Origin of the sequence: Gracilimonas sp. BCB1 (assembly GCF_040117685.2) — a bacterium.
Taxonomy (GTDB): domain Bacteria; phylum Bacteroidota; class Rhodothermia; order Balneolales; family Balneolaceae; genus Gracilimonas.
On record NZ_JBEDYP020000008.1, the window covers coordinates 57,672 to 173,014 of the forward strand.

Below are 115,343 nucleotides of genomic sequence, written 5' to 3' on the forward strand. Positions count from 1 at the left end.
TGAAAGAAGCTTTTGAAACCTACGACCGGGTTTTTATCGATATGCCTATTGGGCTTGAAGATGAGGAATATACCCGGGAAGCGGATGCTTTGCTTCGCAAAAAACTGGGCGGCGAATATGCATCCAGTGTGTTCAGTCCTCCCATACGTCCGGCATTGACCGCTCCATCATATGTAGAAGCCAATATGATCAGCCATGAGTACACCGAGAAAAAACTGACGCTGCAATCGTGGAACATTACCCCAAAAATACAGATGGTGGATGAGTTGCTTCGGGCCGACAAAGAATTGATCGATACAGTGTTGGAAGCACATCCGGAGCTGCTGTTTCAGAAATTGAATGGCGGCATGATTTATCAGAAGAAAAACCTGAAGAAGGGGATTAAGCACCGCCTGAAACTAATCGAAGATCGCGAGCCTATTGCCGAGGATTTTTTCCGGGATATCAAGGAAGATTTCCGGCGTAATGAAGTGGAAGAAGATGACATTGTTGATGCCATGGTGCTGGCGTATTGCGCCAAAATTTCGGAAGAAGAAGGCATTAAAACGTTACCGGCAGAATTCGAATATGATTCCGAAGGGATGCGCAAAGCCATTCACTATGTGTAGAACATCCAACAAGGAACATCGAACTTTGAAATTTTTAGTTCAGCATTCATTACCGGATGTTACTTGCCCGGTGTTATAGAACATTCTGCTTTTTTTGCTCCTACGCAGAGGGTCAGAGCAAGGAGAAGGCTATACACTTCGTTTAAACTTCGAACATCGAGCAAGGAACCTTGAACTAAATTCCGTTCAATGTTCGTCATTCATTCGAAGTTCCTTGTTCGGAGTTCTTACTCTTTGCTTTTGAGGATTTTCTTGTACTTCACACCGGCTTTGTACACTCTGTTGATGCCGTTGAAGGCTGCAATGCGGTAGGCTTCGCTGTAGGTCGGATAGTTTAAAACGTGGTTTATAAAGTATCGGATATCGCCCCCTAAAGACATGACGGCCTGCCCGAGGTGAATCAGGTCGCTGGCGCGTTCGCCCAGAATGTGAATACCGACCAGTTTTAAGGTTTCAGTTTCAAAAACCAGTTTTAACAATCCATCCTGCTGGTTGCTGATATCTCCCTGGGTGATATTTTTGTAGTAGGCTCTTCCAACGGTTACATCCAGTCCATCGGCTTTTGCTTCTTTTTCGGTGAGACCGATACTGGAAATCTCCGGAATGGAATAGATAGCTCGAGGAATCTCCGGGGGACGTCCAGCGCTTCGATGCCGAACATTCTGCAAGAGGAAATCCGGCCTTCTGAAAAAGCAGAAGAAGCCATAGCCGGAAAACCTTTCACATCGCCGCTGGCATAAATATTAGAGATATTGGTTTGATGGTCATCATTTGTTTTGATGTATCCTTTATCATCGAGTTCAACCCCAACTTCCTGGAGTCCGAGGTTTTCGGTATTGGGGACTTTACCACCAAGATAAAGCACGTGCTCGGTTTCGATTACACGGTCTCGATTTCCTTCATTATCATTTCGGAGATTATATTTAACCTCTGTGGTGTTTCGGAGGGTATTGGGCTTAATTTCGATATTCTCAGCATTCGAAAAGACTTCAATTTTCTGCTTTTCTAAAATTTGCTGGAGCTGTTCGGAAATCTCATTATCTAAAAAAGGGAGGAAGTTTTCCTTTTCATTTAAAATCGAAACCCGGCTTCCCAGGTTAGAGAATGTAGTTGCATATTCGAGCATTCTAACTCCGTCTCCCACCACAACCAGGCGACGCGGAATATGAGATAAGGTAAGAATGGAGGTATAGTCAAATACCTTATCGTGATCCAGCTCAAAACCTGTTGGTTTTACAGGTTTACTCCCGGTGGCAACTAAAATATAGTCACCTGAATAAGTTTTTTTGGACCCGTCCGAGGCTTCGACTTCAACCTCGTGTTCAGTTTTAAGTTTACCGTGTCCCCGAACGGTATCAATTTCATTCTTCTCAAAATCGGTTTTCACCTTCGTATTCTTGCTTTCCAGAATCTGGTTTTTGTACATCAGCAGGTCAGCCATATGGTGATGCTGATAGGCTTTTTCTTTGGCCAGGTCTTTGAACTGATTTTGAAAGCGCTGAATGATACGCGCTGTTTCGCGAAGGGCTTTGCTGGGAATGGTGCCGGAATTAATCCAGGTTCCACCAAAAGAATCTTCGTTGGCTTCAATTACCAACACTTTTTTGTCAAACTTAGAGCTCTGCATAGCGCAGGATAAACCGGCGGGTCCGCTACCAATAACAATGACATCGTAATCGTACTTCATAAATAAACTGAGTGAGTGTGTGAGCACCAAAGATACTTCAATTTTAAGAGGATTTCAGAGCTACATTTACTCATAGTGTTAACATATCTAAAAGATAGATTGTTTAGATGGAGGCAGGAACGAATTTTAGCGGGGTATTGCTTATGTTTGGGAACGATAAATTAAAGGCGCACAACTTGTAAGCGTCCATTAAATCAGAATTTAATTTGGAGGTAAAAATGGCTTATTCTCTACCCGATCTCCCATACGATTACGATGCACTTGAACCACATTTTGATGCACGTACCATGGAGATCCATCACACCAAACATCACCAGGGTTATACTAATAAAGTAAATGCTGCCCTTGAAGGTCACGACTTTGCGGATCTTGATATCGAAGAAGTATTGCGCAGAATTGATGAAGTTCCAGCCGATAAGAAACAGGCTGTAATCAATAACGGTGGCGGATATGCTAACCACAAACTGTTCTGGACTATTCTATCCCCAAACGGTGGCGGAGAACCAGAAGGTGATTTAGCTGATGCTATCAATAATACTTATGGCAGCCTGGATAAGTTTAAAGAAGAGTTTTCAAATGCAGCCGGCTCTCGTTTCGGATCCGGATGGGCATGGTTGTCAGTTGATGGCAGCGGAGACCTTCAGGTACATTCCACTCCAAACCAGGACAGCCCGTTAATGAAAGGATTTACACCAATTCTTGGACTTGATGTTTGGGAGCACGCATATTATTTGAATTATCAGAACCGACGTCCTGATTACATTTCCGCTTTCTGGAATGTGATTAACTGGGATCAGGTTGCTGAAAACTATAAAGCCGCTAAGTAAGTACGGCAATTGACTATTGACGAATGACGGTGGACGATAAATGTTCACCGTCATTTCTATTTCAGATAGCTGCCGTTGATGTGATTCATCAGCATTTGCGATAGACTGTGTTGCAAAATTGATATAGAGAGTTTGTATATTTGATTGAATTAAAAATGAAAGAGGTAATGTTATGCAATTTGGATTTGGCGTAGGACCTGATACTTCCTGGATGCGAGAAGAACTCACCCAATTTGGGGTAGAGGAATTAAAGACAACTGAAGATGTTGATCGTGCTATGAACGAATATAAAGGCACGATGCTGTTAGCTATCAATTCTGTTTGTGGATGCGCGGCTGGTAATGCCCGTCCCGGATTGGGTATTGCTCTGGAGCAATCGGAAGAAAAACCGGACCACATGGTAACTGTTTTTGCCGGTCAGGATAAAGAAGCCACGGCTCATGCCCGTGATTATTTTTCTGAATACCCGCCGTCTTCTCCGGCGTTTGCCTACTTCGTGGATGGAGAAATCAAAGCTATGATTCCCCGTCACCGAATTGAAGGCCGTACCAAAGATGAAGTAGCGGCTGACCTGAAAATGGTTTTTGAAGCTTTTTCCAAAGAAAACAGAGAAAAAGCGGAGAAAGAGTAACCATACTTTTTCACGTATTAAGTTTTTAAAAGCCGGCTCAAAAAGCCGGCTTTTTTTATGAATTAAATATCAGGGTTAAAAATTTTAGGAGGTAAAAAATATAAAAACAATAGTTTATCCAGGCAGTAGTCTTTTTGGGAAGTATATAGTACATTTTGGAAACAAATGTAACGGCTATGAAAGGCGATATTTCCAAGAAAGCTATTATCGTAGAAGATAATCTCATTCTTTCGCTTCTGTATGAGAATTATCTCAAGGAAATGGTTTTTAAAACCGTTGGCGAGATTACCAGCGGTGAGAAAGCCGTTGAATTGGTTAAAAAATATACACCCGATGTAGTCATTATGGATATTATGCTGAATGGAAGCATAGACGGTATCCAGGCTGCACAGGAGATACGGAAGTTTTCACAGGCTCCCATCGTTTTTATTACCGGCAATTCCGATACCGCTCACGTTGACCGTGCAAAGCTGGTTTCAAATTCAAAATTCCTGAAGAAACCGATTTCCGAAGATAAGCTCAAAAAAGCAGTGAACTATCTCTTGTCGGATAAACCTAAGGTTTAGGCTTTATTTACCAGCTCCAAAATCGATTTCCTTCCCATCTTTAAAAATCCGTGTACCTTCGGCGCTTTTCTTATCTCCTTCCGGGCCGAAACTGTAAACGGCTGATGCCAGCTCATCTCCAGATCTATCTTCCCCTGCTTTTCTGGGCTCGTCTTTATAGAAGCTGTCCATGTGCAGTGTTTGTGTCGGAAAGGCGAATTGCACACCTACTTCTTTAGCGAGCTTCAGAACTTCGAGGAAGAAATTATGACGCTGCTGCAGTTCGGTACTCCAGTCGGGGACATCAAAAAATACATATACCAACACGTCCAGTGAATGCGCCCCGAAGGAGTTGAAATGAACTTCGTAGACATCCTGCCGGAAATGCTTATTGGCTTTTACAATGGCTTTGATGCCTTCCACAAAAGCCTCCATTTGCTCGGGAGTAGTGGAATAAGTCAGGTTCAGGACGGTTTTTAGCCGGCGGTATTTTCGCAGGCCAAGATTGTCAATGTCGGTATTGGCAAGATTTGAGTTCGGTACGCTAACCAGCGAGTTGTAAAAGGTGCGTACGCGGGTTGAACGAAAGCCGACTTCCTCAACGGTGCCTTCCACATCTCCAACCTTAATCCAGTCGCCCATTTTAAAGGGTCGGTCGAGCAGAATGGTAACGGATCCAAAGAAATTGGCCAGTGTTTCCCGGGCGGCTAATGCTACGGCCAAACCACCGATTCCCAGGCCGGCTATAAGAGAGGCTACGTTATATCCATTGTTTTGAAGGATGGCGATGACGCCCATCACTACCACAAAAAAGCGCAGGGTTTTACGGATGAGCGGAACCAGCTGATCATCGAGCTGGGTTTCGGTTTTTGAGGTGAGTACGCTCAGGTATTGCGAAAATACATCGGCCAGGTTATAAAGCAGCCAAACCACACCGACAGAAACCACGATTTCGAGGATGGCGGAAAGATAATAACTGATGTTCACCGAAAACTGTAGATTGGAATAGGTGAGCAGGAAAAAGATCATCAAAAAGATAAAAGCAGCAGGTTTTTCCACGCTGTCGATCAGGTCATCATCCCAGGTAAATTTCGTTTTCCGGGCCAGTCGTTTTACGTAATTGTCGAGGACGAAGCCGAAGACTTTCATCAGAATAAGACCGGTAAGCAGCCAGATAAACACCGCGATATACTGCCAGATTTCGATGCCCAGCCACTCGTTGTGTGCCCAGTTGGGAAGGTTATCGGTAATCAGAGTTACGTATCCCGAAAAAGTATCATCATATAATTCCGGTATGCGATTGATGGTAGCTTCTGAAAACACCCACTGGTTCTGATCCGATTTTATCAGGTACACTTCGGGCAAGGATGGGAATAAAATATATTGCTGCAGGCCGGAAAGGCTGTCGGTGTAATTGGGGTTGGATGGAATTTTGTCGTAGTCGATGAGGAGGCCGCGGGCATCCAGCACTTTTAACAGTTCGTTTGCCAGTTCCAGCTTTTTTGGTTCTCCTGCATCGGCAAGCTTCATGGTTTTTATCACAAATTCCGGATTTTTATGTCCACTTTGTTGCCAGTGCAGGAAGGTGTGAACGGCTCGTCTTGGGTTAGCCAGCAGGTCTTCGTCCCTGGGCTGTGGCTGGTTTTGAAATGCAGAAAGATCTGGAATTATAAACAATAGAGCTGCAAGCAGTAAAAAGCCGGATTTCATTCGGGCGGACATAACTCAAATTTTTTGATTAGGAATAAGGCTTCAAATCTAAGAAATGTGGAGCTCGTTGTGAAAGGAGATAGGCAGAAATAAAAAGGCTCCGACGCGGAGCGTCAGAGCCAGTAAATAAGGATTCAATTAGTCCTTATGAATCATCATCAGTTTTTCCGGTATTTATGGGAGGTTTACCCCGATCGGCCATGGACTTAAAGGCTTCGAGGAAATCCATTGGCAGCGGGAGGAAAGCAAAGGTGGCGTTTTCCTCACTGATTTCATTCATGGTTTGAAGGAAACGGAGCTGCAGGGCTGCGGGTGCTGTCTCGATCATCTTAGCGGCATCCACCAGTCGCTCGGCAGCCTGGAACTCACCTTCGGCATTAATGACTTTCGCTCGTCGGTCACGCTCGGTTTCAGCCTGTCGTGCCATGGCCCGCTTCATGTTTTCAGGTAGCACCACATCGCGAACCTCAACGGAAACTACCTTTATTCCCCAGGGATCGGTTTGGGTATCGATATTCTGCTGAATTTGTTTATTAATCTTTTCCCGATTGGCGAGCAGTTCATCCAGTTCAACCTGTCCGATAATACTTCGCAGGGTGGTTTGAGCCAGCATGGATGTCGCGTGGATGTACCGTTCAACCTGAATAACAGCGGCTTCGGCATCAACAACACGGAAAAAGGTGATAGCATCCACATTGACGGTCACGTTGTCTTTGGTGATTACTTCTTGCCGGTCCACGTTAATGGTTAAAACTCGCAGGTCAACCCGTTCTACTTTATCGATGAAAGGGATGAGAACAATCAGTCCCGGCCCTTTTACGCTTTGAAATTTACCAAGCCGGAAAACGACGGCTCGTTCATATTCGCGTAAGATTTTGAAAATTTGTGGAGCTAATAGCACCAAAAAAACTACGATGGTTATTAGCCAGGTGATATAACCTGAAAAGATCTCAGTTGACTCCATGGTCAAACTCCTTATTTGGGGTGTATGGTTTTACGGTAACGGTGAGTCCTTCAAACCGGACAATCTCGCACCATTGGTTAGATTCAATTTCTTCTCCCTCGGTTACAGCATTCCAGTATTCACCGGAAATCAATACCCGGCCGCCCTCTTCATTAACATCATCAACCACTTTTGCTTTTTTACCGATGAGGGACTCCAGCCCGGTTCGGTTTCCGGTAAACTGTGCTTTAATTCCTGACGTAGCAATCCAGCCAAAAAAGATAGCAGTCATAATGGTTGCAGGTACCAGCCAGTACCAGTCGAGCTGCATGTTTTTGGGAAATTCCTGGAAAAGCATCAGGGCGCCGAGGAAAAAAGATACCGCTCCACCCGTTATCAATATTCCAAAAGTGGGGGTGAAAGCTTCAATCAAAAATAAAACGATAGCGAGTCCGATTAACACAAAACCGGCCACATTAATGGGCATGGTTGCTGATCCATAAAGCAGTAATATAAGAGCAATAACTCCGGCAACACCCGGTACTATAGCTCCCGGATTAGTTACCTCGCCTACAATTCCATAAATGGCCACCATCGTCAATATTAACATGATTTCGGGACGCATTATAAAACTGAAGAACTTCTCAGCAAAGGATTCATCTTCACGGGTTATAGTTGCTTGGGCGGTTTGCAGGGTATCGCCTTCAAAAACGAGTCCATCCATCTGAACCAGCAACTCATCAACATCCTGAGATATAAAATCTATTACGTTCAATTCAAGCGCTTCAGCTTCGGTGATAGCCGCACCATCTCTCACGGCCGATTTTGCCCATTCGGCGTTCCGGTCACGTTCTTTGGCAATGTTTTCGATAAAACTTTCGGAGTAGTTGAAAATCTTTTTCTGCATTACCGTGTCTTGCTGTTGCCCGCCCATGGAGACAGGAGATGCCGCCCCGATGGTGGTTGTAGGAGCCATTGCAGCCACGTGAGCTGCCAGCGTGATGAAAGTTCCTGCACTGCCGGCATTCCCCCCGGATGGCGTTACATATACTGCAATGGGCATGTCGGAGGCCAGCATATCCTGTACAATATCCTGGGTGGAATTGAGTAGGCCGCCGGGAGTATCGAGCTCAATAATGAGTATTTCATCGTCTCGTTCGCGGGCTATTTCCAGCCCCCTTCGGATGTAATTGGTGGTGGTTGGCCCGATGGCACCTTTAATTGTGATGACGGTAACGGATGTTTGTGCTGTGGAATCGGCTTGGGCTAAAACAGACGGAGCATGTGCAGAGGATAGAATAAGCCCAAGAAGAAAAATTGATATTTTTTTGATTATGCCCATGTAAACCTAATGCTTACCGCTTTCTTAAGGTTCCATTTATTGTAAGCATTCAACAGAAATAAACAAAGCCTATTCGCTGCGAATAGCGTTTACCGGATTAATGAGGGCGGCTTTTACCGAATGATACCCGACTGTGGCTAAGGCGATAATCACAATGAGCAGACCGGACCCTAAAAACAGCAGGGGCAGGGAACCGATGAAGTCGAACCGGTAGGTGAAGTTCTCTAACCATTTTGAGCCCAAGTAATAACTGAGAGGCCAGGCTATGATGTTTGCGATGCCTACCAGAATGAGGAAGTCTTTGGATAGCAAGCCGATGATATTGGCAACCGAAGCTCCCAGACTTTTACGGATGCCGATTTCCTGCTTCCGAAGCTGGGCAGAATAGGACGCAAGCCCCAACAAGCCCAGACAGGCAATCAAAATACAGAGTATAGAGAATGAAGTGGAAAGGGAGCTCATGGTTGCTTCGGTTTCATAGATTTCGGCCAACCGTTCATCAAGAAAGCGATACTCAAACGGATCGATGGGGTTTACTTCTTTCCAGGTTTTTTCGAGATGCTCGAGAGCCCCGGTTACGTCTCCGGGAGCAATTTCGACAGCGGTGTGTTCAATGTATCCAAGGATGGGACGTGTGCCCTCTACCAGCCGAATGACAAGGGGCTCGATTTCTTTCTTTAAGGAAGAATAATTGAAGTCTTCCAACACACCGATCACGGTAAAAGACTGCCGTTCCCCATCGGGAGTATAATGGTAGATGGTTTCGCCCAAAGCTTCTTCAGGTGAGTTTACATCAAACTGCGTAAGCATTTTTCGATTGATCAGGACAGCTTTTTCAGCATCCGTGGAGAACTCCCGGGAGAAGGTCCGGCCGGCAATCACCTCCAGGTCAAATGTTTCGGTTACATCGTGGGTAACATGAAGCGCAAGGTTCAGCCCATCCTGATTGGTTCCATTGGCTGCAGGTACATATCGGTAATACTCGGTATGTTCAGATCCCGGAATTTTGCCAAGACCGGTAATTGTTTCGATTTGCGCATGTGTCAGGCTCTGCTCTTTAAAGTTTTCAAATTCCCAGGCGATCAGGTTTTGCTTGGTTGGCAGCATAACCACAAAGTTCTTATCAAAGCCAAGGTCTTTATCCTGAATGAAATCGAGCTGCAGGTAAACGATAGAGGTTCCGATGATCAGGATTACCGATAAGGTAAATTGGAAAGTGACCAGCACCTTACGAAATATAGTAGTCCTCTTTCCACGGGTTGAACTTCCCTTAAGCACATCAGCCGGTTCAAAAGAGGAGAGATACAAAGCGGGATAAAGTCCTGCAATCAACCCAACAAAAGCCGTTAACAGTATCAGGCCGGGAATGGTATAAATATTATCAAAAGGGTTGAAGGTAAGTGATTTGGAGGTCAGTTCATTGAAGAAGGGAAGGGCTAAAATTAATATAATAATGCCATGAATAATGGCAATGAAAGTAACCAGGAACGACTCGCCGATGAACTGATAGAAAAGCTGCTTCTGGTGCCCGCCCAAAACTTTTCTCATACCCACTTCACGGCTGCGCTCCATCGATCGGGCAGTAGATAAATTCATGAAGTTTATACAGGCAAAAATCAGGATAAAACCGGCTACCAAAAGCAGAATATAGATATAGGTGATTGAGCCGTTCACTTCCATTTCCTGATCTCTGTTGGAGGTAAGGTGAATATCGGTGACGGGTTGAAGCTCAATGTCAACGGATTCATCCTGCGGCCACCCGGAGTAAGCACGGTAGTATTTTTCTTCCAGCGTGGCTAATTGGGTATTCAAAGAGCCGGTGTTTGCTCCATCTTTCAATAATATATATGTCCAAATGGGATTCCAAAGCCAGCTTTGGTCGTAGCCCGGACTACTGGCATAGATTTCGTTTAAGCTGGTGAATGATGCCACCAGGTCGATCTTCATATGTGATTGTTCCGGCCAGGATTTCATGATACCGGTGACTGTCATTTCCCGGATTCCTTTGTAACTCAGGGATTGACCGATGGGGTTTTCATCTCCAAAATATTTTGAAGCAAGGTCTTCACTTATAACAAGGGAAAGAGGGTTTTTAAGTGCTTCGGAAGGATTTCCCTGAATTAGTTCAGCTGAGAAAACATCGAAAAAGGTAGAGTCTACAAAATAAAAATTACTTTCACGGAAAGAGACCTGGTCTTCCCGGTTCAGGAAGGTGTGATTTTCTTCCTGCATATCAAAAAAGCGGACGGTTTTCTCAATTTGGTCAGGAAATTCAGCATCCAAAACAGGACCTAACAGGAAAGGGGTGGTTGCTTGCTCTTCAACCCGTTCTTCGGAAGTCATGGTTTGTACCACCCGATAAATCCGGTCTGAGTTCGAATGAAATTTATCATAGCTCCATTCATTCAATACATAAAGTACAATTAATAAACTGGTGGCTAAGCCGATAGCCAACCCCAAAATATTAATGAGAGAGTAACCCTTCTTTTTTAAAAGATTTCGTACCGAGATCTTCAGATAATTCTTAAACATCAGCGATTCCTTTCACTTTGCCAACAGACTAAAACATCCAACTATTGTACCGTAATTATTAACGAGCCGGAAATGGAGTGAGCTTAATCCGGCTCAACGTATCATAGTATTAGAGTGCCAAACCATTGCATTGTTACAAAAAAAGAAGAGATAAATTAACACTAACTTCAAATGAAATTAACAATCAAGGAAAGGGAAGGAATGCCGGGGTCAATAAAATAAGGGGTTTACTGTGCAGTAATTTCCAGGTAGGGGATAATACTGTTCTCCAAGAAATTGAAAATCGGCTCTTTGTAGGTTCTGCGCTGGGTAGCTCCATCCAGGGAGTTTGTGATAACTACTACGCTGCTCAGCTCAGGGATCATAAAAATGTACTGGCCGCCATATCCCCATGCAAAAAATACTTTATAACCACCCACAGGTCTGTTCCACCACATATACCCATAATCGTACGGGTTGTAATTACTCCGGGTATATGTTTTAAAAGAATCGCGCACCCAACTTCCGGAAACGATTCGCTGCCCGTTATAGGTACCTCCATTTAGCATAAGCTGGCCGATTTTGAGTAAATCATTTGGGGTCATCGCCAGATTGTTACCGCCCATATAATAGCCTTGAGGATCACGGTCCCATCCTCCTACATTAACATTCAGAGGAGTGAACAGGTATTCTTCCGCAAATGCTTTGGTACTCATTCCGGAAGCCTTTGTGAGTATGACCGACAGCAAGTGGGAAGTTCCTGTGCTGTAAACCATTTGTCCGCCGGGCTCTTCTGCAAAATCCTGATTAAGCTGAAATTCCACCCAATCATTGCTTACTACCCATGCCCCATAATTATAAAAACTGGTAGTTTCCAACCCGGATTGCATGGAAAGCAGGTTACGGATGGTGATATGCTCTTTCTTCTGGTTTGGGTTTTCTGCGAAATATTCGGGGAAGTAATCTCCTAAAGTTTCATTTAGAGAGATGGAACCATTATCAACGGCAATTCCGATTAAAAGCGAAATAATGCTTTTGGAAGCCGATTTGATATTATAGGGGTAATCGGCACTGGCTTTTCGGAAATACTCGGCACCTAATAGTTCACCCTCTTGCTGAATGAGGACACTTCTTAGGGAAGTGATGGATTCGGCTTCCTCAAAAACAGCATCAATTGAGGTTGGAGCTGAAGACTGAGCATGCAGCTCTTGAAACCCTGTGATAAAAAAGAGCACCGAGCAGAAGAAAAAACGTACAGAGAATAAACTCATTCGGTACTTTTGAATTTAAAGGTAACGGGAATTTTATCATCAAACGGGGAGCCGATGTGATAGAGTTCCCATTCGGCATCGTAATTCATAATGCGATCCCTCAGAATGGTAATCAAATCCTCGGAGCTGCCATTTTCAGAATGCCAGTCAAAGGTCTCGACACGGAATTTGAGATTTCGTTTTTCCCCGTTCACATGTACATCGAGGTTTACGACCTTTTCGACATTGGGAACGGTAAATTGTACGCGTACATTGTGCATGGCTTCTCCGGTTATAGTGAATAATAGAAACTGATACTGTATCAGGTACAAAAAAGATGCCATTTCATGAAAATCGGGATTTTATTTAATCAGAGAGGTATTTGGGATCGAAAATCGTTCGAAAACAAACAGCAGATGTTCATTTTTGAACAAAAACCCAATATATCCGTGAATTAATCCCGGGCTTTGTTGTACATCTTTTCGATATACGGGATTCCGTTCACCATCCAGTCTGCGGCCGGAACTTCTTTCACGTAATGATCAAACCATTGCTTCATCCTGATCTGGAAATCGATTTGATTGGCTTCTCTCCCCAGGTGATGTCCTTCTCCCGGATATGAAAGCAGCACCACTTCTTTCCCCATTCTCCGTGCTGCGTTATAGAATTCAAGCCCCTGCATCCAGTCAACAGCGCCATCATCCGTTCCATGTAAAATCATAAACGGTGTTTCAATTTCAGGGACGTAGAACATGGGGTTTTCACGCTGGTAGATATCCCGGTGAGTCCATGGAGTAACTCCGCGTCCCATTCGAACTTGTCCGATTTCCATAATTCCGTGGTGATTGGTTCCGGTTCTGCCATATATGTTGTTATAAAATCCGGTCAGGTTTGTAGGAGGGGCTCCCGTCACTACCGTTGCAAACATGTCGGTTTGAGTTAGAATAAAAGAGGATTGATATCCGCCCCAGCTGTGTCCCTGTAAACCTATTTTTTCGGGGTCAGCATATCCAAGGTCAATAACTTTTTGAGTGGCTGAAGTGATACAGTCGAGCGAGCTGGTTCCGGGCTTGCCGAACTCGAATACATTGTCGGGCATGAGAACAAGGTACCCGTTGCTTGCGTAGGTTGACATATGCGGACGGTCGTCATACACCGGCATGGAGTACTGGTGGTGCCGGTCCGACATTTTCTCATAAAAATAAACGATCATCGGGTACTTTTTGCCGGGCTCATAGTTCGCCGGCAGGGTCAGCGTGCCCTGAAGTTCGACGCCCCTGCTGTTTTCATACTCAACCAGCACTCGTTCTCCCCAGGCATATTCAGCCTGTTGAGGATTGGCGTCCGTAATTCTGGTGAAGTTTTTGAACGAAGTGTTGGTATGATAGTAATCAGGGAAATTCACGAAGGTTTCACGGGTGAGGATAACACGGTCGGTGTCACGGGCTTTTTCAACTTCATCAAAACTTACGTCTTCAAAAACAAGCGGTGTCGGTTTCCGGCCAATTCTCACCTGATAAAACCCATCTTTTTTCGTCCACTCCCCAAAAGCTGAAAGCAAGAGGTTTTTGGAAGTATCGATGTATTCCTGTTCTTCATCCAGGTTTTCGTACCTGAAGATAATTTTCTCCTGCTCCCCAAGTCCTTGTGTGATATTTGTGGCTTTTGAGCCATTCAGGGCGAGCATCCAGAGGTCGTACTTATGATTTACGATTACATTTTTGCCGTCTTTAGTCCACCCGGCTATTCCGTACGTCGGGCTTTCGTGCGGGTAGGGATGGTCAACATTGTTGAAATGAACAGGTGCGGCATCCGAGACATTGATATTTTTGTTCTGTTGCACATCATACACGAACAGGGCGGTATCCTGGTCAGCCAGTTTCTGATACAGGAAGTAACGCCCATCCGGTGAGTATCCCATCGTTCGTTTTATTTCTCCCGCAAATTGAGTTCGTTCTCCGTTTTGAAGGTTCACCCGGTATAAACCGGCGGGAGAAACACCCCAGTTCAGGTCGCTGGTGTAAGGCTTTTCATCTCTTCCAATCATAAAGCGATTGTGATCCGAGAATTCAAGTTCTTCCATGTCTTCATCGGTCAACCGGGTAAACGAATTGTTGGTTGGGTTAAATGAAGCCACAAAAGTGAACCGGCGATCCTGGCCAGCTTGCTGTTCCTGAACGGTTTGAATGCGATCGTCTTTCCAGTGGAACACATCAACGTTGGCAACGGTATCTTTGTCCATCTTAAGTTTGGGCTCCTGTTCATCAAGTCCGAAAAATATCAGCCCCCCGTTTTCGCTCCACGACAGGCTCCGGTTATCGCTGATTACCATTTCTTCCGGAAAGTTCTGCGCCGAGTTAGGGTCGAGGGTGGCTTTACTGATGTTCCTGTTCAGGTTCCGGAAAACCAGCAGTTTATTTTCGTTGTGAATTAAGGTGTCCACCGATTGCCCTTTAAGAACGGCCAGACTGTTTCCTTTTGAACTCCAGTCTTTTCGGGGTGCATCAGCATCATCCCAGCCAAGCCCTGAATATGAAGTCGTATCAGAATCTAAAGTGATAAGTGTACCCGACGATAAATTATGAAGATACACTCCGTTTCCGGTTTGATCGCTCGCATCTACCAGGTAAGCAAGCATGCTGCTCTTTTTGTTAAAAGCGAATTCCGATACATTCCCAATGTTATGAACCTGGTTGGTTTCCAGGTTTCTGAGAATTAAATCACTGCCTTTATGTTTGCTCTTGTCTGATTCCGGCTTCTCCCGAAGAACTGCCCAAAACTTACCATCTTCGGAGAAAGCTATATCACCGGAGCGTTCTATGGTATATTTTTCCCCGGAACTGAGATTAAGTAATTCTGCCTTCTCAAAGATTTGGTCACCTTTCTGCTGAATTTTCTTCCGGTTTTCCTCGTCAACGGTGATGGTATAAGCTACCCAGCTATTTTTATTGGAGAAAACAGCGCCTTCTCCGAGGGGGATTGTATATTGGGTATCGTTAACCAGCGATACTACGTGCAAGGTATCGTCACCGCCGTTTGGGCGAAGTCCGTAGGCCATCCAGTTTCCGTTATTTGATAGTTCCACACCCACTATGTGCGACCAGCGGTTGTAGTCATCAATATTGAGTATTTTATCCTGAGCGGGTAACTGACTGCTTAATAAGAGCATTACTGTAAGCAGCAGAAGAGAGAGAGGTGATCTTTTCATTTTGAGAAGCGAATTAGATGAGTGTTTTCATGAGTGCATGTAACTGTAATTGCAGCTGATAGTCAACACTCGGCTTGTTAAAACTTGTCAGCGAAGGTTTTATCTCAATGTCCGAAATAAAATCCTTTAAGCAAGTCGGAATCGGGCAGGGTAGCAATTTTTTGTTCACCTTTCAGGAAATCAATAATATGAGGATACGCGTTCCGAAGCTTTTCAAGCTCTCCCTTTTTTGCAAAAACGGTAAAACTATAGATTCGATCATTTCCTTTAAAAATGGTGACCCGGTATTGATTGGTAATGTCCCTGTCCAGCCTTAGTTCAAACAGGTCGTAATCGAAAGCGTAAATTTTTCTTCCGGGCTGAATGTCCTGACTTTCTTCTGCCTTCTTAATTTTGTTGATGATCTCCGCATAGTTGGGTTCAGGAACTGGGATGTCTGGTTCTTTCTTTTGCTGAAACAGGTTTTTCAGGAAATTTCGCATTGAATGAAGTCGGTTGTGATGTGTTATAAACTTAAGTTAAACAGAAATAAAAGGGAGTACAGTTTATGAGTTTTTTAGCTTTTGATGAATTGAAGAAGAAGGTGGCTAACCTGATTCATGAAGATACGCAGCGCCACGGTCATCACCTGGACCTGACGGTGGCTGAAGTTCACAGAATAAACGGTGCCGGTTCGCTGGATTTCGGAGGCAGTGAGTTTAAGCCCGCCACTACAGAAAAGCTGAATACTGAGAAACAAAAAACAGACGATGAGTATGGATGGTGGAAATTACAACAGGGCCCGTATAAGATCATTTTTAATGAGAGCGTGGATTTAGAGGACGGATCCGCCGCATTGATATCTGCTCACCCTCATGTCCGGAAAGCCGGATTGATTTCCAATGCCTATGTGCTGTCTGATGATAGTTCTACAGAGCTTTCCCTGAACGTCACGGTTTCAGAAGCCGGCTGTAATATCAAAGAAAACGCCCGGATTGCAGAGTTAAGAATTATCAGCGACTAATTTTCTGCAGGCTGATTATAGGGGTCTTCTTTTACCAGGGCGCCGTCTTTCAGGTTGATGATCCGGTTGCCGTAAGCGGCCATTTTCTCGGAGTGGGTAACCTGTATAATAGTCACGCCTTCATCGTTCAGCTTTTTGAACATATCCATAATTTGCTCACTTTGTTCGGAATGAAGATTCCCGGTGGGCTCATCGGCCAAAAGCAGGTTTGGGCTTCCTATAATGGCGCGGGCAACTCCAACCACCTGCTGCTGTCCGCCCGAAAGCTGTGGCGGGAATAAATTTTTCTTCGCTACAATATTAAAGCGATCCAGTATATCAGCAACCATGGCTTTGCGCTGCTTGCTTTTCACTTTACGGTACAGCAAAGGCATTTCGATGTTTTCGTAAACGGTAAGCTCATCAATCAGGTGATAGGCCTGGAATACAAAACCGATATGGGATTTGTGGTATTCCGATTTTTTCTTCTCGCTGAGGTTGTGAACCGGTTCCCCCAGGAACGAATATTCGCCTTCTGAAGCATCATCCAAAAACCCAAGAATATTCAGCAGGGTAGATTTTCCGGCGCCGCTCGGCCCCATGATGGTAACAAATTCCCCTTCCTCAATATCGAGGTTAATCCCCTTCAGGATGAAAGTCCGCTGGAACCGTTTGTCGATGTATTTGTCTATGTTTCTTAGTTGGATCATGTTTTTTGTATTAAGCTATCAGCCGTCAGCGATCAGCTTTCAGTTTTATGGGTACCGTAAAACTGAAAGCTAAAGTCTGTAAGCTGACAGCTATTATTATTCACTTCTTAAACTTTCTACGGGTGGTGTTACTGAGGCTTTGATGGATTGCCAGCTCACCGTTAGCAGAGCAATTGCCAAAGCAGACATTCCGGCTATTATGAAAATCCTTGGACCAATTTGGATGCGATAGGCAAAGTCTGCCAGCCATTGATTCATGACATACCATGCAATAGGGATCGCCACAACAAGTGAAAGAGCCACCATTTTCAGAACTTCCATATTCAGCATTACAATAATTTGGCTTACATCGGCTCCCATCACTTTGCGAATACCGATTTCTTTAGTTCTTTGCCGGGTAGAATAGGCGGTAAGTCCAAATAATCCAAGACAGGCTATAAACAGCGCAAGCAAGGTAAGCCCGCCAAACACTTGTCCCAATTTTTGTTCCGCTCCGTACTGGCTATCCAAATCGTCGCTGAGGAAATAGTACCAGAAATGACTTCCCGGAGTAACGCTGTTCCACGTCTCCCTGATCTGGGAGAGTGTTCGCTCAGAACTGCCGGCACTCATTTTAATTACAGACATGTTTATGTCGTCACTAACATGTATGACAAGCGGTTCAACAGGGTTGTGAAGAGAAGCATAATTAAAGTCGTTGACCACTCCGATAACTTCTCCCTGTTTGGCAACTTCAAAGGAAGAACCATCTTCACTGAAATCATACCAGGATAATTCTTTTCCAACAGGGTTTTTCCAGCCAAAATAATTTACTGCAGCCTGGTTGATTACAAAAGCCCTGGAAGCATCAGTTGAAATGTCTTCATCAAAACTACGCCCCGTCACCATTTCCATTCCAAGGGTTTCCAGAAGGCCGGGGTTGACCTGAAGAGTACGCATGGTAGGCAGTGAATCGGGAGCCATTTCAGCCGTTTGGACAGGATAAAGAGGCAGACGCTGCCCGGGTACGTTATATGCTGCTGAAACCTGTTCTATTTCGGGCATCTTTTCCAGTTCTGCTTTCATAGCTTGATAATTTTCGGCGCCGGTGATGATGATCTTTTCATCGCTGAAGCCCAGGTCTTTATCTTGCATGAAATTGATCTGTGAATAAACGGTTAAAGCGGCCACAATCAAAAAGATGGAAATTACGAATTGAAAGACAACCAATCCTTTGCGAAGGGTTCCGCCTGATGAAGAAGATCTGGTGGTGTTCTTTAATACGCTAACGGGTTTAAAATTTGAAAGGAAAAATGCAGGATAACTGCCGGATAAGGTTCCAACTAACAGAGCTAGCGCTACAAAACCTGTAACAGCAATCCAGCTCTGCTGGTAAGGCATGGACAGTGGGTTTCCTGTAAAATTGCTGAAAAATGGCAGGCTGATTTCAACCAGAATTAAAGCCAGCGACAAGCCCATTAAACTTAGCATAATCGCTTCTCCTAAAAACTGGCCAATCAGCTGACTGCGCTGTGCCCCCAATGTTTTTCGCATACCTACTTCTTTCTTCCGCATGGTTGAATAGGCGGTAGATAAATTCATAAAGTTGATGCAGGCAACTATTAAAACAACGATTGCTATAGTTGCCAATATGAGCACATAGTTGAAATTTCCGGTAGCTGCGATGTCTTTTTCAGCTGATTCAAAATAGATGTCGTTCAGGGGCTGAAGTACAGGAGACGGGAAGTTTTCTTCGGTGTATTTGTTGAATGTAGAGGCTATTGCCGTTTCAACCTGAGAAGGTGATACATTTTCCGGAAGTAAGATGTAGGTATAGAACCCCGCCCAGTTCCAGTTCTCCATCATATTGCCCATATATGTTTCCAGTAGTTCGATTGGAACTAAAAACTCATAGCGGTGATGTGAATTTAAGGGGACGTCTTTAAACACACCGGTTACTTCCAGGTCACGTCCCCACATAGTCAGGGTTTTTCCCATGGGATTCCCGGCACCAAAATATTTCTGTGCCATAGATTCACTAATTACCATACGATTAGGAGAAGAAAGGGCAGTTTCCTTATTCCCGAGAATCAGCGGGTGAGTAAATACATTGAAGATATCAGGATCCGTAAAGGTGATATTTCTTTCCGCAAATTGTTTGTCTTCATAGGTGATATCTGAAGGGGATTTGATTGGCCAGAATCGCACAACATTCCGGGCAATTTCGGGGTAGTCATTATTGAGGGCAGGGGCCAAAGTAGGTGGCGTTGCTGCAACATCTCCATTCAATACACGGTAAATTCGTTCTGAATCAGCGTGGTAATCGTCATAGCTGAGCTCATAGTTTACCCACAGGCCAATGATGATACAGGCTGCAAGCCCTACTCCCAAACCAATGGTATTAATGAAGGTATAGGATTTATTTTTCGCCAAGTGACGAAATGCAATCTTGATGTAATTTCTAATCATAATATTTTATTGAGCAATCAGCTGTCAGCGATCAGCTTTCAGTTTTATGGGTATCGTAAAACTGAAAGCTGAAGTCTTTAAGCTGACAGCCATTATCATTCACTTCTTAAACTTTCGGTTGGGTTAATTAAGGTTGCTTTAACGGATTGATAACTCACCGTAAACCACGCAACGGTAAGGGTAAGCAACCCGGCTAACAGGAAAATGCCAAATCCTAACTCAATGCGATAGGCAAAATCTTGTAACCAGGTGCTCATGGCATACCAGGCAATCGGGGTTGCAATCACAAAGGCAATGGCTACCAATTTGGTAAATTCCTTGTTCACTAAAAAAACGATATTACCGGAAGAGGCTCCTAACACTTTTCGTACTCCAATCTCTTTTGTCCTGCGGATGACCATCAGCGAAGCAAGCCCGAACAGGCCAAGGCAGGCAATGATAATAGCCAGTACCGACCCTGTGGTTACGATCCGGCTGAGCCGGTGTTCTTCCCGGTACTGATTATCCAGTGATTGATCGACAAAGGTATAATCAAAAGGAACGCCCGGTGCCACTTGTGCCCAAACTTCTCTGATCTGACTCACCGTTTGAGATAAATTCCCTGTTGATAAGTTGAAAGAGTACCGAGGGTCAAAGGAGTTTGAAATACCGAGGTCGGAAATCCCGCTAAACAGAATATCAGCATTCATAACTAAAGCAAGCGGTTCTACCGGAGTATGCAACGACTCATAATGGAAATTTTCCACAACGCCGATCACCTCATGCTGATCGAAGTCGGGTCCCGGCAGGCGTTGGCCGATGGGATTTTCCCAGCCGAAATATTCAACAAGGGCTTCATTCACCATCATAGCCTGGCGTGCATCAGAGGGATTTTCATCAGAGAAATCTCGTCCTTCCGTTACTTTGATTCCGAGCGTTGAGATGAAGTCGGCATCCACAAAATTACCGTGAAAGTTTTTGGGTTGATCCTGATTATCTCTGAATCCCATCTGAAACCAGCCTCCGGTTTGTACAGGAGTAAAGGAAGAAGTTGTTATTGAAGTGATTTCAGAAGAAGCTTTCAATTCATTTATAAGTATTTGTTTCCTCCGGAAGCTTTGCTCAAATATATCAGCTGGAGAGCTTTGAGGGGTATTGCTGATACCGGATTCAAGCACCAAAACCTGGTCTTTCTGATATCCGAGATTTTTATTTTGAACATAATTCAGCTGCTGTTGGATAGTGATGGTTCCTATAATCAAAGCTATGGAAAGTGAGAACTGAAAGACGACCATCACTTTTTGGAAGCCCCCCTTTTCAGCAGACAGATTTAAACGACCTTTCAGGACTTCTATCGGGCGAAACCCGGAGAGTACAAGAGCGGGATAAATACCGGCCACCAGGCTCACAGCTAAAGCGGTAAGCAATAATACCCCCAGTGTTACGACTCCATAAGAGATGGAGAGCTCTGTTGCGGAAAGGTCATTGAAAAAGGGGAGGAGAAGCTCCGCAAAGGTAATGCCGATCAAGAAGGCAATAAGTGTCATCATCAAAGCTTCACCCCAAAACTGATACATCAGATGCTGGCGGATGGCCCCTATGGTTTTTCGAATACCTACCTCTTTAGCTCTTGAAGTAGATTTGCTGATTGAAAGGGTCATGAAATTCACGCAGGCAATCATCAGGATTAAAAAGGCGATGGCTGCAAGTATGTAAGAATAGACCGGATCGCTGACGCTGGCTTGTGCAGAAGGAAATTCGGTGTTGAGGTGAATATCGGGCAAAGGCTGGAGGCCTACTTTATAATCCTGATTTGTGAAGAAGTCCTCTCCAAACACACCCTTCATCATAGAATCAAACTTCTCATTAAGGTCGGCTGCGTTTGCTCCTTCCTGCAGCGTCAGGTAGGTGCTTCCAAAAATATTAAACCAGCTGTTTCGCCCGCGTTCGCTAATTAAAGTTTCCAGGTTTTGATCGGGCATCAGTATCCGGTAATCCAGGCTGGAATTGGACGGGGGATTTTCAATCACACCTGTTACGGTAAAATCTTTGTAGTCATCGGTCAGCCGGATAGACAATGTTTTCTGCAGTGGATCTTCATTTCCAAAAAAGCGATTCGCTGTTGCCTCGGAAATCACAATAGAGGATGGATTGATGAATAAATTCTGAGGGTCACCCTTCAGGATCCCGAAGTCAAAAATTTGGAAGAAATCCTTATTCACCACCAGGATGTTATCATCGAAGGGAGCCTGTGCATCGGGTGCTTTTATTAGGTTACTGAAGCTGAACATATAGGTCAGGTGTTCAACTTCCGGGATGTTGTCCTTCAGTGTAGGGCCTAAAATTACCGGAGTGGCCGTATTAAGGATTTCCCGGCCTTCAGGGGTGGTTTCATTAACCCAGGCACGGTACGTTCGATCGGCTTTGGAATGAAATTCATCATAGCTCCACTCATTCTGAACATACAAGGCGATAAGTATGCAGCAGGCAACACCCACAGCCAGCCCAAATATGTTTATAGATGAGTACACCTTATTCTTAAACAAGTTCCGAAACGCGATTTTAAAGTAGTTTTTCAGCATAATTTTAAGCTTTCAGCAATCAGCTAACAGCTCTCAGCCGCCTGACCTGACGGCTGAGAGCTGAAAAGTCTGACAGCTATTATTATTCATTTCTTAAACTGTTAACGGGATTCGTTAAAGCTGCTTTTACTGATTGCCAGCTTACGGTGACTAATGCAACTAACAAAGCCAGACTTCCTGCGAGTAGGAAAACCCCGATTTCTAGTTCGGTCTGGTACGCAAATTTTTCCAGCCAACGGTGAATAGCAAGCCAGGCTAGAGGTGTGGCTGCCACGATGGAAATTAGAATCAGTTTTACAAAATCCCGGGACAGTAATAACACAATTTCCTTAATACTGGCTCCCAGTACCTTTCTAATGCCAATTTCTTTACGGCGCTGGATGGCAATGATGCCGGCCAGTCCAAACAATCCTAAACAGGCTACAAAAATGGCAAAGAAGGAGCTGTAACTAACGATAGTAGCCCAGCGTTGTTCCACCCGGTAGAGGTTATGCATGTCCTCATCTAAAAAGCTGTACGAAAAAGGAACTTCACTGGTAATGGAAGCCCATGTTTCCCGGAGTTTAGCAACCGATTCACTCATTTTTTCCGGTGAGACACGAACAAAGATATTCAGAATCGGATCTTGCGGATTCATATACATGATAGCAGGTTGAACAGTGTGTTCCAGTGATTGGTAATTGAAGTCTTTGACTACGCCTATAATTACAGGGTTCGTCATCCAGCCCCAGTCGATGGGGAAAGTTTGTCCAATAGCGGATAAATCAAGGCCGTGTTGTTTAAGAAAAGTCTCATTTACAATAATGCTTTGGGTTGAATCAGAAGCAAGGTTGGGATCGAAATTACGTCCTGCAGCCAAATCCATTTTAAGTGTTTGGATGTAATTTGGTTCAACCCTGAAAACAGCAGATTCTTTTATTTCTCCTTCATACCTGTATCCTCTGCGCCATAATCCTGTAGCAAAAGAAACATTTGCACCGGTAATCTCTATAATATCTGTCTCCCCGGAGAGGGCATCACGATAGAGGTTCAGAGTGCGGTCTCCATCCAGTCCATTGGTAGGAATAATCACAACCTGCTCACCTGAGAAACCAAGGTTTTTATTCTGAATAAAATTCAGCTGTTTCGACATCACTAATGTAACTGCAATCAGGAAAATCGAGATGGCAAACTGGGTTATTATAAGCGACTTGGAAAAATTGTTTGAACCGCCAAACGTCAGCTTTTCTTTTATAGACTCAATAGGCCTGAATCCGGATAAATAAAGTGCGGGGTAACTTCCTGCAATCAGACCGGTAAATAAGAACACCCCCAAAAGCACGAGGAGCATCCGGCTGTTTTCAAACAATTGTGATAAAGAAAGGCTTTTTCCGGAGAACTCGTTGAAGACAGGTATCAGGAATTCAGCGAAAAGTATTCCTGCAACCAAAGCTAAAAATGTTACGGTAAGAGCTTCAGCCCAGAATTGTGTCATCAACTGATTCCTGAAAGCTCCCATGACCTTTCTGAGTCCTACTTCTTTGGCTCTTTTTGCCGAACGCCCAATGGATAAAATCATAAAATTAAAGCAGGCGATAAGAAGCACAGCCAGTGCAATTCCACCCAGTATGTAAGAGTAAACAGGAGAGCTCGGTTCGGAAAAAGCACCGGGAATTTCAGTATTTAAGTGAATATCGTAAAGGGGTTGGAGTTTGTACAAAATGGGAGGACCCTCAAAAGAATAGCGTCCTTCTTCGCGCATCTGGTTGAACATGCTACCCATATGTGTCATCATGAAATCCGGCATTTGCTGATGCAGTGTTTCATGATGGGCTCCTTCCTGCAGCTTCAGGTAGGTAATATTTCGGGTTGAATTCCAGCTATCGGCCACGCTCGAGTAGTTTTCAAACCTGTTCAGCACATCCTGTATGGGCAACAGAACACTAAACCTGATCGTGGAATTTGCCGGTATGTTTTCAGCGACTCCGGTAATGGTGAAATCAGAAAACTCTCCGTTTAAACGGATGGTGAGTGTCTCGCCAATAGGATTTACATCCCCAAAGTATTTGTTAGCGATCTCATCAGTTATAACCACCGAGCCGGGTGTTGCCAGTGCTAAAGAGGAATTACCATATTTTAGCGGAAAGGTAAAAATATCAAATACCTCCGGGTCAGTAAAAACAAAACCATCTTGCCCAAACAAGGAGCCACCGGATCTGATTACATTGGTGCCAAAAGGAATAAAGCGAACACTTTCTTCTACCTGAGGGAAGTCATCTTCCATTGCCTGAGCAGTGGGCATCGGCATATAGACGTCAGGGTTATAAGCAGATCCTTCTATCAAAGGCTGACGATACAGACGATAAATATCTTCCCCGTTTTTATGAAACCGGTCGTATGTCATTTCATCCTGAATGAACAGAATAACCAACACTGAAAAAGTAATACCGAGCGACAATCCCACAATATTAATAAGGGAATAGAGCTTATTCTTAAACAAGTTCCGAAATGCGATTTTGAAGTAGTTTTTTAGCATAATTTTAAGCTTTCAGCAATCAGCTAACAGCTCTCAGCCGCCTGACCTGACGGCTGAGAGCTGAAGTCTGACAGCTATTATTTATTCATTCCTCAAACTGTTAATGGGATTCGTTAAAGCTGCTTTTACTGATTGCCAGCTTACGGTTGCGATAGCAATACCGAGTGTGATTAATCCCGAAATCAGGAAAACAGAAATTCCCAAGTCAATTCGGTAAGTAAACTGTTGAAGCCACTGCTGCATTACCAGATATGCAATGGGTGCCGAGATGATAAAGCTGATGATAATCAGGGCCATATATTCTTTTGAAATCAGGCGAAGGACGGATACGATATCGGCTCCCAGTACTTTTCGGATACCGATTTCTTTGGCGCGTTTCTCAGCACTGAATGCCGAAAGGCCAAACAAACCCAGGCACGCTATCAGGATGGCGAGTACAGAGAAGGTGCTCATCAGGTTTTGTATTCTGCTCTCAGCGCGATACATGCGATCGAACTGCTGATCCAGGAACGCATAATTAAAAGGTTGTTCAGGGGCTTGTGCGGTCCACTCTGCTTCCAGAACGGCAAGTACTTCACTGACATCAACATCAGCAAAACGAAAGGCTATATTGCCCGACGAGCGCTGATTAAATAACCCCAGGGGAGATACATTTTCCCGCAGAGATTCGTAATTGAAATCCTTTACTACACCCACAATTTTAAAGGTTCTGGTTCTTGATTGGTCAATAGATCCATCCTCATGGTTCATGGCATAGGTGGAAATACTCTTGCCCACCGGATCTTCCAGCCCTAATCGCTGCACTGCTGTTTCATTGAGAATTACGGCTTGTCCATCCATTGATCGGTCTTCTGAAAAATTTCTTCCCTCAATTATTTCCATCTCAAGAGTGGGTACGTAGTGTTCGTCCACTTCCCAGGTTTGCAGGCTTACGGTATTATTCTGTGTGGGTGATGCACCTTCCGGCCAGTAGGCCAGGTCATTCAGAGAGTAGCCATCGACAGGGAAAAAACTGGAGATGGTAGCGGATTTGATAAATGAGCTTTTAAGCACTTCATCTTTGTAAGAATCAACGCCGTTGCTGCTGCCAATGGCATAGGCATCCTCCACAATAACCACCTGATCTTTTTCAAAACCAATGTTTTTATTCTGAATGAACCGGAGCTGGTTGTTTATGACAAGAAGCCCGGCAATAATTACGATGGAAATGGAAAATTGAAAAACAACCAAACCCTTCCTGAACAGGCCGTGCCCTTTTCGTTCCAGGTGGGTGCCTTTAAGTACTTTTACGGGTTGAAATGACGACAGCAATGCAGCAGGATAAGCCCCGGCAAGCAAGCCGGTGATGATAACGATACCCAGCATTCCCAGGCTTAAAGGGAGGTTAGTGAAATATTGTGAACTTATGGTCCTTCCGGCTATATCGCTGAAATAAGGCAGGGTAAGTTCAACGAATAAAAGGGCAACAATTAAACCGAGAAAACTGAGCAGAAGAGACTCCATTAAAAACTGCCGGGCAAGGGTTGATCGGTCTGAGCCAAGACTTTTTCGAACGCCTACTTCTTTGGCACGTTTTGCTGATCGGGCGGTGGAAAGGTTCATGAAGTTAATGCAGGCAAGCAACAGGATAAAAACGGCTAATCCGGAAAAAATATAGACATACGTAATGCTTCCGTTTGCCTTAAATTCTCCGGTGAGGCTGGAATGAAGGTGGATGTCTTCCAGGGGCTGTAATCTGTAATCGGCACGGTTTCCGGCTTCTTCAAATTCCTTCATCGTAATACCCATAAACTGAAGCAGTTGAGGCTCTATGTATGTTTTCTTGATATACTCGAAGTTCTCTTCAAACGCTTTAGGATCAGTATTCTCGCGAAGCAGCAGGTAGGTTCTGAAGTTATTGCTCAGCCATACGTTATTATTGGCCTCATCGATGGTTGCCATCGAAATCAAAAAGTTGAAGTGAAAATGAGAGGTGTTGGGCATGGTTTCATACACACCGGTTATTTCCATATCAAAATCATCCTGTATGGTAATGGTCTCACCCACTACATCGGCACGACCAAAATACTTCCGGGCCATTTCTTCACTGATGGCAACCGTTTGTGGTTGTGTTAAAGCGCAATCCGGTTCACCGTATAAAAAAGGGATGGTAAATACATCAAAAACGGAAGAGTCGGCAAACACAAAGCCATGTTCCCGATAATTTTTTCCTTCTTTTTTGATTAAATAAGAACCCCGGGGTCTGAGTCGGGTCATCGCTTCCACTTCCGGATATAATTCCTTTAATGTAGGTCCCATAGGCGCAGAAGTAGAGGCGAGTTCAATAAAGTTGCCGCCGAAGTCGATATGAGAGGTAACCCGGTAAGTTCGGTCTGAGTCTGAATGGTGCTTATCATACGATAGCTCATGCGATACATACAGCAAGATCACAATACAGGTTGCCAGTCCGACAGCCAACCCCAGAATATTGATTGAGGAATAGACTTTGTTCTTAAACAAATTCCGAAATGCGATTTTGAAGTAGTTTCCAAGCATGATGTTTTGTTTTGAGCGTTCAGCCGTCAGCGATCAGCTTTCAGTTTTTTTCGACCTCGTAAAACTGAAAGCTGAAGTCTGATAGCTGTCAGCTATTTTCATTCACTTCTTAAACTTTTTACAGGATTCTTTAGAGCCGCCTTAATAGATTGTACACCAATAGTAAACCACGAGACGATCAACACTGCTATTCCACAAAGAATAAATATTGAGGGTGAAACGGGAGTCTGGTCGGTAAAATTGGTAAGCCAGCGGTTCATAAAAATATAAACCGGAGGCAGCGCAAGTACTTGAGCGATGATAATTAAAAGGGTGAAATCTTTTCCAAGAAGCATCACAATGTCACTTACTCTTGCTCCCAGCACTTTCCGTATGCCAATTTCCTTTACCCTTTGCTGGATGCTGTAGGAAGCTAAACCCAATAATCCGAGGCAGGCAATCAGAATGGCAATAAAAGCAAAGGTTTTGAATATGCCACTGAGTTTCTCTTCTGAGCGGTACATGCTGTCAAAAGTGGCATCAAGGAAAAAGTATTCAAAAGGTCTGTCAGGATTAAATAGATTCCACTCCTCTTCAATACTTGCTGTAATATCCATGACATTATCAGAGGCCAGTTTCACAGAAAGATAATCATGATAAAAAGTCTGCTTAAATACGTGGATAACCACTGGATCTATACTGTTGTGAAGAGAGTTGTACTGAAAGTCTTCCACAACGCCGATTACTTTCCCCGTCTTTTGCACCAAACTGGTCACATAAAAGCTGAGGGTTAATTCTTTATCCAGAGGGTCAGCAGTCCAGCCAAGCCTTTTCGCAGCTGTTTCATTTATGATGAAGGCCTGATCTTCGTCTGTAGAGAAATCTTTGGAAAAATTGCGGCCGTGGATCAGGTTTAAGCCAAGCGTTTGCACATAATCGTGATCTACAGTAAGAGTTTGCATCACTGTTGAGTCGGCAGGATTATCTCCGGGGGTTACCATAAAACCATGGATGCCTGACTTTATACCGGGCAAACCGGATGCAGCCGAAGCAGACTGAACTCCCGGAATTCGTTCAATTTCTCCCTTCAAGGTAGATACATTAAACTGATTGGCCGTTTCACGGATGGGCATAATCAAGACCTGCTCTTTTTCGAATCCCAGCTTTTTATTTTGGATGTAGTCAAGTTGTTGGGTGATGATGACAGTAGCAAAAATCAGTGCCGTTGAGATACAAAACTGAAACGCCACCAGCCCTTTTCGGAAAGAGGTGATAGAAGACTTCTCTGCTATGCGTTCTCCTTTTAGCGTTTGTATGGGCTTGAATGAGGACAGGTAAAATGCGGGATAACTTCCGGCCAGAACACCAATCCCAATTACCACACCGGATATGGCCAGGATAATTTCGCGGGAACCCAGGTATGAAAGAGAAAGCTGATAGCCGGTTAAATCATTGAAGAAAGGGAATATTGCTTCAACGAAAATCAGAGCAAGGCCAAAACCGAGGAAGGTCATGATAATGGCTTCACCTAAAAACTGTCCAATAAGTTGCCCGCGCTGAGCTCCCATAGTTTTTCGCATTCCTACTTCCATGCCTCTTTTTGCAGAGCGTGCAGTAGCAAGGTTCATAAAGTTTATACAAGCTATAATCAGGATGAACACGCCGACTCCGATAAATATGTAGATATACGTAATATCGAAATTGGCAGACAATTCATTTTGCAGGTTTGAATACAAGTGAATTTCAGAGATAGGCTGTAACCCAAAGCTGGCAGATTCGGCATAATCATCGCCATAATATTTTTCCTCAAAAGCCGGGAACTGCGACACCAAAACGGGTACAGCTTCAGGGTTGCTAAGCTGAACGTAGGTGTACATCGGAGGGTGGTACTTAGAGCTGTATTCCCAAGGGCGGAGGTGTTTCAGGCTTTCATAAGAAATGAGATAATCATATTGGATATGAGAATTGCTGGGTGGGTTTTCCGTGACTCCGGTAATTTCAAAATCGAAAGTATTTCTTGAGTCTTTGAGCCTGAGAGACTGTCCTACCGGATTCGTATCACCGAAGAATTTAGCAGCACTACTTTCAGTAATCACCATGGCCAGGGGCTGGTCAAGAGCGGTTGCCGGGTTTCCTTTCACAAAGTTGAACGAGAACATTTCAAAGAAAGTAGAATCGGCAAAAACGATACCATCTTCCTGATAGCTGGTATTGCCGGGTCCTGTAATTAGTCCGGAACTTGGGTATATATGGGTGATTTTATCAATAGAGGGAAATTCATTTCCCAAAACATGAGCAATGGCCGGATAAGTAGTCGCGTAGGTATCAGTAGAACCATCAGCCTGTACACTTTCCGTTACCCGATAAAGCTTATCATAGTTTGTATGAAATTTATCATAAGAAAGCTCATGCATCACATATACGGCAATCAACAGTACACAAGCCAGCCCAACCGCCAATCCAAGAATGTTTACGACCGAATAAAGTCTGTCTTTAAACAGGTTCCTCAGCGCAATTTTAAAGTAGTTTTTTAGCATGATGTTTTATTTTGAGCGTTCAGCCGTCAGCTATTCTCATTCACTTCTTAAACTTTTTACAGGGTTGGCCACCGAAGCTTTTACAGACTGGGAGCTAACAGTCAGTAAACTGATAATAAAGACCCCCAGTCCGGCAAAAACGAAAATTCCTATTCCAAGATCAGTGCGATAAGCAAAGTTCTCAAGCCAGTTGTTTACTAAAATCCAGCTGACGGGAATTGCCATCAAAAAGGCGATAACCACCAGCTTCATAAAGTCGGTAGTTAAGAGCACAAGAATTTGGGGGGTGGTGGCTCCCAGTGTTTTTCGGATTCCGATTTCCTTTATTCGCCGTTGAGTACTGAACAAAGCCAGGCCAAAGAGGCCAAGGCAAGCGATAAAGATGGTCACTCCACCTCCGATGGCAAATAGCCTCCCTGCACGCACATCCGTCAGATACATTTGTTCAATCTGTTGTTCCAGAAAGTGGTATTCCATTGCTGATGCAGGGTCAAACTGGCCGTGAATCTCTTTTAGCCCTTGTAAAGTTGTTGGTACATCCACATTGGCAGCCAGTTTTACAGAAAAGTAATCGATTGATCGAACCGGATTGGCCCAGTATCCAATTAATAACGGTGCTACTTGTTGATGGAGTGATTGGTAATTAAAGTCTTTAACCACACCTACTACCCGTACAGGTTCGCTAACACCAGATAGCCGTAAGGTTTTACCCAGGGGGGCATCCAAATTCAGAGCAGTGACAGCGGTTTCGTTAAGCAAAACAGTGAGGGAATCGGTTAACTTATTGCCGGTGAAGTTTCTGCCGGAACTCAAATCGATGTTGTAGAGCTGCAACATATCCTCATCGAAACTCATGAAGAATGTCTGAACAGAATCTGCCATGCCGGCTTCTCCGGACCGGGCAAAGGTTTGTGTGATATTCTTCCATTCACCCGGTACCCGGGAGGAAACCGCGACATCTTGCACGCCGGGAAGCTTTGCCATCTCCTGCTTTATGGCATCAAAACGAGCTCGGGTATTTCCACTGTTGATATCAACAACGAGCATCCGATCTTCCTCAAAGCCAATGTCAGCCGTCCGGATGTAGTCAATTTGTTGGTAGGCAGCCAGTGTTCCTATTATCAAAATGATCGACAAGCTGAACTGTGTAATGACCAGCGCTTTACGGAGTGTCAGGCTTGTCCCTTTTATATCGGAATTGGATTTTAACACCCGGATGGGTTTGATTAATGCCAGGTAGAACGCCGGGTAGCTGCCGGAGGAGATTCCAAGAAGCAAGCCTATGCCAAGCAATACCATTGCAATATATCCGAACGAATCAGTGTTAATGTTAAAGCTTTTTCCTGTAAGCTGATTGAAGTAGGGAAGCAACAGTTCAATTAAAAAGTAAGACCCTAAACAAGCCAGCAGGGCAATAACAATTGATTCTGACAAGAACTGACCGATAAGCTGTCTCTTTTCCGCTCCCGCAGCCTTCCTTATACCGATTTCTTTGCCACGCTGCACAGATAGTGCGGTTGCAAGGTTCATATAATTAATGCCTGCGATGAGCAATAAGAAAACGCCAATTGCTGAGAACACATAGATATAGAAAATGTTACCGTGAGCTTGCTCGATACCGAACTCAATATTCTGAGAGTTGAAATAAATGTCGGTAATAGGCTGCAGGTAGAAATTACGGGCATTCTCGTTGGTGGCCTGCTGGTTTTGAATAAAATTATCCAGCTTTGTTTCTAAGGTCTCCAAATTCACGGACTCTTCCAGCAACAGGTAGGTGTAGGCACCATAATTGTTCCAATTTGTGAGATATTCCTCCATGTCGGTATTCGAATTTCTTCTCGAGAAAAGTAAATCAAACTGAAGGTGAGAGTTATCCGGAACATTCTTTATCACGGCGGTTATAGTATTATCACCCAAATTACTGAAGGTCAGTACTTCACCAACAGGGTTTTGACTTCCGAAAAGCTGCTGTGCTTTTTTCTCTGAAATCACGACTGTGTTAGGCTCAGACAAGGGGTTGCTTTTGTCTCCTTTCACTATTTCAAAATCAAATACCTCAATAAAATCAGGATCGGTCATCAGCCAATTACGCTCAGAGATGGCCTCTCCTTTCCACTCCATATCTACATGCCCCACAGGCTGATATACTCTAACCATCTTTTCAATTTCAGGGAAGCTTTCTTTCAATGTTGAGCCAAGTACCGGGGCGGTCTGTCCATAGTACCGGGTTCTCTGATCCTGACTATCATCGATTTCGACAATGCGATAGATCCGCTCCGATTGTTCATGAAGAGAGTCGTAACCAAGCTCACTATCAACATATAAATACAGCAGTGTAGCTCCGGTAATACCTACGGTAAGTCCCAGAATGCTGATGATTCCAAAAACTTTGTTTCGGTGTAGGTTTCGAATGGCAATTTTGAAATAGTTTTTTAGCATGATGTTTTATTTTGAGCGTTCAGCTGACAGCAATTTTCATTCACTTCTTAAACTTTTTACAGGGTTCGCGAGTGCTGCTTTTATTGTTTGATATGAAATAGTGCTTATAGCGATTACAAGAGAAACGAAACCGGCCAGCAGGAACACCCACCACGGGATAGGGACGCGGTAGGCAAATTCCTGCAGCCAGTTTTGAATTGCGAAATAACAGATGGGGATGCTGATCAGGAAAGCAATTCCAACCATCAGCGAAAATTCCGAAGAAAGCAACCAGGTAATTTGTGAGGCTTTCGCTCCTAATATTTTTCTAACTCCAATTTCCTTGCTGCGACGCTGGATCATGTACGTGATCAGTCCATATAAACCCATACATGCCACTAAAATGGTCAAAATGGTGAATACGGTTAGAAGTCTTAAAAAGCGCTGGTCAGTCTGATACAACTGATTAAGGTGCTCATCCAGGAAGATGAAGCTAAAGGGAAAGTCAGGGACTACGCTTTTCCAGCTTTCCTGTAATGAGGCAACGGACTGAGACAGGTTTCCGGGTTGTAATCGGACGAATACCTTTTCCATATTGGTGGGCGGAATGTACATGACCAACGGCTGAATTTGCCGGTGTAAGGAAGCAAAGTGGAAATCCTCGGCAACACCAATAACATATCCGTCCATAATATCACTTACTCTCAACTCTTTGCCAATCGGATTATCCCAACCCAACGCCCTGGCTGCTGATTGGTTGATTACAATTCCATCGGCAGAATCGGTGGCAAAAGAAGGGGCGAAGGAACGCCCTTCATCCATACGGATACCCATGGTTTCGAAATAATCGAAATGCACTCCATAGATATTCATCGGATACCCTTCCGGGTCGTCTCCGGCCGGGTAAACGGGAACCGTTCCGTTTCTTCCATCCAGTAAACCACCTCCCAAACTGGCGTTTACTACATGCCGGTTTTGCAGCAATTCATTTTTGATGGTTGGGAACCGGCGGGTCAGTTCTTCTCCATTCATATGCAACACAATCACCTGCTCTTCATTAAAGCCCAGATCTTTTGATTGAATAAATTGAATTTGGTTTCGGATGATTAAACTTCCCGCAATAAGTACAATGGCAATTATAAACTGCCCGACCACTAATACCTTACGGACGGAAAAAACAGAACTACCCGATTCTGCCGACCCTTTCAGAGCTTTGGAAGGCCGGAAGTTTGAAAGCATGAAGGAGGGGTAAAATCCCGCAAGTACACCAACAACTACTGAAAGCAATAGAAATACCGGAACCAGGTACAGATAGCCAGAGGCTTCCAGCTTCAGTTCCATACCTAATAGGGAAGAGGCAGTTTGAACTACGGGCTCGAGAAATAACAAGGCTATACAAATGCTTAACAGGGTCAGAAGTATCGACTCAAATATAAATTGTCCCATCAGCGAGCTTCGTTTTGCCCCCAGGGTTTTACGTACGCCTACTTCTTTACTTCTTCGCATAGCCTGAGCGGTGGAGAGGTTCATATAATTAAAGCAGGCAATTACCAGTAAAAAGAGGGCGATGGCTGACAGGCCGAATATATAGCCCCGGTTGCCTACCCGCATGACTTCTGAAGCATTTCTTAGGTCTGAAGCAAGGTAGATCTCATCGAGAGGTTGCAGGTGTAAGATCCGGTTTGCTCCCACATCTTCCCCCATGTGGGTAATAAGGAAATCGTTGAAATGAGCAGCTACTTGATCAGGGTCGGCTTGTTCAGATAATTTCACATAGGTATAGAAGGAAACCCACCCCCAGCTTTCGAGGGTGACGGGGTAACCACGTGGAACTTCGAAAGTGTCGAACGAGATGATAAAGTCAAAATTCAGGTGGGTATTTGACGGGATCTCCTCAAACACGCCGGTGACCGTCAACGGAATTTGGTTATCCAGATATAATGATTTACCCAGAGGATTTTCATCCCCAAAATACTTTTGAGCCATCGGTGCGGTAATAACCACAGAATTGATTTCTTTAAGGGCTGTAGCCGGATTTCCTTTGGCCAGCGGAAATTCGAAGATGCTGAACAGGGAAGAGTCGGCATAGGCTACATTGTATTCGTAAAACTGACGGTTTTTATAACTGAGAATGTTGGAGTCAGGGAATCGAAACCGCACCGCTTGTTCTATCTCCGGAAAACTCTCGACCAGAGCAGGACCCATGGGAGGCGAAGTAGTGGCAAAGTGCCGGGCACCGGGTCGGTTTATTTCCTGGAAGGTAAGCCGATAAATTTGGTCCGCATTGGTATGGAAATTATCTACACTCAGCTCAGCCCGGACAAACAAAAAAATTACTATGCAGCAAAGCAGAGCTACGCTCAACCCGAATATGTTGATGATCGAGTTTTCTTTATTTCGATAGAAATTTCGGAAAGCTATTTTAAAATAATTCTTCAACATGGTGTAAAGTGTTAATGTGGGAACGTATTTATGTGTTTGTACACGTTCACACGCAAACACTTAAACAAGTTCACAACTCATTATACACTTGATATTCAACTATCGTACCAAACTTTGAAAAGCACTCTAAAATAGCGTTAAAGGCTTTTTGCTGGTTAATACCTGTTCACTTCCCAACACCGGGTGTACGGTTATGGACAGTAGGGTGACCCGACAGCTATCAGACTTCAGCGTTCAGTTTAAACCTATCGGGAATAACCTGAACGCTGATAGCTGTCGGCTGATAACTTATTCACTTTTCAGACTCTGAACCGGATTCACCAGTGCTGCTTTAATAGATTGCCAGCTTACCGTGAGCCAGGCAATTAGGACCGCCAGGAAGCCGGATGCAGCAAATATCCACCAATTCAGGCCGGGGTTATAGGCAAAATCGGAAAGCCATTGGTCCATCATCCACCATGAAATGGGTAAGGCAATTACAATGGCAATCAGTACGAGTTTGGTGAAGTCTTTGGTAAGATGAAGGACAAGGTTTTGAACCGAAGCACCCAGAACTTTTCGTACACCGATTTCTTTAGCGCGCTGCTCAGCGGTGAATGCTGAAAGGCCAAATAATCCCAGGCAGGAGATGATAATGGCAAAAATGGAAAAGTATTTAGCAAGGTCGCCAATTCGCTGTTCTCCCCGGTATAAGGCCGCATATTGCTCGTCCATGAATTCATAAGCAAATGGATAAGTAGGATTGAATTCTTTGTATTTGGTTTCGATTTGTGCCAGCGTTTCCCGGATATTATCTGACTCAACCCGTACATAGGCCGCCCAGCCAAAGTCGGTAAGCCGGAAGAAAAGCGGCTCCACTTCATACCGCAGATTCTGGAAATGGAAGTCTCTAACAAGACCGATGATCTCGGTGTCTTCTTCCCATAATTGAATAACCTGCCCAACAGGATTCTCAAGACCCATAACATTGGCCGCTGTTTCATTAATCACAATGCGGGCCGTGTCTGCGCCAAATTCTTCTGAATGAGAGCGGCCTGCGATTAGCTCAAAACCCATAGTTTCGATGAGTCCGAAATCTGCACTTACATTTTCGAATAAAATATGGGTGTCGGGTAGTTTGCCGGGCCACTCCAAACCGGAGGTGTTTGAATTTCTTCCCATAAACGACGAACTGGAACGCGAAGCGTTAACAACTCCGGGTATATCTTTAACCTGAGCTTTAAACGTATCCCACTTATCGTAGATATCACCTTCAACAGGAAAGGTGATAAGGTTTTCCTTTTTGTAGCCGAGGTTTTTGGTTTGGGTAAACTGAATTTGCTGGTACACCACAATGGTAGAAATAATCAGGATAACGGATAAAGAAAACTGAAATACTACCAATCCTTTTCGGGCAAAGGCTTCGCTGCCTGAAATTTTCAGATTGCCTTTTAAAGTTTTGACAGCTTCAAAAGAAGAGAGATAAAAAGCCGGATAGCTCCCGGCGATAAAACCGGTTACAAGGGCAGTTCCAAGAAATATCAGAAGCAGGGTTGGGTCGGAGTAGGTAATGTCGATGGCTTTATCAGTAAGGTCATTGAATATGGGTAGGCTCAATTCAACCAAAAAGACTGAAACCAACAGCGAGAAAAACGTGATGATCATAGATTCCCCGATAAACTGCCCGATCAATGAGCCCTGACTTGCACCAATGGATTTTCTGATACCTACTTCTTTGGCCCTTTTAGTGGCTTTAGCAGTACTCAGGTTCATAAAATTGATACAGGCAATCAACAGGATAAAAATGGCAACGATGGTAAATAATCTTACATAATCGATTCTCCCTCCCGTTTGTGCGCCGTCCTCAAATTGTCCGTACAGGTACAGATCAGCAAAGGGAAAAACGAAGAGATCCACATTCGAGTCGTCTTCATCTTTTTGTTTTATGAAGTCTTTTATCTTCGAATTTAAAGCGGCGACATCCACACCCGGATATAGCTTAGCAATAGTTCTGGGTCCGTTATTACCCCATCGGGTAGCCCATTCATTATTTTGGAGCCAGTCTTCGAAAGGAAGCACATAGCTGAACTGGAATGATGAATTTTCCGGGAGTTTCTCGAATACACCTGTTATGGTGTGGACTTCCGTACCATTGATGGTTATGGATTCACCGACCGGGTTTTCTGTATTAAAGTATTTTTCCGCCAGCTCTTTGGAAATGGCTACGCTCTTAGGGCTATTGATCAGTTCATCCTTATTCCCATGTAATACATTGATGTTGAGGATATGGAAGAAGTCGGGCCGGGCGTAAAGTCCGGTTTCTTTTAGTGATTTTTCCCCTTTGGTAAACAGGTATTCAATATTCCAGGTATAGGTGGCTACATGCTCAAATTCAGGTACTTCCTCTTTCAGGGCGGGTGCCAAAATTCCCGGAGTGGAATGGGTAGTCATGATATCGCCGGAATACCGCTGGTGCTCCATCACCTGGTACATCCGGTCTGTATCGGCGTGAAAGCGATCATAATTCAGCTCATCAAGAACCCAGAGAAGAATCAGGATGCTACAAGCCATCCCAATGGATAAGCCTATGACGTTTATGAGGAAAGAACTTTTATGACGTTTGAAACTCCGAAAAGCAGTTTTTAAATAATTTTTGAACATGGTCAGACCCGGGTTATTAGTTACGGATGTTACACGATAAAAATCGGATCTCGTTACATGCGGATGGAGATTTTGTTCAAATAATTATGCTCATTCAGGGAAGTTATGACTCACTTAAGGTTGAAAAGTGAGTTGAAGGATCTTAAAAAAATCGATCAGAGCACCGGCGATGTCTGTGTGGGGTGTGGTAGATGTTTGAATTGTAAAATTATATACCAGAAGAAATTATTTGAATGTAGAAATTCAATTCTTGAGTAATTTCTATTTCACAACTCAAGCCGTGGATAACTTTGAAAACAGCATTATTTTTTTGGGCTATAACTTTAGTTACTACAGTTTCAGTATCCTGTCAGCCCCTTTCCTTAAAAAAGGAGGATGCTAAAAATTCATCATCATTCTCTAAAGAATTCGACGTTGTTGAAGCTACAATCGATAAAGTTCATCAGGCTTACACAGAAAATACTCTTTCAGCCGAAAGGTTAGTTGAAATATATCTGGAACGCATTCGAAAATACGACCAGCCGTCCGGACTCAATGCTATCACCTCAATTAACCAAATGGCTCTTCAGGAGGCTCGTAATTTGGATGAAGAGTTCAGGAAAACCGGAGTACTGCGGCCGTTACATGGTATTCCTGTTATTGTGAAAGAGAATATTAGTACAACAGGACTTCAAACTACTGCCGGGTCGCTTGCCATGCAGGGTTTTATGCCTAAAGAGGACGCTTTTATTATAAAAAAATTGAAGGATGCTGGAGCCATCATTCTGGCAAAATCGAACATGGCAGAATGGGGAATTAACGCTAATGTTACTATAAGTTCGGTAGCCGGTGAAACCCTTAATCCATATAACCTTGCATATACTACAGCCGGTTCAAGCGGGGGAACTGCGGCAGCAATAGCTGCTAATTTTGGTATTATCGGTATTGGAACAGATACAGGCGGGTCTATTCGGGGTCCGGCCTCTCATAATGCCATTGTTGGAGTTCGGCCTTCGATGGGACTCACAAGCAGAAAGGGAATAATCCCCCTGAATTTAAGGAATGACGTACCCGGCCCTATGACCAGAACAGCAGAAGATGCAGCCCGGGTACTCGAAGTAATAAATGGATACGACCCGGAAGACCCACTAACTGAATATGGAAGAGAAAAGTTGCCGGGCAGCTATACTGAGTTGTTACAAAAAGATGTGTTAAAAGGTGTTCGAATTGGTGTTTTTAGGAAACTTAGTAATTATGCCAGCCCGGAGATAGACGCTTTATTTCAACAAGCTATTTATGAATTAGAGAAACAGGGAGCTATTATTGTTGAATCTTTTGAAGTGCCCGGCTTCGATTCACTCCGTCATAATCAATGGTGTGCGGTATTCCAGGACGATCTGAATGAGTTCTTGAGCAGTTTGGGTGACGAAGCTCCGGTTAATAGCTTACAGGAGGTTATAGCCTCGGGTAAATACTCTAAATACATTGAGAATGACTTGATTAATTATCAAAAATATATGTGGGTACAAGGGGAGACGGTTTGTGGCGGACCTTTTTCAGATACTAAAAGGATTGAGTTCAGGAATGCCATTCAACAAGCTATGAACCTTCAGCGGGTAGATGCATTAATCTACCCATCCTGGAATCGAGCGCCAATTAAAGCGGGAACGCTATATGCTATTACGGGAGATAATAACCATGTCATTGCTCCGCATACGGGGCAACCGGCAGTGACAATACCTATGGGATTTCTGCCTGAAAACCTGCCGGCAGGGATACAGTTTTTAGGTCGTATTTTTGAAGATCATAAAATACTGAGTTATGCATATGCCTTTGAGAGAGCAACCCGCCACCGGAAAAAGCCTAAAACTTTTTCGAAGTAAAAGAGCTTTCGGTTAATCAATATGCTCAAAGCTTTGAATGAAGGCTGAACTCTCAAAACCCAGCCGGTCGACATAGGTGATTTGAAGTTCTTTCAGCAGAGACGCTCTGCCTTCCCGAAGGGCTGAATTAGCAGGGGCATTGTTCACCTTGTAATAAGGGATCGCAGCATGCTGTCGGGTTCCGGGGATGATGATGGTTTCCCATGTTTTATCATATCGGGCATAGACGATCCATTTTGATACCCGGTTTAACTCTTCCTCCAATGTAAAAGAAAGGTGTCCTTTCTCCGTGGTAAAAGTAATATCAGGTGCTTTTAGCGGACGATGGTTTATCCAGTTCATGGACGGAATTAGGGCAGGCTGTTTGTAGGGGCCGTTAAGCAGGGCTTTGCGGAGTGTGTCGTTTTCCACCAAGCCGGTCATACTCCAGTGGATGGTTCCCGGTGCCTCCGGCAGCATGCCACGGGTTATCATAATTTGATTAATCACCTCGTCCGCCTGTTGTTCGCCCCGGTAGCGAGAAATACTCATGCCGGGCCAAACATGGCGACCTGTAAAGTTCTGTTCTTCCCACCATCCCAATAATACAGGAAAGCTTTGTGGAATCTGATTGACGGGCCAATAAAGCTGAGGGGAGAAATAATCTATCCAGCCCTTTCTCAGCCATTTTTTGGCATCGGCGTAAAGCACCTCATACTGATCCATCCCTGCAATGGAAGGCGGGCTTCCCGGGCGCCAAACACCAAACGGACTGAGTCCAAATTTTACGTAGGGCTTCTCTTTTTTTATGGAGCGATATAGGCGTTGTATGAAAGTATCCACGGCTTTTCTTCTCCAGTCGCTTCGGGAGAGCTTTCCCCCGGAACGTACATAAGCTTCCCAGCTTTCATCATCCGGAAAATCTTCCCCAAAATTATAGGAGGGATAGGGGTAGAAATAATCATCGAAGTGAACACCGTCGATGTCGTATCGCTTCACGATGTCCATAACCACGGAGTGGGCATGATCCTGGGTTTCCTGCAGGCTGGGATCAAACCACCAATATCCGCTTTTTAATCCAACTACCAGCTCTTCTTTTGTGTTCACGACGGAGTGCTCCGAAACCGGGCCACCTCTCACATGATGTGCACGGTAAGGATTCAGCCAAACGTGAAGCTCCAGTCCTCTTTTATGAGCTTCTTTAATCCAGAAACTCAGAGGATCGTAATAGGGGTTGGGTGGCACGCCTTGCTGGCCGGTCAGGTAATACGACCAGGGTTCCAGCTCGCTTTCATAGAGCGCATCAGACTGAGGGCGAACCTGAAAAATAACAGCATTGAAATTTGTGGCCTGTAAAAGGTCGAGCAGTTTTATAGCCTCTTCTTTCTGCTGCTCCACAGGTATGCCCGGCTCACTGGGCCAGTTGATGTTGGCAACCGTTGCAACCCATGCGGCCCTGAATTCACGCTGAATTTCAGGATGGGAATCAGCCGGTTTTTTCGGGGAAAGTTTGAGGTACTGACAACCGGAAAGCATCAAAAGTAAACACAAATAAAGACAGCACGAGATTTTCTTCGGCATAAAAACAAAATATGGAACTCTTTCAGGGGCAGATCGAAGGTAGCAACAATTGCGGAAGAAGGAAATGGAAGGAGGGGCAAGGTGTTAGGTATTAGGTTTTAGTGTTTTCCTGATGGGCACACTAAAACCTAACACCTTGCACCTAAAACCTGTTACTCACTTCTCAAACTATCCACGGGATTAGCCACGGCGGCTTTGATGGATTGCCAGCTTACCGTCAAAATCGCAATAATCATGGCAATCAGCCCTACGGTTATAAAAACAGCAACATTCATATCAACACGATAAGCAAAGTTGGTGAGCCACTGATCCATTACGTACCAGGCGATGGGCGTTCCCACCACAAAACCGATGGCTACTAATTTCAGGAAGTCGGTTGAGAGTAAGGTCACAATTTTTGATACTGAGGCTCCCAATACTTTACGAATTCCGATTTCTTTCGCCCGGCGCTCAATCATAAAGGATGAAAGCCCCACCAAGCCAAGGCAGGCAATGAAAATCGCCAGACCTGAAAATGCCAGCAATAGGTTTCGGGTTTGCAACTCAGACTGGTATAGGGCATTCAGCTGCTGATCTAAGAACTCAAACTCAAATGGGCGGTGTGGGGCAACATCCTGCCACATGTTTTCAAGGGCAGCTATGGTTCCCTGTATGTTCGCAGGTTCCACTTTCACTAACAGGTAGTTATACATTTGCTCATGAATGAACAAGGCCAGAGGCTCCACGTTTTCCCGCAGAGACTGGTAGTTAAAGTCGGCCATTACGCCAACCACCTCACCTTCTCTTCCTCCCAGTACATTGAAAGGTTTGCCAACTGCTTCCTGGGGTGTCCAACCGTGAGCCTTTGCTAATTGTTCGTTTATGAGATATACATACCCTTGATCTCTTGTATAGGAAGGGTTGTTCGGAAATGAGCTGCCGGCGATGATTTCGATATCTAATGTTTGAACTAAGTCTGTGTCTGCTGCTCCTGCGGCTGTTCCTATGGGCTCCATTGTTGTATTGTGAACCGAGCCATATCCCCCAAACACTTTTCCGGGGATATTAGACATATAGGTTGCTCCTTTAATCCCCGGCTGACGGAGAACTTCACCTTTCAGGAGATCCTGCTTTTGGGCGAGTTCATTATCACGGGCGGGGAGTACGATCACTTCTTCATCGTCAAAACCGAGATCAGCAGATAGAATGAAATTTGTTTGTTGATAGATGATGACGGTACATAGAATGAGGAAAGTGGATATGGCGAATTGCGAGATCACCAGCCCTTTTCGAAGAGTGCCATCAGAACCTGTAGAGCCAAGAAGTCCCTTCAGTACACGCACCGGCTGGTATGAAGAAAGCAGAAAGGCCGGGTAGCTTCCTGCAAGGGCAGCGGTAACGATGGTTACTCCACCCAAAAGCAGCCAGGCAGATGTATCCGTAAATAAGTTGAAGCTGATATCTTTTCCAAGCAGTTCGAAAAAGGGTTCCTTGAAGAACTCTACCAAAATGAGTGCAAGCACAACCGATATCACTGTAATTAAAATCGATTCCCCATAAAACTGTTTAACCAGTTGCGATTTTACTGCTCCCAATGCTTTCCGGATACCTACTTCGGCTCCTCGTCTGGAAGAACGGGCGGTGGATAAATTCACGTAATTTATGGTGGCAATCAGAAGGACCATCAGTGCCAGAAAAATAAAGCCGATTACATTCTGCATGCTTCCCATCGGGGCAATTTCAAACTCAAAGTCAGAGTTCAGGTACAGCTCGGTTACTGGAGTGAATATGAGTCGGTCTACCCGGTCTTGTACCTGGTTGTCTCTGATAAAAGCATTGGCTGTCTGGGATAATGACTCAATGGAAGAACTGTTATTCAACAGAAGGTAAGAGAAAAAGTTTGCCGCCCTGATCTGGGAATCATCTAATTGGGACCAACCACTCATGGTATGAAGCGACCCAAGGTAACTGAACGAAAAGTGAGAATTGGCGGGTACGTCCTCAATCACACCGGTTACCTCGAAATCATAATTGGTATTAAAAATTCGGGTATTAACGGTTTCACCGAGAACATCCGTAGAGCCAAATAACTTAAGCGCTGTAGATTTAGGGAGCACCAAAGATTTCGGATTTATTAGAGCCGTTTGGGGGTTGCCGGCAATAAAATCGAAGCTGAAAATGCTGAAGAAACTGGAGTCAGCGTACAAGAAGTTGTCTTCCTGGAATTTATTCTCACCGGCAGTAATAATGGCCGGACTATAGCGGGTGGGTTCGTAAAGCCGCACCCAACGCTCAACATCCGGTGAAATCTGACCCAAAGAGGGTGCTACCATAGATGGTGTTACAGCGATCTTATCATCACCGCTTTCCATGCTAATGCGAACAATTCGGTCTGACTTTTCATGGAACCGGTCAAAGCTGAGTTCATGCCGTACAAAGATCAGGATCAACAGGCAGCAAGCAACGCCAATCGCCAACCCCGATATATTGATGAAGGAATAGCCTTTATGCTTCGATATATTTCTAAAGGCAATTTTAATATAATTCTTCAGCATAGTTCTCCTTTATTATTGATGTGGGCAAGCCATATGAACCCCAGCTTTCAGTTTAATCCGGTAGGCTAAACTGAAAACTGACAGCTGTAGGCTGAAAACTACTACACATGAAACCCTTCCTGCATATTCTCAGTAACCACGTGGCCATCGAACAAGTGAATGACACGACGAGCGTAGTCAGCATCATGCGGGGAGTGAGTTACCATTACAATAGTGGTGCCGGCTTCGTTAAGTTCGGCCAACAGCTTCATCACTTCATCTCCGTGATCCGAATCCAGGTTACCGGTAGGCTCATCGGCGAGGATTAACTTGGCGTTGGCAACTACAGCACGGGCAATGGCCACACGTTGTTGCTGTCCACCGGAGAGCTGTTGAGGGAAGTGATTGCGGCGGTGCATCATGCCCATACGGTCGAGTGCTGTTTCTACTTTCTCCTTGCGTTCAGCGGAGTCAACACCAAGATAGAGAAGCGGCAGTTCCACATTTTCGAAAACGGTAAGTTCATCAATCAGGTTAAAACTCTGGAAGATGAATCCAATATTCCCTTTTCTTAGCTGGGCTCTTTCTCTTTCGGAATGAGTTGAGATCTCATGTCCTAAAAAGTGATACTCGCCATCGGATGGATTATCCAGTAGTCCCATAATATTCAGCAGGGTAGATTTCCCACAGCCTGAAGGCCCCATTATGGCTACAAATTCGCCCTCTTTGATTTCGAGGTTCACGTTGCTCAACGCAGTCGTTTCCACTTCTTCCGTGGTATATACTTTCTTAAGGTTTTTTGTTTGAATCATGGTTGTAAGGGTTTGAACGTGTTCACGTGTTAAAGTTTTTTGTAAGGAATCGGTTTCTGGGAGCTCTTACTGTAAAAGCTTTCAGCCTACAGCAGTCAGCTATCAGGAATTTAATACATGGTTTATTTATGAGAGATTTTAAAACACTATCTGTTTGGCAAAAAAGTCACATATTGGCTTTATCTATCTATAATTCAACGGCTGCTTTTCCGAAAGAGGAATTATATGGTTTGATAAGTCAAATGAGGAGGTCGGCATCTTCAATTCCCACTAACTTAGCTGAGGGTTGTGGAAGAACTACTCAATCACAGCTCACTCACTTCATTAATATTGCTTTGGGCTCAGCATCAGAACTTCAGTATCAATTGATGCTTGCCAAAGATCTTGGATTTGTTTCCGACCATATTTTCAAAGAACAATCAAACAAAGTAACAGAGATCAAAAGAATGCTTACTTCATTTCACCAAAAAGTTAGTACTGATAGCTGAAGCCTGAAAGCTGACAGCTATTGAAGGACTAAAACTTCATTATCCCCAAACGTATCATAGCTGGAGGTAATTACCTTTTCTCCGGGCGATATTCCACTTAGCACCTCAAAATATTCAGGATTCTGCCGGCCGAGCCTGATATCTCTTCGGTAGGCCTTCCCTTCATTTTCATTTACAACAAAAACCCAGTTACCACCGGTAGTTTGATAAAATCCACCTCTTGGTATCTGAACTGCACTTGCTGATTCCCCAAGTTCGAGGCGTATTCTAACTGTCTGCCCCCGACGGAGACCTTCCGGCGCTTTATTCACAAACTCCATATCCACTTCAAACTGACCGTTATTAATAACCGGGTAAATTTTTGTGATCATCAGTTCGTGCGACTGTCCGTCAAAAGGGAAAGAACCACGTAGTCCCTGTGTAATTCTAGAAAGGTGATACTCATCAATGGCTACCCGAACCTTGTACCCATCCATGATATCAACCTGACCGATGCGCTCCCCGGAAGAGATAGACTGACCCTGGTTTAATTCAATGGTACTCAGTTGCCCTGAAATGGGAGCTGTAACCGAGAGGTTGTCCAGAATTTTCTGCACGGCTTCCAGGTTTTGGTACATTCTTTCTTCGGAATTATTCAGCTGCCTCAGCTGCGTAATTGTTTGGATGGAATCCTTTTTATATGATTCGTAGGTTAATTCGTAGCGTCGTTTTTGGTACTCGTAGTTCTCCTTTGTGGTCTGGAATTCTTGTTCAGAAATTAAATCCCGTTCAACCAGCTTCTTCTGACGGTCATACTGTGATTTTAAAATTTCCATTTGAGACTTCGCACTGGCCAGCTGGTCCTGAAGCTGCAGTGTATTCTGTTCTAATGCCAACCGAGAATTCCGGGTATTATTAATTTGATCATAAAGCCCCGAAGTTTGTTGCATCACCTGAAGCTGCAGGCTCGAATTGGTAAGGGTCAGGATGGTATCACCTTCTTCAACCATGGTGCCGGATTCAAGAAAAACTTCCTGCACAACCCCGCCTTCAATGGCATCAAGGTAGATGGTTTGAATGGGCTGAACCGCTCCTGTTACCTGTATAAACTCCTGAAAGGTGTCTTCCTGTACGGTTGCGATGGTCAATTTTTCTCTTTCCACATTTAATGTAGATCGCACATCCATAAACCAAAATGCATATACGCTTAAGCTTGCAAATGCGAGAACGCCTGCAATCATAAGGAAGCGTTTTAGCGTCCAGGTTTTCTTTTCAATTTTTCGATCCATTCCCATTCGTAAATGTCCTGCTGGTTTTTCGTAGTTAATTTTTGAAGTATATAATCAAGATGTGTGCCAAATTAAATGAATGTATGCTAAAAGGGAATTAAGGATGATTCTTTCTGAATTAATGTTCACATTCCAACATCAGATGTTCGATATCGTACACTTTGATTGCGGGATTACGAGGATTAGACTATCTCAAAGAGTAAATGTTACAAGTGGTATGGTATTGGCTTACAAGTGTTGAAGTGCATATGTGTTAAAGTGTTTTTTATGGTTCCTGAACACATAGATACTTTAACACTTCAACACATTGATACGTAAACACATAAATTAAATGAAAAAAACCGGTCGAATACTTGTTGTTGATGATGATACCGATGTGCTGAATGCGGCACGTTTGTACTTAAAGCAGCATGTTGAGAAAGTGGACGTGGAAAGCAATCCGAAGCTGATTTCCAACCTGATGAAAGAATATGATTACGATGCCATCCTTTTGGATATGAATTTCCATGAGGACGTTAGTAGCGGGGAAGAGGGGTTCTACTGGCTGGAGAAAATCCTGGAAATAGACCCGGCCATGGCGGTTGTGTTGATAACAGCTTACGGAGATGTTGAAAAAGCGGTTCAGGCCGTGAAAACCGGCGCATCGGATTTTGTACTAAAACCCTGGCAAAACGAAAAGCTGTTGGCTACCGTAACCTCGGCTATGAATCTGAGTCAGTCAAAAAGAGATTCTCAAAAACTCCGTACACAAAATGCGGCTCTTAAGGCAGATATGGAACAGCCGTATCAGAATATCATTGGGAAAAGCCGGGCTATGGAGCAGGTTTTTCAAACCATTGAAAAAGTGGCTAAAACCGATGCCAATGTTTTGATTACCGGCGAGAACGGAACCGGAAAAGAACTGGTGGCACGGGCACTTCACCGCCGTTCAAATCGAAGTGAGAATGCCTTTATAACCGTCGACATGGGAGCCCTGCCCGAAAGCCTGTTTGAAAGTGAATTGTTTGGACATGAGAAAGGAGCTTTTACCGATGCCAAGGAATCACGGGCCGGCCGATTTGAGATAGCTCATGGAGGAACGCTTTTTTTGGATGAAGTCGGAAATATTCCTCTTCAGCTTCAGCCTAAACTTTTATCCGCTTTGCAAACGCATGAGATCCGAAGAATCGGCTCCAACAAAACCACCAAGATTGATATTCGTCTGATTTGTGCAACCAATGAAAGTTTGGGTAAGATGGTGGAAAAGCAGGTATTTCGTCAAGACCTGCTTTACCGGATCAATACCATTGAGATTAAGTTGCCACCGCTTCGTGAACGAACAGAAGACATCCCTTTGTTGGCGGAGCATTTTTTGAAGCAATACCGAACCAAGTACAAAAAAGAAATCAAAGGCATTACAGATCAGGCCCTAAATCATCTGAAAGAATATCACTGGCCGGGTAATATTCGGGAGTTGGAGCATGGGGTGGAGCGTGCCGTTATTATGACGGATGAAGAACAATTACAGAAAGGAGATTTTCTGCTGACTTCCGTTTCAGGTAATGATCATAAACTGCCGGTTTCCGGATTAAATCTGGAAGAAGTTGAAAAGACGGTGATCCGTAAGGCAATGGATAAGCACAGTGGTAATATATCGCACGCTGCCGAAGAGTTGGGCCTGACACGGGCATCTTTATACCGAAGATTGGAAAAATATGGATTGTAGGTTTAGAATTCATTTGACCAAACAAGCAGTCATTCCTGCGCAGGCAGGAATCTTGTTGGTTAAATCAGACTACGAGCTATTTCAAACAAAAAGATCTCGGGCATTCGCCGCGAGATGACAATAACTAAACTGAAAGCTGACACTAAATAAAATGATTAAAAGCTTCCGATTTGGAATCATACTGCGCATTTTGATGCTGTCCGCAACCTTGCTGCTGGTGTGTTATTTAGTGCTCGAAACGCAGTATTACGTGAGCATGGTGATATTAGGAGCTATCATCGTTGGGCAAATAATTGCACTTATAAAATATCTGGAGCGAACAAATATTCTGCTTACCCGTTTTCTGGAAGCTATTCGGTATTCGGATTTCACGGGAGCATTCAGAAATCACGGTTTGGGCAGTAATTTTGACGATTTGAATGCAGCCTTCAGCGAAGTCATCGACAAGTTCAAAGAAGAGCGCAGTAAAAAAGAAGAAAGCATTCGTTACCTGGAAACGGTGGTTCAGCATATCGGTATTGGGCTGATTTGTTTTAACGGAAAGGGGGAAGTTGTTTTACTGAATACGGCCGCCAAAAGGCTATTTAAAGTGGCAACGCTGCGAACGCTGGATTCCCTGAAGAACATTTCTGAGTCATTATATGAAACGGTAAAAAAACAGAAGGGCGGGAATCGAGGCCTGATTCGGGTGACCATCCAAAACGAAACGCTACAGCTGGCCATGTATGCAACTGAGTTCAGGATGAGAGACGAGGCATATAAATTAGTTTCTTTCCAGAATATTCACACAGAGCTGGAGGAAAAGGAAATGGAAGCCTGGCAAAATTTAACCCAGGTTTTAGCTCATGAAATCATGAACTCCATTACTCCTATTTCATCGCTTTCAGGGACGGTAAAAATGTTACTGGAAGAGAACATGGTTTCGAATGAGGAGAATGTTGAGCTTAATCAGGAAACCATTGAAGATGTAACCGATGCATTGAATACGATCAGCAACCGAAGCCAGGGCTTAATGCGTTTTGTAAACTCCTATCGTGATTTTACCCAGATTCCGGAACCAAGTTATGAGCTGTTCAAAGTTAAAGAAGCACTTGGCAGAACAGCCAGCCTCATGAAAACCGAAGCTGCCAAAGAAGGAATTGAGATTAAGGTTGAGGTAGATCCGGAAAGTCTCGAGCTTACTGCAGACCCACACCTGGTTGATCAGATTCTCATCAACCTTGTAAAGAATGCAACTCGTGTATTAGCGGATCAGGAGGGCGGGGAGATCTTGATGAAAGGAGGTATTGAGGAATCCGGTAAGGTGATAATCCAAATTCAGGATAATGGCCCTGGTGTCAAGAAAGCCATGAAGGAGAAGATATTCATTCCGTTTTATACTGTAGGCAGTAACGGGAAAAGCAAAGGATCAGGTATTGGGTTAAGCCTTTCCCGACAGATTATGAGACTTCATGGCGGCAGCCTGATTTTGAATTCCGAAACCGGAAAAGGCTCAACCTTTACCTTGAGGTTTTAACCTTAGAAATAATTCTTCCAAAGTTGTAAAGGGACTATAATTAATATTTAATCCGGTATAACTTTGGAAGAGTTATTTTTATCTAAAGCTCATCCATATATTTCACCATAACCTTTCCAAAGTTATATCGAACTCGAAATTATATACTATCTCGTGGTAACTTTGGAAAGGTTACTTATTTATTAAAGCTCCTTAAACCTGACCATGCAGGTATTTTAACCGAAGTGGCTCGTCAAATTTCTCGATGGCATACCTCAGCATAGTTCTGGGCATGTTTTGATAGTATTTTTTCAGGAATTCTTCTTCGGTTTCAAGGTCACGATTTCCAATTTCCCGAAGCATCCATCCAACGGCTTTTTGGATAAGGTCGTGTTCGTCCTGCACTAATATTTCAGCGATAGCAAGTGCATCCTCAAAGTCATTTTGACGGATAAAGTGATAACAGGTAATCATGGCAATGCGCTTTTTCCAAAGGTCATCAGACCGGGCGAAATCATATACTAAACTCCGGTCTTTATCTTCCAAAAAGGGTCCAAGTATTTTGTGGCATGAACTGTCGATGATGTCCCAATTATTGAAGCCGGCGAGATTATTCAGGTACACCTTCGTCATTTGTTCGAGTTCTTCCTCACCGCCTTTTTCAACCTTATAAACCATCAGAAGGGCTGCGGTAAGGCGGACTTCATGTATTTTATGATGAAGCAATTTCTCAATTTCAGAATTTGGAAGCTCCCGGTACTTTTTTGCAACTTTACGCTGATCAGGGACTTTGATACCCCAAAACTCATCGCCTTCTCCGTATTCTCCCGCCCCTGATTTAAAAAACCGGGTTGAATGCTTAGCCTTATCAGGGTTGGCATATTTTTTCAGTTCGTTAATGACGTCTTGATGGTTCATGTCCGGTAAATAAAAAGGCTCCGACGCAGAGCGTCAGAGCCAGTAGTTGTTGCATTAATGCATATAAACCTCGTGCCGATCATACAGCGTCAGCACTATATTTAGTGATTCCCAAAACAGGTACACTGCAACCCGGCTGCTTCAAGAGTGATGGCATGCCAGTCGAATTCATCACTGTAGCCATCGCGCTCCCACCAGAATGGAAGTCGCTCTTCGGGTTGATTGCCAACCTCATTCATGGTAGCGGCATCAAATAACCGGCCATTTACCATGGTGTAAGAAACCGAATTCGTATTACGGATATCTTCCAACGGATTTTCATCCAGAACAATCAGGTCGGCTAGTTTCCCGACTTTAAGGGAACCGATTTCGTGATCCATTCCCAGGTAGTGAGCTCCGTTTAATGTAGCAACTCTGAGGGCTTCCATGTTGGTCATTCCGCCCTGCTCAAACATCCAGAGTTCCCAATGAGCACCGAGGCCCTGAAGCTGACCATGGGCACCGAGGTTTACCTTCACACCGGCATCAGCAAGCAGCTTGTCAGATTCGGCCGTCAGGATGTGGCCGTTTTCATATTCTTCGTCAGGTATCATGGTTCGGTGACGAGAGCGCGGGTCAATTACACCACGCGGAGTGAAGGTCAAAAGCTTCTCATTTTCCCAAACATTATTTTTCTGATAGAAATAATATTCACCGCTTTTACTACCATAATTCACTACATGGGTGGGTGTATATCCGGTTTCGCTGGCTGCCCAAAGCTGTATGACATCATTATAAAGTGGAGCTACCGGGATGTTGTGTTCAATTCCGGTGTGCCCATCCAGGATCATACTCATGTTATGGGTGAAGGTAGATCCCCCTTCCGGCATTACCATCATTTCCAGTTCCTGAGCAGCTTTTATGACTTGCTGGCGCTGATTTCTGCGTGGCTGATTGTAGCTCTTCACGGAAAAGGCTCCCCAGGCTTTGGTTCTCTCCAGCGCAAAGAGAGCATCTTCATAGCTGTTGATTTCCGTCTTGATGGATCCGTCAGCACCGTATAAAATTACCCCGGTCGAATATACGCGTGGCCCAACCATATGACCGGCTTTAACAGCTTCGGAATGAGAAAAAATCATCTCAGAATTTGAAGAGGGGTCATGAATGGTTGTAACCCCGTAAGCCAGGTTGGCGAAGTATTCCCATTGTTGTTGCGGACTTACTCCCAGCCTGAAATTTCCGGCGTGGGCATGAACATCTACAATGCCGGGCATGATGGTTTTGCCGGTAGCATCAATTACTTTTGCGGAAGAGGGAATTTGAATATCGGTTCCCATGGCGGCAATTCGGTTTCCTTCCACCAGGATAGATGCGTTCTCAAGAACCGTATCTCCCTGCATGGTGATTATCCGTGCATTGGTGAAGGCAATGGAGCCTTCTGGTACATAAGTATCAAGATCGAGCTCCAGTTTTTTACCGGTACCTGGTGGCTCAGGAAGTGAGTCAGGCGCACCTTCCACAAAAGAAAACGTCTCTTTCAAATCCACGGTGAAGTATTCCTCACCAAGAGTCCAGTGCAGTTTGTCACTTTCTGCCGACCAATGCATGTGATACCCGGCTTCTGAAGACACCTGCTTTACAGGAACTGACTTTGTATTCGGCTCCAGCTCGATGGTTTTTCCGGTTTTGGGAATGGGAGCTATGTAAACTTTATGCAGGTTCGAAAAGGCCATCCATTCTCCATCCGGACTTGGAACAAACTCGTGCCCGTAGCTGGAAGTGAAGTGCGTTTGCTCGTCTTCGCCCCGCAAATTAACGCTTTTGTACGATTTGTTAATGGCGCCAAAGATGTATCCGCCGGTTTGGTAATAAATGCGGTCACCGTTGGCGTTGAACCGGGGCTTGGCACCCTCATCGGTGATCATGGTTTCAGAACCTCCCCGAGCAGGAATGGTATAGATTCCCGGGTTCAAAGTATGCACAAAACCTTGCTGTCCGTTTCCGCTTTCTTTGCGAAATACAATGGTGTTTCCGTTTGGTGAAAATCGGGGTTCACGATAAATGCCCTTTTCAGAAGTTACTTTTCTTGGGGTAGAAGCTCGCTGACCTGTATTCAATTGAACCACATTCACTGCCCCCATATTCTCATCACTCCAGGAAACATAAGTGATGGACTTTCCATCGGGAGAAAAGGAGGGCTCAAACTCAAAATCTGTGGAATTGGTTAATCGGCGGGGCGTTCCATCGGGGAGCAACTTTGTCCAAAGGTAGCCGGCTGCACTCCAAACGAGGGTGCGTCCATCCGGAGATGTAACCAGCTGCCGAACGGCTTTCACTCTGAATTGATCAGGGGCTACATCTTGTTTAACTCTTACGGCGTCCACGATATTATGCGAAGATTCAACCTCGAAAGGTATAATCTCTGACTCACCGGTCCGGGTATCAACTTTGTTAATTTTACCGTTCGCCCAAATAATGATATGTCGGTTATCAGGCAGCCAGTTAAAGTTGGCATAAGGGCCAAAAATAGCCCAGGCTTCCTGCATATCCTTACTGAGGTTGTCATACACCGGGTATTCTCTTCCGGTACCTAAATCTCTCAAATACAGCACAGATTTGGTTCTCACACGGCGAACAAATGCGAGCTTTTCCCCATCCGGTGAGATTTGTGGCCTGATGGCGCCCCCATTTCCTCCGGTAACGGTTTCAATCTCGCCTTCTTCCCGGTCATAGCGCTTGATGGCATAAATCTGGCTGTTCGGGTCTTTGTTGTACTGAAAAAAGCCTCCGGGATAAACATCCTGGCTATAGTACACATAGCGGCCATCGGGGGAGACCCATGGCTCGCCGATATCCTGCTGAGCATTGGCTTTTTCAACCAACTGTATTCCACTGCCACCTGATTTGTGATACATCCAGATTTCACCTGCACCTAAAGAACGGGTAGAGGAAAAGTGTTTCTTAGCAATGATGTATTCACCATCAGGAGTCCAAACTGCGTTATTCAGTAAGCGAAAGCTTTCGTTAGTCACCTGTCGTGCATTTTTCCCATCCAGATCCATCACCCAAATATTATCGCCACCACCGGCGTCGCTGGTAAAAGAGATATGCATGCCATCGGGACTGAACCGAGGTTGTATTTCGTAAGCGTGGCCACCTCTCAGCAGAGTGGCATCTCCGCCATTCACCGACATAATGTAAATATCACCCAACAGGTCGAATACAATTTCTTGTCCATCCGGACTTACATCCAGGTTCATCCAAGTCCCTTCATCGGTGGTGAATGAAACATGTGTGGAATCACCGAGTGGGGGATTGGTCACATCCCATTTATCCTGGGCAACGGTTAGGAGGGATGAGGAGAGAAAAAACAGTAAGGTGAATAGAAGTCTCATAAGAGGGCGATTGGTTGAGTTTTGACGAGTATAGCAATAATGAAGTCAAAAATGGAATCAAAAAATGAAAACCAGTTGAATTGCTATTTATTTTTGAACTTTCGGATGAAGTTTTTGGTGAAATCGGAAAGCACCAGCCGACCACTTATTTCAGCACGTTGTTCAAGCAGTAAATCCCAGTCTTCGGTTCCTTTCCAGAGTACGGCTTTGAGGTTTTTCATGGCCTCAGGACTGCTTTTTGCTAATTCTGAAGCCAATGCTCGCACGGCCTGGTCAAGATCGTAAGTAGAGCCAAAAATTTTGTTAAACAAACCATTTTCCAGCGCCCATTCGGCATCGTACCAGTTGGTGGCATCTATAGAGAGAGCGGAGAAGGCGCTCTTGCCTACTTTACGTTCTACAGCCGGGCCAACTACAAACGGCCCGATACCAAGGGCAAGTTCACTAAGTTTAATGTCAGCTTTTTCTTCAGCAAAGGTATAATCTCCGGCTGCAGCAATACCAACACCACCGCCTACAGTTTTGCCATGCACACGTACGATAATGAGCTTCGGGCAGGTACGCATAGCATTTAAAACCAGGGCAAATCCCATAAAGAACTCCTTCCCGGTGTCATAGTCATCAATGGCAATAAGCTCGTCAAAGGAAGCACCGGCGCAAAAAGCTCCATCGCCGCGGCTCTGGATTACAAGAACCCGGATTTCGTCATTCTCGCCGGCTGCAGTTATAGTTTGAGCCAGCTTTCTTAGAATAGCACCCGGAAGTGAATTTCCTTTAGGATGATAGAACTCAATGGTTCCGATATTGTTATTTATGGTAAGGTTAACTGCTCCGTTCTGTTCACTCATTACTTAATTCAATATTTAGAATTCAACTTTTTATAATCGCAAAAGGCGAGAAGCCTTAGCGTTCTTTGCGTTGTAAATTACTTTTCGTCTATGGGTAACTTGTTTTTCCTCTTCATCAGGGTCAAAATGGTGTATTCGGCAACGATGACATCCTCCTGATTCGTTACTTCCACATCCCAATAAACCACTCCGAAAGGAAATGGATCATCTTTCTTTTGCTGGCGGACATTTTTTCGCTTAAGAATCAATTTAGCCTGAATGGTATCACCGGGGGCAACCGGAGCCACGAACCGAAGATTTTCCAGGCCGTAATTCAGCATCACCGGACCTTCATCGGGATCAACAAATAAACCGGCTGTAGCCGAAAGCACGAAATAACCATGGGCTACGATCTTGCCAAAAAGGGATCGGGAAGCAGCTTCAGGATCGGTGTGTGCATAAAAATGATCCCCGCTTAACTCCGCAAATTCTTCAACGTCTTTTTCGGTAACGGTACGTTTATCAGTAGTTAAAGCCTCGCCGATCTTAAGCTCCTCAAAGTATTTCTGGAAGGGATGTTTATCCGATTCCTCGGTTTCTGCTCCTTTTATATGTTGATTAACAATATTTCGAAGAGTAGTAGGCGATCCCTGAAGAGCAACACGTTGCATATTGTGAAGTACTGCCCGGGCACCACCGAGCTCTTCACCGCCGCCGGCATGTCCGGGTCCACCATGTACGAGCGATGCAATTGGGGATCCATGTCCGGTAGATTCCTCGGCAGAGTTTCGATTGATCACCATAAAACGGCCGTGATAAGGAGCACACCCCATGGCAACTTTGTGTGCAATTTCATCATCAGCGGTAAAAAGAGAACCCACCAGTGCTCCATTTGCCATATTAGCTATGTCAATGGCTTCTTCGGTAGTGTCGTAAGCCATCACGGTGGTGAGTGGCCCGAATGCTTCAATATGGTGCATGTCGTCACCATCGTAAGATTGATGAGCCAATAAAACTTTAGGGGAAGTATAAGCCCCGTCAGAAGAGTCCCCTGAATAGACCACATGCAACCCATCTTCCAGTGTTTGAAACTGCTCATCAAATCGTTCGCGTTGTAATGTACTGGCCAATGGCCCCATTCTGGTTTCTTTGTTGGCAGGGTCTCCAATGGTGATTTTATCAAGCCTTTCTGAGAGCGCATTGGTTACTTCAATGATCATATCTCTTGGGATGATAGTCCGGCGGATAGCCGTACATTTTTGCCCGGTTTTAACCGTCATTTCCCTGACCACCTCCTTTATAAAAAGGTCAAACTCCTCCATGTCGGGTGTAACGTCTTTCCCAAGAATAGAGCAGTTCAAAGAATCGGCCTCTAAATTGAAAGGAACATTATTGGCAATGATATTTGGATGGGCTTTCAATTTTCTGCCTGTTGACGCAGAGCCGGTGAAAGCAACCATGTCCTGGCTGATCAGGCGATCCAATAGATCACCGGGCTTATCAGCAGCAATGTATTGTATGGTGCCTTCAGGAAGAATCTCAGATTCAATCATATCCTTGAAAACCTCCCAGGCCAGATAGGAGCCAACTGGAGAGGGCTTCACGATGACCGGCATTCCGGATATAATAGCCGGAGCCAGCTTTTCGAGCATTCCCCAAACTGGAAAGTTAAAAGCATTAATGTGAACGGCTACTCCATGGCGAGGCACGCAAATGTGTTGTCCCATAAATGAGCCTTTTCGGGAAAGTCGTTCGGTATCACCTTCCACATGCCAGGGCAGATCAGATAAATGTCTCCGTGATTTACTCGAAATTCCGAATGCGGTTATGATCCCACCTTCAATGTCGATCCATGAATCCTGACGAGTGGCTCCTGTATGCGAAGAAATTTCATAATATTTTTCCTTTCGCTCCATCAGGTATTTGCCTAAAAACTTAATGGAAAAAGCACGCTCATGAATGGTCATTTCGCGAAGCTTAGGGCCGCCTACAGTACGTGCATATTTCAGGGCCTCGTTGTAATCAATATCGGCCTCTACCATCTGGGCAACCGGCTCGTTTGTTACGGCACTGATCAGGTCGATTTCATTGCCGTTGGCTAACCACTCACCTTGTATATAGCTTTGTACTTTAATCATATTTTTTTCCTTGAAAATAATAGAATTAAGGACTCAGAATTCAGAACCACTACGGTTCTATTCTGAGTTCTGTGTTCCAAATTCTGTTTTCTTGTTTCCCCAGGTTTCATAGCCCATCTTCTGATCTTCCCGACCTTCAGGCACTTCCCGCAGCGGTTTGCACTCATTCAGACTTTCATGAAGTTCAACCGGTAGTTGCTGGTATAACTCAGTTCCTTTTGTTTTCCAAGCGGCCATTTCATCAGTCACATCTTTCACAATTTTAGCGGGATTTCCAACCACAAGTTTACGATCCGGAATTTCCATTCCTTCCGGCACAAAGGCCAAAGCTCCAACGATACTTTCCTTGCCAATCTTCACATTATCCATGACAACAGCATTCATTCCAATCAGACAGTTTTTGCCAAGATGCGCTCCATGAATGATGGCCCCATGACCTACATGGGCACTTTCTTGAAGGGTAACCGTCACCCCCGGAAACATATGGATCGTACAGTTCTCCTGAACATTGCACCCGTCTTCAATCACGATCTTACCCCAGTCGCCACGAATAGCTGCTCCGGGGCCAATATATACATCCTTCCCAATGATCACATTACCCGTAACCGCAGCCTGAGGATGCACAAACGCCGATTTATGGACTACCGGCTTATATCCGTTAAATTCGTAAATCATGTTCGTTAATGGTTATTTGTTATTCGTTAAACCCATTAACGAATAACGAAATTACGATTATACTTTTTCCAGTATCACCGCCATTCCTTGTCCAACTCCTACACAGAGCATACAAAGTGCATATTTGTGTGATTCTTTTTCATGAAGTTCAACGGTAGCTGTTTGCAATAATCGCTGGCCGGTCATGCCCAAAGGATGTCCAAGAGCAATGGCTCCGCCGTTCGGGTTCAGCCGGGGATCGTTATCATCCATTTCCAGCATTCGGGTGACGCCCAAAGATTGACCGGCAAATGCTTCATTCAGTTCTATGACATCCATTTCGTCCAGTTTCATGCCCGCACGTTTTAATACTTTTTGTGCAGCTTCTACTGGCCCAAGGCCCATAATTCTTGGTTCGATACCGGAAACGGCATGAGCTACAATCCGGGCTTTAGGTTTAAGCCCAAAATCCTTTATGGCTTTATCTGAAGCAATCAGTAATGCTCCTGCTCCATCATTAAGTCCTGATGCATTTCCAGCGGTAACGGTTCCATCTTTCCTGAAGGCCGGGCGAAGTTTAGCCAGTATTTCAGCTGTTGTATCCGGACGCATAAATTCATCGTGCTCAAAGAGAATAGGGTCTCTTTTTCGCTGGGGGATTTCAACAGAGACGATTTCCTTAGCCAATCGTCCTGAATCCCGGGCAGCTCCGGCTTTTTGTTGACTCCAGGCGGCAAATTTATCCTGATCTTCACGGCTGATTTTATGCATCTCAACTACGTTTTCAGCGGTCATGCCCATACCATCGGTCCCGTACATTTCTTCCATTTTCGGGTTGATGAACCTCCATCCAAAAGTGGAATCGTGCATTTCGGTTGTACCGGAGTAAGGGGATGAGCCTTTTCCTAATACGATAGGACCGCGGGTCATATGCTCAACGCCGCCGGTAATAAATACATCACCTTCACCGGCTTTAATAGCATGATAAGCTTTTACGGTGGCACTCATGCCGGAAGCACAGAGGCGGTTCACCGTTTCACCGGGAACCGATACCGGGACACCGGCCAATAGGGAGGCCATCCGCGCCACATTTCTGTTATCTTCGCCAGCCTGGTTGGCACAGCCTAAAATAACATCTTCAATGGATTCGAGATCTAATTCCGGATTTCGGTTAATGAGTTCTTTGATAGGAATTGCAGCCAGATCGTCAGCCCGAATGGGAGACAAAGATCCTTTCAATTTTCCAATGGGAGTTCGTATTCCGTCAACGATATATGCTTCTGACATATAATTTTAAATTTTGAATTCTAAATTTTGAATTTCCTTATTCGTGCTGCTTACCTGTTCTATAGACCGTGCCTCTGAACTCAGCCACCAGGTCTTTATCCTGATTGGTTACTCTCACTTTATATACGCCAATGGTTCGGCCATTCTGGAGTTCTTCCGTTTCCGCTATCAAAACATCTCCAACCGATACTTTCTTGGTATAGTTGATGTTGTTTTCCAACGCCAGTGATACAGATCCCCTGGAATTTGAGGCAAAAGCCAAAGCGCTGTCAGCAAAAGAAAAGGTGATCCCGCCATGACAAACACCAAACCCATTGGTCATTTCATCCCTGATTTTCATCGAGATTCTGCAATAACCAGGCTCCGACTCCAATACCTCAACGCCCATCCATTGAGAAAATGGGTCGTTCGAAAGCATTTGGCTTATAACTGGATTGATTTCTTTACTCATGATTTTAGGATAAAACATTCAGCCGTCAGTAGTCAGCCTTCAGTTTTTGTGTGAACTAAAAAATTGAAGGCTGCGGCCTGATAGCTGAAAGCTATTACTCATAGAAACTTTCCTGCTCAGACACCTTTTTCTTCAATAAGGGATTTGGGCGATACCGGTCTTCCCGATATTCAACCTGCAGGGCAGTCATTCGATCTAAAACATTCTTGAGGCCGATTTCATCAGCCCATTTCAAAAGTCCTTTGGGATAGTTAACCCCGTTTTGCATGGCAAGGTCAACATCTTCAACCGAGGCAATATTCATAAATACTGCATCACAAGCTTCGTTAATGAGCATGGTCAGAATCCGGTTAAAAATTTTCTCACCCAGTTCTTTATCTGTCTTAGGTTCAGGATTATCCGCTCCTTCTCTGTAATCATAGAAACCACGGCTGGATTTTCTTCCCAGCCAGCCGGCTTCCACCATTCGCTTCTGGGCAAAGGAGGGCTTGAATCTTGGATCATAATAGAAAGCCTCAAACACGGAGCAAGTAACTTCATAATTTACATCATGCCCAATCAAATCCATGAGTTCAAACGGCCCCATTCGGAATCCGCCAATTTCCTTCATGGCCCAATCGATAGTAGCGGCATCAGCAATGCCTTCTTCATAAATACGCAGCGCTTCTCCGTAAAAGGGCCGGGCAACCCGGTTCACGATAAAACCGGGAGTATCTTTGCCGGAAACGGTAATTTTATCCCAGTTTCTGATAAATTCTTTGGTTGATTTGAAGACATCATCTCCGGTAGCTATGCCGGGGATTACTTCAACCAGCTTCATAAGAGGAGCAGGATTAAAAAAGTGGACACCTAAAAATCGCTCCGGTTTTTTGAGAGCTGCGGAAATAGCGGCAATGGAGAGAGAAGAAGTATTGGAAGCCAGTACACAATCACGGGGAACAATTGCCTCTAGTCTGGAAAATGTGTCTTTCTTTATATCAAGGTCTTCTACAATCGCCTCGATTACAAATCCACATTCCCCGAACCCGGCTATGTTATCCACAAACTCGATACGGTTTAAAATGCCATCCACTTCATCCTGAGTCATACGCTCTTTTTCTACCTGACGTGCAAGAATGCTTTCCAGTCCGGCTTTGGATTTTTCAAGTTGTTCAGGATAAGCATCGTATAAAAAAACCTGGTGACCTTGAGTTGCAGCAACCTGAGCAATTCCGGTTCCCATTGTTCCGGCGCCAACTACGCCAATCTTCGCATCGTTATTAAGCATAAGTAAATATCGTGGTTAATCGTCTGAAAAATCGCTTCCAAGATAAGGAATCTGAAGCGGAATGCGTGGCAAATTGAGGGAAATTTTTGTGTTGTAATTAATATCGAAAAAAGATATCATAATGATATCAAATAAATAAGAGGTATGGTTATGCCGGATGTTTTAGTAAGAAATATTGATGAAAAGACATTGAACAACTGGAAGAAGAGAGCTGAGAGAAACAATCGTTCTTTACAGGCTGAATTGAAAGAGATGATTGATTCTTTTGGGAAAACCGACCCTGAGGAAGTGAAAAAAGAAATAAGGTCTTCTCTTGAAAAATATAAGGCGGAGGGAAGAGTCTTTTCAGATAGCGTTGAAATCATCAGGGAGTTGCGTAATCGATAAGTCATCATTAGTTATAGATGCCTCTGTGGCTCTTAAATGGGTTATTAACGAAGCTCAATCGGATGAAGCCTTAAATCTTTTAGATCAATTAGATAGTATTGTTTGTCCTGAAATATTTTTCATTGAGATTGATGCTGTATTGACTAAAAGAGTAAGAATGAGAGAGTTGACCGGCGCAGAAGCTAAAAAAAAGAAAGGCTACATTCGAAGGTTACCCTGCCAATTGATCTCTACGAATAAAATTGAGGATGAAGCTTTTGAGCTTTCAACAATATTCAACCTTAGCTATTACGATGCCCTTTACTTAGTAACATCAATACAATATGAGAGAGTGTTATATACAGCAGATATAAGGTTTTTCAACGCTGTGCAAAACACGTTGTACAAAGATAATATTCAGATACTTGGTTGAGGTAGTTAGCGAATTATTTTCCGGTAAACTCCGGCTTCCTTTTTTCCATAAAAGCTTTTACTCCCTCATTGTAATCGTGGGTTTTACCGGCTTCAGCCTGAAGTTTGGCTTCCAGTTTCATTTGTTCTTCCAGACTGTTTGAAAATCCGGCATTGAATCCCCGTTTGGTAAGGCCAAATCCTTTGGTAGGCATCCTGGCCAGTCTTGCGGCTACTTTTTTAGCTTCTTCCATATAGGTTTCAGCGGGACAGGCTTTCCAGATCATACCCATTTCAACCGCTTCTTTAGCAGAGACTTTTTCACCCAGGAATGTAAGCGCTGTTGCACGGGCAAGCCCGATGAGTCTTGGTAAGATATAGGTTCCACCACTGTCAGGAATTAACCCGATTTGAGAAAATGACTGAATGAAAGCTGCTTCTTCGCTGGCTATTACAATATCACAGGCAAGTGCAATGTTAGCCCCGGCACCTGCGGCTGTGCCATTCACCGCACAAACGACCGGCTTCTCCAATTTTCGGATTCCTTTAATAATAGGAATATAGGTGTGATGGACAATTTCACTGAGATCCCTTTCCGGGTCATCCGATACTTCTGTTGCCTCAGCTAAATCCTGTCCGGCGCAAAAAGCGCGTCCTTCTCCGGTTAAAAGAACGCACCGGACGTCTTCATCAGATTCGGCTCGGTGCAGAGCTTCCTTAAGCTGATTCGCCATTTCGAAGATAAAGCTGTTTAGCTTATCCGGCCGGTTTAAGATTATAGTGAATACGCCGTTGGTAAAGTCAGTAGTAATCACAGATCTAAAGGATTTGGGGGTTTAACAGATTTAGTTATTGGAACCCGATCAGTATAGGTTAAGACAAAAAAATATTCTTTTGAAAACTTGTGATTCAAAAATCAGGTAAATCCGTGAATCCTACAAATCTGTAATCAGATACACTTGAAATGCTCGAAGGGCTGATCGCAGTTATTACAGAAGTACTGTGATTTGCATGCGGTAGATCCGAATTGGCTTACTAACTCGGTCTCAAAGGAATCACAAAAAGGACAAGGGACAACCTTAGTGCTGGATAAACTTTTCAGGAAATCTTCTTCATCTTCTGATTTCCCGGGAGGAGCGATACCATAATCTTTGAGCTTGGATTTTGCCTCTTTCGTCATCCAGTCGGTAGTCCATGTCTCGGCGAAATCGAGCTTAACGGAGTAATTTTCAACCCCTCGTTCTTCCATTTTCTCATTCACCAACTTCTCAATGGCATTCATAGCCGGGCAGCCGGAATAAGTAGGAGTGATTTTAACCAACACATTGTCATCTTCAACCTCAACTTTCCGGGCAATTCCCATCTCTACGATATTCAATACCGGGATCTCAGGGTCAGTAACCTCTTTGAGGTACTCCCAAATTTGCTCCTCAGTATGTAGCTGGATTGTTGCCATGTGATTAGTAGTTAGATGAAAGACATAAGACGTTAGATTTTTGCGTAGCTGGTCTTACATCTTACTTCTTTCATCTATAATCAATTATTATTTCCACTCCGCATCAGGATGCGAGCGACGCAAGAACTGCATCTGTGCCAGCATATGTCCCAAATGTTCGGTGTGAATTCCCTTCCGGCTTCCGCTCATCATAAACTGATCCCAATCCGGAACGGTTAGTGTAGCTTCTGTGAGCGTATCTTCAATCAGCTTCTTCCATTCCTCTTTAAATTCAGATGAGTCAACGCCAAGTCCTTCTTTTATCAGTAACTCGTCCACCTCATCCATATAGAACAACTCACCGAGATACATCCAGAGTTCATCAAATGATTCCTGAATGCGATTGTGGCTTTCTTCGGTACCGTCGCCCAGGCGTAGTACCCATTCGCGGCTGTGCCGCAGGTGATACTTGATTTCTTTGAGGTGCTTGCTGATCATTCCGGCAAACTGTTCATCTTCAGCTTCTTTCAGTCGCTCATATTGGAAATAACTGAAAGCGCTGAACAAAAACTGACGGGCTATGGTAAAGCCGAAATCCCCTTTTGGTAATTCACAAAGCTGAAGGTTGGTGAAGTCCCGGTCATCCCGAAAATAAGCAAAATGATCCTCATCGTGTCCTTCATCTTCAACTTCAGCTGCATATTCGTACAAGGCGGTTGCATGCCCGATTAAATCCAGCGAGATGTTAGCAAGAGCTAAATCTTCTTCAAGCTCAGGTCCGTGCCCGCACCATTCGGCGTTGCGTTGACCGAGTATCAAACGGTCGTCAGCCAACCTGAGCAGGTAGGTTAAAAATGCTTCCTGTTTAGTCAATTCTTTTGTAGCTGTACTCATGATCTTTTCTTTACGGCTCGTGGTACACTATAAAACTGTGGATGCCGGTACGGCTTATCATTGGCGGGATCAAAAAACGGCCCCATATCTTCCGGGGTAGAAGCGGTTATGTATTTTGATTCCACCACCCAGATACTCACACCTTCATTTCTGCGTGCGTAGGTATCCCGAGCATTTTGCAAAGCCATTTCTTTATCAGAAGCGTGCAAGCTTCCGGCATGCTCATGGGGTTTACCTGATTTGGGTTGCGTGAAAACCTCCCACAGAGGCCAATTGTCTTTATTGTTTTCTTCTGACATTTATAATCTGTTTTCGAATTTTGGAAAGGATTGAGGACTCAGAGTATTCCTGGTTCTGAATTCTAAGTCCTGAGTTCTAATTACGATGCCTTTTCCTGGCTCAATTTCTTCTTGCGGGCGTATTCTGTAGCAGCTTCGCGCACCCATTTGCCATCTTCATGAGCTTTACGCCGGGCTTTCATTCGATCCCGGTTCATGATGCCGTTGCCTTTAACCACGTTCCAGAATTCATCCCATGGAATATCACCAAAGTCCCAGTGCCCGGTTTCTTCATTGTATTCCAAATCCGGATCAGGAAGGGTAACACCAATGGCTTCAGCTTCCATCACCATGCGGTCCACAAAATGTTGACGCAGCTCATCATTGGTTTTAAGCTTCACCTGCCATTTAATGAGTTCAGCGCTGTTGGGAGAATCAGAATCGTGCGGGCCGAACATCATCAGGCTTGGCCACCACCAGCGATTAACAGAATCCTGAGCCATTTTCTGTTGCTCCGGGGTTCCATCCGCCATCTTGGCAAGCATCTCGTATCCCTGCTTTTTGTGAAAGCTTTCTTCCTTACAGATGCGAACATTCGCGCGGGAATAAGGGCCATAAGAAGAACGGGCAAGCATGGTTTGATTTACGATCGCTGCTCCGTCTACCAACCAGCCAATGGCACAGATATCAGCATAGGTCATGGTCGGGTAGTTGAAGATGCTGGAATATTTAGCGCTGCCATATAAATACTGATCAACCAGCTCACTTCGATCGATACCCAGTGTTTCCGTGGCGCTATATAGATAGAGACCGTGGCCGGCTTCATCCTGAACTTTGGCTAAAAGCACCAATTTCCGTTTTAAGGAAGGGGCACGTTCAATCCAGTTGCCTTCCGGAAGCATTCCAACAATTTCAGAGTGAGCATGCTGGCTCATCATTCTGATCAATTGCTGACGATACCGCTCCGGCATCCAGTCTTTGGGTTCAATTTTTTCACCCGCATCAATGCGGTCCTGAAATTCGTCTAACTTTTCTTGATTTTCCATAAGTATGAATATACAGTTTTTTGGAAGCGCTTTTCACTCTACACAACGGGAATTTAAAAAGAGTAGTTCGGGAATAGAAATAAAAAGAGAAGATGAATAGTATTGTGGATTCCATCTATAAGAAAACACCATTTCGTCCTCGTTCCGCCGCTCTGCTGCGGAATGCCCTATTGAGGCTCAGCCTCACCCATGAGAAGCATCCTCCAAAATAATTTGTAAGGAGTGTTCTCCAAATGGCTCTTACTAATTAAAAGCAAAAAAATTATGGGACGAAGTCGCTACAAATTTTTCGAACATCACTATCCGTACTTCATTACAAGCTCTATCGTTGAAGGAATACCGCTATTTATTCATCCGGGCATTTCGAAGATCGTTTTGGATGCATTATGCTATCTGCAAAATGAGAATAAAGTCACATTATATGGATACGTTATCATGCCCAATCATCTGCATCTCATTGCAGAACATAAAGCGTTATCTGAAAAACTTCGGGCATTCAAATCGTTTACGGGAAGAACCATAATTGATTATTTATTGGAGAAGAACAGCAAAAACATCTTGAGACAACTCTCCTCAAAGAAGCTCAAAAATCATCGGGATAGTAAACATCAGGTTTGGCAGGAAGGGCTTCACCCCAAACAAATATTTTCTGCCAAGATGATGAAGCAAAAAATGGAATACATAAATTATAATCCTGTGAAAGCCGGTTTTGTTGAAAATCCGGTTCATTGGTGACTTTCATCAGCAATCAATTATGAGGGAGGAAACGGGCTTATTACTGTTACTCAATTCTCAGGTTGATTTATGCTAATATTTAAAACATTCACTAATGTTTGCTGAAATCGTCCTGCTTTGATAGTATGAGGCAGAGCCTCAATAAAGCATTCCGCAGCAGAGCAGCGGAACGAGCTTAATCTTCCTATGTAAGAGAGCGTTTTGAATAAGTTTTATCCTCGTCACGGTGCTCTGCTTTGCCCTCGTTGCGAAGGTCCATCTTCGCAACACTGTGCGGGAAGCTCCGGCTTCCGATGGCTCTACTGAGCCTGTCGCCGCGGCTGCCACATTTCTGGAAGCCGGAGCTTCCTGGATGGGGTTACGCAGCTTGAGCTACGAAACCAGAATATCGGGCTTAAATGACAATGCGACCGGATTCACTCCTACACATCATTCAAAGCTTCATTCAGAGCCTGTAAACTCTTCTTGGCATCCCCAAAAAACATCTGGTTCTTTTCGTCATAGAACAGAGGGTTGTCGATGCCGGCATAACCGGGGCTTAAACTGCGCTTGAATACAACGGTTCGTTTGGCTTCGTCCACATTTAAGATCGGCATGCCGTAAATAGGACTGCCGGGTTCGGTTTTGGCTACCGGATTTACCACATCATTGGCGCCAATCACCAACACCACATCGGTTGTTTTAAATTCCGGGTTAATTTGATCCATATCCATCAGCTGATCATAGGGGACATCCGCTTCGGCTAACAGTACATTCATGTGCCCGGGCATACGACCGGCTACGGGGTGGATGCCGTATTTAACCTGTACACCCCGGTCCTCCAGTTTGCCGGCTACTTCTTTAATAACATGCTGAGCCTGGGCTACGGCTAATCCATATCCAGGTACAATGACAACTTTAGAGGCATAGGCAACCTGAATGGCTAAATCATCAGCGGTAGTCTCGCGAACGGTTTTATCGCCTTCTTCTCCACTTGATCCGCTACCGGAATCGCCGCCAAAAGCGCCGAAAATTACGTTAGCCAATGAGCGGTTCATGGCTTTACACATAATTTGGGTGAGAATGAGTCCGGCTGCACCCACCAATGCCCCGGCAATGATGAGGAGGTTATTCCCAATCACAAAACCGGCCATCGATGCTGCTATTCCTGAATAGGAGTTGAGCAGGGAAATCACAACCGGCATATCAGCACCGCCAATGGGGATGACGGAGGTGATTCCGATCAATAAAGAAAGCCCGAGTATAATCCAGAAAATAGTTTGGTTGGTGGGATCGAAAGTAAAGACGCCAATCAGGGCTACCACTCCGATCATAGACCCGATATTGATTACATTAAGCCCTGGAAAAGTGATGGCGTTTCCGGAAATAAACCCTTTCAGTTTTCCAAAGGCGATAAAGCTTCCGGTAAAGGTTAAAGCCCCGATAAAGATTCCTAATCCGGTTGTAACTAAACTATCCGGCGTCATTGTTGTGGGATCGGTCAGACGGGAAAATTCTCCCCAGGCAACTAAAGCAGAGGCTCCACCACCAAATCCGTTGAACACGGCAACAAGTTCCGGCATGGCCGTCATGGCTACTTTTTTGGCAAGTACAGCTCCGATCAATCCACCCAGAACAACGCCGCCCACAATCCACTCAAAAGAAATAATTTGCTGGTCAAATAGGGTGACGATAATTCCAATCAACATCCCAATGGCGGCATACTGATTTCCCTTTCTGGCAGTGGCAGGGGAGTTCAACAACTTCAACCCGCGAATAAAAAAGAAGGTCGCAATCAGGTAGGTGATCTGGATTATATCAGGAACAAAGGGCAGGTAGCTTTCCGGTAAAAACTGACTCATTGGTCGTCCTCCTTTTTCTTGAACATCTCCAGCATACGGTCGGTAACCATGAATCCGCCTACCACATTTATAGTGGCAAAAACGATGGCTACGAATCCAATGATTTGACTCATCTGAGAATCCACTCCCGAATGTCCGGCAACAATAAGCGCCCCGACAATGGTAATTCCCGAAATAGCATTGGCCCCCGACATGAGTGGCGTGTGCAGGGTAGGAGGAACCTTAGAGATGAGTTCAAACCCAATGAAACAGGCCAGAACAAAAATGAATAATGAAAAAATTAAAGCGGACATAGCTGTAGGAGTTTTGAACTTCGAAGTTTGGTGTTCCTTGTTCGATGTTTATTTCAACATTGGACTGATTGTTTTGCCCTGATGGGTGATGGTGGTTTTTAGCAGAATTTCATCTTCGAAATCAAAGTTTGCTTCGCCTTCTTTAATAAGCAGATTCAGCAAAGCATACATATTCTTTGAATAAAGTTTGCTGGCATGATGGGAAAGTTTACTTGGCAGGTTCACCGGTCCAACGATTTTAACATCATGTTTGATGATGGTTTTACCCGCTTCAGTCAGCTCACAGTTCCCGCCGTTCTCAGCTGCCAAATCTACAATCACCGAGCCCGGTTCCATATCTTTGACCATCTGTTCAGTTATAAGAAGTGGTGCGGGCCTGCCCGGAATCAAGGCGGTAGTAATAATTATATCCGATTTTTTTGCATGCCTGTGAATGGCTTCCCTTTGCAGATCTTGCTTACTTTTATCGAGCTCTTTGGCATAGCCACCTTCGGTCTGGGTGTCTTCCTCTCCAAGTTCAACTTCAACAAATTTTGCTCCCAGGCTTTCTACCTGTTCTTTTACTTCAGGACGGATGTCAAAAGCCTCTACTACAGATCCCAGGCGTTTACAAGTTGCAATGGCCTGTAGTCCGGCAACTCCGGCTCCCAGAACCAGAGCTTTTGAAGGGGGGATGGTTCCGGCGGCGGTCATCATCATGGGTAAATATTTGTCCAACTCATTAGCTGCAATAAGTGCTGACTTATAACCGGCAATGGAGCTCATGGAAGACAGTGCATCCATATTCTGTGCTCGTGATATCCGGGGGATGGCGTCCATGCCGAGGGATGAAATTTCAAGTTCTTTAAGAGTTTCAACCAGCTCAGGATGTTGAAGTGCCCAAAGAAAGCAGATGAGAATTGCCCCCTTCTTGAGTTTCCTCAGTTCTTCTTCGGAGGGAGTTTGGATGGTGAGAAGAACATCAGCCTGCGAGAGGATTTCGTCACGACCGGAGACTACCCTGGCTCCGGAACCTGAGTATTGTTGATCCAAAAAGTTGGATGAGAGTCCGGCATCTTTTTCAACCCAAACATCCAGCCCCTGATTAATCAGTTGGTCAGTGATTTCTGGCGTAAGAGCAACCCTTCGTTCATGCTCTGCCGTTTCTTTTAAAACTCCAACAATCACGTTTTTTCCTCCGTTAAAACATTTTGACTAACATAATGAAATCAATGAATATCACAAATACAGTTGGCGATCCTTTTTCAGGGAATTTCGGGTCATCAAAACTTATGGGCAGAACAAATGGGCATCGTAAGAAAACGGCCGGGAAACGCATCAGTGTTACCGATTCGTAAATGAGTCAATTTATCTTTTAAGGATAAGCTTGATCTATGAATTTGATAGAGAATTAGACAGATTATTTTGTTCTCAAAACCTTATAATTGGAATCGAATTAAACAAAGAGTTCTGATATGGAAGATATTGCCGGAAAAACATTTGATGTAGTAATTGTAGGGAGCGGACCTGCAGGTTTAACTGCTGCGTTGTATGCAGCGCGAGCTGATTTAAATCCTTTGGTTTTTGAAGGACCAGAGCCCGGAGGCCAACTTATGACGACCACTGATGTAGAAAATTTCCCCGGATACCCGGAAGGGGTAATGGGGCCAAAAATGATGCAGGACTTCCGCGAGCAGGCAACCCGCTTTGGTGCTGATTGCCGCTACGGTTTTGTATCAGATATCGATTTCAGCAAGCGTCCTTATAAAATTACCGTTGATGAAAAAACGGAGCTTTATGCCAACGCAATCATTGCTTCAACCGGTGCTTCAGCTAAGTGGCTGCACCTTGAAAGTGAGCAGAAGCTGAGAGGAAAAGGGGTTTCTGCTTGTGCTACCTGCGACGGAGCTTTCTTTCGGGATCAGCACGTAGTGGTTGTTGGTGGAGGAGACACGGCCATGGAGGAAGCCACATTCCTAACTAAATTCGCCAGCAAAGTTACGGTTGTCCACCGCCGGGATGAATTACGTGCTTCCAAAGCCATGCAGACCCGCGCATTCAACAACGATAAGATTGAGTTTATGTGGGACAGCGAACTGATAGAAGTACTTGGCGAAAAAGTTGTAGATGGTGTGAAAACCAAAAACAGTAACACCGGAGAAGTAACAGAATTGGATGATGTAACCGGGGTTTTTGTAGCGATTGGCCACAAGCCTAATACTGACTTGTTCAAGGGCGTAGTTGAAATGGATGATGTGGGCTATATCAAAACAAAAGGTCAGTCAACTGAAACCGACCTGCCCGGCTTATTTGCATGTGGTGATGCTATGGATGCTGTGTACCGACAGGCTGTAACGGCAGCAGGTACCGGCTGTAAGGCTGCATTAGATGCTGAGCGTTATTTGGGTGAGCTTGAAAGCGAAGAAGCCATCGCCGAATCTCATTGGAAGTAAGTGATTTGGTGATGAAGTGATTTGATGAGGAGTTCATGAACATCACCTAATCACTTTATCACCGTGTCACCACATCATCACTTCTTTTTCTTCCCTACCGTTTTTTCTTCTTTCTCCTCTTCTTCTGAATCCGACTCTTTCTTCTTAGACTTCGACTTTCCTTTCGGCTCTTCTTCTTCCTGTTCGTCTTCATCTTTGATGTCAATGAACTCAGCATCCACTGAATACTCGTCATCATCGGTAACTTCCCGTTCTACAATAATCTGGTAGTCGTTGATGAACATGGCAAACATCCCAATAGCTGAAATGACGGGGGCCATTGCTCCAATCAGTGCGGCGCCACTTACTCCGAAAGCCAGCTGGGTCTGAAATTTTATTTCGCCTTCTTTGTCTTTAATAATCAGCTTTCGTGCACTTCCTTCCTTAATCAAACTTCGGATCTGCTTGATCACCTCATTTACGCCGCCCTGTATTTCCTGATAAATGGTTTTTGCCTTCTCTTTAGCTTCTTCTTTTTTCATGATATGTATGATTTATGAAATTTTTTTGTAAGGAATTGGATTCTCACCGCTCTAACTACGTAAAGACAATAAAAAAGATTCAGGTACAAAACATGCTTTCAAGAGTTTACTGTGCATCCACAGTCGGGGTGGATGCAAAAATCATAGATGTTGAAACCCATCATACCAACGGAATGGTCAAGTTCTTTTTGGTCGGCTTACCCGACCGAGCCGTCAAAGAATCGCGCGACAGGGTTGAGGCTGCCATCAGAAACACCGGTTCTTATTATCCGCTGGGTAGAATTACCGCCAACCTGGCTCCGGCCGATTTACCCAAAGAAGGGAATGGGTTTGACCTGCCCCTGGCCATAGGGATTTTGAACATGTCAGGGCAAATCCATACCGATAAACTGGACGATACGGTAATGCTTGGAGAGCTGGCTCTGGATGGTAAAATCCGCCCGGTAAAAGGAGTGCTTCCTGTTGCTGTAGAAGCAGCAAAAAAAGGATTTAAATACTTGGTGGTACCCAAAGAAAACGGCGGCGAGGCAGCGGTGGTTGAAGGCATTGGAGTTTTCCCGTTCGAGCACTTAAACCAAGTGAAGGATTGGCTTGAAAACCGTGGGAACATTGATCCGCTGAAAAGCAATGTGCAAGAGTATTTTCACCAGAATGGAAAACATAACCCGCTGGACTTCAGTGATGTTCGGGGGCAGGAAAATGTAAAACGAGCTCTGGAAATTGCCGCTGCCGGCGGGCATAATGTAATTATGGTGGGTCCACCGGGGTCAGGGAAAACGATGATGGCCCGCCGAATACCTACTATTCTGCCACCGCTCACTTTAGAGGAAGCGCTCGAAACAACAAAAATTCATTCGGTTTCTGGGATTTTAGAGTCAGGCAAGGCGCTGATTACCAAACGTCAGTTTCGTTCTCCCCATCACACGGTATCGGATGTGGCTTTGGTGGGTGGAGGCAGCATCCCTATGCCCGGCGAAATATCGATGGCGCATAACGGGGTGCTTTTTTTAGATGAACTGCCTGAGTTTAAAAGAAGTGCACTGGAAGTTATGAGGCAACCGCTGGAAGATGGCAGCGTATCAATTTCCCGTGCACGGATGAGCGTTACCTACCCAAGCCGGGTGATGCTAGTGGCATCGATGAATCCTTCTCCATCCGGTGACTGGTACGATCCCCAGGAAATGAACGGAACCAGCTCAATGCAAATGCAAAGGTACCTCAGCAAAATCAGCGGTCCTTTGTTAGATAGGATTGATCTGCACATTGAAGTACACAAAGTGAGTTATGAAGAGCTTTCAGGGAAGGCGAAGGGGGAGTCCTCAAAAGATATTCGGGAGCGGGTTGTTGAAGCACGTAAGGTTCAATCCAATCGTTTTATGGGGATGAAAGGGGTGTATTGTAATGCCCAAATGAGTACGCGCACCGTTCGCAAAGTCTGCAAACTGGATGATGCCGGCTCTTCCATCCTCAAAAAAGCGATTACTTCTCTGGGGCTTTCTGCCCGGGCCTATGACCGAATCCTAAAGGTGTCGAGAACGGTCGCTGACCTCGATCATTCCGAAGCAATCAAATCAAACCACGTGGCTGAAGCCATCCAATATCGAAGCCTGGACCGGGAAGGGTGGCTTGGGTAAAAATATCGGATGTTAAAGATTTAACATTAATTCAATTGATAGTCTTGCAGGCCTGAAGGCCTTTTGCTTGTGAATTACTGAGATGGTTTAAAAATGTAGGTAAATATTTGAAATGCTTACGATGTATATGAATAAACAAAGTTTTAATGGCTGGAAAGCAGAGAGAAAATAATGCCACAATCTTATTCGAATAATTGGATTCATTGTGTGTGGAGGACAAAGAATAGTCGTAAAATTCTATTGAAATCATTTAGGTATGAGCTCTTTATTCATATCAAGGGGTATGCAGATAGACATGATATTACACTAGATGTTATTAATGGAGTTTTGGATCACGTTCATGCTCTTATTCGGCTTAAAACAACACAATCAGTTGCTGACATAGTTGGAGCTTTAAAAGGAGAGTCTTCATTCTGGGTAAATAAAAATGTGATTTTGGATGAACGTTTTGAATGGCAAGCCGGATATGGTGTTATTTCAGTTTCACCCCATGAAATAGATAGAATTAGGAGTTATATCTATGGTCAAGAATTACATCACATGAATAAAACACTTAAAGAAGAGGTAGTTGAGTTTACAAAGAACATACACAAGCAAAGGCCTTCAGGCCTGCAATAGTTATTTAGGGGTGGTGTTCCTTGTTCGATGTTCACATGATTATGCGGTGTTTGGGGAGAATGATTTAATTAAAATTGGAGTTGATGAAACTAAATCCGTCATCAGCGGTAAATATTTAGACAGGAGACGGTTATGAGAAACAGAACGGCATATTGGAGAGGCGGACTGGTATTTAGCTTACCGGTACTTATTATTCTGATTTATTTACTGGTGGTTCTATAAATTGGTTGATTCAGGCCCTGAAATTGGATAAGCTTTCCTTCCTTTATTTCTGAAACCAAGATCACACCGATATTTTGTCCACTTTTGTTGATGTAGCTTTACCGGCAGCTGTCAGAAAGCAGTTCACTTACCATGTGCCAAAAGAACTTATGGCTTCCGTTCAGCCGGGACAGCGTGTGTGGATTCCATTCAGAAATTATTATGCAATTGGCGTGATTATCGGTGTACACAACAAAACCCCTTCTTTCAAGACAAAACCTATTCGAAAAATACTGGACGAAGAACCGATTCTGTCGGCCGAACTTCTGAAGCTCACCCATTGGATTTCCCGGTTTTATTATAGCAGCTGGGGAGAAACCATTCAGGCTGCTCTGCCGGCAGGTTTAAACTTCGTTTCCCGCAAATATCTGAAAGTATCCGAATCGGTTGATGATACAGGATTGAGTGAAGACCAAAAGGAAATCGTTGAAGACCTCCGGCAATCAGATACAACGCTAAATGAGGCCAAAAAACGATATAAGGGGACTGGGTTAAATAAGGTGTTTTCGAAACTGCTAAAAAAGAAGGTAATCGAGATTTGGGAAGAGCCGGACCTGAAGGTGACAGTGGCTACTGAACGAGAATGGATATGGGCTGAAGAGAGAAGCAAAGAAGCAGTACAGAAATTTTTAGAAAGCGAGGATGCTAATAATGATTTGAAATGGGTAGAAGCACTTGCTCATATCGCTGAAAGAATTCCCTTACGACAATCTGAGATTTCAGACGACTCAGTTCTGACTGCATACACCCTTAAAAAGCTGCGCGATGAAGACTGGATCACCTATCGGGATGTAGAGAAAAACACTGAAATCGATCATCTTTCTCATGAACCTGAATCCATAAAAACACTAAATGAGGACCAGGAAAAGGCTTTCAAAAAAATTGGTGAATCTCTGACAAAAGAACAATTTGCCAGTTATTTACTCTTTGGAATTACCGGCAGTGGAAAGACCGAAGTATATATCCACGCTCTGAAACAGGTGGTAGAAAATGGAAAGGGAGGCATTGTTCTGGTTCCTGAGATCGCACTCACTCCACAAACAGTGTCCCGGTTTTATCGCATTTTTGGTGACCAGATTGCTGTTTTACACAGCCGAATGACAAACCGGGAACGGCTACATGCGTGGAAAGATCTGAATTCCGGAAAAAAAAGTATTGCCATCGGGCCACGATCAGCGGTATTTGCTCCGGTACAAAACCTGGGGCTTATCATTCTGGATGAAGAGCACGATAGCTCGTACAAGCAAATGGATCCGGCACCAAGATATCATGCACGGGAAACGGCTATTGTGAGAGCCCGGGAAAATGACGCTGTGGTCATAATGGGATCGGCTACACCGAGTATGCAGGCGTTGAATATGGCCGCCAAAAGAAAGTGCGAAATGCTGGAGCTAACAAAACGCCATGCTGAAGCTAAGCTGCCGGAAGTAGACGTGCTGGATCTAAAACAGTACAGAGGAGCGATGCGGGGCGAGCTTGCGGTTCCACTTTTTATGGCCATGGAAGAAGCCCTGAAAAAGGGGGAACAAATCATCTTGCTGTATAACCGGCGCGGCTATGCCAGTTACTTGCAGTGCGAGGATTGCGGACATATTCCCCAAAGTCCCGAATGTTCGGTAAGCCTGACATATCACAAGCGTAAGAACCTGTTGATGTGCCATTATTCCGGCTATTCTCGACGAGCTGACACCCATTGTGAGCACTGTGGATCTGCGGGCCTTAAAGTTCAAGGTTCCGGAACGCAGAATATCGAAGAACAATTGGGGGATTTGTTCCCTGATGCAAAGGTGATCCGGTTTGATAGGGACTCCACTTCCCGAAAAGGCGCTCATGAAAAAATTCTGAATACATTCGGGGAAGGTAAAGCAGATATTCTAATTGGCACTCAATTGGTAGCAAAGGGGCTGGATTTTCCAAATGTAACGGTAGTAGGTGTGATTGATACGGATACCGAATTGGCCTTTCCCTCATTTCAGGCAACGGAAAGAATGTACCAGCTTTTGAGCCAGGTTTCGGGTAGGTCGGGGCGAGGAGAAAAAGCCGGAACCGTATTTCTGCAAAGCCGGCAGCCTGAAAATCCGGCTATTCAGTTTGCCAAAAAGCATGATCACCGCGGGTTCGCCCGGCAGGAAATGGAATTCAGAAAACCTCTTAACTATCCTCCATATTCCCGACTTATACGCTTTGAGCTGAAATCAGCCAAAGAGCAAGAGGTTAGCCAGGCAGCACATCAGCTTACTTCATCCATAGGTCGTGTTGTCCCTGAATTAGCGGTTTTAGGTCCATCGCCCGGAGCTATTCCCTGGATGAATAAGAAGTACATTTGGGAAGTAACGCTTAAAATAGACCCGGAAAAAGGCGCGGGATTTATCGAGGCAGTAGCAGATAAAATTATGGGTGTGTATGAGGCTGAAACCAGAGGCCGGTTTTCGTCGGTGAGGGTTAATGTGAATGTGGATGCTATTCAGTAAAAAAGCTGCCCCAAAAAACTTGCAAAAGGGTACGCAAAGTCGGTATTTAGGGGTGAATCAAATTCAACCCATCTAACAGAACTGACTATGGGAGAAGAGCGCGTAAAGCTTGCAGATGACAACGAACAGGTGCAAAAGTTCATGAAGCATGTGTTCCGCGATATGCGGGCATTAAAAACCATGCTTGAAAACGACTGGTTTGAAACCGATACCATCAGAATCGGAGCCGAACAGGAATTGTGCATGGTTGACTCTCACGGTAAAGTGTTTTCAAAGTCGATGGAGGTTTTGGATGCACTGGGCGAAGGAAACTATACCACTGAATTTGCACGGTTCAATCTCGAAATAAACATGGATCCGCTGGAATTCACCGGCAATAGCCTCTCCCAGATGGAGCATGACCTTCATAAAGATGTGGAGCGTGTTCGTGGTGTAGTTCGAGAGATGGGGGGCGATATTTTGCTTACGGGTATTTTGCCAACCATCCGAAAGATGGATGTTGATATCAAAAATTTGACCCCGCTCCAACGGTACGAGGCCCTTTGTGAAGCGATTAATAGACTAAGGGGTAAAGAATTTGAGCTTCGAATTCAGGGGATGGATGAATTGTTGATGAAATTTGATTCCCCCCTGCTGGAAGCTTGCAACACCGGTTTTCAGGTGCATTTACAGGTTAAGCCCGATGAATTTGTTAACCGATATAACATAGCCCAGGCGGTTACGGCTCCAGTTTTAGCTTGTGCGGTTAATTCACCGGTGTTATTTGGTAAGCGCCTTTGGGCTGAAACACGGGTGGCTCTGTTCCATCAGTCCATAGATACCCGACAAGTGGGAGAACATCTGCGCGATTCTAGCCCAAGGGTAACGTTTGGTAACGAGTGGCTACAGGATAGCATCCTTGATATCTATAAAGAGGATATTTCCAGGTATCGGGTTATGCTAAGCGCTGAAGTTGAGGAGGAAGTAGAGAAATTAATGGAAGAAGGCATAGCTCCGGACCTCATGGCATTGAGGGTTCACAATTCCTCTGTGTACAGATGGAACAGGCCGTGTTATGGAGTAGGTAATGGAAAGCCTCATCTTCGGATCGAGAACAGGATTTTTCCTTCCGGGCCAACGGTGGTGGATGAGGTGTCGAATGCGGCATTTTGGCTTGGTTTGCTGAATGGGTTTGAAGACGAGTACAATGACATTACTCAGGAGCTGGATTTTGACAATGCCCGGATGAATTTTTTCGCTGCATCCAAGATGGGGCTCGATACTAAGTTTATGTGGACGGGAGACCGAAAAGTACCTGCGGTTGAGTTGATTAAGGAGGAACTGCTGCCGATTGCCCGAAACGGGTTAAAGAAAGCTGATATTAATTCTTCTGATATCGATACGTATCTTGGTGTGATTGAGGAGAGAGTGAATTCGGCCCAAACCGGGTCTTATTGGGTTGTAAAATCCTATGGAAATTTAGTTAAGGAAAGTAACAGAGATCAGGCGCTTACAGCGATCACTTCAGCAATGATGAAAAATCAGAATAAAGGAGAACCTGTTCATAAATGGGGCTTGGCAAAGTTGGAGGATCTGGAAAACTGGAAGCCTTCTTCGCTGATGGTAGAGGAGTTTATGACTACCGACCTGTTTACTGTTCACAAAGATGATATTCTCGAATTTGTTGCGAACCTGTTAGACTGGCGTAAAATCAGGTACTTGCCGGTCGAGGATGATCAAAAGCATTTAATAGGCTTAATCACCATGAGGCAGTTATTGCGGGAATACTCCAAAGCCGAGGGAGAAGGAGAAGATACAGGGACAAAAACCGTGAGCGACATTATGCTTCAGAATCCTATTACCATTCATCCGGAAGCATCTATTATGGAAGCTATGAGGATACTCAGAGAACAAAAGATAGGCTGCCTTCCGGTTGTCAAAAACAGTCGCCTGATTGGAATCATATCAGAAGGAAACTTCATGAAAATTACGATTCGCCTTCTGAAAACACTTGAGAATAAAAAATAATTATCAGCTACGAAGTATTGACCGTAAACTTAATGCACACTGAACAGGAAACAGAACAAAAACCAAAAAATGATATTGAGAGGATAATATGGAGTCATAAATCGGAGGTAGGGCCAATATTTGTGATTTTTGCCGGTGTGCATGGTAATGAGACGGCCGGATTAGAAGCTTGTGAGCATATCGCTGCTGCTCTGGAAGCCCGAAAAGATGAGATACAGGGTTCCGTATATATGATAAGAGGCAATAAAAAAGCCATTCAGGAAGAAGTTAGGTACATAGATTTTGATTTGAATAGGATCTGGAATAACCTTGATTCCGGCGCGAATGAACTCAGTGAATCGGCTGAGTGGGAAGAGGCACATGAGCTAAAGGAATTGATAAACCATATCATCGGCAGATATAGTGATGATATGAAGGAGATTTACTTTATTGACTTGCACACCACGTCTGCCAAAAGTTGTGCTTTTATACCGTTCAATGATACACTTGAGAATCGAAGAATAGCTTTGCGGTTTCCGGTTCCACAGATTCTTGGTATTGAAGAATCCATACATGGCACATTGCTCAGTTATATCAACGACTTGGGATATCCGGCGATTGGTTTTGAAGCGGGCAGCCATACTGACCCTCTGTCTGTAGAACGTACAGAGGCTTTTTTATGGATATATCTTGATTTCGTAAGTATCGTTAACCTTGAGATTAAGAAACTCCGGCAACTAGAAGAGAAACTTAGGCCCGAAGCAAAGATCCCCATTAAATATTATGAGATAAACCACCATTACCTTGTCGAAGATCCTGAGTTATTCAGAATGAAGAAAGGGTATGTAAACTTTGACAGTGTCAGAAAGGGGGGTTTTTTAGCTTATGACAAGAATCAAAGAATAGAAGCCCCTGTTTCCGGATTTATTTTTATGCCCTTGTACCAGAAGAAAGGGAATGATGGGTTTTTTATACTCAAAGGCCGGTCTCCTTTTTGGCTTGAAATGTCATCTATTTTCAGAGATAGCTTTATAAACAACTATCTGCACTACCTGCCCGGAGTTGAAGAATTAGAGCCCGGTACATACACCGTGAATCTCACAATTGCCCGTTTCTTTGTTAAGGAAGTTTTTCACCTACTGGGGTACAGAGTTATCAGAAAGGATGAGAATAAGCTTATTTGCTACAAACGGGTGTAATCATTCCCGGGACAGTTTTTGTTAGCTGTTCATTTGGCTGTATATTTAAATCTTTGTCAGCCGGTAGTACGAAAAGCCGGTAATATTGAATTTTATGACCATTTTTGATGAGAAACGATTATGAATTTATTGATGGCACCCGGCTTTCATCGGTGATTGAAGCACTGATTTTTGCCAGCGAGGAGCCTATTCCCGGTTCAAAAATCCGGGAGATTATTGTCGAGAATGAAGAGCAGATTGAAATTACCGAAGTGACGGTCTCTGATTTTGTAGACAAGCTGAACGAACGCTATGATGAAAATGGACTGAGCTTTCGCATTCAGGCGTTGGGCGGGGGTTATACGTTCGTGACGGAGAAAAAATATCATTACTGGCTGAGCATCTTTCAGCATGAAAATGCTTACCGGAAGCTGTCGCAATCGGCTATTGAGTCACTTGCCATTGTGGCTTATCGCCAGCCTATTACCAAGCCTGAGGTAGATCAAATTCGTGGTGTAGACTCCGGGTATATTTTGCGCCAGCTAATGGAGAAAGCGTTGATTGAAGTTTCGGGACGGGCGGATAGTCCCGGAAAGCCACTCTTATACCGAACTACAAAACACTTCCTGCGTCATTTTGGAATTAACTCGGTGGATGAATTGCCGAAACCACGCGAGATCGATGAAATTCTGAAGGATGATGACATGGCTGAGCATCGTCAGTTATTGATGGAGCGCCAGCTTATGATGGAGGAAATGAACGATGACGATGAAGAAGTAACTAAAGAAGATGTTGCGGAAGAGTTACTAACTGAATACCAGGAAAAGAAGGCAGCCAGAGAATCTGAAGAAATTGAAGAGGCTGGCGAAGAACAGACGCAGCCCGAAAATGAAAATGAAGAAAGTGAAACCAACGAGGAAGAATGAGTAACCATAAAGATGGAAATAAATCAAGAAAGAGAAGGCCCAAAAATAAGGCGGATTCTAAAAAAGCAGCTACCGCAGATCAGAATTATTCCAAAGACGAAGAAATCCGCTTAAATAAATTTATTGCCCATGCCGGGTTTTGCTCCCGCCGTGATGCGGACGAGTATATTTCTGCCGGTAAGGTTCAGGTTAATGGGCAGGTTACTACAGAATTAGGAACAAAAGTTCGACGGAAAGACTCTGTGGTGGTTGATGGTCAAAACCTGAGTTTGGAACCGTTTGTATATCTGTTGCTGCACAAATCCAAAGATGTAATTACCACCACCGATGATGACCGCGACCGAACTACGGTGATGGACCAAATTGAGGACGCCACCGGTTATCGGGTATATCCCGTAGGTCGGCTGGACAGAAACACCACCGGGTTACTTGTGTTGACAAACGACGGTGACCTGGCGCACCGTTTGATGCACCCCAGTTATGAAGTTCGAAAAACTTATCAGGTTTCCACAGAGAATCCTCTTTCGGAAGGGCAGCTCGAGCAGTACCTGGAAGGGGTTGAACTGGAAGATGGGGTCGCTAAAGGATATAACATCACACAATTTGTAGATGACCCATACACCTTCGAAATGTCGGTATTTGAAGGCCGGAACCGACTGATTCGCCGTATGGTAGAATTTCACGGAACAGAAGTGACTAAGCTGAAGCGAATAGAATATGCAGGACTCACGCTAAAAGATGTTCCGATGGGGAGATGGAGATATCTTCGCCAAAATGAAATTAATAACCTGCGAAAATTGGTTAAGCTTGAGACATTAGACTTTAATAAAGGTAAATAAACACATATTACATGGAGATTAGCAGTATTTCGATTTCATCCGGACAGGTAGAATCTAATGAAGGATTGCCGATCCGTTATGATTTGTATTCACCTATTTCAAGAAACGGTCTCAGCTTTCCGGTCATAATTTTCCTGCACGGATTTAAGGGTTTCAAAGATTGGGGGCCTTTTCCGGATGTTTGCGAAGAACTGGCGCGCGCAGGCTACGGGGTTGTAGCTATGAACTTTTCACTCAATGGAATCGGTGAAAACAAGACAGAATTCACCGAGATGGAGCTTTTCGAGAGAGAAACATTTACGCAAGACCTTGATGATGTGGGTACGGTAATTGATGCTCTGCAAAAAGGAGAGATTACGGATAGCCATTCCAATTTGAACACAGATGTAATTGGTTTGTTGGGGCATTCCCGTGGCGGGCAAACAGCCATTGCAGCTGCTGTGGAATATGCTCCGGTGCAGTGTTTGGTAACATGGTCTGCCGTAGCCGATTACCGGGAACGCTGGACCAAAGAAATGAAAAAAGATTGGGAAGAGCAGGGCTACACTGAAATTGAAAACAGCCGAACCGGACAGAAGATGAAGGTTGGGAAAGTGGTTTATAAGGACTCGGTGGACAATGCTGAACGCGTTATAGCGATGGAGCGGGTGAAGGATTTAAGAATCCCGACATTGTTTATTCATGGAAGAGATGATGAGTCTGTTGCTTATACAAACTCAGAAAAGCTTCATATTGCATGCGAAGCCCGGGATAAAGAGCTTCGGTTGGTTGCCAACGGAACGCATACGTATGGGGCCGCGCATCCTTTTGAAGACCAGGATTTCCCCAAACCTTTTGCGGAAGTACTGGAATGGACGGAAGGCTGGTTCGTAGAACATCTGCGCTGAGAGGCTTCTTTTAATATTTTTACACAACAATTGCCTGATACTACTTGATTAGCAGGCAAAGTAGCCTCACTTTAACTCATCTGATTATTTACCAATAAAGAACTAACGAGGAATCATGAACTACGGAAAAAATACTTTTACCAAACTTGCCGTAATGCTTCTGAGTTTTACCTTTGTATTAGCAGGGTGTAAAACAGCAGAAAAAGCAGCAAGTTCTTCAGAAACACCTTCTCGCAGTATGCGTGGTGGCGGCTCCGGTGGTGACAACGGAATGAAGAAATACAGTGATGTCATCACTAAAGATGCCGAAACAGATGAAGGTCTGTTTGACGTGCATAAAGTGGATGACAAATATTATTATGAAATACCTGACGCCCTTTTAGAACGCGAGATGCTGTTAGTAAGTCGTATTGCTAAAACAGCGGATAATCTCGGATATGGTGGCGAAAAACTGAATACACAAATCGTTCGGTGGGAAAAGAAACAAGACAAGATTTTGCTTCGCCATGTTTCATATGAAAACGTTGCCTCGGATACGATGCCGATTTATGAAGCGGTAAGAAATTCAAATTTTGAGCCCATTATCGCAACGTTTGATATAGCCGCCCTGAATGAAGATTCAACAGGCTCTGTAGTTGAAATTACCAGTTTGTTTACCGATGATATTCCTTCTTTAGGATTGGATAGCGGTGATCGCCGGCAATACCAAGTTCGCCGGGTTGATGGCAGCCGAACTTTTATCGAGCACATCAACAGCTACCCTAAGAATATTGAAGCACGCAACCTGATTACATACGACGCGAGTAACCCTCCGTCAAATTCATCGACCGGAACCATTTCTCTGGAATTAAATCACAGTATGATTGTACTACCAGAAGAGGAGATGAGATCTCGTTCGTATGATCAGCGCGTTGGATTTTTTAGTGTTCAGAAAACCAAGTACACGGATAATGCTCAAAAAGCGAAACAGATTCGAGATATTACCCGATGGAAGCTGGTTCCCAAAGATAAAGAAGCTTACATCGCTTGGTTAAACGGTGAAAGTGATGAGCTGGTGGAGCCTGAAAATCCAATTATATATTACGTTGATCCTGCTACTCCCGAAAAATGGAGAAAATATTTACTGCAGGGTGTAGACGACTGGCAGGTTGCATTTGAAGCTGCCGGTTTCAAAAACGCTATTATGGGTAAACTCCCTCCAAGCAAAGAAGAAGACCCTGAGTTCAGCCCTGAAGATGTACGCTATTCGGTGATCAGGTACTTCGCATCTCCGGTACAAAATGCCTACGGTCCTCATGTTCATGATCCAAGAAGCGGACAGATTCTGGAAAGTGATATTGGCTGGTACCACAACGTGATGAACCTGCTTCGCAACTGGTTCTTCATTCAAACGGCAGCTGCCAACCCGGACGCCCGCGGCGTGGAATTTGATGATGAAATAATGGGTGAACTGATCCGATTTGTATCTGCTCACGAAGTAGGTCACACCCTTGGCTTCCCACACAACTGGGGTTCAAGTTTTGCCTACACTGTAGATCAGCTACGCGATCCCGAGTTTACATCAACTCACGGAACGGCACCGTCCATTATGGATTATGCTCGTTTCAACTATGTGGCTCAGCCCGGTGACGGAGTTACCAACTTCTATCCTGCTGTTGGAGAATATGACAAATGGGTGACGAAATGGGGTTATACCTGGTTCCCGGATGACATGAGTGACGAAGAAATCGAAGCTACTCTCAACGAGTGGACGATCGAAAGAGCAGACGATCCCGCTTATTTCTATGGCCGGCAGACCGGAAGTAAAATTGATCCGCGTTCTCAAAATGAAGACCTCACCAATAACGCTATGGAAGCCGGTGAGCTTGGTCTGGCTAACCTTCAGGTAATTACTGAGAACCTGATTGACTGGACAGAGCGAGAAGGAGCAAATTTTGAAGAGCTGGATGAATTGTACGGCAATGTACTTAGCCAGTGGTACCGTTACATGGGCCACGCACTAAGTAATATTGGCGGTGTGTATGAGAACCATAAAACTTACGAGCAAGATGGTGCGGTTTACGAACCGGTACCGGAAGCCACACAACGTGATGCCATGGAATTTCTTCAGCAGCATGCATTCAGTTCACCAACCTGGGCATTCAGTGATGAAATCCTGAGCCGCGTGAACCAGTCATCTGCAATTGATAACTTCAGAAACTACCAGGAAAATGTTCTGGGTAGTGTAGCAGATGCTCAACGTATTGCTCGCCTGATTGAGTTTGAACGACGTTCATCAGGGGATGTTTATACCGCTTTTGAAATGATGGATGACCTGCGAAACGGTATCTTCACTGAAGTACGAGCAAACGAGAATATTGACGTACATCGCAGAAACCTCCAGCGTGCATACATCGAGCAGATGGAATCGTTGATGACCAATGAGCTTCCAAATATTCCGGCTCAATGGAGACAATTTCTTGGCTGGACCCAGGTTGATGTAAGTCAGTCTGATATCCGACCCATCGTTCGAAATCAGCTTACAATTCTGAACCGCGACATCGGTCGTGCACTCAGAAGTGGCGGATTTGACCGATCAACCCGTGTGCACCTTGAAGATGCGCAAATGAGAGTTGAAGATATTTTAGATGGTGACGATTAATTTCTGAGCTAACTAAGTATCTTTTTAAGCCTTCACTCAAAATTTTGAGTGAAGGCTTTTTTTATGTTTAGATTTTGAAGATCAATCACTGTTTTAGCATCTTTGGCTGGTAGTTAATTAACAGTCTGTTTCTATGGAATCATTAATTGAATTTTTTGAAGATGTACCCACCGTTTTCAGAGCGGGGATGTTGGTAGGCGGAATATTTCTATTCTGGATTGTTGAAGGTGTTTTTCCGCTTTTTGAGTTTGGGTATAAAAAAGTACGTCATGCGGCGATCAACCTGGTACTGAATGGCTTTTTTGTAGTGATAGGCCTGGGTTTTGCCGGGCTGTTGGTATGGTCGTCGAATTATGTAACCACAAACGGATTCGGCGTACTTCAGTGGATTGAGATGCCGTTATGGGCTCAGGCAGTAGTTGGAGTGATGCTGCTCGACTTCTTCGGAGCTTACCTGATCCATTGGATTGAGCATAAAGTCGTTTTTATGTGGAAGTTTCACCTTGTTCATCACAGCGACACTACCGTGGATGTTACCACCGGACTTCGTCACCATCCTGGAGAAGCTGTTTTCAGAATGGTTTTTACCATCATAGGGGTGATTGTTGTAGGGGCTCCGATATGGATCGTATTTCTTTACCAAAGTATTTCGGCGTTATTTGCTCACCTGACGCATGCTAATATCAATATGCCAAGAAAGATTGACCGCGCACTGTCGTGGGTTTTTATAACCCCGCTGATGCATAAAGTTCACCATCATTACACGCAGCCTCTAACCGATACCAACTATGGGAATATATTCGCTATATGGGATCGGATGTTCGGCACCTTCGCTCAGGTAGATGAGACAACCGAGTTAAAATATGGGATCGATACGCATATGGATCCGGCTGAAAATGATAATCTGGGTAACTTGTTAAAGATACCCTTCCAGTCTTATCGACCGCCGGTAGGATCTAAATTTGGAGATGAGCCGGATGTTAGAAAGGCTGACGGTGAATGATCAGTAATCATGAAACCCTTTTCCACCCATTATTTTGGGGATGCACTTCTCAATTCTACGCTTACGGGTGGAAGACTGTTTAGCACCCGAGAAATGGATAATGTAGCCACGTTGCCTGCCGGGTGTTAGTGCTTCAAAGGCTTCCTGAAGAACCGGGTCTTCATCGAACTTTGCTTGTAGTTCGTCCGGGATTGGTTCCGGGTTCTTTTTGAACGGTACTTTCTTTCCTGCTTTTTCAATCTCGATGGCTTCTTTGATATACTCTTTCAAAATATGTTCGGTATCCGTGACTTGATCTACGCTGGTATATTTGAAGAGCCTTGCCGCTTGCGAGTTTTTCCCGGGCTTTACCATGATATCATGAGGGTCTTTCAGGAGCGAACCTTTGAAGAAGCTGACAGAACAATAGCTTTTGAAGGCACTCAGGATAAGCACATTGCTATCCTTGTAGGTATAACAGGGAACACTCCATTTCACTTCTTCTGTCAGTCCCGACTCAAGAATAATGAGCCTGAGTTGTTTCAGTTCCTCCTGCCAGTCATTTACCTTACAGTCCGGAGTACCCCCCAGTGGGCATCTCCCGCAACCTATATCGAGATATTGATCAACTTCAGGGTTCATTTTTCTTTAATCTTGTAATCCTTTTCCTTGAAGAATATCCGGAATAGCTTTCTCTACTCTTCGGGTACGTGTTTTGGATTGTTTAGCTCCGGAAAAATGAAGTAAATATCCCCGTTGCCGTCCCGGTGTTAACAATTCAAAAGCCTTTTTTAGAGCGGGGTCTTCATCGAGTTTAGATTGAAATTCTTCCGGGACATCAAACTCCGAAGTCTTCTTCATTTTTACTTCCTTCCCGGATTTCTCCACCTCAACTGCTTCATTGACATATGCCTGAATGAAGTGTTCCTGATTTATAATTTCTTCAAGATTGCCAAACCGAAGCTGCCGTGCTGACTGAACATTTTTAGTTTGCCGGACCAGAATGTCCTCAGTGTCTTTGAGCAACACCCCCTTGTGAAACAGAAGAGCACAGTAATCTTTAAACCCATGGATGAGTACTACATTATTTTTATTTACCGTGTAGCACGGACAACCCCATTTCAATTCCTCAGTGAGTCCACATTCCAGGATAAGCATTCTGAGTCGTTCATACTCTTGTTTCCATTGAGTGTCTTTTTCAAAAAACCAGTCAACCTCAGGGTTCATAACCAATCAGCTCTTGTATTGATGTGTTATAGTAATGATAATAAAACGAGGAGAAAACTTCGGGCTGAAATAACCTTACTTATTCTTATAAGCTATGCTCACCAAAAAGCCAATAAGTACAACTACCGCAGTCCCAACCGGATTCAACCAAAGAAACTCAATAGCTTTAGCATATCCATCAGGAACCTGGCTCCAGGGAAAGATGAAGGAATAATCAGTGGTTGCTGTATTGTAGAAAAGCCGGTCGAAGGTAAAAACGGAAAGCATGCCTGAAATGAGTCCGATCAGAGCCCCTGTTCCGGTTGCCCGCTTAACCCAAAGTAACAGTACAAAGACTCCAAGAATGGATCCGTAAAAATAACTGCCGATTTGGTTAACCAATTCAATAATAGATTTGGTTTCCCCAAGTAACAGGGCAGAGACGGTAGCAATGGCACCCCACATAAAGGTCACGCCCCGGGATGACTTCACATAATGCGCTTCGGTATGTACATCTCCTTTCAGGCGCTGGTACCAATCAACTATCGAAACAGTGGTAAGGGCATTCAGTTCACTGTCGATGCTGCTGAGGGCGGCCGCAAAGATTCCGCCTACGATCAACCCAATAACACCAATAGGAACATGGTTTAGTATGAAATAGGGAAAAATGTAATTGGTATCGTTTACATCAGCCTGTCTGATTTCGGCTTGCAGAGCCAGGTCAGCCTGTCGGGCTTCATTCATTTCTTTGTCGGCATTGACAAAAGCTTGCTGAGTTTCCGCATTTCGATTTTGAACAGCTTCGAGAGCGGCATCTTCACGGGCAATATGTGCCAGCTGATACTCTTTCTGGATTCGCTCTTCCGCCAGTTGATACTCCTGAGTTTCAGCCACTGGTTCGGATGCGCGGAAGGAGGCGGGGGCGGGGTTGAAAATGAAGAATACGTACAACATCACCCCAAGAAGAAGAATAAAGAACTGCATGGGCACTTTAGCATATGCCGTTAACAGTAATGACTTTCGTGCATTTTTAACGGAGTCGGTTGTGAGGTAACGCTGAACCTGTGTTTGGTCGGTTCCGAAATAGGAGGCCATCAGAAAGAAGGCTGCGATTACCCCACTCCATACATTGTATTTCTCAGAAAGGTCAAAATTCAGATCGAGAGCAGTGAGCTTATCCAGGCTGCCGGCGAGGTACAGGGCATCGCCAAAGTTGACTTCTTCGGGGAGATTGAGCCAAATCAACCCAAAAGAAAAAATAAGCCCAAACATCATAATGGCCATTTGTTTCACATCGGTGTTGATAACACCGGCGATCCCTCCAACAGTGGTGTAGGCTGTGGCAATTACCCCGATAATAATAATGGTGACGTTTAGTGGAAGTCCCAATAGCAAAGCTAATACGTAGGATGGAGCCGCAATCACAACGCCCAGTGCAAGTCCTCTGGAAATGAGGAAAAGTCCGGCTGTTGTCAATCGGGTTTTCAAGCCAAAGCGTTCTTCCAGCACTTCATAGGCCGTAAAATTCTGCATTTTGTTGAAGAAAGGAACCAGGAACATGCAAATGAAAACCATAGCAAATGGAATAGCCAGGTACGTTTGCACAAAGCGCATGTCTTCAACGTATGCGATTCCGGTGGTGCCAATAAACGTAATAGCGGAAGCCTGGGTGGCCATTACAGAAAGCCCAGCTGCCCACCAAGGCATAGAGCGGTTAGCCAGCAAGTAGCCTTCAATGGTGGAAGCGTCTTTACCCTGACGGGTTCCATCCCAAACGGTGTACCCGAGAAAAGCAATTAAAACCGACCAGTCAATCCAGCTCATAGTTCGTTCAGGGCAGGTTGAATGTAGAAGTGAAGATCAGAAAGAGCAAAATGTAGGCTACACCCAGTACCAAAACAATGGTGTAGTCTTTAAGCCACTTGGGTTCTGAAGTCGGTTTATTTTCCATGCCCGATAATAGTTAATGTGTTTTTCTTTTGAAAGCGGAAGAATATCGAACATTCAACAAGGAACATCGAACTTTGAACTGATTATTTTTATAACTGCATTAAGCTTCCGGCCTTTGCACCAATGACTAGGTTTAAGTGAATTCCTCAATTACCTTAAAACTCTCTTTACCACAGTTCATCAGAAGATCAATGATGGAGCATTCGGGGAGGAAATCATCATCTAACTGGGGAATATTTAGCTTGGGAGCTCATTCAAGCATATTTAAGGTACCAGAAAAAGTTTTTTGTAACATTTAATAATCACAATACTCTTACTTTTATTAAGCATAATAAAAACAAGAGTTGGCTTATGGGGGGAAAGCGAAGAGTGCGAATTTCAGAGGCAATTCAGGTATTAGAAAAAAATTACCTGGATATTTTAACAGTATATGAGTGGGCAGATGCGATGGGATATTCCAGATCTCATTTTTGCCGAATTTTTAAAAAAGAATTTGGTACGAATCCTAAGGATAAATTGAAGACTTTTCGGCTCAAATTAATTAAAGAAGAGATTAGAAAAAATCCTAAAGCTATTGGGTATGAAATTGCTGTAAATACTGGTTTAACTGATAGTAAGTCGCTCCATAAATTTTTATACACCCATTTTGATAAAAATATAACGGCTCTAAAATACGATTTGGCAGTAGGTTAGAGATAAAAGCACAGATTGGAGGGGTAAATATTTGTGTGTTTTAGTGTGGTGCATCATATTAAAGTATATAAATGCAGTATGTGTACTCTAACACATCACAAGTTGGTAAATTTCTAAAATATGTTCTTATGGGTTTAAAAAAATCACTAGATCGGGTAGAGTATTTAGATTATTTGATAAGAAGGAAATGCACGGGTACCCCCAAAGAATTGGCTGAAAAATTAGGCATTTCAGAACGCTGGCTCTATGAAATACTAAACGAATTGAAGCATGATTTTGATTGCCCTATCAAGTATTCGAGGAGGAGAAGGAGTTATGTTTATACGTGTAGTGGCAGTCTTGTGATTGAATTTATGAGGAAGGAAGAACAAAGTAATTTGAATGCAGGTTTTAATGATTCTGCGGGTTTTTCTGAATTGTTTTCTTTTACTGCTGTATAAGTGCACTGTAAAAAGCTACAATATGATTAAGTAGTAATTTTAACCAATGAAATGAGGTATTAGTTATGCTTAAAATCGATGACTACAATTTTGATGTACTTTCGGAAAGAGAGTTAACCAAGATTAAAGGCGGAAACCCAATAGTAGGTTGGGGTGCCTTAATATGGTTTGGCAATCAAGTAGTAAGCAATTGGGAGGATATAAAACGAGGAGCTATAGATGCTTGGAATGAAATATCATATTAAACATAAATTTAAAATAACATATGATGGAACATATAAATAAAAAGTTATCACTAATAGAATTAACCGAACTTGAGAAAAGTAATATTTCTGGAGGAGAGCCAACACCCGATACCCCTTTTTGGTATGATGTAGCTTGGGTAGTTGTAGCTAGTTTTAAAATCATGGCACCGGTTAGAAAAGCCACATCCATGACAATGACTTATTAATTAAATTTGCGACATTTGATATATCAAATGTCGCTTTTTATATGTATGGCTGATAATAATAAAAGTAAGAATCTAAGTTGGAAAGATATATTCAAGATTGCTTGTTTGTGGTTAGTTCTATCATTTTTAGTACATGAGTTATATCCAATTTTAAAAAAGCTAATATTTGAGATGCTTAAATAGAAATAATTGATTTTTATCATATTCAAACTTTAAAATTTTTTTTGATGCTTTTCCCAAAAGAAATTTTCGAACAAACCACGCAAAGCTTATCTATACGTCACACCGTCAGCTCCCAGATTTTATACACTACAACACTTTGTTTTTTGGCAGGTTTATTTGTGTCACTTCCCTTCATTCAGGTAGATGTTAGTGTAAAAAGTGATGGAATGATACGGGCCAATACTGAAAGGCAAGTTCTTAAAACTCCAGTTTCGGGAATAATATCAGAATTTAGAATAAAGGAAAATAATCTTGTACAAAAAGGAGATTTGCTGGTTTCTATTGACTCCGAAGAGATAAAACAAAGCATGGAATACAACCGGCAACGGCAGGCCGTACTTCGGAACTATAAATGGGACTTGAAATCTATCAAAAGAAAATTAAAAGGCGAACTACAAATTTCTTTAAGTACTCCTTTATATCGTTCAGAGTGGTTGGCTTTTGAACAGGAGAGAATGGATTTGGAGGCAAGTGTACGCAACATTGAGTCTGAATATGAGCGCAAAAAGAAGCTTTTTGATAAAGAGCTCATCAGTCAAGTCGAATTAGAAGAACAAACGTTTCAGCTTCAATCTGAGAAGAGAAGATTGGAATTATTGCAACGATCAAAATTGAATAGCTGGCAGCAAGAATTAGACAATTTTGAACAAGAATTTAAAGGGCTACAGGCTGAACTTGCTCAATTAAAAAAGGAAAAAGAACGGCACTCTCTATACGCCCCGGTAGATGGAGTCATTCAAAATGTAGCAGGCATTTCTAAAAACAGCATGATTTACGTAAATGAAAAAATTGCTGAGATTTCACCGAATACCACTTTAATTGCAGAGCTCTATGTATCCACCCGTGATATAGGGTTACTGAAAAAAGGAATGCAGGCCCGATTCCAGATTAACGCATTCGATCATAATCAATGGGGCAGCTTGCATGGCTCTATTTCAGAGATATCAAATGATGTAATCGTTATACAAGACCAACCGGTATTTTTGGTACGATGCAAATTAGATCAGGATTTTCTGGAACTTCCCAATGGGTATAAAGGCAATCTAAAAAAGGGAATGACGCTTCAGGGAAGGTTTATTGTAACGGAAAGGAGCCTCTTCCAACTGCTGTACGATAATGTAGATGACTGGCTGAATCCGGCGTAAAAGAGAGTATAAAATGAATATAAACAGAATTGGGGTCAAACAGCATGATATAACCGATTGCGGTGCGGCTTGTCTAGCGTCCGTGGCTGCTCATTATGAATTAAAAGTTCCTATCGCGAGGATACGGCAGTATGCTTCAACGGACAAAAAAGGCACTAATGTTCTAGGAATGATTGAAGCCGCTGAAAAATTAGGCTTCGAAGCCAAAGGCGTAAAAGGTGAAATGGACAGTCTTACCCAAATTCCGTTACCTGCTATCGCCCATGTTGTGGTTAAAGAAGTACTCCATCACTTTTTGGTGATTTATAAAGTGACAAAAAAGCATGTAGTGGTAATGGATCCAATGGATGGGGAAAAGCACAAGATTGAACATTCGGATTTTGAGGAACAATGGACGGGCGTACTTATTTTACTCTTGCCTTCAGAGGAATTTACCCCTGCTGATGAAAAAGTCTCCATCATGAGCCGGTTATGGTTTCTGATGAAACCGCATAAATGGGTATTAATTCAGGCTTTTTTTGGAGCGTTGATTTATACGATTATTGGGTTGTCAACAGCTATTTATGTGCAGTTGATTATTGATCATGTGCTCACGGGTGGAAATATGAATTTATTGAATCTGTTAAGTGTGGGTATGATAGTCCTGCTCATATTCCAAATTTTTATTGGTGTCATCAGAAGCTTGTTTGTGCTAAAAACAGGACAACTTATGGATGCACGATTAATATTGGGGTACTACAAACATTTGATACGCCTTCCCCAGCGATTTTTTGACACTATGCGGACCGGTGAAATTATTTCAAGGATTGGGGACGCCGTAAAAATTCGTGCTTTTATTAATGATGTTTCTATTAATCTTGCTGTAAGTGTGTTAACAGTAGTTTTCTCATTTGGTTTGATGTTTACATATTACTGGAAATTGGGTCTGGTGATGCTCCTGATTGTTCCAGTTTATGGCATCATTTACTTGATTACAAATCACATAAACAAGAAAACGCAGCGCAAGGTCATGGAAAGCGCAGCGGATTTGGAATCTCATTTAGTAGAGTCTATAAACTCTGCCTCTACGATTAAGCAATTTGGCTTAGAAGGATTTGCTAACATGAAAACGGAAACCCGTTTCGTGGGTTTGCTACAGCATATTTATCGCTCGGGGTTAAATTCTATCTTCTCTGGAAACTCAACCCAGTTTTCATCCCGACTTTTTACAATCATACTGCTATGGGTAGGGGGATATTATGTTTTACAACAATCTATCACCCCAGGAGAACTGTTGTCATTTTATGCGCTCGTAGGTTATTTCACGGGGCCGGTAAGTCAATTAGTTGGGATGAATGTACAGATACAAGATGCCCTGATTGCAGGTGATCGATTGTTTGAAATCATGGATCTTGAAAAGGAAAAAGAAGGTCAGAAAATTGATATAAACTCAGAAAATATTGGAACCATAGAATTTAAAAATATCGAATTTAGGTATGGATCACGGGTAACCGTATTTGAAGACTTTAGTGGTGAGATACCCAAAGGAAAAATTACGGCTTTTGTAGGTGAGAGCGGTTCAGGGAAAACAACATTAATTAATATTCTGTTAAAATTATATCCTATTAAAAATGGCCAGGTTTTAATTGGAGATGTAAACCTTGATTATGTAAGCAACAAAAGCTTAAGAAAAAATATAGGTGTAGTTCCTCAGGACATTGATCTTTTTGATGGGAATGTCATCTCAAATATCGCCATTGGTGAATTAGAGCCAGATATGGAAAGAATCATAAGCATTTGTAAGAAATTAAATATTCTTGATTTTATTGAAGAGCTTCCAAATAGTTTTAGTACATATTTAGGAGAAAATGGTGCTTCATTATCAGGAGGACAAAAACAAAAAATTGCCATTGCAAGAGCTTTATACAAAGACCCTGAAATTTTGATTCTGGATGAAGCGACTTCTTCGCTGGATTCTTCTTCAGAGAATTATATCCAAAGAACAGTCGAAGAACTTAGAAAGGAAGGGAAGACCATTATTCTGATTGCACACAGACTTAGTACTGTACTTGGAGCGGATAAAATTTGTGTTTTGGAAAAAGGTAAGCTAATTGAAGAAGGGAATCATGAAAGCCTTTTTTCAAAAAAAGGAGCTTATTATGGAATGTGGAATAAGCAATTACCGATAGACTTAAACAAATTTCTTAAGAAAAACGGTATAAAAGCTTGAGTTTATATCTTGAGTTTTTTTCTTTTGAAAGCGGAAGAATATCGAACATTCAACAAGGAACACTGAACTTTGAACTATTCTTTTCTTTGAGAAATAATTTGATTACCCCGGAATGTTAATCAGGAGTTTCTCCTCACGCGAGGAGATTAAGAGGTGGGTAGAGTGTTTGACAGGTTTATGAGCTTGAGTTAAAGGTTAAATCTTTTCTAAAACCTTAAAACTCTCTTTTCCACAGTTCATCAGAAGATCAATGATGGAGCATTCAGGAAGGAAGTCATCACCCAATTGAGCGTATTCGGGATGCTTTTCTAAAGCAGGTTTGGCTTGATCACTAAGCCATTGGTAGTTTTTGGCATCGTACTCCTGGTAGAGAATATCGGCTTTGGTATTACCCATGAAAGTGTTCGGGTTGGAGTCAAAATCGGCAGTCTGACTTGCCAGCTCATACTCAATATTCAACTCCAGGTAGGTCATCATTCTTCCAAAAAAGTAGATATTAAAATCAATGAGTTTCTCAAATTCAGCAGCTTTTTCAACATCATGCTGTAGCTCATCCACAAAAAAATCAAACCAGGTAGCTTCGGAGTAGGAATGATAGAGCGCATTCCAAAACGGCTCTATCCATTCTTCTTCGTGTTCTATTCGAACTTCACCAATGGCCTTTTTCTTGTCCTCTGTTTTTATGGGGATGTTAATCCACTGCTTTCCTTGCTCCCCTTTGATGACTGCTCTATGAGTTCTTCCTTTTCTCGACCACTGCTCCAGATCATTCCATATTACACGATCCGCTTTAAGCATGGCAACAAGATCATAAAGGTTCGGAGCAAACTGTGGTTGTACGAGGGCGAGGCGCAATGTGGACTAATAAATTTTGAATGTTGAATTGAACTTAGCCATTTCAACATTCAAAATTTAGCATTTAAAATTTCTTATCTTTGACTTCTGATAAATTTAAAATTTCGAAATCTAAAAAAAGAGATACTAAATGAGCGTTCGCGTACGATTTGCTCCATCACCCACCGGATTTTTACACATTGGCGGACTGAGAACCGCACTTTATAACTATTTATTTGCCCGTCACAATGAGGGCACTTTTGTGTTGAGAATTGAAGACACCGATCAATCCCGATATGTAGAGGGAGCCGAACAGGATATTATAGATTCCCTGGAATGGGCCGGAATGGAAATTGATGAGGGCCCGGGTAGAGGCGGCGATTTTGGACCGTACCGACAAAGTGAGCGAAAAGACATCTATCATAAATATGCAGAGCAGTTGATTGAGGCCGGTCATGCGTACTATGCTTTCGATACTGTTGAGGAAATTGATGAGATGCGTGAGCGGTTGGAGAAATCAGGAAATCCTTCTCCAAAGTATGATTCTATCACCCGCCAGTCCATGAAAAACAGCCTGACCCTCTCTCAGGATGAAGTTCAAAAACGTCTGGATAATGGTGATGAGTATGTTGTTCGTCTGAAGGTTCCTAGGAAAGAGAATATCCGTTTTGAAGATGAAATTCGCGGCCACGTTTCTTTCGATACGGAAGGGTTGGACGATCAGGTATTGCTGAAATCAGACGGAATGCCAACGTACCATCTGGCTAATGTTGTGGACGATCACACCATGGAAATTTCTCATGTTATTCGCGGGGAAGAGTGGTTGAGCAGTACACCCAAACACATCCTGCTGTATAATGCATTTGGATGGGAGCCGCCGAAAATGGCACACCTGCCGCTGATTATGAGCCCAAGCGGAGGAAAGCTTTCCAAGCGTAAAGCCGAAAGCGAAGGAATTCCGGTGAACACCAAAGACTATATCAAAGGAAATTATGAGCCGGATGCCCTCGTTAACTTCCTTGCATATTTGGGCTGGAGCCCCGGAGACGATTCTGAAATTCACGATATGAAAGAGTTGTGCGAGCTATTCACGCTTGATCGAGTGAGTAAAGGCGGAGCGGTTTTCAACTACAAGAAGTTGATGTGGTATAACGAAAACTACATTCGCGAACACTCAGTAGAAGAGCTGAAACCCCGGGTTAAGGCACTTTTTGAGGAGTCCAAGTTTGAGATTCCCAGTGATGAGTTTCTCACGCATGTAATTGAACTGCTTCATGAGCGTGTTTCTACTATCGAGGAGTTTGTAAGCATGGGTGCGTTCTTTTTTGAGGCTCCGACAGAGTATGATGAAAAGGCACTTAAAAAGTGGAAGGATGACAGCCCGGTGATTCTCAAAGCCTATCGTGATAAAATTGCTGAGCTTTCGGAAGAGGATTTCGAAGCCGTTACATTGAAAGACAAAATCAAAGAAACCATCGAAGAGCACGATGTGGGTTTTGGAAAACTGATGATGCCGCTTCGGGTCGCAGTTAGCGGTCAGGGTTTCGGCCCTGATCTGACACCGGCGCTTGAGCTCATCGGAAAAGAAGAAGTACTGGATCGTATTGATACAGCCATCGACAAACTGGGGTGATAGAATACGGATTAGCTGGATTTAGCGAATATTCGCAGATAGTTTTTTTAGATAAGTTAATAACACGGCAATAGCGGAAGCGTCGCGCTTGTGCGGTGTTGAATTAAGCTTTGTTGCCAGTTTTAAATTCCAAGCGGACGCTTGAACTATTGAACAATATATAGTGTCAGCGTCATCCGCGTACCAATTCCATTGATCATTCACTGATCTATGTTTTAACCTTTCCAAAGTTATAACTTGGAAGGCTTATGCTATCCGGCTTTAATAACTTTGGAAAGGTTATTAAAGGCCAACAATTCTAGATAAAGCTAGATAAAGGAGATCGCGGGTCTCAGCCCGCGATGACTTCCTTCACGTCATTATTTCTTTTTAGAAACCAGCCCGCCTTTTTTACTATCTACAGTAATGGTATAGTTATTCCCGCGACTGATAATCCACCGAACCGTTACAGAATCCATTCCGGGGATGTTATCTACCGCCAGTTTCTCGGGATTGTGTTTTTGCTCTATGGTTTGATTCAGTGCACGGTTCGTTACCACCATACCAGCTTCAACTCGTGCACCATCAATACTGATGTAATTCGGTGGGGTAATTTTATACTTCAAATCCTGACTGGCATGGGTTGGAATCATACGGGTGTTGGTGATGACGGCCGTCACTTCTTTGAGTCCGCCTCCCAAATCCTTCTCAGAAATCTCATCAATAACCAGTTGCGGAGTGTGGTAAGCGTGATAAATGGTAAAGGCCATATTCCGGTGCGCCATCTGTTCCAGCAGGAAACCGGGATGAGCACGACCCAGGTTTTTCTTAAGTCCGCCTATTTCAATCTCTCCGTACTGAGGATGATCATAGGGCTCCCATTCCACTAAGGCATCATTGAAGAGCAGGTATTTATTGAATTCATACACTTGTTCGCCATACCGGCCACCGCCTTCCTCATTAAACATCTCATAGGGAGTCCAAAGCTCGTTGGTAAAGGTGAAAGCTCCACGGCTACCGTAGAACCAGTCCAACTCTCCACCAAAAACGCTGTAGAGGTCTTCGAAAACCACGAGGTAGTCATAGCCGGGCATCAGTCGCTCGCCCATCTCCCCAATGGCATCATAAACCTGTACGTCCGAGCGATTGTAAGTATCCCGATCTTCTTCAGCGCCCGGACCGCGCAGCATCATACCACCGGCATTATGATAACTTTGTCCGGCAGCAATGTTGGGGTGATCCATTACGAATTCCATCACGGCACGGTTTTCAGGCAGTGAAAACGGATACTTGTGGGCACCCCGTTGTATGTAATCGGGCTGCCAGTTCCAACCCCAGTCCCGGTTCGGATCATAATAACCTTCGGCATCTTCATTGATACGACCATCATTGTCGTTATCCAATCCTTCTGATCCAAGCAGTTCATATTCGCCGAACTCACCTTCTCCAACGCGCTGCATCAGTTCAGGATATTCCGGGTGGGGGTTAAACTGCCCGCGCGGATTTTTACGGCGCATGTAGGTGATGCTTCCGTCCCCGTTCAGGTCGTCGTATTTATCTTCGTTTACCTTCCCATCCAGGTCGTTGTCGATGGGTTTCATGCCTGAGCGAGGGGAGCTAGCCGTGTTCGGAGCTTCAAAGAAGTTCTCACGTCCGTCCGGATTGATGGTCGGGGCAATATAAAACGTCTTCTCGTTCAGCAGCTGTGTGATGAACTCATTCTTGCCAAACATCTCAGCAAGGTACCAGGCGGTATAAAGTGATACCTCTGTTCCCTGAATCTCGTTGGAGTGAATGTTGCCATCAATATACATGGCCGGTTTGCGGTCGGTATTTCCTTCCTTAAAATTGGAGACGGTCAGTAACCAGATATCACGTCCTTGATAAGACTTTCCAATCGATTCCCGTTTAACCAAATCCGGGTGAGCATCAGCTAATTCTTTGGTGAAATCCGTGATGGTCTCGTAGGTATAGTATCGGTTCCAGCTGGCTTCCACTTTAGGGTTGGCCGGGGAGCCGGCCGCCTGGAAAAATCCGTCCGTAATTTGAGCCTGCACGGTTGATGGCTGCATCCAGATAAGACCGGCAAGGGCTGTAAAAAGTAAAAAGTGTGTTAATTTCTTCATGGCTATCTCTATCGGATGGTATGTTCTTTGGTTGAAATTCCGGTATTTGGAGCTCCGGCTGAGAGGCTGAATGTTCCCTTACCCCGAAGCAGCCAGGTTTTCTGAATACTTGCGTCTCCTTGTATCGACTCAATAGTATCCAGCCGCTCTCCGCTTACAAGTTCAAGTCCGTTGGAAAGGCCGATTTCCACGACGACCTCTTTCACCCAGTTGGTGCGCTCTCCAAGGCGGGAGGCTGTGGGTAGAATTCCATCGTTATGAATATCTACAGTGATACGGGTCAGGTTCCGTCCGGCTTGCTGTGCTTCAAAATTTACCAGTTTAACCGAGGGTTTCATGGAAGCGAGCTCCAATATAAAATCGGTGTGTTTCTCGGCGAGAGAATCCACCAATTCAAAGGGAGGATTCAGCTGTACGAAGGGTTTGATTCCACCCACTTCCACTTTTTTGTTAGGGAAATCGGGGTGATCAACTTCCTGCCAGTCCACAAATGCATTCAGATTGTTCTGTTCAGCCCATGCAAGGAATTGGGCATCTTCGCTGTCAAACTTTTTGGGATCATCCTCGTCATCTTTTACTTCGGGCGTCCACCAGCCGGGCGTGCTAAAGCTGAACCGGCCGTAATGAAAATACGCCCACTGAAAGAAATCACCGGATTGGCCTTTCATTTCCGGAGCATTTTGGAGACCTGTAATATCGTTATAAGTGTCGGATACGAGCTTGTTGATGGCTACATCTTCTTCATACCAACCTCTGATTACACGCTGACTAACCGCTCCGCGATTAAACTTTACAGGTGTACTCAGGTTATTAGCCGGTCCAAATGATACTACAGAAAAAACATTGGGTGCTTCCTCAAAAAGAAAGTCCATAACGGCCCGGGTCTCGATTTGTGAAGCCATATTCTCTCCGGCTCCCGGCTCGAAGTAAGGGTAGTCGTAAGTAAAGTTCATGTTGATATTGACGCCACCTGCATTATCTTCATTAAAGGCGCCGTCCCCGTCATCATCAATACCCTCGGTAAGTAATTTGTAGGAACCTTTTTCACCTTTGGTGATGTCGGCCTTTTTCAACAGGCGCTCATCTTCGGGGTGAAGCATCCAACCTCCGGTTTCGTCATGCACCCGCATCATAGTAATGAGGTTGTCGTTATTCAGGTCGTTGAAGGGATCCTCATCAAAAGCATCATCACGATCTTCGTTGGTGGAAGTGGTGTTCACATCCCGATTATACTTCAATGAAGAAAAATACTGCTCCGTGGCGTCCGGGTTTATTCTCGGGAGTATATAAAATGTAGTTGTGTTCAGAAGTTGACTTACTTCCTCAGAAGAGGCATTCCCAAGAAGTTTCTCTGCAAAGCTCAGAGCCAGTTCACTTCCGAGGATGTGTGAGCCTTTAGCACCGCCCACAAGCGCAACGGCCGGTTGGTTTTGGACATCGCCGGATCCAATGGTAAGCAGCCAGATATCCCGTCCATCTTTTGTTTTAGCAAGAGAGGTTAGCTCGGCAAGGTTTCCGTAATTATCCTCAAGATCATTCAGCCGGTCGGTTAGTGAGTTGAAGTTGCTGTAGCTGCCCTGGGCAACGGTAAGCCCCGAAAAGCAAAGGCACCATCCCAAAAGAAACAGCGTTGATCGCAGTATCCTGTTTTTCATATTCCGTAATTAGATTTTAAAGTATAGTGAGATAGTAACCCGTTAAGCGATGCAATTCAAAGGGCTAACTGTTAAAAGTTAATAAGTGGACTCAACTTAGCATCTTGGTTTTAACTCAATAGATGTTATTTTCTGAGCGGCTTAATAATCAGATACACTAATCACGCATGAAAAAGAAAATAGCAGCACTCATTGGGGTGGTTTCCCTATTCATTTTAGCTTCTCAGTATGCCTGGGCAGATGTACAAACGGCCGAAGCTTCTTCTTCCATCGTTGGAAGCTGGCTCAGTATTCTGCCTCCACTGGTAGCTATTGGTATTGCCCTTATTTTCCGACAGGTTTTGTTTGCGTTGTTTTTAGGGATTTGGATGGGAGCCTACCTTGCAGGGGAACTCACTTTTTTAAATGTATTTGACAGCTTCTTTGCTTCTCTCAGTGAGTACATTGTGCCGGGTGTTTCTGATCCGGACAGAATGAGCATTGTTATTTTTTCCATCTTGATTGGTGGTATGGTAGGTATTATCACGGATAACGGAGGTACCCGGGGTGTTATCAAAGCCATTACCCGGTTTGTTCGAACAAAAGTGCAGGGACAACTCGTGACATCCCTGATGGGTTTTGTCGTGTTTTTTGATGATTATGCTAATACGATGGTTGTTGGGAATACCATGCGTCCTCTAACCGATAAGCTTCGCATTTCACGGGCAAAACTGGCGTATTTGGTAGATGCCACTGCTGCACCCATCGCTACCATTGCTTTGGTTAGTACATGGATTGGCGCAATGGTTGGCTTCATTGCCACGGCTGAGGCTGAGATGGCCAATTTCAACGAAGCGGCATATTCGGTATTTATTAATTCGCTGCCGTATAATTTCTACGCCTTCTTCACCATTTTATTTGTAATCCTGATCGCCTCTTCCGGTCGCGATTTTGGAACGATGTTAAAAGCCCGCATTGACCTGTATAAAGCCAAGCACGATTCCAAACTGGACAAATACAATCTATACAAAGATAAAATCGAAGAAGACGAGGCCAAGAAAGCTGAATCGCACTGGGCTAATGCGGCCATCCCGATTTTAACGCTTGTTTTCGGAACCATTATCGGGTTGTTTGTAACCGGTGAGGGAGACAGCATTCAGGCTATCATCGAGACAGCTAATTCTTACGATGCCTTACTGTGGGGGTCGCTGGCTTCCGTGGTTGTAGCCATAGGAATGACCCTGGCTCAAAAGCTGCTGGATATCGAAAAAACGCTCGAAGGCATGATGAACGGTATGCATGTGATGTTTGACGGAGTGTTAATCCTTGTTCTGGCATGGGGATTGAGTGATGTAACGGTAGCACTGGGTACCGCCGATTATCTGGTTTCTGTTTTCGGGGAGACGCTGAATCCTTATTGGATGCCGGCCATCGTGCTGGTGCTTTCAGCACTGACGGCTTTTGCGACGGGTTCAAGTTGGGGGACTATGGGAATACTGATGCCACTGGTGGTGCCTCTGGGATGGGAAATCGGAAATAACACCGGCGTGCCTATGGAGACTACCCTCGAAATTATCTACGCCAGTGTGAGTGCCGTATTGGCCGGGTCGGTTTGGGGTGACCACTGTTCACCTATTTCAGACACAACTATTTTGAGTTCCTTAGCCACCCAATGTGATCATGTGGAACACGTGAATACACAGCTCCCTTATGCGATGATTGTGGGTACCATTAGTATTCTGGCTATGATTGCAGCTATTGTTCTGAACATCTCCGTTTGGATTATTTACCCGGTTGGCGTCGCTATCATTGTGGGGATTATTTACAAATTCGGGAAAATACCCGATCCAGAAACGTATACTCCGGAAGGTAAAGAGCCGGCCATTACCAGTCTGGATGGATAATATTTGCCGGACGGATAAGTTTTTGATTTAGTCAGTAATCAAACAAAACAGTATGAGAAAACTATTGATTGTCCTTTTACTGATTGCACCACTTGGTTGTGATCTATTTGAAAACGAGCAAACCGTTCCAGTAGCAGCCATAGGAGAATGGAAGTGGACCCACTCTGCAGGAGGCTGGGGTAATAATGCTGATGCTGATTCGGTGGACTACACAATGAAGCTGACCTTGTATGCACAAGAAGCTATTTGGTACCGGAATGATGAAATTATGTATGAGTTCTGGGTAAGGGAGAAGAAGAAAGGGTGGCAGGAAAATTCGTTTTATATGAAATTGAAAGACGACAAAGGTTGTGATATGAGGGGAAGTTATAACAGCGAGGAGAACCTGTTAACACTCAGCAGTGCAGGCTGCACGGATTTACCCTCCCATTACTTTAAAAAAGCAGGTGATTAAATACGGAAGTGCTGCTCGCCTTCAATCTGGGTGGTTCCCGGCTTAAACCGCCGCTCGGTAAAATCAATATTCCCTTCCTTATCAATCAGCAGAACGGTAGAACAGCGGGAACCATAGCTTTCGGTTTTGATAAAAATGGAAGAGACCGCTTTTTCCAATTCTTTGGGGATTCCGGTTACAGGAAGTTCACCTTCAGCAGCTTTTTTTTCATTAGCCAGAAGTTTGAACAGATCTTCTTTATCAAAATCCTCTTCTTCAATAATCTTGTTCAATTGCTGATTGGCTCTCTCCAGCTTGGGCCAGGGGGTATCGAGCAGGGCGTTACTGAGACCATGAACTCCCGGTTCAATCCGGCTCACCTTTTTATTCTGGTTGGAATAATGATAGAAATCCTTGTGATCCCAGATCAGTAAATTAAATCCATTGTATAATTCAGCCTTCTTCGAAAGTCCGGCCAGATAATCCATCGCTGTTTGTTCATTCTTCAGGTAATCCAGAACAATTTCCCCTCTGCTGGGCGGGTCTTCTTTTTTGATGGAGGGGTCTCGGTAATTGGTAAGTGCACTCCAGCGTCCGTTTTTATTTATGCCCAGCCATGTTCCGCCGGCTTCAAGGTCTTTGCCGGCTAAAATATTTGGCTTACCTTCCTCTGTCCAAAATTGTGCTTTGCGGGTTGGTCGCCCATAGAACTCATCTCTGTTGCCGGCTAAGATTAAGTCGTATTTGGGATGAGCCTTGTATGCAAAAGTGATTAAGCACATAAATAATAACCAACGGTTTCGATATTTGCCTGAATCTAAGCATATTCACGAAACCTAATACAAGTTTTTCGTAAAGAGATACATGCAACTGAGTAAACAACTCTTTAGGGATGTTATAATTTTTCTATTCGGGGTGGCCGGCATAGGGTGGTTTTTCTATTCATTCCAGCATCACCACCCGTTTAGTATTACCCACACCAAAGTGCCTAAAGATTACATCATTGAAAAAGCGGACTCCGTTTTTCAAAGCTGGCAGTATCAGGCGTTAGATTTTTACCCTCAAACTGAATTCAACACCGATGAGGATGTAATTGATACACTTCAACTAAAATGGGGAATCAGGGAATTTAAGGAGAGGCTGGAAGAATCCGACTTCCTTAGCAAGCTTCCTCTGGCTAAATGGGAGGTTCGGGAATACAACATTCAAAGTGAAAATAATGACTATTCGGTGGAGGTAGGATTGACCCCCGATGGTAAAGTGGTGGATTTCCTGGCCACAACGGAATTGATTAACCAGCAGCGACCGTTTAACCGCTATGCGGTGCGAACGGTATTTCAAAACCAGGTGGATAATTATTCCAGGGGACTGGAAGATTCCCTGCTCACCGGGCTCTCCGATTATCAGCACATAAACACAGAATCGGGTTCCAACTCTCAGGCGTTAACCATTATCGATCGTTTAAGGGAAATTCGCGGAACGCAGGATGAAAGTGTCTATGAGATGAACAACATCTGGAATCTGGCTGACTTCTACCTGGGGCGAACAGCCTGGCGGTCATTTGACCTGAAACCGGACACTACCGAATTAATAGATCAGGCCGGGTTACGTTTTGCAAGGGCAACTTACACAGCCTCAGATTCCGTATCAGGAGTGCATGTTGAACTGACTATGGAATTGTTGCCTGCCGGTTCTATGAAGTCATTATCATACCGGATTTTCCCGCGACTGGAAGAAGCAGAGACTCCTGTAACGGACATGCTTGAAAGTATATCACTGTTTGTGATATTGGTATTTGCCTTGTGGCTATTGTTTGTGTTTTATTTGAGGATTAAAGCCCGGGCCATCGATACAAAGCCGGCCATAATTATTGCGGTACTTGCAGGATTTCTGGTTCCCGGGTTTTGGTTTCTGAACTTTGTTGACCAAATGGGATGGATGTACGGATTTAACGGCTCGGTCGCCATTTTTCAGAACCTGATGATGCTTGGGATAATGGGTGCGGTTGGAGCCGTTGGATTTTTTGTGCTAACGGCTGTCAGTGACTCCGTTACCCGACAATACTGGCCCGAAAAACTAAAAACCTGGGATTTGGTGCGCCGCGGTTTATTTATGAATAAACCCGTAGGCTGGGGAATGGTTAACGCCATTGCTATTGGTGGAATTTTGATAGGGGTAGTAGGACTGTTTCTTTCCGTTTTTGACCATTCCTTTATATCAGCAAACACAGGTTTTTTGTCGGATGATTATTTTCTTCCCTCCATAGCAAATCTGATGGTTACCACGCTCTTTGTGCTGGTAATTGTGGTTCCCTTATATCTGATTATTGGAAACCAGATAAAAGGCCTGGTTGGCCGCGACTGGATTATTCCGATTGTAAGTGCCGTACTTTTTGCGCTGATCGATATACTTCCATTCAACATCGAGCCGGATAGTCTGGATCGGATGCTACGCGGGGTGTTGGGATTTGTGTTGGGATACTTCTATCTCCGGTATGACTTTTTAACCATCGTATTCGGAACTTTTTTGTTTCTCAATTTCCTGACAACTTCAAAAGGCTGGTTAATCGAAGGCTCCCCTGATGCAAATACCTTTTACATGTTCATGATGGTACTTCTGACTTTCGCGGTCGGGGGAATCTATTTTGTATTTAAAGGAACCGACAGGGACGAACTCCCCGAATATGTGCCCGGCTATATCGAGGATCAGGCTAAAGAGCAGCGGTTAAAGCAAGAACTTTCCATTGCCCGCGTTGTGCAGCAAACGTTTTTACCTTCAAAAATTCATCATCTGCCGGGAATTGATATTGCCGGAATTTGTATCCCGGCGCAGGAAACCGGTGGCGATTACTACGACATGATTTCACTGGGAGAGCAGCGTACGGCACTGGCAATCGGTGATGTTAGCGGAAAGGGAATTAGGGCCGCTTTCTATATGACCTTCACTAAAGGGGTGCTTCACAGTTTAAGTGCCTTGATTCTTTCTCCGGTTGAATTGCTGAATCAGCTGAACAGGCTATTCAATGAAAATGCAACACGTGGTACGTTTATCTCCATGATTTACGGAATCCTTGAAGCCGATAAACGCCAGTTTACCTTTGCGAGAGCGGGGCACAATCCTATGCTGCTGGTCCGTGCCAATGGTGATACAGAATGGCTGAAGCCAAATGGGGTTGGCATTGGAGTTGCTCAGAAAGCAGAGGCTTTCATCAAGTGCACCGAAGAAGCTACTCTTAAGTTGAAAGAGGGTGACGTAGTTATCATGTACACCGATGGAATTACCGAAATGCTGAATGCCGGTAATCATTTTTATGGAGAGGAACGGCTTGAACGGCTCGTTAAAGGGGTAAGAAAAGCATCGTCTGAAAAAATTCTGGAGATCATTGTAGATGATGTAAACGAGTTTAAAGGCGTGGTTAAACAACATGACGACATGACTTTGCTCATAATAAAAGCCGATGCCTCAGCGAATCAGTAAATTTTGTATTTTAGCCAATGCTAATAACTGAATACATCGCTGTTAAACGGTAGCGGTGTTCAATACCTAAAAAAATTTCATCCATTGCGAGAATCATTAAAAAATAACATGGGCTTAAGTCAGTCTGTAGAAGATTACCTGAAAGTCATTTACGTGTTAGAGTCAGAAGGTGAAGGGACAACGACGACCAATATTGCCAATGCCCTGGATGTATCTTCAGCCTCGGTGACCAACATGCTGAAGCGCCTTGCAAAGATGAACTTGTTGGAATATGAATCTTACAAAGGTGCCAAGTTAACCGATGCCGGAAATAAAATAGCCCTGGAGATTTTACGCCATCACCGATTACTGGAGTTATACCTCAAGGAAGTAATGGGCTATTCGTGGGATGAAGTACACGATGAAGCGGAAAAGCTGGAGCATCATATTTCGGAGCAATTTGAAGACCGTATTGCAGAACTGCTGAACCATCCCACGCACGATCCCCATGGTGATCCTATTCCTTCCAAAGACGGGATTATGCCCACCATGGCTCAGCTTTCTATTTCTGAGGCTGAGGAAAACACCCCGTATATTATCGGACGGGTGAAAGATCAGGACCCGGAACTGCTTCGCTACCTGGAGAAAATCGGAGTACTGCCCGGCTCAAAAATTGAGGTTATTGAGAAAGCCCCATTTGATGGACCGGTTAAAATCCGCCTGGAAGATAATATTGAGCAGATGTTAGGCCAGGCCGTAGCCAGTGAGGTGTATGTGTTGGAGGCAGAAAAGCAGCCGTAGGCATGCAAGAAAAGGTCAGACTTGCCGCACTTCGATATTGGCGGCCTTCATGTTCTTCTTCAGGTCTTTGATCTCTATTTCTTTAAAGTGAAAAATACTGGCTGCCAGAACCGCATCCGCATTTCCTTTGGTGATGGCTTCAATACAATGCTCGATGGTACCGGCACCGCCGCTGGCAATAACGGGTATGTTAACGATGCCATTAATCATCTCCAGAATATCGATGTCAAATCCACTTTTAGTACCATCACGATCCATGCTGGTGAGCAGGATTTCGCCGGCTCCCCGTTTTTCCACTTCCTGCATCCATTCGATGGCGTCCAAACCGGTATCTTCCGTGCCACCTTTGATGTACACATTCCAGCTGTCTCCGTGCCTTTTGGCATCTACAGCTGCTACAATAGCCTGAGCACCAAATGCGGCGGAGGCGTCATCAATGAGCTCCGGGTTCTTCACAATACTGCTGTTCAGGGAAACTTTATCGGCTCCGGATTTAAGAAGCTCTTCAATTTCATCAACGGTTTTAATTCCTCCACCCACCGTAAAAGGAATGTTAATCTCTGCAGCTATTCTTTTAACCAGCTCAACCAGGGTTTTTCTCTTTTCCAGGGTAGCAGTGATGTCCAGAAAAACCAATTCGTCGGCACCTTCTTCGCTGTATCGTTTGGCCAGTTCAACAGGGTCACCGGCGTCCCTGAGTCCTTCAAAATTGACACCTTTCACGGTTCGGCCGTCTTTGATATCCAGGCAGGGAATGATTCGTTTTGTGAGCATAAAGTTCTGAAATCTGCTTACCTCTGCGGACACGGAATTCGTATGTGAGTTTAAATTCCTTACTACGCAGGGTTAAAAATTAGACTTCAAATATAGAAAATTCTTAAAAGGGGTGTTAGCAAAATAAGCATAAAGATGTACCGACAGTGAACCCAAAGAGCTTATTTGGAGTTACTGTCAAAAAAAGAAAAAAGGCTATGAAGTTTAAACTTACGGACGTCTCAAAATCAGCATGCGATATTATAGATGAAGTTATGCAAAGTCCGGACTCCCAATTACTAATTCCGCCCAAAATGAAAGGCCAAAATCCAGGTGCCGAACATCCGGAATCGGACGAAAAGCAAATCGGGTTATTTTCCAGTGGCACAACCGGTTCACCAAAAGAAATTTGGAACAGCTATGAGAACCTGGTAAGGAATGCCCGGTTTACCGCAGAAGCATTCGGAGTAAAACCGAACCACCGGCTTTTGATGATGGCAGCACCCTGGCATGTAGCCGGGCTCAGCTGGGCGATTATGGCGGAAGAATTAGGGTGCGAATATCGGTTCATCACTACGAAAAAGGGAGAAGGTGACCAATGGCTGAAAAGCGTTCAGGAGTTCGAACCTGATTTCCTGCTTACGGTGCCGGCGGTATTGAGGGCAATGTATGGTGAGGATTGGTTCGTTCCTCATATTGTATTCGGCGGTTACTCTGTAGATGAAGGTGAACTTCAGCAGCTTAACCCACATTGTGAATTTACCATTCAAGGATATGGGCAAACGGAGGCCGGCGGGTTAATCGCAGCTCATAAACGAAAAAGTACAGCTCCGGTTCAGCCTTATGAGCATTTCTGCAGCGGACATCCCATCCGGGGAGTTCAGTTGAAGTGTGAAGGGACCCCCGAAAACCCGGCACCGATATTTATTCAATCAGAAACGGCCTTCACCAAAGAAGAGTACGACAGTAAGGATGTGGGATTCAGGGATTCACATGGGAGATTGTATGTTTTGGGAAGAGCTGACAAAATCGTTAGTGAAAAGTAGAGCAGGACAATTTTCTCCGCGGTTCTGCATTTAATATATTGAGTTATCTAATTACAAGAGAAGACTATGAGAACCAATCGCTTGCTATCACTTTTATTCTTCGCTCTTTTTTTAATTCCGCTAAGTTGTACCACCGATGTTACCGGCCCGAATTCAAGTGGGGAGTTGCCCCGGGAACTTTCAGCAGCAGAGAAAAAGCTGGTTGAAGACGGACAATCATTCGGATTTAATGTGTTTAAAAGCACGGTTGCCGGAGACTCATCAAAGAATATTTTCATTTCACCGCTTAGTATATCAGTAGCTCTGGGTATGACGATGAACGGAGCTGAAGGTGAAACTTTTGAGCAGATGCGGGAGACGCTCGCATTGCAGGGGTTGAGCCAGGATGAAATTAACCAGGGATATCAGTCGCTGATAAAACTGTTGACGGAAGCCGACCCTAAAGTGAAAATGCAGATAGCAAATTCAGTATGGAGCAGAGAAGGATTTGCCGTTCAGGAATCGTTCACCAATACTCTTGAAGAATATTTTGATGCCACCACACGCGAGTTGAATTTCAGCGATCCGAAATCCACAGACATCATAAATCAATGGGTGGCTGATAATACCAACGGATTGATTGAAAAGATCATCGATGGACAAATTCCACCTGAAATGATAATGTATCTGATAAATGCCATCTATTTTCAGGGCGACTGGACTTATCAATTCGATAAAGAAGAAACCCGGGAACATTCCTTTAGCCTTGAAGAAGGTGGAGAAATAATGGTGGACATGATGAGGCAGGAACGTCTGTTTAATATCAACATGAATGAGGAAGTTCACATGATTGACCTGGCTTATGGAGACAGCCTGTTTAGTATGACGGTAATGATGCCAGCCGATACAGAAAAGCCGATTGATGAATTTATCAGCGATGACCTGACCAAAGAGAAGTTCGACTCATGGATTGCGGGTTTATCGAAAAAGGACATGCCAATACTTTTTCCCAAGTTTGAACTTTCCTACAAAATCAAAATGAACGACATTCTGAAGTCGATGGGGATGGAAGTACCGTTTGAGGAGGGAAAAGCTGATTTTTCCGGTATAAATCCGGACGCCCGACTCTTTATAAGTCAGGTAAATCACAAAACGTATGTAAAAGTGGATGAGAAAGGAACAGAAGCCGCTGCGGTTACTTCGGTGGGAATAGGAGTGACTTCCGTGCCCCAGACGTTTTCCGTGGATCGTCCTTTTGTGTTCATGATTCGTGAACAAAACAGCGGGGCCATTCTCTTCATGGGTAAAGTAAAGAACCCTAAATTGTAATCTTTAACTCTCTATTCAGGGAATAAAGGCAAGAGCGCAAGTATTCACTTGTGCGGTTTAGGATCCTATAAAAGAACTTTAGCGATTGAATTCCGCCATTTCTTCCAGCGAAATTCGGCTCTCGTAATAGGCTTTCCCAACCACCACGGCATCGATGTTAGCCTCGTTGAGTATGTTTAAGTCTTCAAGAGATGAAACCCCGCCCGAGGCAATCAGTTTGATATCAGTAAATTGCTTTTGAAGGTTTTCATACAGTTCAAAGTTGGGACCGGAAAGCGTACCATCTTTGGAAATATCGGTACAGAGTACTTCTTGCAACCCATGCTCTATCATACGGTTCAGAAAAGACTCTACCGATTCTTCCGCCGTTTCCAGCCAGCCTGAGTAGGCAATTTTTCCGTCTTTAAGGTCCATGCCCAAAATCATTTTCTCAGGATAGTTCGCAAGAGCTTTCAGCCAGTCTTCTTCATTTTTGATAGCCATAGAACTGCAAATGACTTTTGAAAGACCGGCATTGAGAAGCATCTCCACATCCTCAAAAGTCCGGATACCGCCACCGGTTTGTACCGAAATCTCCAATTTGTCAATAATTTCTTTAATGTGCGGCAGATTGATGAATTTCCCTTCCTTCGCTCCATTCAGGTCTACCACATGGATATGCTTAAAGCCTGCTTCTTTAAACTTTCGGGCCTGATTTACAGGAGACTCGTCATAAACGGTTACCTCTTCATATGAACCTTTATGAAGCCGGACAGCCTTTCCGTTTAATAAGTCGATAGCGGGAATTGTAAGCATGGAATATTTTTTTGATGCAAAGGTAGGGCTTCGGCAACTTCTTTTCTTATAACTTTCTGATAGGCTTATGAACTTTTACTTGTTTGCTTCAGCTTGTTCAGGCCAGCTGCCTCTAAAAAAAGTTGTTATAGCCTGTAGTGTGAAACCGGGGTTGTCAGAAAGGCTTCCTTTATCAGCTTCAGGAACCAACAGTAACCGGCTGTTTTGGGTGATATCTGTCCACCTGCGCTGACTGGAAATAGCAAGGGAATCCTCCTTTCCGTAAACGACAAGAAGTGGTGCCTTAACGTCCTTCAGTTTTTCAGAATAATCCCAGTTGCCGAAGAAAGCCGGTGCAAGCTGAGCGGTATATTGGTAGTAATATTTAACCGCTTCGGCCGGCCCATCACAGGTTGAACCTTTGTGAGAGGCCCTTTCGCCCCTCAAAGTGGCGATTTGTTTGGAGAGCTCTTCATATTCCCGGCATGTTAAGACGGGATCATCGGCACTTCCTTCCAGCAGGCTTGCCAAAAGGGTTGAAGCCCGGTTGGTAAGTGATGTGTCTGGAACAGGGGAAGCTTGTTGAGCCCTCGCCCGGTAATATTCTCCCATTTCTGCCCGAACCGGCCCGGTAGATCCATGAAAAACAACCCGGTTTAAGTGATGGGGGTATTTGGTGGCATATTCAGCTAAAACAATAGATCCGAACGAATGGGTGAGTACGTTCATGGAATCAAGGTTAAAATAATCGCGTACAGCTTCCAGGTCTTCCACAAAATATTCGGGCTTCAGTCGGGTGGTGTCTTCCGGGAGCGTAGACTTTCCCCCACCGCGTTGATCATAGAAAATGAGTGTGAAATCCTTAGCCAGCGGTTTAGCAGAAGGTGAAAAAGAGTTGATGCCTGCTCCGGGGCCTCCATGAATGATAAGGAGCGTGTCAGTACTCATTCCTTGAACCTGATAGAAAAGCGCAGCACCATCATCCGTTTGAATAAAACCATCGCGTGTTTCTGCTTCTTTCTGAATTTGGCTACAGGAAATGAAGCCGATGAAGATAATCCCAATAAAAATGATCCTGTTCATGTGCATGGGTATTAGATATGGAAGTCAGGTTTGCAAAGGTAATCAATTGAGCGGTTTTAAAAATGCCCCACGTATGTATGAACGAGAGGCAGGGCTAAAATACTCAGTTCTGCCTGTCATCATAAACATTAACCAAATTAATGCAGATGAAATCACGAGATACAAATCACAAAAATTCAATCAATGAGAGAAGGGGATTTACCCGGGGTAAAGGCTTTAATTACATTTTTTCGGCCATACTAACACTTTTTATAATTGCAGCTGCTCCGCATCAGAGTTGGGCACAACAAGGGAGTCTGACGCTGGATGGCGATGGTGATTACGCCACGGCCGGAGACAGTCCATCTCTGGATATATCAGGAACCAGTATCACCCTTGAAACATGGGTTAAACACGACGGAGAAAGCGATGACAATGCTTTCTTAATCAATAAGGCTTTGAGTAGTGACGGATATCGCCTGCAGCTTTATGGTGAAGGTGAAGAAACCTACGTTCGGTTTGTTATCGGTGATGTGACAAATGACGGACCGGCTGTATATTCTGAAACAGGAGTTCCCGCCAACCGCTGGACCCACATTGCGGCAACCTATGACGGTCAATTTTTAAAGATTTACATTAATGGCCAGCTGGATGCAACTTCACAGGAAGATCGCACAATTGATGCTAACGATGCGAGTCTGACTCTGGGTGCCAATGCATCATTAACCGGAAATTTTTTGAGTGGAGAGATGGATGGGGTGCGAATCTGGAACACAGTGCGCAGTGCAGCTCAAATTGGGGATACCTACCTGGAAGAGTTGACGGGAAGTGAATCCGGGCTTGCAGCTCTGTATCAGTTTTCCACTTCCAGCGGGGGCAATGTTAATGACTTGGCAGGTTCGAATAACCTGTCATTAACGGGTGATAACGCCGGCATTGCAAGTCCCGGAGCCGTGCCTATTGCTCCTAATCTTTATACCCACAATGGTAACGGCCAGGCTGAGCTGACCTGGGATGAACGTCTGGGACCAAATGATGAAAACCAAGCCTCAAGCTTCAAAGTATATCGTTCTACAGCTCCGGATGGCAGTGACCGAACGGAAGTTGCCGCGGTATCCTCAGGCACCTATGAGTACAGCGATACGGGCTTAAATAACGGCCAAACCTACTACTATGAGATTACAACTATAGATGGCTCAGCCAACGAAAGTGATTTTTCGAATATGGTTACGGCCACGCCCTACGCCACGATGGGTGGAGGAAGTTTATACCTCACTAAAAATGCCTATGGATTGGTTTCAGACCGGCCATCACTTGATATTATTGATACAGATATATCGGTACATGCCTGGATTAAGCACGATGGGCAAAGCGATGAAAATGCCGTGATTGCTGTAAAAGGATCAACAGCAGACGGATATGTACTACGATTGGACGGAGAAGGACAAGCGCCCAATCTTGCATTTGCCATCGGGGATATCACCAATGGTGGTCCGACCATTGTATCCAACTCAAGTATCCCGGCTAATCAATGGACGCACGTAGCCGGTACGTATGATGGCAACGATCTCAAAGTTTATATAAACGGAGAGCTTGACAATACCGAGCCGGAAGACCGAACTATTGACGGGAATGACTTCGACCTGTTTATCGGTGCTGATGCGGCTGCATCCGATCAATTCTTTAGCGGACATATTGATGAACTGGGAATTTGGAGCATCGCCCTTCAGCGTCAGGATATCGAGGACAATTATAAAAAGGAATTCGTCGGGAATGAGGAAGGACTTGAACTCTATTATCGCTTTGATGATGCCGGGAATTCAATTGTGAAAAGTATGGATACCTATCATACCGAAATGCAAAAAGTGCCGGTTAGCGGAACTGTTGAAGTTACAGCTCCGGGCGTATTCCCTGTAGCACCGTACAGTTATGCACTCGCTGATACCACTTCCACAGAGGTTTCCATAACAAATCGGGCATTTAATGTGCCGGCCAGCCAAAAAGTTTACCGATCTGCTCAACAAAATTTAAGTGATCGCAGTGAAGTAGCCTCAACCTCTACCTTCAGTTATTCTGATGGCGGTTTGACTGCTGAAAACACCTACTACTACCAGGCAACAGCGATTAATGCAGACGGACAGGAAAGTGATTTCAGTCACCCAACCCCGGTCAGAGCTTCTGTTTACGAAGCAGGAAACGCACTCAAGTTGGATGGTGACCTTGATTACGTTCTCCTCGATAACCGTAATTCGTTAGACGGCTATAGACAGTTGTACGTAAACTTTGAAGAAACCATGACGGTGGAAGCCTGGGTTAATCATGATGGCAATAGCGATGAAAATGCAGTGATTGTTCAGAAAGGAGCTACCAGTGACGGATACCGCTTGCGACTTGAAGGTACCGGAAGCTCAGTAGCTGCTTCATTTACGATTGGAGATATCACCAATGGCGGGCCGCGGGTTACAACTAATTCCAGCATCCCCGCAAACCAATGGACGCATATTGCGGCTACCTATGATGGAACCGATCTGAAGATTTATGTGAATGGTTCACTCGATGCCACAGACAGCGAAGACAGAACTATTGACCCAAACCCACAGCCTCTTTTAATAGGTGGGCCAAATGCGCTGGATGGCAACTTTTACAGCGGGGAACTGGATGAAATTCGTATCTGGAATGTAGCCCGCACGGAATCCGAGATAGCCAATAATTTCTATAAAGAATTAATGGGCGATCAAGAAGACCTGATTGCTTACTTCCGCTTTGATGAAAACCAGGAGGAAGGTGAAACAGCCGCTTCTGATATTACATACAGTTCTGCCCGAAGAGCAATGAGCGGAACCCTGAGCGGAGATGCCACTTTTGTGAACTCTAATGCATTGAGCAGTCAACCCGTGGTAATAAATCCGATTTCTGAAATTACGCTGGATGAAGATTTCGGAACCTTTGTAGCAGCTGATCTGGATACGGTTTTCCAGGATGATGACACCCCAAATCTGAGCTATTCCATTGTGGTGCCATGTCATATTGTGGAAGCGGAAGTTCAGAATGATACCAGCCTGGTTTTCACTTCTCTCGAAAACATCTTCGGAACCGATACGCTAACCGTGGAAGCTACCGATGGAGCTACGACAGCTCGTCAGTCTTTTATCGTACACGTAGAGTCAGTGAATGACTTACCGGAACTGGCCGGGTTCGAAAATGATCTGCAGGTTCCATTAGATGGAGAACTTACTGCTGATATGTTTGCCCGTACAGCAGACGTAGAATCGGCTGATACCGCACTGACGTTTACGTTTGCGGTAGATACCTCCGGAATCAACGTTGACTTTGACGGGCAGATGCTCACGCTATCACCCAATGGTGATTTTGACGGATCGGGTACATTGGATATCGAAGTGACGGATGAAGACGGAGGTACAACTTCTGTTTCCGTAGGTGTACAAATGGTAACCGACACGGATATCACGGATGAAAATGGTGTACCGGAAGCATTCGATCTGGCTCATAATTATCCGAACCCATTCAACCCAACCACTACTATAAAGTATGCACTGCCGGAAGCAGCGGATGTTCAATTGACGGTGTTTAACTCAATCGGACAGAAAGTAGCTGATCTGGTAAATACCCGTCAGGCTGCCGGTACCCATCAGGTAGATTTTGATGCCAGTCAGCTGCCCAGCGGGATGTACATTTACCGATTGAAAGCCGGGGAATTTGAGCAAATACGCAAAATGACGCTGGTTAAATAAGTTCACTTTAAAAATCTAATCTCCCTCAAAGCGTCTGCTTAACCGCAGGCGCTTTTTTTATGAATGAAGGTTAATTCGTCACTATTCAGGAACACTGGTTCAGTAAGTGATGTTAAGCTCGAAGTTAAATGACCTGAAACGGCTTAATTTGAATAGATGCCCGCAAACTCACACATACAATTAGACGACCTGACAAAAAGCTACCGGGAAGGGGATAAGAATCGTTCGGTGCTCGACGGTTTGAATCTTTCAGTCAAAGAAGGAGAAATGATTGTACTTCTTGGGCGATCCGGTTCCGGTAAAAGTACCCTGCTCAACCTGATAAGTGGAATTGACAAACCTGACGCCGGAAAGGTGATTATTGGCGGTACCAATCTGGCAGAGCTCGATGAAAAGAACCGGACTCTTTTCCGGCGCAACAATATCGGCTTTGTGTTTCAGTCGTTTAATCTGATTTCGACACTGACTGCTCATGAAAATGTGTTACTGCCTTTGAAGCTGAAAGGGGCAACAGACGACGAAACACTGGACAAAGCTCAACAGTTTTTAGACAGCGTTGGACTTGGAGACCGGGGAGACAGTTACCCCGACCGTCTGTCCGGAGGGGAACAACAGCGGGTGGCCATAGCACGTGCGCTTGCTCATGAACCTATGCTGATATTAGCTGACGAGCCCACCGGAAACCTGGATTTTGAAACCGGTCAGCAAATCCTCGATATCTTAAATGAACTGGTTCGGGAAAACGGACGGACTATTATTCTTGCTACCCATGACCGGGATATCTGTAAAATTGCAGATCGCGTGCTGGAACTCCGCGGTGGCAAATTACGAGAAGTAGAGGATGTAGCAGAGATGGCGGTATCATGAGCAGTTCAAATAATTCCAATTTACTCTGGCTTTCCAGTCTTCGTTTTCTGCTGAGCCATCCCTGGCATTTTGCCCTTTCAATATTAGGTGTGGCCTTAGGTGTGGCCGTAGTTGTATCTATAGACCTTTCTAACAGCAGTGCTGAAAAAGCATTTGAACTATCAACAGCAGCGGTTACCGGAAAGGCCACTCATCAAATTCGCGGAGCGGCAGAAAACTTGCCTGACGAAACTTATCGCAATCTAAGAATTCAAACCGGGCTCAGGAAATCGGCTCCGGTAGTTGAGGGATATGCTCAGGTGCAAGGAATGAATAGAACTTTCCAGGTGCTTGGGGTTGATC

Annotated in this window: 90 protein-coding genes (2 of these 90 cut by a window edge); 39 read left to right on the forward strand and 51 right to left on the reverse strand. The window is 44.2% G+C overall.

Features of this window, described 5'->3' with window-relative positions:
- A protein-coding gene (locus ABFW99_RS03305; RefSeq protein WP_349354517.1) for a DUF429 domain-containing protein crosses the window boundary here: on the forward strand, positions 1–608 show its 3' portion. Its footprint begins 100 nt before the window's first position; the window shows 608 of its 708 coding nt (coding positions 101–708); the start codon falls outside the window, past its left edge; its stop codon occupies positions 606–608.
- Between the two features lie 227 nt (positions 609–835).
- Here ABFW99_RS03305 and ABFW99_RS03310 read toward each other — a convergent pair whose 3' ends face one another.
- Both ABFW99_RS03310 and ABFW99_RS03315 read right to left on the reverse strand, forming a co-directional pair.
- Entirely contained in the window at positions 836–1,234 is a 399-nt protein-coding gene (locus ABFW99_RS03310; protein ID WP_440707429.1) for a hypothetical protein, read from the reverse strand.
- Positions 1,150–2,295 carry an FAD-dependent oxidoreductase gene (locus tag ABFW99_RS03315; protein WP_440707421.1) on the reverse strand — a complete coding sequence of 382 codons (1,146 nt, stop codon included), beginning with the start codon at positions 2,293–2,295 and terminating at the stop codon, positions 1,150–1,152. The genes ABFW99_RS03310 and ABFW99_RS03315 overlap by 85 nt, the downstream gene beginning before the upstream one ends.
- A gap of 218 nt (positions 2,296–2,513) precedes the next feature.
- Between ABFW99_RS03315 and ABFW99_RS03320 the strand changes: the two genes are divergently transcribed.
- From ABFW99_RS03320 to ABFW99_RS03330, 3 genes are all read left to right on the forward strand, one after another.
- Positions 2,514–3,122 carry a superoxide dismutase gene (locus ABFW99_RS03320; protein WP_349354519.1) on the forward strand — a complete coding sequence of 203 codons (609 nt, stop codon included), beginning with the start codon at positions 2,514–2,516 and terminating at the stop codon, positions 3,120–3,122.
- A 172-nt stretch (positions 3,123–3,294) separates the two neighbouring features.
- Complete coding sequence (locus ABFW99_RS03325) at positions 3,295–3,753, forward strand: BrxA/BrxB family bacilliredoxin (RefSeq protein WP_349354520.1); 459 nt, start codon at positions 3,295–3,297, stop codon at positions 3,751–3,753.
- 155 nt (positions 3,754–3,908) lie between these two features.
- Positions 3,909–4,319 carry a response regulator gene (locus ABFW99_RS03330; RefSeq protein ID WP_440707422.1) on the forward strand — a complete coding sequence of 137 codons (411 nt, stop codon included), beginning with the start codon at positions 3,909–3,911 and terminating at the stop codon, positions 4,317–4,319.
- Positions 4,320–4,322: 3 nt separating this feature from the next.
- Here ABFW99_RS03330 and ABFW99_RS03335 read toward each other — a convergent pair whose 3' ends face one another.
- From ABFW99_RS03335 to ABFW99_RS03370, 8 genes are all read right to left on the reverse strand, one after another.
- Entirely contained in the window at positions 4,323–6,020 is a 1,698-nt protein-coding gene (locus ABFW99_RS03335; protein ID WP_349354522.1) for a mechanosensitive ion channel family protein, read from the reverse strand.
- A gap of 133 nt (positions 6,021–6,153) precedes the next feature.
- On the reverse strand, positions 6,154–6,972 hold the full coding sequence (locus tag ABFW99_RS03340; protein WP_349354523.1) for a slipin family protein: 819 nt from the start codon (positions 6,970–6,972) through the stop codon (positions 6,154–6,156).
- Positions 6,959–8,293 (reverse strand): NfeD family protein, encoded by a 1,335-nt coding sequence (locus ABFW99_RS03345; protein WP_349354524.1) that lies wholly within the window; start codon positions 8,291–8,293, stop codon positions 6,959–6,961. Before ABFW99_RS03345 ends, ABFW99_RS03340 begins: the two co-directional genes overlap by 14 nt.
- Before the next feature lie 69 nt (positions 8,294–8,362).
- Positions 8,363–10,825 carry an ABC transporter permease gene (locus ABFW99_RS03350; protein ID WP_349354525.1) on the reverse strand — a complete coding sequence of 821 codons (2,463 nt, stop codon included), beginning with the start codon at positions 10,823–10,825 and terminating at the stop codon, positions 8,363–8,365.
- Between the two features lie 227 nt (positions 10,826–11,052).
- Positions 11,053–12,075: a serine hydrolase domain-containing protein gene (locus tag ABFW99_RS03355; protein WP_349354526.1), complete on the reverse strand. Its 1,023-nt coding sequence runs from the start codon at positions 12,073–12,075 to the stop codon at positions 11,053–11,055.
- Positions 12,072–12,398, reverse strand: a complete 327-nt coding sequence (locus tag ABFW99_RS03360; protein WP_349354527.1) for a hypothetical protein — start codon at positions 12,396–12,398, stop codon at positions 12,072–12,074. The genes ABFW99_RS03355 and ABFW99_RS03360 overlap by 4 nt, the downstream gene beginning before the upstream one ends.
- 110 nt (positions 12,399–12,508) lie before the next feature.
- A complete protein-coding gene (locus tag ABFW99_RS03365) occupies positions 12,509–15,262 on the reverse strand; it encodes a S9 family peptidase (protein WP_349354528.1) in 2,754 nt (917 codons plus the stop codon).
- 104 nt (positions 15,263–15,366) lie between these two features.
- The gene (locus tag ABFW99_RS03370; protein ID WP_349354529.1) at positions 15,367–15,744 is read right to left on the reverse strand and encodes a hypothetical protein; all 378 of its coding nucleotides are present in this window, start codon (positions 15,742–15,744) and stop codon (positions 15,367–15,369) included.
- A gap of 65 nt (positions 15,745–15,809) precedes the next feature.
- Between ABFW99_RS03370 and ABFW99_RS03375 the strand changes: the two genes are divergently transcribed.
- On the forward strand, positions 15,810–16,265 hold the full coding sequence (locus ABFW99_RS03375; RefSeq protein ID WP_349354530.1) for a dCTP deaminase: 456 nt from the start codon (positions 15,810–15,812) through the stop codon (positions 16,263–16,265).
- Here the strand turns inward: ABFW99_RS03375 and ABFW99_RS03380 are convergent.
- The 9 genes from ABFW99_RS03380 to ABFW99_RS03420 all read right to left on the reverse strand — a co-directional run bounded on the left by ABFW99_RS03380 (position 16,262) and on the right by ABFW99_RS03420 (position 37,029).
- Entirely contained in the window at positions 16,262–16,954 is a 693-nt protein-coding gene (locus ABFW99_RS03380) for an ABC transporter ATP-binding protein (RefSeq protein WP_349354531.1), read from the reverse strand. The genes ABFW99_RS03375 and ABFW99_RS03380 overlap by 4 nt on opposite strands.
- A 96-nt stretch (positions 16,955–17,050) precedes the next feature.
- A complete protein-coding gene (locus ABFW99_RS03385; protein WP_349354532.1) occupies positions 17,051–19,402 on the reverse strand; it encodes an ABC transporter permease in 2,352 nt (783 codons plus the stop codon).
- Positions 19,403–19,497: 95 nt separating this feature from the next.
- Entirely contained in the window at positions 19,498–21,963 is a 2,466-nt protein-coding gene (locus ABFW99_RS03390) for an ABC transporter permease (RefSeq protein ID WP_440707423.1), read from the reverse strand.
- 82 nt (positions 21,964–22,045) lie between these two features.
- Entirely contained in the window at positions 22,046–24,478 is a 2,433-nt protein-coding gene (locus ABFW99_RS03395) for an ABC transporter permease (RefSeq protein WP_440707424.1), read from the reverse strand.
- Positions 24,479–24,559: 81 nt separating this feature from the next.
- Positions 24,560–27,013, reverse strand: coding sequence for an ABC transporter permease (locus ABFW99_RS03400; RefSeq protein WP_349354535.1), 2,454 nt, complete (start codon positions 27,011–27,013; stop codon positions 24,560–24,562).
- Positions 27,014–27,111: 98 nt separating this feature from the next.
- The gene (locus ABFW99_RS03405; RefSeq protein WP_349354536.1) at positions 27,112–29,529 is read right to left on the reverse strand and encodes an ABC transporter permease; all 2,418 of its coding nucleotides are present in this window, start codon (positions 29,527–29,529) and stop codon (positions 27,112–27,114) included.
- Positions 29,530–29,565: 36 nt separating this feature from the next.
- On the reverse strand, positions 29,566–31,968 hold the full coding sequence (locus tag ABFW99_RS03410; RefSeq protein ID WP_349354537.1) for an ABC transporter permease: 2,403 nt from the start codon (positions 31,966–31,968) through the stop codon (positions 29,566–29,568).
- Positions 31,969–32,004: 36 nt separating this feature from the next.
- The gene (locus tag ABFW99_RS03415) at positions 32,005–34,389 is read right to left on the reverse strand and encodes an ABC transporter permease (RefSeq protein WP_349354538.1); all 2,385 of its coding nucleotides are present in this window, start codon (positions 34,387–34,389) and stop codon (positions 32,005–32,007) included.
- Between the two features lie 288 nt (positions 34,390–34,677).
- Positions 34,678–37,029 carry an ABC transporter permease gene (locus ABFW99_RS03420; protein ID WP_349354539.1) on the reverse strand — a complete coding sequence of 784 codons (2,352 nt, stop codon included), beginning with the start codon at positions 37,027–37,029 and terminating at the stop codon, positions 34,678–34,680.
- 290 nt (positions 37,030–37,319) lie between these two features.
- Here ABFW99_RS03420 and ABFW99_RS03425 point away from each other — a divergent pair, with 290 nt between their 5' ends.
- Positions 37,320–38,891, forward strand: a complete 1,572-nt coding sequence (locus tag ABFW99_RS03425; protein ID WP_349354540.1) for an amidase — start codon at positions 37,320–37,322, stop codon at positions 38,889–38,891.
- A 12-nt stretch (positions 38,892–38,903) separates the two neighbouring features.
- On the opposite strand, the gene ABFW99_RS03430 is transcribed toward ABFW99_RS03425, so the two are convergent.
- From ABFW99_RS03430 to ABFW99_RS03440, 3 genes are all read right to left on the reverse strand, one after another.
- On the reverse strand, positions 38,904–40,451 hold the full coding sequence (locus ABFW99_RS03430) for a glycoside hydrolase family 10 protein (RefSeq protein ID WP_440707425.1): 1,548 nt from the start codon (positions 40,449–40,451) through the stop codon (positions 38,904–38,906).
- 152 nt (positions 40,452–40,603) lie between these two features.
- Entirely contained in the window at positions 40,604–42,985 is a 2,382-nt protein-coding gene (locus ABFW99_RS03435) for an ABC transporter permease (RefSeq protein ID WP_349354542.1), read from the reverse strand.
- Between the two features lie 101 nt (positions 42,986–43,086).
- Positions 43,087–43,776 (reverse strand): ABC transporter ATP-binding protein, encoded by a 690-nt coding sequence (locus tag ABFW99_RS03440; protein ID WP_255134649.1) that lies wholly within the window; start codon positions 43,774–43,776, stop codon positions 43,087–43,089.
- Between the two features lie 128 nt (positions 43,777–43,904).
- Between ABFW99_RS03440 and ABFW99_RS03445 the strand changes: the two genes are divergently transcribed.
- Complete coding sequence (locus ABFW99_RS03445) at positions 43,905–44,264, forward strand: four helix bundle protein (protein ID WP_349354543.1); 360 nt, start codon at positions 43,905–43,907, stop codon at positions 44,262–44,264.
- A 17-nt stretch (positions 44,265–44,281) separates the two neighbouring features.
- On the opposite strand, the gene ABFW99_RS03450 is transcribed toward ABFW99_RS03445, so the two are convergent.
- Complete coding sequence (locus ABFW99_RS03450) at positions 44,282–45,532, reverse strand: efflux RND transporter periplasmic adaptor subunit (protein ID WP_349354544.1); 1,251 nt, start codon at positions 45,530–45,532, stop codon at positions 44,282–44,284.
- A gap of 331 nt (positions 45,533–45,863) precedes the next feature.
- Between ABFW99_RS03450 and ABFW99_RS03455 the strand changes: the two genes are divergently transcribed.
- The gene (locus ABFW99_RS03455) at positions 45,864–47,237 is read left to right on the forward strand and encodes a sigma-54-dependent transcriptional regulator (RefSeq protein ID WP_349354545.1); all 1,374 of its coding nucleotides are present in this window, start codon (positions 45,864–45,866) and stop codon (positions 47,235–47,237) included.
- A 151-nt stretch (positions 47,238–47,388) separates the two neighbouring features.
- On the forward strand, positions 47,389–48,753 hold the full coding sequence (locus ABFW99_RS03460) for a sensor histidine kinase (RefSeq protein ID WP_349354546.1): 1,365 nt from the start codon (positions 47,389–47,391) through the stop codon (positions 48,751–48,753).
- A gap of 192 nt (positions 48,754–48,945) precedes the next feature.
- Here the strand turns inward: ABFW99_RS03460 and ABFW99_RS03465 are convergent, their stop codons facing one another.
- From ABFW99_RS03465 to ABFW99_RS03500, 8 genes are all read right to left on the reverse strand, one after another.
- Positions 48,946–49,650: a DNA alkylation repair protein gene (locus ABFW99_RS03465; RefSeq protein ID WP_349354547.1), complete on the reverse strand. Its 705-nt coding sequence runs from the start codon at positions 49,648–49,650 to the stop codon at positions 48,946–48,948.
- A gap of 101 nt (positions 49,651–49,751) precedes the next feature.
- The gene (locus ABFW99_RS03470; RefSeq protein ID WP_349354548.1) at positions 49,752–53,024 is read right to left on the reverse strand and encodes an amidohydrolase family protein; all 3,273 of its coding nucleotides are present in this window, start codon (positions 53,022–53,024) and stop codon (positions 49,752–49,754) included.
- Between the two features lie 83 nt (positions 53,025–53,107).
- Entirely contained in the window at positions 53,108–53,872 is a 765-nt protein-coding gene (locus tag ABFW99_RS03475; protein WP_349354549.1) for an enoyl-CoA hydratase/isomerase family protein, read from the reverse strand.
- 77 nt (positions 53,873–53,949) lie between these two features.
- A complete protein-coding gene (paaZ, locus tag ABFW99_RS03480) occupies positions 53,950–55,989 on the reverse strand; it encodes a phenylacetic acid degradation bifunctional protein PaaZ (protein WP_349354550.1) in 2,040 nt (679 codons plus the stop codon).
- Between the two features lie 57 nt (positions 55,990–56,046).
- Positions 56,047–56,664 carry an acyltransferase gene (locus tag ABFW99_RS03485; protein WP_349354551.1) on the reverse strand — a complete coding sequence of 206 codons (618 nt, stop codon included), beginning with the start codon at positions 56,662–56,664 and terminating at the stop codon, positions 56,047–56,049.
- 57 nt (positions 56,665–56,721) lie between these two features.
- Positions 56,722–57,930: a 3-oxoadipyl-CoA thiolase gene (gene pcaF, locus ABFW99_RS03490; RefSeq protein ID WP_349354552.1), complete on the reverse strand. Its 1,209-nt coding sequence runs from the start codon at positions 57,928–57,930 to the stop codon at positions 56,722–56,724.
- 37 nt (positions 57,931–57,967) lie between these two features.
- Complete coding sequence (locus tag ABFW99_RS03495; RefSeq protein ID WP_349354553.1) at positions 57,968–58,381, reverse strand: PaaI family thioesterase; 414 nt, start codon at positions 58,379–58,381, stop codon at positions 57,968–57,970.
- Positions 58,382–58,475: 94 nt separating this feature from the next.
- The gene (locus tag ABFW99_RS03500; protein WP_349354554.1) at positions 58,476–59,648 is read right to left on the reverse strand and encodes a 3-hydroxyacyl-CoA dehydrogenase NAD-binding domain-containing protein; all 1,173 of its coding nucleotides are present in this window, start codon (positions 59,646–59,648) and stop codon (positions 58,476–58,478) included.
- Between the two features lie 150 nt (positions 59,649–59,798).
- On the opposite strand from ABFW99_RS03500, the gene ABFW99_RS03505 reads away from it, so the two are divergent.
- Together ABFW99_RS03505 and ABFW99_RS03510 are read left to right on the forward strand one after the other, a co-directional pair.
- On the forward strand, positions 59,799–60,035 hold the full coding sequence (locus ABFW99_RS03505; protein WP_349354555.1) for a FitA-like ribbon-helix-helix domain-containing protein: 237 nt from the start codon (positions 59,799–59,801) through the stop codon (positions 60,033–60,035).
- Complete coding sequence (locus ABFW99_RS03510) at positions 60,004–60,447, forward strand: type II toxin-antitoxin system VapC family toxin (protein WP_349354556.1); 444 nt, start codon at positions 60,004–60,006, stop codon at positions 60,445–60,447. Before ABFW99_RS03505 ends, ABFW99_RS03510 begins: the two co-directional genes overlap by 32 nt.
- A gap of 13 nt (positions 60,448–60,460) precedes the next feature.
- On the opposite strand, the gene ABFW99_RS03515 is transcribed toward ABFW99_RS03510, so the two are convergent.
- From ABFW99_RS03515 to paaA, 5 genes are all read right to left on the reverse strand, one after another.
- Positions 60,461–61,240, reverse strand: coding sequence for an enoyl-CoA hydratase-related protein (locus ABFW99_RS03515; protein WP_349354557.1), 780 nt, complete (start codon positions 61,238–61,240; stop codon positions 60,461–60,463).
- A gap of 134 nt (positions 61,241–61,374) precedes the next feature.
- Positions 61,375–61,881 (reverse strand): 1,2-phenylacetyl-CoA epoxidase subunit PaaD, encoded by a 507-nt coding sequence (gene paaD, locus ABFW99_RS03520; protein WP_349354558.1) that lies wholly within the window; start codon positions 61,879–61,881, stop codon positions 61,375–61,377.
- 87 nt (positions 61,882–61,968) lie between these two features.
- Positions 61,969–62,754, reverse strand: coding sequence for a 1,2-phenylacetyl-CoA epoxidase subunit PaaC (gene paaC / locus ABFW99_RS03525; RefSeq protein ID WP_349354559.1), 786 nt, complete (start codon positions 62,752–62,754; stop codon positions 61,969–61,971).
- On the reverse strand, positions 62,751–63,053 hold the full coding sequence (paaB, locus tag ABFW99_RS03530; protein ID WP_255134668.1) for a 1,2-phenylacetyl-CoA epoxidase subunit PaaB: 303 nt from the start codon (positions 63,051–63,053) through the stop codon (positions 62,751–62,753). Before paaB ends, paaC begins: the two co-directional genes overlap by 4 nt.
- Positions 63,054–63,133: 80 nt before the next feature.
- Entirely contained in the window at positions 63,134–64,078 is a 945-nt protein-coding gene (gene paaA, locus ABFW99_RS03535) for a 1,2-phenylacetyl-CoA epoxidase subunit PaaA (protein WP_349354560.1), read from the reverse strand.
- 264 nt (positions 64,079–64,342) lie between these two features.
- On the opposite strand from paaA, the gene ABFW99_RS03540 reads away from it, so the two are divergent.
- Positions 64,343–64,813 carry an REP-associated tyrosine transposase gene (locus ABFW99_RS03540; protein ID WP_349354561.1) on the forward strand — a complete coding sequence of 157 codons (471 nt, stop codon included), beginning with the start codon at positions 64,343–64,345 and terminating at the stop codon, positions 64,811–64,813.
- 422 nt (positions 64,814–65,235) lie between these two features.
- Here ABFW99_RS03540 and ABFW99_RS03545 read toward each other — a convergent pair whose 3' ends face one another.
- From ABFW99_RS03545 to ABFW99_RS03555, 3 genes are read right to left on the reverse strand one after another with little or no spacing between them, the layout of a single operon-like run.
- Positions 65,236–66,654 carry an NAD(P)(+) transhydrogenase (Re/Si-specific) subunit beta gene (locus ABFW99_RS03545; protein ID WP_349354562.1) on the reverse strand — a complete coding sequence of 473 codons (1,419 nt, stop codon included), beginning with the start codon at positions 66,652–66,654 and terminating at the stop codon, positions 65,236–65,238.
- On the reverse strand, positions 66,651–66,947 hold the full coding sequence (locus ABFW99_RS03550; RefSeq protein WP_349354563.1) for an NAD(P) transhydrogenase subunit alpha: 297 nt from the start codon (positions 66,945–66,947) through the stop codon (positions 66,651–66,653). The genes ABFW99_RS03545 and ABFW99_RS03550 overlap by 4 nt, the downstream gene beginning before the upstream one ends.
- A 48-nt stretch (positions 66,948–66,995) precedes the next feature.
- Positions 66,996–68,114: a Re/Si-specific NAD(P)(+) transhydrogenase subunit alpha gene (locus ABFW99_RS03555; RefSeq protein ID WP_349354564.1), complete on the reverse strand. Its 1,119-nt coding sequence runs from the start codon at positions 68,112–68,114 to the stop codon at positions 66,996–66,998.
- A 287-nt stretch (positions 68,115–68,401) separates the two neighbouring features.
- Here ABFW99_RS03555 and trxB point away from each other — a divergent pair, with 287 nt between their 5' ends.
- Positions 68,402–69,379: a thioredoxin-disulfide reductase gene (trxB, locus tag ABFW99_RS03560; protein ID WP_349354565.1), complete on the forward strand. Its 978-nt coding sequence runs from the start codon at positions 68,402–68,404 to the stop codon at positions 69,377–69,379.
- Between the two features lie 77 nt (positions 69,380–69,456).
- Here the strand turns inward: trxB and ABFW99_RS03565 are convergent, their stop codons facing one another.
- Positions 69,457–69,900 carry a DUF4342 domain-containing protein gene (locus tag ABFW99_RS03565; protein ID WP_349354566.1) on the reverse strand — a complete coding sequence of 148 codons (444 nt, stop codon included), beginning with the start codon at positions 69,898–69,900 and terminating at the stop codon, positions 69,457–69,459.
- Positions 69,901–69,992: 92 nt separating this feature from the next.
- Here ABFW99_RS03565 and ABFW99_RS03570 point away from each other — a divergent pair, with 92 nt between their 5' ends.
- The 10 genes from ABFW99_RS03570 to ABFW99_RS03615 all read left to right on the forward strand — a co-directional run bounded on the left by ABFW99_RS03570 (position 69,993) and on the right by ABFW99_RS03615 (position 84,344).
- On the forward strand, positions 69,993–71,534 hold the full coding sequence (locus ABFW99_RS03570) for a YifB family Mg chelatase-like AAA ATPase (RefSeq protein WP_349354567.1): 1,542 nt from the start codon (positions 69,993–69,995) through the stop codon (positions 71,532–71,534).
- A gap of 171 nt (positions 71,535–71,705) precedes the next feature.
- Entirely contained in the window at positions 71,706–72,152 is a 447-nt protein-coding gene (tnpA, locus tag ABFW99_RS03575; protein ID WP_349354568.1) for an IS200/IS605 family transposase, read from the forward strand.
- 296 nt (positions 72,153–72,448) lie between these two features.
- The gene (priA, locus tag ABFW99_RS03580; RefSeq protein WP_349354569.1) at positions 72,449–74,884 is read left to right on the forward strand and encodes a replication restart helicase PriA; all 2,436 of its coding nucleotides are present in this window, start codon (positions 72,449–72,451) and stop codon (positions 74,882–74,884) included.
- An 87-nt stretch (positions 74,885–74,971) separates the two neighbouring features.
- The gene (locus ABFW99_RS03585) at positions 74,972–76,891 is read left to right on the forward strand and encodes a CBS domain-containing protein (RefSeq protein WP_349354570.1); all 1,920 of its coding nucleotides are present in this window, start codon (positions 74,972–74,974) and stop codon (positions 76,889–76,891) included.
- Between the two features lie 17 nt (positions 76,892–76,908).
- Complete coding sequence (locus ABFW99_RS03590; protein ID WP_349354571.1) at positions 76,909–78,069, forward strand: succinylglutamate desuccinylase/aspartoacylase family protein; 1,161 nt, start codon at positions 76,909–76,911, stop codon at positions 78,067–78,069.
- A gap of 107 nt (positions 78,070–78,176) precedes the next feature.
- Entirely contained in the window at positions 78,177–78,974 is a 798-nt protein-coding gene (gene scpB / locus ABFW99_RS03595; RefSeq protein WP_349354572.1) for an SMC-Scp complex subunit ScpB, read from the forward strand.
- A complete protein-coding gene (locus ABFW99_RS03600) occupies positions 78,971–79,813 on the forward strand; it encodes a pseudouridine synthase (protein WP_349354573.1) in 843 nt (280 codons plus the stop codon). Before scpB ends, ABFW99_RS03600 begins: the two co-directional genes overlap by 4 nt.
- A gap of 11 nt (positions 79,814–79,824) precedes the next feature.
- A complete protein-coding gene (locus ABFW99_RS03605) occupies positions 79,825–80,700 on the forward strand; it encodes an alpha/beta hydrolase family protein (RefSeq protein ID WP_349354574.1) in 876 nt (291 codons plus the stop codon).
- A gap of 115 nt (positions 80,701–80,815) precedes the next feature.
- Positions 80,816–83,341 carry a zinc-dependent metalloprotease gene (locus tag ABFW99_RS03610; protein WP_349354575.1) on the forward strand — a complete coding sequence of 842 codons (2,526 nt, stop codon included), beginning with the start codon at positions 80,816–80,818 and terminating at the stop codon, positions 83,339–83,341.
- Between the two features lie 133 nt (positions 83,342–83,474).
- Positions 83,475–84,344 (forward strand): sterol desaturase family protein, encoded by an 870-nt coding sequence (locus ABFW99_RS03615; protein ID WP_349354576.1) that lies wholly within the window; start codon positions 83,475–83,477, stop codon positions 84,342–84,344.
- Here the strand turns inward: ABFW99_RS03615 and ABFW99_RS03620 are convergent, their stop codons facing one another.
- The 4 genes from ABFW99_RS03620 to ABFW99_RS03635 all read right to left on the reverse strand — a co-directional run bounded on the left by ABFW99_RS03620 (position 84,345) and on the right by ABFW99_RS03635 (position 87,714).
- On the reverse strand, positions 84,345–84,965 hold the full coding sequence (locus ABFW99_RS03620; RefSeq protein ID WP_349354577.1) for a YdeI/OmpD-associated family protein: 621 nt from the start codon (positions 84,963–84,965) through the stop codon (positions 84,345–84,347). It lies immediately after the preceding gene.
- A gap of 6 nt (positions 84,966–84,971) precedes the next feature.
- Positions 84,972–85,550 carry a YdeI/OmpD-associated family protein gene (locus tag ABFW99_RS03625; protein WP_349354578.1) on the reverse strand — a complete coding sequence of 193 codons (579 nt, stop codon included), beginning with the start codon at positions 85,548–85,550 and terminating at the stop codon, positions 84,972–84,974.
- Positions 85,551–85,625: 75 nt separating this feature from the next.
- Positions 85,626–87,353 (reverse strand): sodium:solute symporter, encoded by a 1,728-nt coding sequence (locus ABFW99_RS03630; RefSeq protein WP_349354579.1) that lies wholly within the window; start codon positions 87,351–87,353, stop codon positions 85,626–85,628.
- Between the two features lie 259 nt (positions 87,354–87,612).
- Positions 87,613–87,714, reverse strand: coding sequence for a WbqC family protein (locus ABFW99_RS03635; protein WP_440707430.1), 102 nt, complete (start codon positions 87,712–87,714; stop codon positions 87,613–87,615).
- A 116-nt stretch (positions 87,715–87,830) separates the two neighbouring features.
- On the opposite strand from ABFW99_RS03635, the gene ABFW99_RS03640 reads away from it, so the two are divergent.
- From ABFW99_RS03640 to ABFW99_RS03665, 6 genes are all read left to right on the forward strand, one after another.
- Positions 87,831–88,172: a helix-turn-helix domain-containing protein gene (locus ABFW99_RS03640; RefSeq protein WP_349354580.1), complete on the forward strand. Its 342-nt coding sequence runs from the start codon at positions 87,831–87,833 to the stop codon at positions 88,170–88,172.
- A 128-nt stretch (positions 88,173–88,300) separates the two neighbouring features.
- On the forward strand, positions 88,301–88,612 hold the full coding sequence (locus tag ABFW99_RS03645; protein ID WP_349354581.1) for a hypothetical protein: 312 nt from the start codon (positions 88,301–88,303) through the stop codon (positions 88,610–88,612).
- Positions 88,613–88,677: 65 nt separating this feature from the next.
- Complete coding sequence (locus tag ABFW99_RS03650; RefSeq protein WP_349354582.1) at positions 88,678–88,857, forward strand: hypothetical protein; 180 nt, start codon at positions 88,678–88,680, stop codon at positions 88,855–88,857.
- Between the two features lie 20 nt (positions 88,858–88,877).
- Positions 88,878–89,063, forward strand: coding sequence for a hypothetical protein (locus ABFW99_RS03655; protein WP_349354583.1), 186 nt, complete (start codon positions 88,878–88,880; stop codon positions 89,061–89,063).
- 227 nt (positions 89,064–89,290) lie between these two features.
- Complete coding sequence (locus tag ABFW99_RS03660) at positions 89,291–90,430, forward strand: HlyD family secretion protein (protein ID WP_349354584.1); 1,140 nt, start codon at positions 89,291–89,293, stop codon at positions 90,428–90,430.
- A 13-nt stretch (positions 90,431–90,443) separates the two neighbouring features.
- Positions 90,444–92,639, forward strand: coding sequence for a peptidase domain-containing ABC transporter (locus tag ABFW99_RS03665; protein WP_349354585.1), 2,196 nt, complete (start codon positions 90,444–90,446; stop codon positions 92,637–92,639).
- Positions 92,640–92,834: 195 nt separating this feature from the next.
- Here ABFW99_RS03665 and ABFW99_RS03670 read toward each other — a convergent pair whose 3' ends face one another.
- Positions 92,835–93,494 carry a WbqC family protein gene (locus ABFW99_RS03670; protein WP_349354586.1) on the reverse strand — a complete coding sequence of 220 codons (660 nt, stop codon included), beginning with the start codon at positions 93,492–93,494 and terminating at the stop codon, positions 92,835–92,837.
- A 130-nt stretch (positions 93,495–93,624) separates the two neighbouring features.
- On the opposite strand from ABFW99_RS03670, the gene gltX reads away from it, so the two are divergent.
- Positions 93,625–95,106, forward strand: coding sequence for a glutamate--tRNA ligase (gltX, locus tag ABFW99_RS03675; RefSeq protein ID WP_349354587.1), 1,482 nt, complete (start codon positions 93,625–93,627; stop codon positions 95,104–95,106).
- A gap of 359 nt (positions 95,107–95,465) precedes the next feature.
- Here gltX and ABFW99_RS03680 read toward each other — a convergent pair whose 3' ends face one another.
- Together ABFW99_RS03680 and ABFW99_RS03685 are read right to left on the reverse strand one after the other, a co-directional pair.
- The gene (locus tag ABFW99_RS03680; RefSeq protein ID WP_349354588.1) at positions 95,466–97,211 is read right to left on the reverse strand and encodes a M14 family metallopeptidase; all 1,746 of its coding nucleotides are present in this window, start codon (positions 97,209–97,211) and stop codon (positions 95,466–95,468) included.
- An 8-nt stretch (positions 97,212–97,219) separates the two neighbouring features.
- Entirely contained in the window at positions 97,220–98,866 is a 1,647-nt protein-coding gene (locus tag ABFW99_RS03685; RefSeq protein WP_349354589.1) for a M14 family metallopeptidase, read from the reverse strand.
- Between the two features lie 167 nt (positions 98,867–99,033).
- Here ABFW99_RS03685 and ABFW99_RS03690 point away from each other — a divergent pair, with 167 nt between their 5' ends.
- On the forward strand, positions 99,034–100,749 hold the full coding sequence (locus ABFW99_RS03690) for a Na+/H+ antiporter NhaC family protein (RefSeq protein WP_349354590.1): 1,716 nt from the start codon (positions 99,034–99,036) through the stop codon (positions 100,747–100,749).
- A 52-nt stretch (positions 100,750–100,801) separates the two neighbouring features.
- Positions 100,802–101,203, forward strand: coding sequence for a hypothetical protein (locus ABFW99_RS03695; RefSeq protein ID WP_349354591.1), 402 nt, complete (start codon positions 100,802–100,804; stop codon positions 101,201–101,203).
- On the opposite strand, the gene ABFW99_RS03700 is transcribed toward ABFW99_RS03695, so the two are convergent.
- Entirely contained in the window at positions 101,200–101,964 is a 765-nt protein-coding gene (locus ABFW99_RS03700) for an NRDE family protein (protein WP_349354592.1), read from the reverse strand. The genes ABFW99_RS03695 and ABFW99_RS03700 overlap by 4 nt on opposite strands.
- A gap of 82 nt (positions 101,965–102,046) precedes the next feature.
- Here ABFW99_RS03700 and ABFW99_RS03705 point away from each other — a divergent pair, with 82 nt between their 5' ends.
- Both ABFW99_RS03705 and ABFW99_RS03710 read left to right on the forward strand, forming a co-directional pair.
- Entirely contained in the window at positions 102,047–104,659 is a 2,613-nt protein-coding gene (locus tag ABFW99_RS03705; RefSeq protein WP_349354593.1) for a SpoIIE family protein phosphatase, read from the forward strand.
- 84 nt (positions 104,660–104,743) lie between these two features.
- Positions 104,744–105,439 (forward strand): metal-dependent transcriptional regulator, encoded by a 696-nt coding sequence (locus ABFW99_RS03710; RefSeq protein WP_349354594.1) that lies wholly within the window; start codon positions 104,744–104,746, stop codon positions 105,437–105,439.
- Between the two features lie 15 nt (positions 105,440–105,454).
- Here the strand turns inward: ABFW99_RS03710 and hisF are convergent, their stop codons facing one another.
- Positions 105,455–106,213 carry an imidazole glycerol phosphate synthase subunit HisF gene (gene hisF, locus ABFW99_RS03715; protein ID WP_349354595.1) on the reverse strand — a complete coding sequence of 253 codons (759 nt, stop codon included), beginning with the start codon at positions 106,211–106,213 and terminating at the stop codon, positions 105,455–105,457.
- 197 nt (positions 106,214–106,410) lie between these two features.
- Between hisF and ABFW99_RS03720 the strand changes: the two genes are divergently transcribed.
- Both ABFW99_RS03720 and ABFW99_RS03725 read left to right on the forward strand, forming a co-directional pair.
- Entirely contained in the window at positions 106,411–107,238 is an 828-nt protein-coding gene (locus ABFW99_RS03720; protein WP_349354596.1) for an AMP-binding protein, read from the forward strand.
- 66 nt (positions 107,239–107,304) lie between these two features.
- Entirely contained in the window at positions 107,305–108,546 is a 1,242-nt protein-coding gene (locus tag ABFW99_RS03725; protein WP_349354597.1) for a serpin family protein, read from the forward strand.
- Between the two features lie 78 nt (positions 108,547–108,624).
- Here ABFW99_RS03725 and hisA read toward each other — a convergent pair whose 3' ends face one another.
- Both hisA and ABFW99_RS03735 read right to left on the reverse strand, forming a co-directional pair.
- Positions 108,625–109,341, reverse strand: a complete 717-nt coding sequence (gene hisA, locus ABFW99_RS03730) for a 1-(5-phosphoribosyl)-5-[(5-phosphoribosylamino)methylideneamino]imidazole-4-carboxamide isomerase (RefSeq protein ID WP_349354598.1) — start codon at positions 109,339–109,341, stop codon at positions 108,625–108,627.
- Between the two features lie 75 nt (positions 109,342–109,416).
- On the reverse strand, positions 109,417–110,403 hold the full coding sequence (locus ABFW99_RS03735; protein ID WP_349354599.1) for an alpha/beta fold hydrolase: 987 nt from the start codon (positions 110,401–110,403) through the stop codon (positions 109,417–109,419).
- A gap of 146 nt (positions 110,404–110,549) precedes the next feature.
- Between ABFW99_RS03735 and ABFW99_RS03740 the strand changes: the two genes are divergently transcribed.
- The 3 genes from ABFW99_RS03740 to ABFW99_RS03750 all read left to right on the forward strand — a co-directional run.
- Positions 110,550–114,134, forward strand: a complete 3,585-nt coding sequence (locus ABFW99_RS03740) for a LamG-like jellyroll fold domain-containing protein (protein ID WP_349354600.1) — start codon at positions 110,550–110,552, stop codon at positions 114,132–114,134.
- A 156-nt stretch (positions 114,135–114,290) separates the two neighbouring features.
- The gene (locus tag ABFW99_RS03745) at positions 114,291–115,001 is read left to right on the forward strand and encodes an ABC transporter ATP-binding protein (RefSeq protein WP_349354601.1); all 711 of its coding nucleotides are present in this window, start codon (positions 114,291–114,293) and stop codon (positions 114,999–115,001) included.
- Positions 114,998–115,343: the 5' portion of an FtsX-like permease family protein gene (locus tag ABFW99_RS03750; RefSeq protein ID WP_349354602.1), read on the forward strand. The gene runs 2,207 nt beyond the window's last position; the window shows 346 of its 2,553 coding nt (coding positions 1–346); the start codon lies at positions 114,998–115,000; its stop codon lies beyond the right edge, outside the window. Before ABFW99_RS03745 ends, ABFW99_RS03750 begins: the two co-directional genes overlap by 4 nt.

Excerpts from the sequence above, each read along its gene's own strand:
- ABFW99_RS03315 (WP_440707421.1), bottom strand. The coding sequence starts at position 2,295 with ATGAAGTACGATTACGATGTCATTGTTATTGGTAGCGGACCCGCCGGT.
- ABFW99_RS03320 (WP_349354519.1), top strand. The coding sequence starts at position 2,514 with ATGGCTTATTCTCTACCCGATCTCCCATACGATTACGATGCACTTGAA.
- ABFW99_RS03325 (WP_349354520.1), top strand. The coding sequence starts at position 3,295 with ATGCAATTTGGATTTGGCGTAGGACCTGATACTTCCTGGATGCGAGAA.
- ABFW99_RS03335 (WP_349354522.1), bottom strand. The coding sequence starts at position 6,020 with ATGTCCGCCCGAATGAAATCCGGCTTTTTACTGCTTGCAGCTCTATTG.
- ABFW99_RS03340 (WP_349354523.1), bottom strand. The coding sequence starts at position 6,972 with ATGGAGTCAACTGAGATCTTTTCAGGTTATATCACCTGGCTAATAACC.
- ABFW99_RS03345 (WP_349354524.1), bottom strand. The coding sequence starts at position 8,293 with ATGGGCATAATCAAAAAAATATCAATTTTTCTTCTTGGGCTTATTCTA.
- ABFW99_RS03350 (WP_349354525.1), bottom strand. The coding sequence starts at position 10,825 with ATGTTTAAGAATTATCTGAAGATCTCGGTACGAAATCTTTTAAAAAAG.
- ABFW99_RS03355 (WP_349354526.1), bottom strand. The coding sequence starts at position 12,075 with ATGAGTTTATTCTCTGTACGTTTTTTCTTCTGCTCGGTGCTCTTTTTT.
- ABFW99_RS03360 (WP_349354527.1), bottom strand. The coding sequence starts at position 12,398 with ATGGCATCTTTTTTGTACCTGATACAGTATCAGTTTCTATTATTCACT.
- ABFW99_RS03365 (WP_349354528.1), bottom strand. The coding sequence starts at position 15,262 with ATGAAAAGATCACCTCTCTCTCTTCTGCTGCTTACAGTAATGCTCTTA.
- ABFW99_RS03370 (WP_349354529.1), bottom strand. The coding sequence starts at position 15,744 with ATGCGAAATTTCCTGAAAAACCTGTTTCAGCAAAAGAAAGAACCAGAC.
- ABFW99_RS03375 (WP_349354530.1), top strand. The coding sequence starts at position 15,810 with ATGAGTTTTTTAGCTTTTGATGAATTGAAGAAGAAGGTGGCTAACCTG.
- ABFW99_RS03380 (WP_349354531.1), bottom strand. The coding sequence starts at position 16,954 with ATGATCCAACTAAGAAACATAGACAAATACATCGACAAACGGTTCCAG.
- ABFW99_RS03385 (WP_349354532.1), bottom strand. The coding sequence starts at position 19,402 with ATGATTAGAAATTACATCAAGATTGCATTTCGTCACTTGGCGAAAAAT.
- ABFW99_RS03390 (WP_440707423.1), bottom strand. The coding sequence starts at position 21,963 with ATGCTGAAAAACTACTTTAAAATCGCGTTTCGGAACTTGTTTAAGAAT.
- ABFW99_RS03395 (WP_440707424.1), bottom strand. The coding sequence starts at position 24,478 with ATGCTAAAAAACTACTTCAAAATCGCATTTCGGAACTTGTTTAAGAAT.
- ABFW99_RS03400 (WP_349354535.1), bottom strand. The coding sequence starts at position 27,013 with ATGCTTGGAAACTACTTCAAAATCGCATTTCGGAATTTGTTTAAGAAC.
- ABFW99_RS03405 (WP_349354536.1), bottom strand. The coding sequence starts at position 29,529 with ATGCTAAAAAACTACTTTAAAATTGCGCTGAGGAACCTGTTTAAAGAC.
- ABFW99_RS03410 (WP_349354537.1), bottom strand. The coding sequence starts at position 31,968 with ATGCTAAAAAACTATTTCAAAATTGCCATTCGAAACCTACACCGAAAC.
- ABFW99_RS03415 (WP_349354538.1), bottom strand. The coding sequence starts at position 34,389 with ATGTTGAAGAATTATTTTAAAATAGCTTTCCGAAATTTCTATCGAAAT.
- ABFW99_RS03420 (WP_349354539.1), bottom strand. The coding sequence starts at position 37,029 with ATGTTCAAAAATTATTTAAAAACTGCTTTTCGGAGTTTCAAACGTCAT.
- ABFW99_RS03430 (WP_440707425.1), bottom strand. The coding sequence starts at position 40,451 with ATGCCGAAGAAAATCTCGTGCTGTCTTTATTTGTGTTTACTTTTGATG.
- ABFW99_RS03435 (WP_349354542.1), bottom strand. The coding sequence starts at position 42,985 with ATGCTGAAGAATTATATTAAAATTGCCTTTAGAAATATATCGAAGCAT.
- ABFW99_RS03440 (WP_255134649.1), bottom strand. The coding sequence starts at position 43,776 with ATGATTCAAACAAAAAACCTTAAGAAAGTATATACCACGGAAGAAGTG.
- ABFW99_RS03445 (WP_349354543.1), top strand. The coding sequence starts at position 43,905 with ATGAGAGATTTTAAAACACTATCTGTTTGGCAAAAAAGTCACATATTG.
- ABFW99_RS03450 (WP_349354544.1), bottom strand. The coding sequence starts at position 45,532 with ATGGATCGAAAAATTGAAAAGAAAACCTGGACGCTAAAACGCTTCCTT.
- ABFW99_RS03455 (WP_349354545.1), top strand. The coding sequence starts at position 45,864 with ATGAAAAAAACCGGTCGAATACTTGTTGTTGATGATGATACCGATGTG.
- ABFW99_RS03460 (WP_349354546.1), top strand. The coding sequence starts at position 47,389 with ATGATTAAAAGCTTCCGATTTGGAATCATACTGCGCATTTTGATGCTG.
- ABFW99_RS03465 (WP_349354547.1), bottom strand. The coding sequence starts at position 49,650 with ATGAACCATCAAGACGTCATTAACGAACTGAAAAAATATGCCAACCCT.
- ABFW99_RS03470 (WP_349354548.1), bottom strand. The coding sequence starts at position 53,024 with ATGAGACTTCTATTCACCTTACTGTTTTTTCTCTCCTCATCCCTCCTA.
- ABFW99_RS03475 (WP_349354549.1), bottom strand. The coding sequence starts at position 53,872 with ATGAGTGAACAGAACGGAGCAGTTAACCTTACCATAAATAACAATATC.
- paaZ (WP_349354550.1), bottom strand. The coding sequence starts at position 55,989 with ATGATTAAAGTACAAAGCTATATACAAGGTGAGTGGTTAGCCAACGGC.
- ABFW99_RS03485 (WP_349354551.1), bottom strand. The coding sequence starts at position 56,664 with ATGATTTACGAATTTAACGGATATAAGCCGGTAGTCCATAAATCGGCG.
- pcaF (WP_349354552.1), bottom strand. The coding sequence starts at position 57,930 with ATGTCAGAAGCATATATCGTTGACGGAATACGAACTCCCATTGGAAAA.
- ABFW99_RS03495 (WP_349354553.1), bottom strand. The coding sequence starts at position 58,381 with ATGAGTAAAGAAATCAATCCAGTTATAAGCCAAATGCTTTCGAACGAC.
- ABFW99_RS03500 (WP_349354554.1), bottom strand. The coding sequence starts at position 59,648 with ATGCTTAATAACGATGCGAAGATTGGCGTAGTTGGCGCCGGAACAATG.
- ABFW99_RS03505 (WP_349354555.1), top strand. The coding sequence starts at position 59,799 with ATGCCGGATGTTTTAGTAAGAAATATTGATGAAAAGACATTGAACAAC.
- paaD (WP_349354558.1), bottom strand. The coding sequence starts at position 61,881 with ATGGCAACAATCCAGCTACATACTGAGGAGCAAATTTGGGAGTACCTC.
- paaC (WP_349354559.1), bottom strand. The coding sequence starts at position 62,754 with ATGAGTACAGCTACAAAAGAATTGACTAAACAGGAAGCATTTTTAACC.
- paaB (WP_255134668.1), bottom strand. The coding sequence starts at position 63,053 with ATGTCAGAAGAAAACAATAAAGACAATTGGCCTCTGTGGGAGGTTTTC.
- paaA (WP_349354560.1), bottom strand. The coding sequence starts at position 64,078 with ATGGAAAATCAAGAAAAGTTAGACGAATTTCAGGACCGCATTGATGCG.
- ABFW99_RS03540 (WP_349354561.1), top strand. The coding sequence starts at position 64,343 with ATGGGACGAAGTCGCTACAAATTTTTCGAACATCACTATCCGTACTTC.
- ABFW99_RS03545 (WP_349354562.1), bottom strand. The coding sequence starts at position 66,654 with ATGAGTCAGTTTTTACCGGAAAGCTACCTGCCCTTTGTTCCTGATATA.
- ABFW99_RS03550 (WP_349354563.1), bottom strand. The coding sequence starts at position 66,947 with ATGTCCGCTTTAATTTTTTCATTATTCATTTTTGTTCTGGCCTGTTTC.
- trxB (WP_349354565.1), top strand. The coding sequence starts at position 68,402 with ATGGAAGATATTGCCGGAAAAACATTTGATGTAGTAATTGTAGGGAGC.
- ABFW99_RS03565 (WP_349354566.1), bottom strand. The coding sequence starts at position 69,900 with ATGAAAAAAGAAGAAGCTAAAGAGAAGGCAAAAACCATTTATCAGGAA.
- ABFW99_RS03570 (WP_349354567.1), top strand. The coding sequence starts at position 69,993 with ATGCTTTCAAGAGTTTACTGTGCATCCACAGTCGGGGTGGATGCAAAA.
- tnpA (WP_349354568.1), top strand. The coding sequence starts at position 71,706 with ATGCCACAATCTTATTCGAATAATTGGATTCATTGTGTGTGGAGGACA.
- ABFW99_RS03585 (WP_349354570.1), top strand. The coding sequence starts at position 74,972 with ATGGGAGAAGAGCGCGTAAAGCTTGCAGATGACAACGAACAGGTGCAA.
- scpB (WP_349354572.1), top strand. The coding sequence starts at position 78,177 with ATGAGAAACGATTATGAATTTATTGATGGCACCCGGCTTTCATCGGTG.
- ABFW99_RS03600 (WP_349354573.1), top strand. The coding sequence starts at position 78,971 with ATGAGTAACCATAAAGATGGAAATAAATCAAGAAAGAGAAGGCCCAAA.
- ABFW99_RS03605 (WP_349354574.1), top strand. The coding sequence starts at position 79,825 with ATGGAGATTAGCAGTATTTCGATTTCATCCGGACAGGTAGAATCTAAT.
- ABFW99_RS03610 (WP_349354575.1), top strand. The coding sequence starts at position 80,816 with ATGAACTACGGAAAAAATACTTTTACCAAACTTGCCGTAATGCTTCTG.
- ABFW99_RS03615 (WP_349354576.1), top strand. The coding sequence starts at position 83,475 with ATGGAATCATTAATTGAATTTTTTGAAGATGTACCCACCGTTTTCAGA.
- ABFW99_RS03620 (WP_349354577.1), bottom strand. The coding sequence starts at position 84,965 with ATGAACCCTGAAGTTGATCAATATCTCGATATAGGTTGCGGGAGATGC.
- ABFW99_RS03625 (WP_349354578.1), bottom strand. The coding sequence starts at position 85,550 with ATGAACCCTGAGGTTGACTGGTTTTTTGAAAAAGACACTCAATGGAAA.
- ABFW99_RS03630 (WP_349354579.1), bottom strand. The coding sequence starts at position 87,353 with ATGAGCTGGATTGACTGGTCGGTTTTAATTGCTTTTCTCGGGTACACC.
- ABFW99_RS03640 (WP_349354580.1), top strand. The coding sequence starts at position 87,831 with ATGGGGGGAAAGCGAAGAGTGCGAATTTCAGAGGCAATTCAGGTATTA.
- ABFW99_RS03645 (WP_349354581.1), top strand. The coding sequence starts at position 88,301 with ATGGGTTTAAAAAAATCACTAGATCGGGTAGAGTATTTAGATTATTTG.
- ABFW99_RS03650 (WP_349354582.1), top strand. The coding sequence starts at position 88,678 with ATGCTTAAAATCGATGACTACAATTTTGATGTACTTTCGGAAAGAGAG.
- ABFW99_RS03655 (WP_349354583.1), top strand. The coding sequence starts at position 88,878 with ATGATGGAACATATAAATAAAAAGTTATCACTAATAGAATTAACCGAA.
- ABFW99_RS03660 (WP_349354584.1), top strand. The coding sequence starts at position 89,291 with ATGCTTTTCCCAAAAGAAATTTTCGAACAAACCACGCAAAGCTTATCT.
- ABFW99_RS03665 (WP_349354585.1), top strand. The coding sequence starts at position 90,444 with ATGAATATAAACAGAATTGGGGTCAAACAGCATGATATAACCGATTGC.
- gltX (WP_349354587.1), top strand. The coding sequence starts at position 93,625 with ATGAGCGTTCGCGTACGATTTGCTCCATCACCCACCGGATTTTTACAC.
- ABFW99_RS03680 (WP_349354588.1), bottom strand. The coding sequence starts at position 97,211 with ATGAAGAAATTAACACACTTTTTACTTTTTACAGCCCTTGCCGGTCTT.
- ABFW99_RS03685 (WP_349354589.1), bottom strand. The coding sequence starts at position 98,866 with ATGAAAAACAGGATACTGCGATCAACGCTGTTTCTTTTGGGATGGTGC.
- ABFW99_RS03690 (WP_349354590.1), top strand. The coding sequence starts at position 99,034 with ATGAAAAAGAAAATAGCAGCACTCATTGGGGTGGTTTCCCTATTCATT.
- ABFW99_RS03695 (WP_349354591.1), top strand. The coding sequence starts at position 100,802 with ATGAGAAAACTATTGATTGTCCTTTTACTGATTGCACCACTTGGTTGT.
- ABFW99_RS03700 (WP_349354592.1), bottom strand. The coding sequence starts at position 101,964 with ATGTGCTTAATCACTTTTGCATACAAGGCTCATCCCAAATACGACTTA.
- ABFW99_RS03705 (WP_349354593.1), top strand. The coding sequence starts at position 102,047 with ATGCAACTGAGTAAACAACTCTTTAGGGATGTTATAATTTTTCTATTC.
- hisF (WP_349354595.1), bottom strand. The coding sequence starts at position 106,213 with ATGCTCACAAAACGAATCATTCCCTGCCTGGATATCAAAGACGGCCGA.
- ABFW99_RS03720 (WP_349354596.1), top strand. The coding sequence starts at position 106,411 with ATGAAGTTTAAACTTACGGACGTCTCAAAATCAGCATGCGATATTATA.
- ABFW99_RS03725 (WP_349354597.1), top strand. The coding sequence starts at position 107,305 with ATGAGAACCAATCGCTTGCTATCACTTTTATTCTTCGCTCTTTTTTTA.
- hisA (WP_349354598.1), bottom strand. The coding sequence starts at position 109,341 with ATGCTTACAATTCCCGCTATCGACTTATTAAACGGAAAGGCTGTCCGG.
- ABFW99_RS03735 (WP_349354599.1), bottom strand. The coding sequence starts at position 110,403 with ATGAACAGGATCATTTTTATTGGGATTATCTTCATCGGCTTCATTTCC.
- ABFW99_RS03740 (WP_349354600.1), top strand. The coding sequence starts at position 110,550 with ATGAAATCACGAGATACAAATCACAAAAATTCAATCAATGAGAGAAGG.
- ABFW99_RS03745 (WP_349354601.1), top strand. The coding sequence starts at position 114,291 with ATGCCCGCAAACTCACACATACAATTAGACGACCTGACAAAAAGCTAC.